A 114,901-nucleotide genomic window follows, 5' to 3' on the forward strand; every position below is an offset into this window, starting at 1 on the left:
CTTCTGCCCCGGTGCCGGATTCAAGCGTCCCATCGCCACATTTCGCTGAGATGAATGATCTCACTCAGTGACTTCTCTGCGGCGCGGGCCACAGTCCTCGCGTCGGGGCGCCCCCGCCAGGGCCAGTCGGCGCGCTGTCCCGGGGCCTCGATGGAAAGAGAGGTGGGGCCGCCCCCGCGAGGAGGCGGCCCCACCACCGCGGCCCCCGGACCCGCCCGGGATCATGCGCCGGTCGGCTCAGGCCTTGGCTGCGTGGACGACGACCACCGACCAGGGCGCGACGACGACCTCGCCGTCGAGCACCTGCCCGGTCCCCTCGGGCCAGTAGTTGCACTCGGGCTCGGCCCAGGCGGCGGTGTCGGCGATCCGCCGCCACTGGGCGCCTCCCTCGTCGCCGGGCACCTCGAAGACAACGGCGTCGCCGGCCATGTTGATCATGGCGCAGAAGGCCTCGTCGGGGGCGTCGATGACGACTCGCAGGGCGCGGTCGCCCTCCTGCGGGGAGCCGGCTCCGGCCGGGGCGCGGAAGAGGTAGGAGACGTCGTCGCCGCCGACCTGGTCATCGCCCCAGGAGGCCTGGCGCAGGGCGGGGTGGTCATGGCGCAGGCCCATGAGGAAGCACGCGAAGCGGAAGAGCGGATTGACATTCTCGCTGGGCGCGTCGAAGGTGCCGAGGTTGTCGTGGTACGAAGCCTCGACGTCGGCCTCGACGGGGACGCCCTGGGGGGCGCTCGTGGGCACCATCGCGTAGTTGGTGCGCATGGCGACGGTGTCGATGGCCCACGGGTTGTTGTTGCCGTTCTGGGTGTGGCCCATCTCGTCGCCGGCCACGACCATGGGCACGCCGCGCGAGAGCATGAGGATCGCCCAGAAGTTGCGCAGGCGCTGGCGGCGCAGGACATGGTCGCCGCCGGAGTCCCAGGACATGTTGTCGTCGTTGCCGCCGTCGGAGGGGCCGAAGGGGGCGGGCAGGGCGTTGTTCTTGGCGGGGTAGCTCACGAGGTCGGCGAGGTTGAAGCCGTCGTGGGCCACGACGAAGTTGACGGACTTCCGGAGACCGCCATTGTCGTCGAAGTGGTGGTAGTCGCCATTGACGACATCGATGAAGGCCCCGGTATTGCCGTCCCCCTTGGCGAAGCGGCGCACGGCGTCGCGGTAGCGGCCGTTCCATTCGCCCCAGCCGCGCGGGAAGTTGCCGACCTCGTAGCCCCACAGGTCCCAGGCCTCGGCGATGACCTCGATGTCCTGCTCGGAGGCGAGGTCGGCGATGCCGGTGAGCAGCGGGTGCTCGTTGAAGAAGCGCTTGAGACTGCCCCAGTCGTCGGCGGCGGCCTCAGCGGGCATGCGGCCCAGCACGGTGGCCAGGTCGAAGCGGAAGCCGTCCACTCCCATCGTCGTGCACCAGTAGCGCAGCGAGTCCAGCACGAGTTGGCGGGCCACCGGGGAGGAGTAGTTGATCTGGTTGGAGGTGCCGGTGGCGCCGTCGACGAGGATCTTGTCGGTCGTCATCTGGTAGTACTCGGCGGTCGCGAAGCCGCCCAGGCTGGTGAAGCCGACGGTGTTCACGTCGCCGCCCCAGTTGCCGCCCTCGGCGGTATGGTTGTAGACGACGTCGAGGTAGACCTCGATGCCGGCGGCGTGGAAGGCGTCGACCATCTCGGTGAACTCACGGGTGGGGCCGCCCCAGCCCTTGTCCGCGGAGTACTGGCGGTTGGGGGCGAAGAAGGACAGGGTCATGTAGCCCCAGGCGTTGGTCTTGCCCTCGCGCCCGGACTCCGAGGCGTTGGTCTCGTGGACGGGAAGGAGCTCGACGGCGGTGAAGCCGGCGGCCTTGAGGTAGGGGGCGAGCATGCCGGCCCCCTTATAGGTGCCCTGGTACTCGGCGGGGATATCCGCGACGTCCTCGAAGCCGGACTCGCCGGCGAGTAGGTCGCGCAGGCGCGCGGCGGAGGGATGCCCGGTCAGGTGCTTGACGCTGGCCTCGTAGACGATGGCCTGCTCGGCGGGCAGGTGGGGTTTGGGGGCGGTGGCGGCATGGGCGGCGTCCTCGGGCAGGACGACACCCTTGGGGGCGTAGGGGGCGGTGTCGATCTGGCGACGCGGGACGGTGGCGCCGGCAATCTCGATCTCGTCGCCGCCGGTGCCGAAGAAGCCGTCGTTGACGCCGTAATCGTCCAGGCGATCGGTGTAGACGGTATGGGTGATCTCATGGGAGTAGGGGTCGAAGAGGACCTTGTTGGGGTTGAAGCGGTTGCCCTGCTCATCGAGGTCGGCGAGGAAGCCAATGGCGGAGCCGGGCGTCCAGGCGGGGTCGTAGGGCCAGTTGGGCCCCCAGGCGCGCCAGCCGAGGAGGGCACCGGCCTCGAGGCCGGCGATCTGGGCGCGCCAGACACCGTCCTCGCCGCGCGCGGGCAGGAAGGTGCTCGACGCCGTCGCCCCGAGGGCCTCGGGGTAGACCTCGAGTTGGAGCCGGGTGGCGGCGGGGCGTGGACGGCCACCGTGACCCCATCGGGGCCGAGGTGGGTTCCGAGCGGCCAGGTTGCGCTCGCCCAGGCGGGTTCATTGACGGCAATGGGTTGAGACATGAGGTCGAGTCCGCCATCACCGCCTGGGAGCCCGCTGTGGGGGGCGGCGCCGGTCCAGCCCGAACCGGGCAGGCCCAGACCGCACCTGCACCCAGAAGAGCCTGAAGACCACCTACACCGTCATGAATATGATGGCGGAAACGATGATGGCGACCGCAAAGGTCGCGGCATAAACGAACAATCGCCGGGACCTCTTCCACCGCCCCCTGCCAGCACCGCCCACCATCATCCTTGAGAATAACTCGGAAAAGGCCAGTATCACCAGAAAGGAGAGAATCCACGCCCACCACGGAATGCCGCGATTGAAGAGCATCACAACCGCAGTGATGGACGCAGCCAGCAGTGCGTTATACCCATGGTTCACACGAGGTTGGGACATAATTTGGACCCTTAACAAGAAATTGCGGTCACAAGAGCTCCCCCTGCGGCCTCACAGGCGGAAGCCGTAGCAATGCCCGCATCGGGGTGGCGAGTCCACTAGAAGAGCGCGGGGAGGGTAGCCTCCACACCGTCACGCAGCTCGGCGAGATCGAGCATGAGCGGGCGACCGGCACCGCCGTCGGTCAGCAGGTCCGTGCCGGTGACGACGAGCATGTCCCCGCCGGTGGTGCCGATGCGCGCCCACGGCACGCCCTCGGCGCCCGCGGCGGCCTCCACCACCGGCACGGCGGCCTCGTGGACGGCCACGAGCGCGCGCGCCCCGGACTCGGAGAACAGGGCGGTGACGTCGTCGACGCCGTCGCGACTCGCGATGGGGGCCAGATCCACGCTGGCCCCCACGCCGAATCGCAGCGCCGAGTCGACCAGGGTCTGGATGAGACCACCCGTCGAGCAGTCGTGGGCGGCGCGCACCAGCCGAGAGCCGTCGGGCAGGTCCGCCTCGCTCAGCGCGAGGAGCACCCGCCCCAGGGCCATCTCCGCCTCGAGGTCCACCTTCGGGGGCAGCCCGCCGAGGTGGTCGTGGACGACGCGCGTCCAGGCCGAGCCGTCGAGCTCATCGGCGGTGGCGCCCAGGGCGATGATCGCCAGGCCCTCCTCGTGCCAGCCCGAGGGGTTGGCACGGCGCACGTCGTCCATGACGCCCAGGACGCCGACGACGGGCGTGGGGTTGATGGAGGAGTCGATGAGCCCCTTGACCTTGCCGTGAGAGTTGTACAGCGAGACGTTGCCGCCGGTGACGGGCACGCCCATCTGCCGGCAGGCGTCGGCCAGGCCGGTAATGGCCTCGACGAGCTGCCACATGGCGTCGGGGTCCTCCGGGGAGCCGAAGTTGAGGCAGTCGGTGACGGCCCGCGGGGTGGCGCCCACCGTGCACACGTTGCGGTAGGACTCGGCCAGCGCCTGGGCCGCGCCGGTGGCCGGGTCGAGCTTGGTGAAGCGCCCGTTGGCGTCGGTGGCGATGGCCACGCCCCGGCCAGTGGCCTCGTCGACGCGGACGACGCCGGCGTCGTCGGGCTGGGCCAGGGCGGTGTTGCCCCGCACGAAGCGGTCGTACTGGTCGGTGACCCAGGCGGTGGAGGCCTGGTTGACATCGGTGACGACGGCGAGCACCTGCTCGGTGAGCTCGGCCGCCGTGGCCGGGCGCGCCAGGCGGTCGGAGGAGTCCGCGTTGAGGCCATCCTGCCAGGCAGGGCGGGAGTAGGGGCGGTCGTAGGTGGGGCCCTCGTGGGCGACGGTGCGCGGGTCGACGTCGACGATGCGCTCACCGAAGTGGTCGATGGTCAGGCGGCCGGAGCCATTGACCTCGCCGATGACGGCGGCCTCGACGTCCCACTTGTCGATGACGGCCATGAAGTCGTCGAGCCGCTCGGGGGCGACGACGGCCATCATGCGCTCCTGGGACTCGCTCATGAGGATCTCGCCGGCGGTGAGCGACGGGTCGCGCAGGAGGACCTTCTCGAGGTCGACGTGCATGCCGCCGTCGCCGTTGGAGGCCAGCTCGCTCGTGGCGCAGGAGATGCCGGCGGCGCCCAGGTCCTGAATGCCGAGGACGAGGTCGGCGTCGAACAGGTCGAGGCAGCACTCGATGAGGACCTTCTCCATGAAGGGGTCGCCCACCTGGACGCTGGGGCGCTTGGCCGGCATGCCGTCCTCGAAGGACTCGCTGGCCAGGATGGAGGCGCCGCCGATGCCGTCGCCGCCGGTGCGCGCGCCGAAGAGGATGACCTTGTTGCCCGCGCCGGAGGCGTTGGCCAGGTGGATGTCCTCGTGGCGCAGGACCCCCACGCACAGGGCGTTGACGAGGGGGTTCTCCTGGTAGGAGGGGTCGAACTCGGTCTCGCCGCCGATGTTGGGCAGGCCCAGGCAGTTGCCGTACCCGCCCACACCTGCCACGACGCCGTGCACGACGCGGGCGGTGTCGGGGTGGTCCGCGGCACCGAAGCGCAGCTGGTCCATGACGGCCACGGGCCGCGCGCCCATGGAGATGATGTCGCGGACGATCCCGCCCACGCCGGTCGCGGCGCCCTGGTAGGGCTCGACGAAGCTCGGGTGGTTGTGGGACTCGACCTTGTAGGTCACGGCCCAGCCGTCGCCGATGTCGACGACGCCGGCGTTCTCCCCCATGCCGACCAGCAGGTGCTCGCGCATCTCGGGGGTGACCTTGGCGCCGAACTGCTTGAGGTGGATCTTGGAGGACTTGTAGGAGCAGTGCTCGGACCACATGACGGAGTACATGGCGAGCTCGGCGGCCGTGGGGCGGCGACCGAGGAGGCGCTTGATGCCCTCGTACTCGTCGGCCTTGAGGCCGAGCTCGGCCCAGGGCATCGCCTGATCGGGCGTTGCCGCGGCGTCGGCGACGGTGTCGGGGTGCTCGACGGGACGGGGGGCGGTCTCGGCGGTGCGGGCTGTGTGAGCCATGCGACTGCTCCTGGGGGTGGGCGGGAGGGTGCCGCGCCTGAGGATACTCGGCGGGTGGGGGCGAGCGGCCATGAGTCCCCCAGGTGAGCCGGCCGGCGAGCACGATCCGCGATTCGAGACGAAGACGCGCCCCAAAGGTGCGGCCTCTCACACGCGGAGAGGGCAAGATCGTGCCATGAGAACCATCGACGTCGCACCGCTGCCCCTGTCAGAGCTCGAGCCCCATCTCGATGAGATCGCCGCGCACCGGCTCCGCGACGGCGTGGCAGCCGCGCAGGCGCTCCTGGAGGGACGCGTCCTATGGACCGTGACTCCCACGGACCAGGCGGGCGCCGGCCCCGTGGAGACCGTGGCCCCCCTGGTGGGCTACGCCCGCGGCCTGGGCGTCGACGCCCGGTGGCTGTGCCTGGACGCTCCGGCGGAGTTCATCGCCCTCAGCGGGCGCCTGCACTCGTGGATCCATGGGGACATCGGGGACCGAGGCCGCCTGGGGGACAAGGAGCGCGACCTCTACGAGCACACGCTGGCGTCCAACGCGGAGAACGTCGCCGGGGACATCTGCGAGGGTGACATCGTCATCCTCCATGATCCGGCGACCGCCGGCCTGGCGCGCCCCCTCAAGGCGGCGGGCGCCGTCGTCGTGTGGCGCTGCCACGCGGGCGCGGATCTGGCCACCGCCGACCCCGAGGGCGTGGAGGACGCCCAGCGCGCCTGGGCCTTCCTGGACCGCTATCTGGAGGACGCCGACTACGTGATCGTCTCCTGCGAGGAGTACCGGCCCCCCTTCACCGAGCCCGAGGCCTGCGCAGTCATCCCGCCCTCCATCAACCCCGACAGCCCCAAGAACCGGGTTCTCGACATGGATGAGGCCTGGTCGATCGCGCGCCTGGCGGGGATCTTCGACGGCGAGCCCCCCTTCGACGCCTTCCCCTTCATCCGCGGCGACGGACGGACGGACGCGCTGCGCTCCGCGGCGGCCGAGAACGGCGAGAGCGGCGTCATGCGCGCCGGGGGCCCGGTACCGCTGGGGGCGCGGACGATCACGCAGGTCTCGCGCTGGGACCGGCTCAAGGGCATGAGGGAGTTGGCGATCGCCTTCGCGGAGAACCTCGGGGCCCTCCCCGACGACGCGCACCTGCTGCTGGTGGGGCCTCGCCCCGGGAGCGGCACCGCTGCGGCGCGGGTGCTGGACGAGGTCGTCGAGGCCGTTGAGCTCCTCCCCGCGGCGGCCCGCTCGCGCATCCACATCGCGGCGGTGCCCGCCCAGGACCGGGAGATCAACGCCCTCGTGGTCAACGCCGCGCAGCGGGTGAGCTCGGTGGTCACCCAGCGCTCGATCGTCGAGGCCTTCGGGCTGACGGTGGCCGAGGCGATGTGGAAGAAGACCCCCGTGGTGGCCTCCGGCGTCGGGGGGATCCGCACGCAGGTGACCGACGGCGTCGACGGCGCCCTCGTGGACCCGCATGACGGTGCCGCCTGGGCTCAGGCCGTGGCGGACCTGCTGCTCTTCCCCGAGCGGGCGGCGGAGATGGGGGCGACGGCGCACGAGTCGGTGCGCCGATCCTTCCTGCCGGACCGGCATCTCCTACAGGTCCTCGACGCCCTCGCGGCGGCCCTTGAGAGGTCCTGAGGTCCGGCCCCGGCGGTCGGGCGCGCGCCTCCCCCCAGAGTTTTCCACAGGCTTCCTCCACAGGCATGTGAGCAGCGGAGGACGAGCCGCGAGATAGCGGGCCTCCGCCTGTGAACGCGCCCTCACATCCACGATTGTGCCCCCGTATGTACCACACACGGGGGCACAAGTCTCTTTTCAGGGTGCGTACAGGGTCTTGCCAGGATTGGTCAAATCCCCGAGATTATGCGGTTTTCCTCACGTTTTGAGCTCCTGGAGCCCCGTTTCCCGCAGCAGGCCGCCATTCCGGGAGGAGGCCCGGGAAGCCGGCCCGGCATGGGGGCGCCCCTGCCCGATCACGATGCCGACACGATTCCGGCGCTTCGGTCTCAGAGCGATCAACACAGGCTTGTCCACAGCCCGCCGGGCGGCCTTGTGGATAACTCCCAGGCTTCTCGCAGGTTCCCGATCGTGCCCCACGCACGCAGCCGGGCGCCCGCTGCCCGGCCCCCGTCATGCCGGGCACGCGATCCGCCCCGGTGGGCGCGCGGCGCGCCCACCGGGGCGGATCGATGAGAAGCGGCTCAGGCGGCCACGAGGGAGCTGATGACCGACTGGAAGATGCGCAGGCCGTCAATGCCGGTCCGGGGGCCGGCGGGCGAGTCGGGACCGAAACCCGGCTCCACCGCGTGCTCGGGGTGGGGCATGAGGCCGACGACATTCCCGCGCTCGTTCCTCACCCCGGCGATGTCCCTCGCCGAGCCGTTGGGGTTGTCGATGTAGCGGAAGACGACGAGGCCCTCGCCCTCGAGGCGGTCGAGCTCCTCGGGGGAGGCGATGAAGTTTCCCTCGCCGTTCTTGAGCGGGACGACGATCTCCTCGCCGTCGTCCATGGACGCCGTCCAGGCGGTCGTCGTCGACTCCACGCGCAGGCGCTGCTCGCGGCAGTAGAACTTCTGGTGGTCATTGCGAATGAGGGCGCCGGGCAGCAGATGGGCCTCGGCGAGGATCTGGAAGCCGTTGCAGATGCCCAAGACCGGCATCCCGGCGCCGGCCGCGTTGATGACCTCGCCCATGACGGGCGCGAAGCGGGCGATGGCGCCGCAGCGCAGGTAATCGCCGTAGGAGAAGCCGCCGGGGACGACAACAGCGTCCACGCCCCTCAGATCGGCGTCCTTGTGCCACAGGCTCACGGCCTCGCCGCCGGCCAGGCGGATGGCTCGGGCGGCATCGACGTCGTCGAGAGTGCCGGGGAAGGTGATGACTCCGATGCGGGCGCCGACGGGGCTGTCACTCACGGCTCAATCCTCCTCGAGCGGGCAGATGGAGACGACGTCCTCGATGATGGGGTTGGACAGCAGAGTGCTGGCGGCCTGCGCGGCGGCGTCGAGGTGCTCCTGAGTGACGGGCCCCTCGACGGCGAGCTCGAAGCGGCGGCCCTGCCGCACTGCGGTGAATCCGGTCAGGCCGATCCTGGGCAGGCTCCCCATGACGGCCTTGCCCTGCGGGTCGAGGATCTCCGGCTTGGGCATGACTTCAACGACGATGCGTCCCAATGTGCTCTCCTGGGAGTTGGGGGAAGTGCGGCGCGACCAGTGTAACCAGTGCGCGCCCGCGCCTCCGAGGCCGTCCACCGCCACCGACGCGCCCTCCGAGCCTGGGACAGCCCGCGCGAGGCGCCGCAGGGCCTAGATGCGGCCGAGCCAGTCCCCGGCGAGCCTGAGGGCGAGGATGCCACCGATGGCCAGAGCGCAGGTGCCGATGAGCCAGGCGGGCCCCAATATGAGGGCGATGACGGCGCAGACCACGGCGGCGGCGAGCATGAAGCCTCCGACGGCGCCCGCCACACCCGCGGGGGCCTGGCTCGACTGATCCACCGTGGAGGTCCCCATGAGGGGCCTCGGACCCGAGCCGACGGCGACACGCGGCCCTGCCCCGGTGGGGGCGAGCCCGGCGGGATCGTTCTCGGCGCCTGAGGTGAGCAGGTGCTGGGGGTCGGCGACATCGACATCGCCATTGGTCAGCCCGGCGGCCACATCCACCAGGCTGGGCTCCCAGCGCTCGGCCTCGCCGCGCACCGGCGTGCCGCCGGCCCAGGCGAGGTACCCGGCGGCGGATACGAGTCCCGCGCCTCCCAGGACGACGACGAGCCAGGGCGGCACCCAGGGATGCCCGGCATTGGCGGCGGTGGCCAGGCGCATCGCCGAGGTGGTGGCCAGGACGAGGCCGACGAGGGCGCATGCGATACCCGCCAGGCGCTGGCGCACGAGCGAGGCCGGCCAGGGGGTACGGGCCCTTTGCAGCGGCGTCGGCTCCGTGGAGCGGCCGCGCCCAACGCCCCAGTCGGTGCCCCGGGGATTGCGGGGTCCCCCGGATGGGGCAGGGCCATCCGGGCCGGGGGCACCGGGCCCATTGGACTCCGAGGGGCCGTCGTCCGAGGCGGGGTAGGAGGGGCGTCCGAGGACATCGGGGCCCAGGTCCACGTCGGCGTCGATGATCTCGGCCTCGGACCAGGTGGTGCGCTGCCTCCTGCCGGATCCTCTCGAGGGGCCCGATTGGCCCCAGTTGACGGGCCCCCGATCGGACGCGGGCCGGCGATCCCGGCCGATCGGCGGGGTCACTCAGATCACCTGCCCGAGGATGGAGGCCAGCCCGAGGGAGATGAGGAGGAAGCCGAAGGCTGCCACGAGGATCTGGCCGAGGCGCAGCAGGGACTCGCCCATCGTGGTACCGGAGAGGCGCTCATCGACGGCGCGGCCCAGCGAAGTCGAGACCAGGGCGGTGGACACGGGGCCGGAGACGACGTCGAGGGCGGTGAGCTCGCGACGGCCACTGGGCTCGGGCAGCGCGATGGCGGTCGAGCCGCCCGAGGCAATGACGGTCAGCTCGGCGCCGGGGGCGGCGGGCCGCCCGAGACGCCCATGAGAGCTCGCCCCACCGGTGCGGGCCGATTCGGCCGTGGCGCGCTTGCGGGCGGCTGCGGCGCGGTTGCGATCCAGCCGCAGGCGCGGGGCGTTGACGACGAGCGAGCGCGCGGGGACCCGCAGGGCGGCGATGAGCCCGAGGCCGACGACGAGCAGGGCGATCCCGCCGAGGATCGCGGAGGTCCCCCGGGCTCCCAGGGCGCTGGCGAGCGCGGCGGCCAGGGCGAGGATGACGACGAGCATCGCCGCGACGACGAGCACGGCGAAGCCCCGCCCGGGACTGAAACTGCGGGCCACGCGGGGCGCAGGGCCCCCGGGCGCGCCTGAGGCGGGACCGCCGGGCACGGCGCCCGGACCGGCCGTCGTCACTGGGCCTCCCCGAGGTCGAGGGGCGCCCCGGTGAGGCGCTCGTAGGCCTCGAGATAGCGCGCGCGGGTGCGCTCGACGACGTCGTCGGGCAGAGCGGGGGGCCTCTCGCCGGAGGCGCGGTCCCAGCCGGAGGCCGGGGAGACGAGCCAGTCGCGCACATACTGCTTGTCGAAAGAGGGGGTGGGCCTTCCCTCCTGCCACTCCTCGGCGGGCCAGAACCGGGAGGAGTCGGGGGTGAGGACCTCGTCGCCCAGGACGAGGGAGCCGTCGGGGCCGGCGCCGAGCTCGAACTTGGTGTCGGCGATGACGATGCCGCGCCGGGCGGCGATGTCGACGGCGCGCGTGTAGAGGGCGAGGGTGACGTAGCGGAGCTTGGCGGCGGTGGCCTCCCCCACCATCTCGACGACGCGCTCGTAGGAGATGTTCTCGTCGTGCTCACCGACCTCGGCCTTGGCGGCGGGAGTGAAGATCGGCTGGGGCAGGAGGGAGGCCTCGGTCAGGCCGTAGGGCAGTGGCAGGCCGCAGACGGTCTTGTTGAGGCGGTACTCGATGAGGCCGGAGCCGGTGAGGTAGCCGCGGGCGACGCACTCGACGGGGTACATGTCGAGGCGGCGGCAGATCATGGCGCGCCCGATGACCTCCTCGGGCACGTCAAGGGTGACGAGGTGGTTGGGGACCACGTCGGCGAGCTGCTCGAACCACCAGGCGGACATGGCGGTGAGGATGCGGCCCTTGTCCGGGATGGTGGTGTCCAGGACGTGGTCGTAGGCGCTGATGCGGTCCGAGGCGACGATGAGGAGGACGTCCTGGCCCGCCCAGGGGCTGGTGGCATCGGGGGTGTAGACATCGCGGACCTTGCCGCTGGAGCGGTGGGCCCAACCCGGGACTGTCAGGGGGGCGGGGCCTGGTGTGGTGCTCATGCGCCCATCCTGCCACCCTGACCTGCCCGCGCGCAGCGAAGATCTGCCCAAAGGCCCCATAGCGCGCGGTAGCGCGGGGCGAACGAACGGGGCTCAGCGCCCGGCGGCTATGTCAGTGCGGTACTGGGCGCCGTCGAGATGGATGCGGCTGATCGCCTGGTAAGCACGTTCCCTCGCGTCGGAGACCGACTCGCCGAGGGCCACGATGGACAGGACCCGCCCGCCGGTGGCGATGAGGGCGCCGTCGTCATCCCGCCCGGTACCGGCGTGAAGGACATGGACGCCGTCGATGCTCTCGGCCTCCTCTATACCGGTGATGGCCCCGCCGGTGGTGATGGTGCCGGGGTAGCCGGGGGCGGCGAGGACGACGTCCACGGCGGCCCGGGCACTCCAGGTGGGCTCGGGGGCCTCGGCGAGGCGGCCGGTGGCGGCTGCCAGGAGGAGCTCGGGAAGGGAGGAGGTCAGGCGCGCGAGGACGGCCTGGGTCTCGGGGTCGCCGAATCGCGCGTTGAACTCGACGACGCGCAGGCCCCTGGAGGTCAGGGCGAGGCCGCAGTAGAGGAGCCCGATGAAGGCGGTGCCGCGACGGGCGAGCTCATCGATGACGGGCTGGGCGACGGTGTCGACGACTTGCTCGGCGAGGTCGGCGGGCGCCCAGGTCAGCGGCGTGTAGGAGCCCATGCCGCCGGTGTTGGGGCCGGTGTCCCCGTCCCCGAGGCGCTTGAAATCCTGGGCGGGGGCGAGGGCGCGGACGGTGGCGCCGTCGCAGACGCAGAAGACGGAGGCCTCAGGACCATCGAGGTAATCCTCGACAACGACGCGCCCACCCTGCTTGGCCAGGCAGGCGAGACCGTGGTCGAGGGCCGTGGCGCGATCGGGGGTGACGACGACGCCCTTGCCGGCGGCCAGGCCATCGTCCTTGACGACGTGCGGAGCGCCGAAGCGGTCGAGGGCTGCCTCGAGCTCAGCGGGGGTGTCGCAGACGGCGGCCTTGGCGGTGGGGACCCCGGCGGAGGCCATGACCTCCTTGGCGAAGGCCTTGGAGCCCTCCAGGCGGGCGGCCCCGGCTCCGGGGCCGAAGCAGGCGATGCCCGCGGCGCGGACAGCGTCGGCGACTCCGGCGACGAGAGGCGCCTCGGGGCCGATGACAACGAGGTCGGCACCCATCTGCCGGGCGAGCGCGACGACGGCCTCGGGGTCGTTGGCATCGGCGCTGATGTTGGTGGCGATGGCAGCCGTGCCCGGGTTCCCGGGGGCGACGACGAGCTCTGTGGTGGCGGGGTCGGATGCGAGGGCGCGGGCCAGGGCGTGCTCGCGCGCGCCGGAGCCCAGGAGCAGGATCTTCACGTGGCCAGCGTAGCCGGGTGACCGGCACCGTGGCACCCGGCCGGGCAGGAGGCACGAGCACCGTCCCGGCGCCCGTAGAGCGCGGGCGGCAGCGAACGGGGGCCCGGACCGTCGGCACGGTCCGAGCCCCCGTCGGAGCCCGCCTCACTCAGGACGGCGAGGCGATGTCAACACTCAGGCCTTGGCGGCGGCGATGCGCTCGCGGAACTTCGCCAGCTCCTCGCGGATGGCCGCGGGGACCCTGTCGCCGAACTGGGAGAAGTACTGCTCGGTGTCATCCATCTCGGCGGCCCAGGCGTCGGGGTCGATGTCGTACATCTTGTCCCAGTCGGCCTCGCTCACGCCGGCGCCCTCGAGGTTGAAGTCCTCGCGCTTGGGGTAGATGCCCGTGACACCTTCGATGCCCTCGACCTCGCCGGAGGCGCGGCGCACGATCCAGTCCAGGACGCGGCTGTTGTCGCCGTAGCCCGGCCAGAGGAACTTGCCGTCCTCGTCCTTGCGGAACCAGTTGACCTGGTAGACCTTCGGGAAGCTCTCGCCCAGCTGCTCCTGGAGCTCGAGCCAGTGGCCCCAGTAGTCGGCCATGTTGTAGCCGCAGAAGGGCAGCATGGCGAAGGGGTCGTGGCGCAGGGAGCCGGCCTTGACGTCCGTGGCGGCAGCGGTGACCTCGGAGGCCACCGAGGCGCCGATGAACACGCCGTGGGCGGGCGAGTACTGCTCGGCGACGAGCGGCACGTTGGAGGCGCGGCGGCCACCGAAGAGGATCGCGTCGATGGCGACGCCCTCAGGAGCCTCCCAGTCCGGGCAGATGATCGGGCACTGCGAGGCCGGGGTGGTGAAGCGCGAGTTCGGGTGCGCGGCCTTCTTACCCTCGGCGGCGTCGGCCGGGGTGAAGTCGTTGCCGAGCCAGTCGATGAGGTGCTCGGGCATCTCGGCGTCGATGCCCTCCCACCACACGTCGCCGTCGTCCGTGAGGGCGACGTTCGTGAAGATGGTGTTGGCCTTCATGGTCTCCATGGCCATCGGGTTCGTCTTGTAGGACGTGCCCGGGGCGACGCCGAAGAAGCCGGCCTCCGGGTTGATGGCGCGCAGGCGGCCGTCCTCACCCTGACGCATCCAGGCGATGTCGTCACCGACGGTCTCGACCTTGTAGCCCTCGATGGTGGGCTGGAGCATGGCGAGGTTCGTCTTGCCGCAGGCCGAGGGGAAGGCGGCGGTGACGTGGTACTGCTTGCCGGACTTCTCGTCGGTCAGGCGCAGGATGAGCATGTGCTCGGCCATCCAGCTGTCGCGGCGGGCCATCGTCGAGGCGATGCGCAGCGCGTAGCACTTCTTGCCCAGCAGGGCGTTGCCGCCGTAGCCGGAGCCGTAGGACCAGATCTCGTTGGTCTCGGGGAAGTGGGTGATGTACTTCTCCTCGTTGCACGGCCAGGTGGTGTCCTCCTGACCGGGGGCGAGGGGGGCGCCGACGGAGTGGACGGCGGGAACCCACGTGCGGCCCTCGTTGATGAGGTCCATCGCCTTGGTGCCGATGCGCGCCATGATGCGCATGTTGACGACGACGTAGGGGGAGTCGGTGATCTCGATGCCCAGCTGGGAGATCGGGCCGCCCAGGGGGCCCATGGAGAAGGGGATGACGTACATCGTACGGCCGGCGTAGGTGCCGTCGAACTTCTCGTTGAGGATGGCCTTCATCTCGGCCGGGTCGTACCAGTTGTTCGTGGGACCCGCGTCCTCCTCCTTCTCGGAGCAGATGTAGGTGCGGGACTCCACGCGGGCGACGTCGCTCGGCAGGGAGCGGGCCAGGAAGGAGTTCGGACGCTTCTCGGGGTTGAGGCGGGTGAACATGCCCGACTCCACCATCTCGGTGGTGAGGCGGTCCCACTCCTCGTCGGAGCCGTCGGCGAAGTAGACCTTCTCCGGCTTGCCGAGCTCGGCGATGCGGATCGCGAACTCGACGACGTCCTCGGGAGCGTTGGCGGGCGCCGCAGCGCGAACGTCCTGGGCGGTCACAGTCATGTGTGAGTCCCTTCCTTGGGTTGGTTGACTCTCAATACGGTCGAGGCCAATCCTCTCCCACAACGCCCTGGGAGTCACGCGCACCTTGGTCCTATCGGAGCTCTTTCACCAGAAGCGCAGAGGTGACAGAGGTGACATGGACCCATGGCCTGCGCCACATCCAGGTCATCCTCATCGCGCCCACCACCAGCCCCGACATCCTTGCCAGCCGGGGTACAGTCGCGCTGTGACGACCACCGGCCCCGACCGAATCGCCAGCATCGCGCGAGCCCTGCGCCGACGGGGCCGCTCGGCCGTGCTCGCCGCGCCCCTGGCCGTGGCGCTGAGCGCCTGCACGGCCAACCTCGAGATGGAGATCGGCGATGACGGCCGCTACAGCGCCGCCATCGAGATGCGGGACTCCACGGGCAGAGTGCTCAAGTCCAAGGAGGACTGCCAGAGCCTGGCGGATAAGGCCGTCGCGGGCACCTCCGCGAGTTCACAGGCCGAGGTCCTCGAAGCCGACGGCACTGAGGTCGCCTGCAAGATCACCGTGAGCGGCGTGGAGATCCCCGCGTCCGACCAGGGCGCCCCGAATGCGCTCGTCGTGCGCAAGGACGATCTGTACGTGGTCGATCTGACGGCGCTCACCGATGGCCTCACGGCCCCGGCGGGCGCCGCGGTCCCCTCGGGGGGCGACGGCTCGCAGGGACTCCGGGGCTCCGCGTCCACCGGCGCCGCGGTCGGGCCGACCGCGGCGCCGCTCAACTCGAGGATTTCGGTGACCTTCCCGGGCGCAGTCGTCGACGGCGGCGGCGGCAGTATCGACGGCAGGACCGTCACCTGGAGGAGCACGGACACGATCCTCGCGGGGATCCATGCCACCGGGTACACGAGGGCGAACGCCGGCCTGGGCTTCTGGGACCGCTACTCCTGGTGGGTTATCGGCGGAACTGCCGCACTGGCTGCGGCCGTGGCGGCGGCGGCCCTCAAGCGCCGCCGAGCGCGGACTTGACGGCCCCGCAGCGCTGTCCATGCCACGGCGCCATGAGACGTGCTCCCCGCAGCGCGCCGGGGCTCTCTCATCCGTATGCTAGGCCCATGGCTACCTCCCCGCAGCGCCGCAAGCTCACAGCGGCCCTCCTCCTACCTACCGCCGCTCTCGCCCTCGCCGCCTGCGGCGGAGACGTCGACTTCGTCATCCACGACAACGACACCTTCGACCTGACGATGGTCGCATGGGACAGCACGAACTCCGGTCTCCTGACAAAGCAAACCTGCACGGAGGAGACAATGGCCGGCCAGGGATTCAGCAGCTCGAATCTCCCGGATGGGGCTCAACCGACCTACACCTTCGGGGACAAGGACGGCAGTCCTTCGTGCACCCTGGAGATGAAGGGGATCAAGCTGAGCGACACGAACTCAAGTGGCAGCAACGGCATCAAGCACGAAGGCGACACTTACGTCTTCAACTGGGACGCATCCGACATGCAGGACAGCTCGCAGGGCGCGCTTCCCGGGGTCGCCGTCTCACTCAATGTCACCTTCCCCGGCGAGGTGATCGAGCACAATGGCAGTTCCACGGTTGATGGCACGAAAGTGACCTGGAAGAACATCATCACCGAGTCCGAGTCCACTCTGCACGCCGTTGGCAAGGACAAGGGCTCCGATTCGTCCCCAGGCTCCTCCGACTCGAAGCTCCCCCTCATCCTGGGCATCGGCGCAGTCGTGGCCCTGCTCGTCATCGGGGGCATCGTGGCGGCGGTCATCACCTCCAAGAAGAAGGCCGCCGCCTCCGCGCTGCCCTACGGCGCGCCCGCGGCTCCCGGCCAGCCGATGCAGCCCGGTTACGCCCCCACCGTCGATTACGGCGCAGCACTGCCCGGGCAGCAGCAGTACGGCCAGGTCGGCTACCCGCAGCAGAACAGCCAGGTCGGACAGCAGGACGGCCAGCAACCGCCCCAGCAGCCCTACGGCGGTCAGCACTGAGACCAGTTGAACGCGGCTCCGGCCCTTGGGGCCGGTCACGCGATAGGAGTCCCCGGCATCGACGGATGCCGGGGACTCCTGCCGTCTCGATTGCCGTCTCGATCGGCCTCGCCCCGCGCAGCCGACGCCGCGCGAGCGGGCGGGCGCCGTCAGCCGAGGAGCCGGTGGCGCACGATCGTCGCCTCGCGCCCGGCGCCCACACCGATGGCCGAGACGCGGCAGCGCGACAGCTCCTCGATCCGCTCCACATAATCCCGCGCAGCCCGGGGCAGATCGGAGAAGTCCCGGGCGCCCGTGATGTCCTCGCTCCAGCCGGGCATGATCTCGTAGATGGGCGTGGCGTGGTGGAAGCCGGTCTGGGTCAACGGCATCTCATCGGTCCGCTCACCATCGACGTCGTAGGCCACGCAGATGGGGATCTCCTCGTGCCCGGTGAGGACGTCGAGTTTGGTGAGGACGAGATCAGTCAGTCCGTTGACGCGCGCGGCATACCGGGTGACGACGGCGTCGTGCCATCCGCAGCGGCGCGGGCGGCCCGTGGTCACGCCGAACTCCCCCCCCTCGGCGCGAAGGCGCTCGCCCATGGCATCGGTGAGCTCGGTCGGGAAGGGGCCCTCCCCCACGCGCGTGGTGTAGGCCTTGGCCACGCCGATGACGGAGTCGATGCGCGTGGGGCCGACCCCTGTGCCGGTGCAGGCGCCGCCGGCGGTGGGGTTGGAGGAGGTGACGAAGGGGTAGGTGCCATGGTCGATGTCGAGCATGGTGGCCTGGCCCGCCTCGAAGAGGACGGTCTTGCCCGCATCGAGGGCGTTGTTGAGCTCCAGGCCGCAGTCGATCACCATGGGCCGCACGCGGTCGGCGTAGGACAGCAGCTCGTCGGCGACGGCGTCAGGGTCGATCGCGGGCCGGTTGAAGAGCTTGGTGAGCAATCCGTTCTTCTGCTCCAGGGCGGAGGAGACCTTCTGACGCAGGATCGAGGGATCGAAGAGGTCCTGGATGCGGATGCCGATGCGGTTCATCTTGTCCGCGTAAGTGGGGCCGATCCCCCGCCCGGTAGTACCCAACTGGCGGGCGCCGAGAAAGCGCTCGGTGGTGCGGTCCATGATCCGGTTGTAGGAGGGGATGATGTGGGCGTCTGAGGAGATGCGCAGGCAGGAGGCGTCTTTTCCACGCGCCTCGATCTCCGCGATCTCCGCGAAGAGGACCTCGAGGTCCACGACGACGCCGTTGCCGATGATCGGGATGACCCCCGGGGTGAGAACGCCGGCCGGCAGGAGGTGGAAGGCGAACTTCTCGCCATCGATCACGACGGTGTGGCCGGCATTGTTGCCGCCATTGAACTTGACGACGTAGTCGACGTCCTGGCCGAACTGGTCGGTCGCCTTGCCCTTCCCCTCGTCTCCCCACTGGGCTCCGACGACGACAATGCCTGGCATGTCTCTCTCCTGGTGCTCTTGGGGCCCGCCGATGCGCGCGCCTTCCTCCAGGCTACCCGAGGGCCGGGGCGCCACGGCCCCGGTCTGCGCTCAGACGGCGTCGGGCGCGCTGGCGGCCCGGCGGAGGCGGTCGATGATGCCGCGCTGCACGACGGCGATGAGGTAGGCCTGGAAGCCGACGCCGATGATGACCATGAACCAGGCGACCGGGCCCACCGCGCCCGGCAGGACGAGGACGAGCGCGGCCGGGGCCGCCACGATGGCCAGGCAGAGGGCGGTTCGGCCGAGCGCCCCGACGGCCAGTCGCATCGCATTGCCCATGTGCCTCACCGCGGAGTTGTCGAAGAAGGCCACCAGGGGCAGGAGCCAGCAGCCCACGCCTGTCAGGATCAGGGAGCAGGCCAGCACCAGGCCCGACGCTCCGGAGCTCAGGCGGGCGCCGGCCGCGCCGTCGGCATGTGAGAACAGGAGGAGCTCAGCGCCCATGAGGGCGTTGAGCGCGAGCGCGGGCAGCCACCACACCAGCGAGCCGCGCAGATTGGATCTGAAGGAGCGCCACCAGGAGCGCACCGTGTAGACGTCCTCGTCGCGCGCCATCTCCATGGCGACGCGGTGGCAGGCGACGAGGGCGGACCCCGCCGTCAGCACGGGCAGGCACCCCAGGAGGGTGAGCCCGTTGATGACGACGAGATCCGCCGCTGCCGACCACGCCCTGTGGAAGGGCGAGTCGATCCGGAGGAGTCCGGCCATGTCAGCCCTTGACGGCGCCTGCGGCGACGCCCTCGATGATGTGCTTCTGGCTCACGAGGTAGAAGGCGACGATCGGGATGATCGCCAGGACCAGCATGGCCATCTGCGCGCCCAGGTCCTTATTGCCGTTGGATCCGGTGAGCGCCTGGATGACGATGGGGATGGTCTTGTAGTTCTCATCGTGACCGATGACCAGGTAGGGCAGGAGGTAGTCGTTCCACACCCACATGGTGTTGAGGATGGCGACCGTGACCGCCGTCGGCTTGAGCAGGGGCATGACCACCCGGAAGTAGGTCTGCAGCGGCGAGCAGCCATCCATGTATGCCGCCTCCTCGATCTCCATGGGGATCGACTTGATGAAGCCGGCGAAGAGGAACACCGACAGCGCCCCGCCGAAGCCGAGGTAGAGCACGATCATGCCCCACGGGGAGGCCAGTCCGAGCATGTCGGCCACCTTGGAGGTGGGGAACATGACGAGCTGGAACGGGGCGATCATCGAGAAGGCGAAGACGTAGTAGATGACGGATGTCCACCAGGTCTTCACACGGGTGATGTAGTAGGCGGTCATAGCCGTCAGCAGGAGGATCACCGCCACGGAGCCCACCGTGATGAACAGCGACCAGCCGATGGCTTGCGCGAAGCCGTTGAGCTTGAGGCCGGAGGCGTAGTTGGTGAATCCGGAGAAGCGCTCCCCCACGGGCAGGGAGAAGGGGCTGTCAGAGATGTAGAAGCGGCCCTTGAAGGAGTTGATCAGAATGAACACCAGCGGAACCAGCCACACGAGCGACAGGATCGCGAGGATCCCCGAGGTGATCATCCTCCCGGGGCGCCTCTCGCGGAGAGGAGCGGCGGCGGCCGTGCTGGCGGCGCTGGCCGTGCTAGCGGTGCTGGTCATACTGGCGGCGCTCATGCGTCGACCTCCTTGGCACGGGTGGCGCGCAGCTGGATGAGCGCGATCGCGGCCACGATGAGGAAGAAGATCACCGCGGCGGCCTGCGCCTGGCCCATCTGGTTGCGGGCGTGGTACATGGTGTTGTAGATGTTCAGGGCCGCCATCTCGGTCTGCTTGAGCGGGGCGCCGTTGGTCAGCGCCAGGTTCTGGTCGAACATCTTGAAGGTGTTCGCCAGGGTGAGGAACAGGCAGATGGTGATCGAGGGCATGACCATCGGGATGGTGACATTGCGCAACGTCATCCAGCCATTCGCGCCGTCGATCTGGGCGGCCTCGATGAGCTCGGGCGGGACGTTCTGCAGGCCCGCGATGTAGATGATCATCATGTAGCCCATGAGCTGCCAGTTCACCAGCAGAATGAGGCCGAGGAGGCCGAGGTGCCAGTCATTGACGATGGTCTGGCCCCAGTGCTTGAGGATCGCGTTGAGCATGACCTGCCAAGTGAAGCCCAGGACGATGCCGCCGATGAGGTTGGGCATGAAGAACACCGAGCGGAAGAAGTTGGTGCCCTTGAGCTTGCGGGTGAGCAGGTAGGCCAGGGTGAAGGCCCCGAGGTTGACGGTGATGATGGAGATCACCGAGACGATGACGGTGAACCACAGCGCTGAGCCGAAGTCCGACTCCAGGACCTTGGAGTAGTTCTCCAGGCCCACCCAAGTGGCGTTCGTCAGGGTCTTGAACTTGGTGAACGACAGGTAGAGCCCCATGAAGAACGGGACGAGGAAGGCGATGAGGAAGGCCAGGAGCGTGGGCCCGGCGAATATCGGGAAGTACTTCTTGAGTGCGCTGTTCATGATTCCTCTTGCGGCGCCCGGCGTCTCTGCCGGGCCGATTGGAGGCGGGAGGCGGATGGCTCGGCCGACGGCGTCCAGTCGGGTGACCGGGCGCCGTCGGCGGAGCCTTGTCGCGAGAGCGGAGGATCAGGCCTTGCCCTTGCCCTCGGCCCAGCCCTTGACGAAGTAGTCCTTGACCGCAGTCCAGTCCTCCTTGCCGGAGGCGTACTGGGACAGGTGCTGGCCGAGCTGATCCTTGAACTCCTGGCTCGGGAAGGTCTGGAACACCCAGTTGACGGGGGAGAGCGCCTCGTTGTTGAGGTAGGAGACGATCTCCTTGCCCAGCGGGTCGGCCGGGGTGAGGCTGGAGAACGCCGAGTAGGGGGACACGGAGACGACGGACTTTTCGACGAGCATCTTGGCGGCCTCGGCGTCGGTGAGGAGCCAGTTGAGGAAGGCCTGCGTGGCCTCCTTGGCGGCGTCGGAGGCCTCGGCGTTGATCGTCAGGTAGTTCTCGGTGCCCAGGGCGATGCCGCACTTCTCCTCGCCCTCGACGCCCACGTAGATGGGCAGGAAGTGGATGTCCTCCTCCTTGACGGTGTTGCCCCCGACCTCGGAGATCTGAGACCAGGCCCAGTTGCCGTTCTGCACGAAGGCGCACTGGCCGAGCGCGAACTCGGCCATGGAGTCGGTGACGGCCTTGGCGGAGGCCTCCGTGGGGGCGATAGTGGAGTTGTTGAGGTAGAGGTCGAAGATCTGCTTGTAGTTCTCCGAGTAGGTGAGCTTGAGGTCGTTGGAGTCGGTGACACCCAGATCGCGCAGCTCGTAGAAGACGGGGTAGTTCGCCAGATGGGTCTGGAAGCGCCAGTCCTCGCCCGGGGAGAGCGAGGTGGCGGCGAAGGCGCCGCTGATGCCGAGATCGTCCTTCTTGGCCTGGATGTCCTCGACCACCTCCTTGAGCTTGGCGAAGCCCTTGATCTCGTCCACACTCGCGGCCTTAGCGCCGTCCATGGCGAAGTACTTATCGAGGATGGCCTTGTTGTAGATGATGCCGTAGCCCTCGGTGGCCAGCGGAACGCCATAGATCTTGCCGTCGTCGCCCTTGAGGGCGAGCGAGCTGTCCGTGAGGGCCTTGGCGGCGGCGGTGTCGCTCAGGTCGGTCGCGTAGTCCTTCCAGTTGGCCAGGCCGACGGGGCCGTTGATGTTGAACAGGGTGGGCGGGGCGGACTTGGCGACCTCGGAGGTCAGGGTCTCCTCATACTTGCCGGCGGCGGCGGTGACGACCTTGACCTCGACGCCGGTCTTGGTCTTGTAGGCCTCGGCGATGGCCTTGAAGGCCTCCTCGGCCTCGGGCTTGAAATTGAGGAAGTAGACACCACCCTCACCAGAGGATGCGGACTCACCGCAGGCTGCCAGGGTTGCAGCAACAGCGAGTGCGGCGGAGCCGCCGAGCACAGAGCGGCGGGAAACGAGTCGCATGAGGTCCTCCTTTGGACAAGACAACCGCGAAGGCGAGGAAAGCCCCGCGTGAGCGACTGCCCGCTCGACGAGCCAGGGGTAGGTCCGATGTCGCGGGCGACGCCCCATCATTGCACAACCCGCCCCCCTTGCTGCAAATCTTGCAGGCCACGCGCCGCCTCGCTGCGGCGAAGCATGGCGCCTGGGCCCCTGGCCTGCGGCGGGGCAGCGCGACCCCATCCCGATGGCGTTCCGGAGTCCCGGACACGCCGGTGGCCCCGATGCCGCATGGGCATCGGGGCCACCTGTCATCCGGATGGCGGACGGGAGCGTCAGGCGGGTAACGGACTCACATCCGACGCTCCGCGCGACTGGTCAGCGCTTGGCGGAGCCGACGGAGCCGAGGCGCTCGCAGGCCTCGACGACGCGGGCGGCCATGCCGTTCTCAGCGGCCTTGCCCCAGGCGCGCGGGTCGTAGGTCTTCTTGTTGCCGACCTCGCCGTCAATCTTGAGGACGCCGTCGTAGTTCTTGAGCATCCAGTCGGCCACGGGACGGGTGTAGGCGTACTGGGTGTCGGTGTCGACGTTCATCTTGATGACGCCGTTGCGCACCGCGGTGGCGATCTCCTCGTCGGTGGAGCCGGAGCCGCCGTGCATGACAAGGTCGAAGGGGGAGTCCTGGGTGCCGACCTTGGTGGACAGGCGGTCGCCGAGGCGCGCCGCGACGTCGTCCTGGATCTCGCCGAGGATCTCCGGGCGGAGCTTGACGTGACCGGGCTTGTAGGCGCCGTGGACGTTGCCGAAGGTGAGAGCGGTGATGTAGCGGCCGTTCTCACCCAGGCCCAGGGCCTCGACGGCGCGCCAGGCGTCGTCGGCCGTGGTGTAGAGGTTGGCGTTCTCCTCGCCCTTGATGCCGTCCTCCTCGCCGCCGACAGCGCCGATCTCGATCTCGAGGACGACGTTGGCCGCCTTGGCGCGGGCGAGCATGTCGACGGCGATGTCGATGTTGTCGTCGAGGGACTCGGCGGATCCGTCCCACATGTGGGAGTTGAACATCGGGAGCTCACCGCGCTTGACCTGCTCGGCCTCGATCTCGAGGAGCGGGAGGACCCAGGGCTCGAGCATCGACTTGGGGCAGTGGTCGGTGTGCAGGCCGATCTGGACCGGGTAGAGGTCGCCGACGGCGCGGGCGTAAGCGGCGAAGGCGATGGAGCCCTTCACCTTGTCAGCGCGGGAGGAGCCGGACCAGTAGGCGGCGCCGCCGTTGGAGATCTGAACGATGCCGTCCGACTCAGCGTCGGCAAAACCCTTGAGGGCGGCGGAGAGAGTCTGGGAGGAGGTGACGTTGATGGCGGGGATGGCGTACTTGCCAGCCTTCGCGCGATCGAGCATGTCCGCGTACGACTCCGGGGTTGCGATGGCCACTGGGTGCCTCCTGGGTGAGATGTGGCAATGGTGCGTCACCGATTCTTCCACGGATCGAGTCGATCGGGTACCGGGCGATGGTCCCGGGACTCCGGCTCACTCCGACTCCGACGCGGCAGGGCGGTGCGGCGGCGCAGCAGGATGACCCGGCAGCGCTGGCAGCTGTGCGGTCAGTCGGGCGCGGGGCCGCCGTGCTGGCGGATCCAGGCGTGCATGGCCACGGCGGCGGCCGCGGCCACGTTGATGGATCGGGTGGAGCCGTACTGGCCGATCCGGTGGAGGCGGGAGCAGCCTGCGAGGAGCTCCTCGCTGATGCCCTGGCCTTCGGAGCCGAAGATCATGAGGCAGCGCTCGGGGAGGCCCGCCTGTTCCAGCGGCGTCGAGCCGGGACCGTTGTCGATGGCGATCGGCTCATAGCCCTCGGCGATCGCCCAGGCGAGGAGGCCTTCCGGGCCGGGATGGTGGCGCACGTCGAGGTAGCGGTCGGTCACCATGGCGCCGCGACGGTTCCAGCGGCGCCGCCCCACGATATGGATGCCGGAGACGTTGAAGGCGTTGGCGCTGCGCACGATGGACCCGATATTGAGGTCCTGGCTGACGTTCTCGATGGCCACCTGGAGCGGGTGGGCGCGAGAGGCGAGGTCGGCGCGGATGGCTTCCACGCTCCAGTACCGGTAGCGGTCGACGACGTTGCGCCGGTCCCCGCCGGAGAGCAGCTCGGGATCGTAGCGGGGATCATCCGGCCAGGCCTCGGGTCCGCCCGGCCACGGCCCCACCCCGACCTCGCGGACGTCAGTGGGACGGTCCTCCTCCGCAGGCAGGCCGGCCCAGTAGTCGCACTCGCCGGGACCGTATGACTCGTGAGCAGCGTCAGCCACGGCGTCGCGTCCCTCGTTGTTGGCGCTTCTTCCGCAGCCCATCGACGATCTGGTCGTAACCCGTCGGGTCGGAAGGACGGACATGACGGTCGCGCTCCTTGTTGCCAGGAAAGAAGAAGGGGCGAGGAGACACAGATCAGACCAGCCCGTCCAACAGCTCGATGTCGAGCTCGTGAGGGTCGACCACCTCATCGTCATCGTCGCGCTCGCCCTGCGCAGGCAGGCCGAGCACCCAGGAGAGCGATGCCTGAGGAGCCTTTCCGTCCGCAATTGCACGACGCAGCCCTGTGACGACCCGTTCAGGGAACCGACGGCGAGCGGAGTACTGCACACGCGCCGACACATCGGCGGGCGTCGCCACCGATGATGGGAGCGAGGTTCCCAGCAGCGCCTCCGTCGAGCGGGCCAACGCCGAGCGCGCTTCGTCGCCGGGCCTCGCGCGCAGGTACCTCAGCCTGACCTCCAGGGCTTGGGTGGACACGCCGAGCTCCCAGGACACCTGGGCGACGGTCGCGGCCGTCGCCCGCTCCCAGTCAACGGAGCGGACGCGCTCCACGGGCATGAGCAGGTCGGCGGCGAAGGCATTCGCCATGTTCTCGGCCGCCTGATCGTCGTGTGAGGACTCGCCCCCGACGAGGAAGTGCCCGAGCTCATGGGCGAGGGTGAAGTTGCTTCGGTACCAGCGCCTCGTCGCTCCCACAACGACGACCTTGTGCCCCCCGAGAGTCAGTGAGTAGCCGTCCCCGGACAGCGGGACGACGATCACCTCGACTCCGAGGGCGTCCTCGACCCTGTCGTAGAAGCAGGAGACGAAGTCCTCCCCCAGGGCGGAGCGAGCATCTGCCGCGACCTGCTGGACCCTCAGGTTCCTCACGTCAGCTGCACCTGCCGGTAGACCAGGGCGATGTCCTCGAGCACCTGCAGGTCGGCGGAGGAATCGCACGAATAGGTTCCCGTGGGTCGGTCATAGCTGTGCCGCGCAGCCACGCGGACCTCGAAAGGATCTGCCTCACCGGTGACGAGCCAGTGCATCGTGACACCAAGATGCTCGGCGATGAGTGCGGCCTCGATGGACGACAAGGAGCGGGTCCCGGCGAGAGCCTTGGACATCGCCGACTCGCTCAGGCCGACGGCGGCAGCCAGAGCCGCCTGAGTCTGATCGCGCTCGACCAACGCCTCTTTGATGCGCGTACCGATGGAGCACATGGCCTCAAGCGTACAGGCCAGTTTCGATTATCGAAAGATGGGCGACCGCAGAGTACGCCACACCGCCCTGGCGGACCCGGCCGTCTATTCCACGAGCAGAGCACAGGATGACGAGCCCTCACGGACTGGACCGCGGGCTCAGTCCAGCCCGAGGTCGGTCAGGCCCAGAGCGGCGCAGTACGGCACGCCGGCAGCCTCGATGCGCTCGCGGGCACCGGTGGCTCGGTCGACGACGACGGCCACGGCCAGGACCGTCGCACCGGCCTCGCGCAGGGCCTCGACAGCCTCGAGCGGGGAGCCGCCGGTCGTCGAGGTGTCCTCGAGGACGACGACACGGCGCCCCTCGACGGACGGGCCCTCGATACGGCGCTTCATGCCGTGGTCCTTGGCCGCCTTGCGCACGACGAAGGCGTCCAGATCGAGCCCCCGGGCGGCCGCCGCGTGCAGCATGGCGGTGGCCACCGGGTCCGCGCCCATCGTGAGCCCGCCGACAGCGTCGTAGTCCTCGGTGCTCAGGCCCGCCTCCTCGAGCATGTCGAGCATGACGTGGCCGATGAGGGGCGCGGCCTCGTGGTGGAGAGTGGCGCGACGCATATCCACGTAGAAGTCGGAGGTCAGGCCGGAGGCCAGGGTGACGGTGCCGCGCACGACGGCGAGCTCGCCGACGAGCGCGGCCAGCCGTGCGCGCTGGGGATCATTGGTGCTCACGGGCTCAAGGCTAGACGATCCGGGCCCTGGGCTCCCGCTTGGGGAGTCCAGGGCCCGGCTGGGAGCGGGCGACTCAGGAGAGCGCGGCGATGGCGGCCTCGTAGTCGGGCTCCTGCGAGATGTCGGGGACCTGCTCGGTGTAGAGCACTGTGCCCTGCGCGTCGAGGACGACAACGGCGCGCGAGAGCAGCCCCGCCATCGGAGTATCGGTAATGGTCACGCCGTAGTCCGTCCCGAAAGTGGAGCGGAAGCTCGAGGCGGTCAGGACGCCGTCGATGCCCTCGGCGCCGCAGAAGCGGGCGTGCGCGAAGGGGAGATCCGCCGAGACGCACAGGACGGTGGTGTTCTCCAAGGAGGCGGCGCGCTTGTTGAACTCGCGCACGCTGGTGGCGCACACACCCGTGTCGATGGACGGGAAGATGTTGAGCACGAGGCGCTCGCCGCGCAGCGACTCGCTCGTCACCGGCGCAAGGTCGGCTCCGGCGAGCTCGAAGGCGGGCGCCTCGACTCCGACGGCGGGCAGGGTTCCGATAGTCGTGATGGGGTCTCCATGACGGGTGATCTCAGCCATGACGCCATCATGGCAGGACTATCGTCCTCCATCGAGTGCAGTCCGCCTGCCGCGAACCGGAGCGCTTCGGCCCCCGTCGGTGCCCAGCCGCCCACCGGGGCGCGGGCCGTGAGCGTCAGTACTGCGTGCTGGCCGAGGCGTGCCCGGCGACACGGCGCACGAACCATCTCGGCGCCAGCCTCAGCGCCGCATTGCCCACCTGGTAGCGGGCCGACGGCGTGCAGATGACCTGGCCCCGGCGCACCGCCGCGAGCGCGGCGCGGGCGACATCGGCGGCATCGAGCCACATGACCTCGGGCCACTGGGAGCCATCCATGCCGGCTCGGTCGTGGAACTCGGTACGGGTCAGACCGGGATTGACGACGGTGGCGGTCACCCCGGTGCCCGCCAGCTCGGAGGCGATCCCCTCGGTGAAGGTCCGCACCCAGGCCTTGTGAGCGGCGTAGGTGCCCATGGCGGTCAGCGCGGTCATGCTGGCGATGTTGAGGATGGCGCCGTGCCCACGACTCACCATGCCGGGAAGGGCCCGGTGGGTGAGGGTCATGACGGCGCCGACCATGACGTCGAGGGCGCGCCTCTCCTGGCCCAGGTCGCCGCCGATGAAGGCCTGACCAACGGCGAACCCGGCGTTGTTGACGAGCAGGTCGATGGGGCGGGCCGCCACCTGCTCGGCGCTGTGCACGCCCTGCGCCCCGGCGACGGCGCCGGTCACGCCGCCCCGCAGGCGGGAGGCCACGCGCTCGAGGTCGTCGGGGACGGAGAGGTCGGCGTCGATCACCTGAACACCGACGCCCGCTGTCTGGTGGATCTCCTCGGCGACGGCGGCGAGCCGTGCCGCGTCCCTGGCCACGAGCACGAGGTCGTGGTGGGTCTCGGCGAGCTGCCAGGCGAGTTCCAGGCCGATGCCCGATGTGCCTCCGGTGATGAGCGCTGTTCCCATGCCCTCAGGCTAGCGCCAGGGCCCATCGCCCCCCGGGAAGGGGGCGCCGCGCGCTCCTCCCGGGGGGCGGGGTCGCGCTCCGGCCGGTAGCCTCCTGCCATGCGCATCGCCACATGGAACGTCAACTCGATCCGCACCCGAGTCGATCGGGTCGTGGACGTCCTGGAGCGCCACGGCGTCGACGCCCTCGCCATGCAGGAGATCAAGTGCCGCCCGGACCAGTTCCCGCGCGAGCCCTTCGAGGCGGCGGGCTACGAGCTCGCCATTCACGGCCTGGACCAGTGGAACGGGGTGGCGATCGCCTCGCGCGTGGGCCTGACCGACGTCGCCACATCCTTCGCCGGGCAACCCGCCTGGGCGGCCAAGGAGGGCACTGCGGCGGTCGTGGAGGCGCGCGCCGTCGGGGCAACCGTCGGCGGGGCGCTGGAGGGTGAGGCGCCGGTGCGCCTATGGAGCCTGTACGTGCCCAACGGGCGCGAGCTGGACCACCCGCACTACGCCTACAAACTCGCCTGGTTGTCAGCGCTGAAGGACGACGCCGCCTCCTGGCTCTGCGTCGATGCCTCCCTCCCACTGGCACTCGTGGGCGATTGGAATGTGGCGCCCCGCGACGAGGACGTGTGGGATATGGCCGCCTTCGAGGGCGCCACGCATGTCTCGACCCCCGAGCGGGAGGCCTTCCGCGCCTTCGAGGCGCTCGGGATGGTGGAGGCCACGCGCGGGCGCGTCACGAACTACACCTACTGGGACTACCAGAAGTTGCGATTCCCCAGGAACGAGGGGATGCGCATCGATTTCGTCTACGGCTCGCCGGCCTTCGAGGCGCGGGTGTCGGGCGCGCTCATCGACCGCGATGAGCGCAAGGGCAAGGGCGCCTCCGACCACGTGCCGGTCATCGTGGACCTGGATTGACCGGGGAGGCCGGGCGCCCTGGCATGCCGGCCCAGGCATCGCGGCCCACGAGCGCCGCCCTATCGGATTAGGCTCGTGACATGAGCCCCGCGATGCCCCTTCCAGCCGAGTCATCAGTCCCCTCCGCTGCGCCCTCGGCATCCACCGCGCCGCGGGCGCTGCGCGAGCCGATGACGGCGCCGGTACGCAGCGCGACCATCGACGCGCTCCTGGCGCACCGCACGATCCGCGCCTTCACGGACGAACCGGTGGGCGAGGAGGTCATGCGGACCCTGCTGACCGTCGCTCGGGCCTCGGCCACGTCCTCCTACTTCCAGCAGGCGACGATCATCCGCGTGCGCGACGCCGCCGTGCGCGAGGCCGTCCACGCCGCCTCCGGGCAGCCCTACGTGGGTGGGGATCGCGGTGAGTTGCTGATCCTCGTCGTCGACCTGCACCGCAACGCCGTCATCCGCGAGCGCGCGGGGGCCCCGCTCGAGCCCCTGGAGCGCACCTACGCCTTCCTCCAGGGATGCCAGGACGCGCTCATCGCCGGGCAATCCATGGTGGCCGCCGCGGAGTCGCTGGGCCTGGGCACGTGCTACCTCGGCTCGATCCTCGGCGATCCCGCCGGTCTCATCACTGCCCTGGGGCTGCCCGAGCGGACCTTCCCCCTCCTCGGGCTCCTCGTGGGCCACCCGGCGCAGGAGCCGCAGTACAAGCCGCGCCTGCCGGAGCAGATCACCGTCGGCATCGACTCCTATCCCCCACTGGAGGAGCACGACGCCGAGCTGGCCGCCTACGACGAGCGCGTCACCGAGTACTACGACCTGCGGGACGCCTCGCGCCGCGTGGACAGCTTCACCGAGCAGATCGCGCGGATGGTCGGGCAGGGACGGGCCGCACAGGCACCCGTCCTCGACGTCCTGCACCGCCAGCGGCTCTGCCTCCGCTGATGCCGGCGAGGAGGCGCAGATGACCAGCGACGCGCTCCCGGCACTGGGACTGTTCGACTTCCCGACGGCGCTCGTCGTCACCGAGGGCGGCCGGATCATCGCCGAGGCGGGCGGGGTCGACACTGTCTTCCCCTTCGCCTCCGTGACCAAGCCGATCGTCGCCTGGGCGGCGCTCATCGCCGTCGAGCGCGGCATGCTCGGCCTCGACGACCCCGCCGGCGAGGGGCTGGACGGCGCGACGATCCGCCACCTGCTCGCCCACGCCAGCGGTATCGCCCCCGACTCCGGCGAGCCGCTCACCGAGCCGGGCACGCGGCGCATCTACTCCAACCGCGGCATCGAGATCCTGGGACGGCGTCTCACCGAGGCCACAGCCACGAATCTGGAGGCCTGGGTGGAGACCACCGTCCTGGAGCCCTTGGGCATGGCCAGCGTGCTCATCCCCGGCTCGCCGGCGCACTCGGGGCAGGGCAGCGCCCGCGACCTGTCGATCTTCGCCCGCGAGCTCGCCGCTCCCCGCCTGCTCGGGGCCGGGCTCGCCGAGCGGGCATGTGCCCCCGTCTATCCCGGCCTGGCCGGCGTCCTCCCCGGCTACGGGAAGCAGAACCCCAATCTCTTCGGCCTGGGGGTGGAGATCCGGGGCAACAAGCAGCCGCACTGGACCGGCACCGGCAACTCGCCCGCGACCTTCGGGCACTTCGGCCAGTCCGGCTGCTTCCTCTGGGTGGACCCGGTGGCCGGGCGCCAGGCGGTCTTCCTCGGCGAGCGCCCTTTCGGTCAGACGCACCGGCGCGCCTGGGCCGCGCTGAACGACCAGATCCTCGCCCTCCCATAGATGCCGAGACCGGTCGAAAATAGGAGCGAGACCGGTCCGGGGACCGGTCTCGCTCCTATTTTCGACCGGTCTCGATGAAGGAAGATGAAGGAAGCGGGGAGGGGGCGGATACGATGCGGGGGATGCCCAGTTCCGCCTCCGCCCGACCGCTGGCGCCGGGCTATGCCGTCGTGGACCTGGAGACCACGGGGCTGTCCCCCGGCGCTGACGCGATCCTCGAGATCGGCCTCGTTCACCTCGACGCGCGCGGCGAGATCGAGGGCAGTTGGACCTCCCTGGTGGACCCCGGCCCGGGCCCCGACGGGGCCCGCGAGGTCGGCCCCACATTCATCCACGGACTGACTCCCGCCGACGTCACCGGAGCGCCCCGGATCGCCGATCTGGCCGACCTCCTCGCCCGGGACCTGGCCGGGAGGGTCGTCGTGGCGCACAACGCCCGCTTCGACCTCGGTTTCCTCGGTCATGCGCTGAGCGGCCTCGGCATCCTCGACGCCGACGTCCCGATCCCCCAGGTCTGCACCATGCGCCGGGCCCGGGACTACCTCACGACGCCGTCGCGCCGCCTCACCGCCTGCTGCGAAGCGGCCGGCATCCCCCTCGCGGCGCACCACACGGCGCTCGACGACGCCATGGCCTGCGCCGGCCTGCTGCGCCACTACCTGGCCACAGGCCGCGAGCGCGGACAGGATCGACCGGCCTGGGGCGATGCCCTGGACGCGGCCGCGGTCTTCGCCGGCCTGCGCTGGGATGACCAGCGAGCCGACGCCGCCCGCTCGCACCTGATGATGCGACGCTGGTCGGGGGCGGCCCCGCCTCGTTCCACTGGCGCCGGTCGCACCCACTAGCGCGGGCAGGACGCACCAGTGGGTGCGACCGGCGCCACTCGGCGTCACGCATCGGGGCCCGCGCGGAAACTGGGAGTCCCCAGCCCCGCGCGGGCCCCGACCAGACACCGCCGGAGACGCTCAGCCGCGCCAGCCCCCCGTGACGGGATCCATGTAATAGCGGCTCGGGCCGACCGCGACCCAACCAGTGGCCATGGCGCCATTGTCCCGCAGGTAGTACCAGGAGCCGCCCTCCTGAAGCCAGCCGGTGGTCATCGCCCCACTGGCCCCCAGGTGGTACCAGGTGCCGGCCAGGCGGATCCAGCCGGTGGTCATCGCCCCACTGGCAGCGAAGTGGTACCACTTCCCGCCGTCCTTGGCCCAGCCGGTGGCCATGGCGCCGTTGTCCTGGAGGAGGTACCAGGCGTCGCCATCCTTGACCCACCCCGTGGCCATCGTCCCGTCGGCTCGCAGGTAGTACCAGGCGTCTCCATCCTTGAGCCACCCGGTGGCGAGACCGCCGTCAGCATTGCGGTAGCGCCAAGCGTCACCATCCTTCTCCCAACCAGCCTTCGGGGCGGGGGCAGGAGGCTCCTCGGGCTTGGGCTCAGGGCTCGGGTCGTCCTTGAGGGCGGGGCACTCACTGCCCAGCCAGGCCAGGGAGAAGTTGCGGTAGACGATCTGCCGATCGTTCCCGTCCTCGCTGAGCAGGCCCAGCGAGCCATCGGACTGAACGGCCAGCGTCGTGTAGCCGACACGCTCAGCGCGGAAGACCTTGCCCGTCCAGGTGGCGCCGTCGTCACAGGACAGCGAGATCGTGCCGCGGTCACGCGACCATGCCTTGGGGTTCGGCGAGTGGCTCAGCAGGAGGACCTTGGCGCGGTCCGTGCCCGGAGCGGCGTTGGGGAAGGCCCGGATGATCTGGGCGTTGTTCACTGAATCGGGCAGGTTCTTGTCCGAGATCGGCTTTGACCAGGTCTGGCCGCCGTCGGTAGAGGTCGCGATCTTCCGGTAGCGGGAGCCGTCGGAGACGCGCGAGTTCATCATGAGGCGACCGTCGGAGAGCTCCACGACCTTGTTCTCATCCATGCCGGTACCGGCCGGAGTCCCAGCCTTCCAGGTAGCGCCGTGGTCATCGGAGTAGACGGACACGGCCTGAAAGGCCCCGCTGGCGAGCTTGATGGTGAACTGCTGGACGAGGCGTCCCTTGTACTGGCCGTGCTGGATCTGAATTCCCTGGCCGGAGGCGGCGAAGCGGGAGATCCATGAGGGATCATTCGTGATGTCCGGGGTGATGACGCGGTGAGTCCAGGTGTGGCCGTTATCCGTGGAGGTGGAGACCTCGGCATGGATGACATTGCGGGCCTGCGCGTCCTTACCGGGCTGAGACGCCGCAAAACCGACGTCATAGGACTTCACGTGGAAGTTGAAGATCGTGCCCGTGGCGGAGTCGACGACGTAGGAGGGGTCGGAGTAGCCCTCCTTGGTCCCGGTCTCGACGCCCTTGTGGATGTAGGTGGGCGCGCCCCAGGTCTTCCCGCCGTCGGTGGAGCGGCGCTGGACGATGTGGTTCGGGTTGGGCGAGTCGCCTCCCTTATTACCGTTGTCCGTGGGCCGCACGTCATACGCCACGAGAAGGTCGCCATTGGGCGCGGTGGTGATGGCAGGAATGCGGACATTGTCCGTGGCGGTGCCGGTGGCCACCGCGGTGCCGTCACTCATCGAGGCCGGCAACGACACCGAGGCGTCCGGCAGGGGCGCGGGCTCGGCCTTGGGGAAGTCGCCCTTCTCCTCCTCGGGCTCCTGCGGGTCCTTGGGCGCGTCCTGTCCAGGAGGGGCGGCCTTGATCGGCACAGCCTCGCCGCGGACCGTCTCAGGAGTGTTGAGGGCATCGCCTTTGTACTCGGGGGCGCGGACAGTGTAAGAGATCTCCGGGGTGAAGGAGCCCGCATCGAGGTCAGCCTGGGTGATGGTGTGAGTGGCGTAACCCGTGCAGTCGGTCTTAGTGGCCTTGGCGGCGATGTTACGCCACTTGCAAGCGGTGACTCGGCCTCCGAGATTGGTCTGAGCGACCTCGAAGGAGCGCGCCTCTGCGTCCAGGTTGGTGACGTTGATGTTGAAGGCCAGTGTGTCCCCAACGGCGTAGACGCCGTCATTGGCATCAGCGACCTTGGTGATGCCGATGTCCATGCGGCCATCGGTGGTCTTGGCCGCCTGCGCCGTCGGGGCGATGGTGAGCCCGGTGAGCGCGATGGCACCGGCTCCCAGGATCGCTGGGATACGGGGGTGGTGAGTTCTCATAAGAGGATCCGTTCAGTGCTCGGCAACGTTGCCTGGGGTCTTAGCGGACGGGAAGCGTCAGATGTCTGACGATTAAAACGATAATGCCCGCATGCGGATCGGTGTCAAATCAGCATCACCTATGGCAACAGTACAGGTCAACCTGTATCAGGAATAACCGTCTCGTGTGGACGATCGGGCACGGCGTCGGCTCCCTCAGAGAATATTGAGGCCGACGAGGAAACCGTCCTCGTCGACGATGACGCCTCCCGACTCGCGGGCGATCGTGGCGGCCACGTGCTCGATGAGCTCCCGTGCTGCGGCGCGCTCGCGGCGGCGCGTGCGGCTGGGGGCGAGGGCGTGGGCGTGGGCGATATCGACCGGCCGCCAGACCACCGAGGTGACGACGACGCCGTCGGCGGCCCAGGGCTCTCCGCGCACGGCGATCGGCAGCTCGTTCGTCCCCTCGACGCGGACCTCGATGCCGCCCCAACCGGGGGTCTCCGCGTCGATCGGGGCGACGACGGCGTAGCCCTCGCGGTATTCGACGAGCTCCTCGCCGGCGGCCAGGGCCTCGGCCTCCTCGCGCTCGGCCTGGGCCCGCTCGCGCTCCGTGCGCCGCCAGACCGCATCGAGGACGTCGGCGCCGATGGTCTCGGTGAGGCGCTCCAGGTCGTCGTGGGAGAGGGCGTCGAAGCCGACCGCGCCGCGCGGGGCGGAGGTCTCCAGAGCGGGCACAGCGCCCGGGGCGATGGGGGCGAGGAGAGCGGCCAGCGCGTCGGGGGCGATCCACACCGGCGCGTAGATGGCGAGCATGACCGAGGACTCCGGGTCCGGAACCACCAGGGTGATGCGAGCCTCACCGTCGTCGGGAGAGGTGTCGACCAGGCGGATGGCGCCGGCGAGGCGGCGGGCGATGGCGCGCAGGTGGATGAGGGCGACGAGCTCGGCGCCGGTGGGCATGGCCGTGGGAAAGGCGTCGGCCATCGGGTCCACGCCGGCCAGCTCGGGAGGCAGCGCGCCGGCGCGCTGGGGGACGCACTCCAGGAGCATGACCTGGGCGACCCAGTCGGGCAGGCCCAGCATCCGGCGCATGTCATCGTCGAGGGCCCACGGGCCGTGGAGCTCGGCGCCCGGGAAGAGCTGGAGGCGGGAGGCCCCCACCCAGCCGGCGCGCTCGTCCAGGGACAGGGCGAGGGCCTCGATCTCCTCCACGGCGACGTCGTCGGCCAGGACGAGCAGGTGACGGGAGTCCACGAGGCCGACCGGCAGCATGGAGGTGGCCGTGAAGGTAGTGGTATCGACGGGCAGGGAGACCGCCAGGTCCCCGGAGGAGGCGCTCATTCGGACTCCTCGACGGGAAGGCCGGCATCCTCGATGCGCAGGCGGTCGAAGCTCAGATGCGAGCGGGAGGCCGTGGGGCCGCGCTGGCCCTGGTAGCGCGAACCGCGCGCGCCCGAGCCATAGGGGGCCTCGGCGGGACTGGAGAGTCGGAAGAAGCAGAGCTGGCCGATTTTCATCCCGGGCCAGAGCTTGATCGGCATGGTGGCCGTGTTACTGAGCTCCAATGTGACGTGACCGGTGAAGCCGGGGTCGATGAAGCCGGCGGTGGAGTGCGTGAGCAGCCCGAGGCGCCCGAGGCTGGACTTGCCCTCCAGGCGGGCGGCGACGTCGTCGGGCAGGGTGACGCGCTCGTAGGTGGCGCCCAGGACGAACTCGCCGGGATGCAGGACGAAGGGCTCGTCGGGACCGACGTCGATGAGGTGGGTGAGCCCATCCTGCTCGATAGCAGGGTCGATGACCGGGTAGCGGTGGTTGTCGAAAAGCCGGAAGGAGCGATCCAGCCGGACGTCGATGGACGCGGGCTGGATCAGCTCCGGGTCGCAGGGGTCGAGGACCACGCGACCGGCGTCGAGCTGGGCACGGATGTCACGGTCGGAGAGGAGCACGGGACGATTGTGCCAGGCGCGGCGACCGCCAGGGGCCTGCCGGACGCCAGGCGCAGCCGCCGGGCCCGGCGATTCCACATGCGCGCCGCGGTGGGGTATGCTGTTCGCGCGCACCTCGTGGTGAGCATCTGCGGATGTAGTTCAATGGTAGAACCTCAGCTTCCCAAGCTGATAGCGCGGGTTCGATTCCCGTCATCCGCTCCACATGAGGGAACTCACGGTGCCGTGAGTTTTTCCTGCTTCCGCCCGACCGCCTCCTCCGGTGAAACGTGCACACAGATGCGCAGCACCTTCCACCCCTCGGCCTGCGCCATGGCGTTCGTCTCGCGGTCCCGCTCGATGTTCCCGGCGAGTTTCGGCCGCCAGTAGTCGGTGTTCGTCGCCGGCATGGTCGCGCGCTCGGGGCAGCCGTGCCAGAAGCAGCCATCGATGAAGACGGCGAGGCGCTGCCGCGTGAACACGATGTCCGCGCGCCGTCATCAGTCACGAAGGCCTCCGTGGACCGCATGTGAGCCCGACGACCCACGTACTGCCCAGGAGCCTTCACCTGACCAACCCGTTCACAACCTCCGGGGGAAGGACACCTAGGCCGGTGCGGCGGAGGCCCGCCAGCGCCACGCGCCTACTACGACGCCTCCGGGCGTGCCCCGGGGTTGCCGACGCGCTCCCGGGACGCGCCCACAACCCCGGGGCACGTTCACAACCCCCACGCACGGCGTCAACCAGTCGACGGCAGATCCGGCCAGACACCCACGACCAACAGAAACACTCCCCAACGAGCCCGGGCCGCAGGCATTCGCGGGGACAGGCCACCGTCCACGCGACGATGGCGAGCGCGAGGCCCGCAGGGGCGCAGGGGTTCGCCGAAACGCGCCCTGGACGCCTCCAGGCCGTTGACAACACCCTGATACGTCGTGCTTTCAACGGTCTGGCGGCCCTCACGACGGCTCACAGGTGCTTTCGTCAGCGCGGAACACGGAGCGAGGCGATCCTCGCGGGCAGAGGGCCTCATCACCGGCGCCCCGAGGAAGGCCGCCCCGTGCGGCCTCGTCATCGGGCGACACGCGCCTTCTCATCCGCTCCAACCGGGCGGCGACCAACCAGGCGCGACGCCCGCGTTCTCCTAGCACCATGGGCGCATGAGTGATGACACCAGCCCCGCCCTTGGCACCGCCCCCCCCGGCGACCCCGCCCGCCGCGCCCAATACCTGTCCAACCGCTACGGCGCCCAGCCCCGAGGACCTGGAGTGGACCCCTGCCGTCGAGACGGTGCTGACGCACCGCTCCGTGCGGGCCTTCACCCCGGAGCCCTTCACCGAGCGCCAGCTGGCGCCACGATCATCGCCGCCGCGCAGTCCGCGCCCACCTCCTCCAACCTGCACCTGTGGAGCGTCATCGTCGTCAATGACGCCGTGCTGCGCGACCGGATTGGGCCTGGCCGACTCCTCAACCAGTCGGAGAACTTCGTGTTCATCCAGCAGGCCCCCACCATCCTGCTGTTGGTGCCCGCCGCCTCCCGCAATGAGGACATCATGACGGCCGCCGGAGCCAGCACCGGCAGCCTGGACTACCTCGACTCCTGACCTCACCGTCTCCATCGATGCCGCCATGGCGGCGCAGAACGCAGTGGTCGCGGCGGAATCCATGGGCTTGGCGCCTGTTACCCGGGATCGATGCGCAATCTGGAGACCGCGCTCTGCGAGCTGCTCGCCCTCCCCCGCCGCTCCTACGAGGTGGTCGGCATGGCCAGTGGCCCGACCGAGAGTGCCGATCAGCGCCGACGGCGGGCGCCCCGCAGCGCCAGGAGCGCCAGCCCGGCGACGAGCGCGCCGTTGGTGAGCGCCCCCTGGAGCTTCTGGGAGCGTTTGAAGCCCTCCTCCTTCCAGAAGGCCTGGCCCTGAATGGTGGTGGGGATGAGGGACAGGATGAGGCCGCCCGCGGCGCAGCGCGTCCCCACGCCCGCCACCAGCGCGGCACCGCCCACCATCATCGCCCCGCCGTTGAGCAGGACGAGGTCCTTCCCCGTGACCTCGCGGCCCAGGAGGGCCTGAGCTGTCGGCCCGGCGGAGGTGTTGAGGGCCTCGGCAATCGGCTCGGCCTGGCGGGCCAGGGCGTCCGCGCCGCCGACCTGGGTCCAGCCCCCGTGGATGAAGGGCCCGGCGAGGAGGGCGCGGATGGCGAGCGGTGCGCGGGACATGGTCGGGACTCCTTTCAACGGGCCGATCAGGGAAAATAGATCAGCAGGGTCAAGTGTGCCACCACCCGGCGGCCCGTGCGGCTCCGCCGAGTCGCTGCGGCCCGCACCCCGGGGACCGCTCTTCGGCGCCCGCGCTCCGGGGACCAAGCCGGCGGGCCGGGGCGAGCGGGACGCTTATGCCCATCCGGCGCTGCGCGCCAGGCTCCAGGCGGACCACGCCGTGGCGCCGGCGATCACCAGCCACCAGGTGCCCAGCCAGAACCAGCCCGGCAGGCGGGTGAGCCCGGCCAGCGAGCCGTGGTCCTGGTTCGGGTCGTGGCTGGCGGCGACGTCGCGCAGCGCGTCCCAGGCGCCCAGGAGGAGTACCAGACCGGCCCCTGCTGTCAGGGCCTCGCGGGGCGCGAGGGTCAGCGGACCCGCCCGCACGACGCTGGAGCCCGCCCACCACAGGGCGGTGGTGGCGGCGATCACGAGGAGGACGAGGCAGAGAGTGCGCGCCGAGCGGGACTTGATGAACAGCACGAGCTCGGCGATGAGGGCGAGGGTGAGGATCGGGCCGGCCCAGCCGCCCAGTGCCGCCTGCACGAGGAGGCAGCCGATGAGCGCGGGCATGGGGTAGCCCGCCCACACGGTGGCGATCCTGCCCGGCCCCCGGCTGCGCCCGCTGGTGATCGCCCGGCCCCCGAGCCCGGCGTCCACGGTGAAGCCCTCGAAGCGACGGCCGACGAGGAGTCCGACGCCGGCGTGCCCGGCCTCGTGGATGACGGTCACCGCCGCGCGCCCCCAGCGCCGCGCCGTCGGCATGGCCAGGACGAGGACAAGCAGGAGGATCCCCGGTCGCGCCGCTGCCGGGTCCGGCGCGGTGGACGGGAGGATGCGGTCGACGGCCTCCAGGAGGAACCCACTGAGAGTCACGGTGGGATTGTGCCCCATGGGCCTATGCGCGCCCCGTGCACTCCGGGAAGTGCGCGGCCAGGGCTCTACAGTCAGCGCATGAGCGCTCCGGTCCGCCCCGTTCCGCCCTCCTCCGGCCGCCTCGTCGTCGCCGCCGCAATCCTGGATTCCCTGGCCCGCCCGACGGCGATGCTCTGCGCCGCCCGCTCCTACCCTCCCCAGCACGCGGGCCAGTACGAACTGCCGGGCGGCAAGGTCGAGAACGGGGAGGAACCGGTGACCGCGCTGGCGCGCGAGCTCGCCGAGGAGATCGGGGCGTCGGTGCGACTGGGCGCCGAGGTGGTGCCGCCTGCCGCCCTGGCGGTTCCTCCTCCCCCGACGCGGCGCGAGCAGCCGGGCGACGACGCCCCGGCCTGGGCGGCGATGAACGAGCACCGGATGAGGGTCTGGCTCGCCGAGCCCGACGGCGATCGCCCGCCCCGATGCGGGAAGGCGCATCAGTCGCTGGACTGGGTGCGGCTGGGGGAGCTCGACGCCCTTCCCTGGCTGGAGGCGGACGCGCCCATCCTTCGCGCGATCCGGTCGACCCTCGCGCAGGGAGCGCACTCCTGATAGCGAGGATCAACATCCTCAGCGTGATTTCTCGCACAACCGCGGCTTCCGCCCAGGCCGCGACCCGCAACGATATCCGTACTTGCTGACACCGAGAACTACAACGTCACGTCGTGAGTTAGGCTAGCCTCATGCCGAAGATCATGGGTAGCTCCCTCGCCGAGCACCGCGAGCGCACGCGCAACGCGCTGTTCGAGTCCTTGTCCCTTCTCATGAGCCAGCGCTCCTTCGACAAGATCACGCTCTCCGACGTCGCCGCGCGCGCCGGCGTGGGCCGAACCGCCGTCTACAACCATTTCGCCGATAAGGAGGACCTGCTCCTGGCCTTCATGGAGCACGAGGTCGTCCGCTACTCCGAGGAACTGTCCATCGCGCTGGCAGGTATCGAGGACCCCATCGACCGCCTGCGCGTGTACATGCGCCAGCAGGCCCTCCTCAAGCGCCACTTCCACTTCCCGACCACCGGGCCGCTGGCCAGCTCGGTCTCGCGCAGCACGGCGGGACGGCTGCGCGCCCACGGCGGGCTCATCAGCCAGATGCTCGCCTCGATCCTCACCGACGCCATGGATGAGGGCCTCATCCCCCGGCAGGACCCGGCGATGCTCATCCCCCTGCTCAACGCCTGCGTCATGGGCGGGCGGCCCACCCCTCAGGACCCCGCAGCGCGGGCCGCCTACCTCGACGCCCTGGACACCTTCGTGCTGCGAGCCGTCGGCGCGCGACTCCCGGACCACGCGGTGCCCGCGATCCGCCGCACCCACGCCGCGGAAGACGTGTCGCCCCAGAGGACCCAGGAGGCGCCGCACGAGCGGGCCGCCGTCGGCTGAGCCGACGGCGGCCCGAGGTCACCCGGACCCGGCCCGAGGCGACCCGCCTCGCGGCCTCGTTCCGGCGCCGCGCCGCTGGGCACCGCCCGTTCACCAGCGGCGCTTGGCGCCGTCGTTCGGCCCCGCCGTGCGCCCCTCGCGCCCCTGGTTGCGGCGCTGGAGCCTCTTCTCCTTCTCCTGGCCCTCCGTGGGCGTCGGGCCGGCCGAGCCGCTCTTGCCCGGAGTGGGCGCGCTCGGCCCGGAGGAGGTCGGCTCCGCGGTCGGCAAGGAGGATCCCGAGGCGCTCGGATTCGTTGACGGATCACTGCTGGGACTCTGGGACGCATCCGGGGAGAGGGACCCGGAGGCGCTCGGGGTCTGGGTGGGCGGGGCGGTCGGCGTCGGGGTCTGGGTGGGAGGCGTCGTCGGCTGGGACTGCGGGGACTGCACGGGAGGCACCTCGCAGTCGCCCGCGGCCTCCTTCGCGGCGTCGACCTGGGCCTGCGCCGCCGTCATGTCCCCCGACTCCTGGGCCTGCCCCGCCAGGGCCATATGCGCCACGAAGAGGTTGATGCGGGTCATGCACACGCCGGTGCGCTGCCGGATGACATTGCCCTCGGTGTCGTAGGCGATGTCGATGACCTCCTGGGGGGCGTCGGGCAGGGAGGACTCCAGGTCGGCGATCGAGCGGTCGTAGTCCCCCGCCAGGACCTCGGCGGTGCCCAGGTTGTAGCGCACCCGCCACTTGTGCAGCCATGGGTTGATCGTGCGCACCATGCGGTAGCGGTCCACCGCGGCGGAGTAGTCGCCCACGTACAGGGAGCGGTTCGCCAGAGTGGTGCCCGTGGACACCGCCGCGAACCACAGGCCCACGACGAGCAGCATCGAGGTCAGGCCGAGCCCGATCAGCAGGCGGCGGCGCCTCGGCATCGGCTTGCGCGCTCCCATCACCGACCCCCTGCCCGCACCAGGCGGCGCACCTCGATATCGGAGCGCACGAGCGCCGCCGCCTCCCAGGTCATGAGCGCGAAGGCCAGGAGCGCCAGGGGCCACGTGAGATAGCGGCTGGAGCGCTTGCCGTGATGCCCGTCGGACAGGATCTGCTCGACGTCGACGCTCGTGAAGGCGCTTGTCGGGTCATCGCCCTCGCCGTCGCGCTGGTAGTAGGGCAGGCCGAGGTCGGTCGCCACCGTCTGCAGCTCCTGGGCATCCGGAATGGAGACGGCGTCGGCGGTCTGCCCCTCCTCCTTGATGTAGGGCATCTGGTCGGCGGGGGTGGTGCCGCCGTCGTACTCGCGCATCCTCCCTCCCTGGGCGGTGCCGTAGCCCAGCACCGCGCCGCCGTCGACGAGGGGGGCGAGGTCCTTCCAGGCCACGCCCTGAGAGGCGGCGTCCTTGGCCCCGGCGCCGTCGTCGGTGGTCTCGCCGTCGGAGAGGATGTAGACGAGGCGGGCGTCCTGGGGGGCCACCTGCTCGGCCTCGGTGAGGGTGGCGTTCAGAAGCGGGAGCATGCGCGCGAGCGAGGAGCCCGTGGATCGGCTCGTCACCTCCTGCCGGAGTGTCTTGATCCACGAGTCGACGGCGTTGATGTCGGTGCTCAGCGGCATCTCCCTGGCCGCCGTGGAGTCCAGGGCGAGGATGGAGAAGCGGGCTTCGGGCAGGGCCTTGCGGATTGCCTCCAGGTCCGCGCGGACGCCGTCGAGCCGGGTCCCGGCGCCGCCGGCCCAGTCCTCAGCGGCCATGGAGCCCGTGCGATCGACGACGAGGTAGACCTCCACGGTGGAGGTGACCCGCTGATCGTACTGGTAGGTGCTGGGGCCGGCGAGCATGAGCACGAGTGTGACCACCAGCGCGGTCCGACGGGCGACGACGAGGCGCGCCGAGCGCGACAGCGGGCGGCGGGCGGGCAGCGGGCGATCAGCCTCTCCTCCCGGCGGGGTCGGACCCGCGTCCCGTCGGCCGTGGGGGACGGGGGCCGCCCGGGGGCGCGGCCGCACCGGACGCAGGCGCCACCAGTTCAGGACGACGGCGCCGATGCCGATGAGGGCGACGAGGATGGCGAGGGGCCATCCGAGCAGCGGATGGAATGTCATGCGCGCCTCCAGGCGGCGATGAGCAACAGGGAGCCTGCGGCCAGCACCAGCCAGATGGCGCCCGCCCTGGGGGTGTCCGTCAGCCGCACCTCATTGTCGGCGCTGTACTCCTGGACCTGGGTCTTCTCCAACTCCTCGACGATGCGCCCAGCCGTGCCGCTGTCCCCCACCTCGTAGAACTTGCCGCCGTTGTCCTGGGTGGCCGTCTCCAGCTCCTGACGGGCCGACTCGACCTGGGCGGCGAGATCGCCGTAGTCGAGCTCGTCGTCGAAGCCGTAGATGGAGAACAGGCGGATCTTCTTGCTCGTGGCGAGCTCGGCGGCCTCGGGCAGGGAGTAGAGCTGGACGTGCGAGTCGTCGAAGACGAGGTTGTCGGTGGCCAGGATGATGGAGCGGGGGCGCTCGTCGGCGCTGGCGGCGCCGGAGTTGTCGAAGGCCTGCGTGCAGGAGGCCAGGCCATCGCCGGCCAGCGAGGAGGCGTCGAGTTCCTCCGCCATCGTGCCGGAGAACATCCGCAAATAGCGGCTGCGCGCCAAGGACGGGCTGGTGAACACGGAGCCCAGGAGATCGGTGATCTTGCCCATCTCGGTCTTGAGGGTCTCGTAGTCGTCGGTGAGGGGCACCATCGTCTGCGCCGTCGTGTTCCAGGCGATCAGCGCCACCCGCTCCCCGTTGAAGGAGTCGATGAGCTCGGTGTAGGTCTCCAGCACCTGGGAGTCCAGGCCGAGCATGGAGCCGGAGACGTCCAAGCACAGCACGATGTCGCGGCTGGCCAGGGCATCGTTGCGCACGTCCTTGCTCACGGGGCGGCCGGCGAGCAGCGCCGAGGAGACCATGGCCGCGATGATGAGCGCGCCCAGGAGCGCGTGGAGTGCGCGGCGGCGGCGCAGGCGGCGCAGGACGGCGGGCGAGCGCAGGAGGGGCATCGCGTTGGCGACGCGGCGCGTCGGGACGAACGGGGCCCGCTCGCCCCTGCGGGCGGCGCGCAGCGCGGCGATGCCGATGATCAGCGCGGCGGCGGCGATGAGGAACCAGGGGAGCCAGGGCATCACCATCTCGAGACCACCTCCCTGGCGTGCTCGATGGCCTGGGCGGCGGCGGCGTCGGAGTCGCGGTCGAAGGAAGGCTGCTCCCAGATCGCCAGGAGCTCCCCAACGTGCCCCAGGGGGTCGGTGTCCAGGGGCTGCGAGGCGGTCCTGGCGCGCTTGAGGCGGGTCTCGATGTCCTCGGACTCGGTGGACGCGGACATATCCATGATCTCCGTGACGGTCGCGGTCGTCAGGTCCTCACCGCTGCGCTCGGATCCGAAGCCCCGCAGAGCGGAGGCCAGCTCGAGGTGCAGGACGCGCAGGTCGATCTGCCCGGCGTCGTACTCCTTCGCGGCGCGCTCGACGAGCCTCATCCAGCGGCGGCGCTCCCCGGGGGCCATGGGAATATCGCTGATGAAGCCGTCCCGGACCCGGTGGCTCAGGAACGACCAGAGCAGTCCGGCGACGGCGAGCAGGAGGATGACGACAGCGGTGACCGCCATCCAGGTGGGCATGAGCTGCGGGGGGCTGAGCTCCACGGTCATCGCCTCCTTCGGGCGGTGGCGAGGCGCTGGCGACCGAGCACCTCGGCGATGGAGTCCACGAGTCCCTCGTCGGAGGCGACGACGGCATGCTCAATGCGCCGCGAGTCCAGCAGCGCGGTGACGCTGGCCCGCCGGGCGGCGTCGATCCGGGCGAGCTGGGCGCCCAGGGCCGTGTCGTAGCGCAGGAACACCGGCAGGTCCTCCGCCATCTCCACATCGCGGACCGCGCCGGGATCACCGGTGATGGGGGCGTCGTCGGCGATCTGGATGACGACGAGCTCGTGCTGCGCCGACAGCCTGCGGAGCTGATCGTGGGCGGCGGCGTCCGGATGGGAGGTGTCGGTCAGGAGCACCACGAGGCTGCGACGGCTGTGAAGGCTGATGACCTTGCCGAGCAGGCCGGGAAGATCGGAGGCGGGCGCACCGGGGACCAGCTCGCCGATGGCGGCGCCGCTGTCCCGCCGGGACGAGACCTGCCCGACCCGCACTTGAGCGCTCGCCGGGGCGCCCCGCGGGGACTCTGTGAGGGCGGAGTACTGCCGGGCGATGAGCCACAGGATCATCTCGGCGTGCTCGGCGCCCGACCGGGGCGGACGGGAGAGCATCCGGGAGGCGTCCCCGGCCACGAGTGCCACGGAGTCGCCGCGCAGGCGGGCCAGGTAGGCCATGACCTCGGCGGCGGCGAGGGCGAGCTCGCGCTTGTCCTCACCGCTGGGGGCCTGGGCGGCCATGGTCCGGCCGGTGTCGATGGCCAGGACGAGGGGCAGGTTGGACTCGCGCTGGTAGCGCTTGATGACGGGCTGGCCGAGGCGCGCGGAGGCCTTCCAGTCGATATCGCCCACGTCGTCGCCGGGGCGGTAGACGGACAGATCGTCGAAATCCTGCCCGTGTCCCAGGAGCACCGACCTGTGCCGCCCGTCGAGCAGCCCGGTGGCGCGGCGCAGGGCGGGCAGGGCCAGGCGCCCCCGCACGCGGGCCAGGCGCGACCCGCGCTGCGTTGGCTCGGCCGGCAGCTCGATGGCGCCCGCCGTGGAATGACGGCTCACGGTGTGGGGACCGCCGCGAAGACCGCGTCGATGATGGCCTCGGGGGCGATGCCGTCGGCGAGGGCGTCGTAGGTCAGCACCAGGCGGTGGCGCATGACGGCGTGGCGCAGCAGGCCGACGTCGTCGGGGGTGACGTAGGTGCGACCGACCTGCAGCGCGAGGGCCTGGGAGACTCGCATGAGGGCGATCGAGCCTCGCGGCGAGCCGCCGACGCGCACATGGCGCTCCAGGCCGGGCACGGGGCGCGGGCCGCCGCCGCGGGAGGTGTTGATGATGGCGACGATGTACTGCTTGATGACCGGGTCCACGTAGACGCGCTCGACGGCGCCCTGGAGCCATTCGACGTCATCGGTGCTGATGGGCTGGACGCGCAGGGGCTCCTCGAAGGCGCCCGAGGAGATTTTGTCCAGGACGTCGACCTCCTCCATGGGCTTGGGGTAGCTCAGCACCTCCTTCATGAGGAAGCGGTCCATCTGCGCCTCGGGCAGGACGTAGGTGCCCTCCTCCTCAATGGGGTTCTGGGTGGCGAGCACCATGAAGGGGCGCGGCAACGGGTAGACGACGCCGCCGATGGAGGTCTGGCGCTCCTGCATGGCCTCGAGCATGGCGGACTGAGTCTTGGCACTGGAGCGGTTGATCTCGTCGAGCAGGACGATATTGGCATGCACCGGGCCGAGCTGAGTGGTCATCTCCCCGGTGGCGTAGTGGAGGACCTGGGTACCGACGATGTCATTGGGCATGAGGTCCGGGGTGCACTGGATGCGGGTGAAGGAGCCGGAGACGGCTGAGGCGAGTGTCTGGGCGGCAGTTGTCTTGGCCAGGCCCGGGACCGATTCCAAGAGGATGTGGCCACCGGCGATGAGCGTGGTTATGAGCGCCAGGCGCAGCTGCTCCTGGCCCACCAGGCGCTGCTCGAAGACCTGGTGGATGCGTTTGATGAGGGCGTCGGCGCGCTCCACGTCCTCCTCGGGTTGGCGGGAGCGGGAGGAACGGGCGGCCTCGGCGCGCAGGGCCTCGCGCGTGGGCAGGAGGCCGGTCGGCGCGGGGTAGGCGTGCTCGCGGGGGACAGTGAGGACGGTTCCCGACTGCGGGGCCTCTCCCGGGGCGGGGCTGGCAGCGCGCCGCGCGCCGGGGGCGATCGACGGCGGGACGGCGGGCACCGCGCCCCTGAGGGGCCCAGCCGCGGTCGGTTCGGCGGGCTGCCGGTGCGGCGCGGGGTCGGTGCTCATACGTCTCCTCATGAGGTGCGGTCGGCGCTCTGCCGCACGCAGGCTATAACGGAGCCCTGCTGAAGCGATACCTCCGGCGATGGGTATCCTCACCCACATTCCCGCTCCGTCCGGGCGATTCTCCGCCCTGCTCGCGAGACCGGTCGAAATCATGATCGAGACCGGTTCGAGAACCGGTCTCGATCATGATTTCGACCGGTCTCGCAGATAAAGAGGGATTATGAGGCTGTGGGGCCGGCAGATCGGCGTCCGAGGCCTCGACCCCCGCCAGCGCCGTCCTGCCGGCAATCGGCCATGCTCCGAGCCGCGGAGACGCGCCCCACCCACGAAGCGCTTCACGGTCGGGCTCACGCCGCGCCTCACTCGCTCAAGGTCACGTCGCTGCCGGCGAGGCATATCGCCAGGCCGTTGTCGGTGACCCTGACCTGGCTGATCCGCAAGCCCCGGGGAAGCTGATCGGGCGTGATCTCCACACCGCCGATCGGGATGCCCAGCAGCGCGAGAATCCTGCCGCCCTCGGAATCGGGGCCGTCAATGGGCACCTCGACCCCGTCGGCCTTCGCCGAGCTGACGGTGATGCTCAGGCCGCCGTCGTCCGTGACCCGCGGCTCGAACACGAACTCGACGGCGGAACCGTAGCCGACGCCGGAGGCGCGGGCACTGCCGGGATCCGTGTCCGTGCCCGGACGCACCACGTCCACCGTCACGTAGTTGGGATTGATATCAGCGGTGGTCACCAGGTCGCTGGCCCCCCGCCAGTCGATGAGCCCCGTGGCGCGCGCGCTGCTCGCGCGATGCGGCCCGGAGGTACTCACACCGGTCAGCTCCACGTGGACGTCACCGATACTCAGGGTGCTGGCCGTGTCCGCCCTCACGGGCAGGTCGAGTCGGGAGGCGTCGATGCCGATCGAGTCGACGCGGCCGTGGAGGAGTTGGAGGATGAGGTCGTCACTCGTAGTGATGGAGGCGTTCTCGTCGAGGCCGGGGAGCGCCTGGCGGATGGCGGAGGCCACGCGCCCGGAGAGATAGGAGTCCAGGGCCGGGCGCACCACGAAATTGCCCACGACGAGCAGAGCAACGGCGCAGACGGCGGTGATGACCAGAGCCCGCCGACGGCGCGGGGCGGGGCTGGGAGCGGACGGGGCGGAGGAGGGAGTCAGGGAGGACGCGAGCGAGGAGGTCTCAGACACGGTCGGCTCCCGCCCCCTTCGCGGCGGCGCCCACCTTGGTCGGGGCGGTGATCACGGGCGCGGCGGCCGCCCGGTTGGCGGCCAGCTCGTCATCGAGCATGGGCAGATCCTCGGCGGTGACCATGAGCGTGAAAACGGCGTGCTCGACGAGCGCCGTGCGGCGGTTGGAGGCGGCGCCCTCGGCGCGGCCCCTGCACAGCCCCCGCACGCCGACGCGGTCGAGCTTGCCGCAGACGTCGTCGAGCTTGCGGTTGAACTTGGTGATCGGCCAGCCCAGGCGCGCGGCGGCGGCCTGCGAGGAGGGGATCTCCGCGGCGCCGGTGCCAGCGCGGCGCAGCACCGGCTCGGACAGGGCGAGGATGAGCAGGAGCTGGGACCGGGTCATCGGGGTGACGCCGATCGTCGTCCGACCGGTGGACTGCCTGACGCCGTCGATCCCGGCGAAGTGATCCTCTCCAGCGCCTATGAGGTCGATCTCATAGGCGGTGGAACCGGCTGAGAAAGTGAGGATGACCCGCGGAAAGACCAGGGGCATGCGCGCGCCCGGGGCGAGGCGGGACTGGACGAGCCCATCGCCGTCGGTGAGAGTGGCCGACAGGCGCGAGCCCTCGTTGGCGATCCACCACAGGCCGTTCTCACGGGCGAGCACGATGAAGTGACGGTGCAGGTAGGGGTTGTCGTCGATGTCGAGATCCCCGCCGCGGCCGATGACGAAGGTCTCGTTCGGGGCGATCCTGTGCACCTCGCCGGAGAAGTCGAGCACGAGCTCCTCGGGGCGGTCAGGATCGACGGAGGGCGGCGATTCCGTCCACGTTGCGTCGCTGGTCATGAGGAGAATCCTTTGTTTACGGCTGGTAGTGCTGGGATGGGCGGATCGAGGGCGGCGAAGGCTGCGACGGGACCCATGGGTCGGGGTTGACGAGGATACAAGGCGGCGTGGCCCGCGCCCGGCCCTCGGGGGCGCGACCCTCATCATCCGGGGCCATCCAACGCACCTCCCCCTGACCGCTCGGGAGCCGTGACGACGCCGACCATCGACGGGCGCTCCACGAGATCGACGACCATCGCCGTGGCGTTGTCATGCCCGCCGTTCTCCAACGCGGCGGCGACGAGGGCCTCGGCGGTGCGCTGCGGGGTGAGGCCGGCGCCCAGGATGAGGGCGAGCTCGTCGTCGTCGAGCTCATCGCTCAAACCATCGGAGCACACGAGGAAGCGCTCGCCCCCCGTGGCGGGCAAGAGGCGCGCGCTCGGGGTGAAGGGGCCCGCCAGTCCCCCGCCCAGGGCGCGGGTGACAATGTTCTTGCGGAAGTCGTCGCGGGCCTCGGCCCGACTGAGCTCACCGGACTCGATGAGCTCCTGGACCTTGGAGTGATCGGTGGTGACCTGGTGGAGCTCGCCATCGCGCAGGAGGTAGACGCGCGCGTCACCCAGGTTGAAGACCAGCCAGGCGGGGATGCCGTCGAGGTGGAGCAGGGCGATGCCGGCGATAGTCGCGCCGGGCCGGTGCGAACCGGAGGAGGGCAGCGCGTCGACCTCCTCCCCGGCCTCCTCGATCGCCTCGATGACCTGGGCGGCGTCGCTGATGACGCTCCCGGCCAGGGCGGAGATCCTCTCCAGGGCGGTGCGGGCGGCCAGGCGCCCGGAGGAGTGCCCTCCCATGCCGTCGACGACGACGTACACGGGCTCCAGGGCCAGGTAGCCATCCTCATTGGCGGTGCGCATGCGACCGACATCGGTGGCGGCACCGACGATGGGGGCCTGGGACGCGGACGCGTCGGCGACCGGCTCAGTGGTCTCGCTCATCGGTTGGTCCCGCCCTCCTTGTTGCCGCATTGGGGGTGACCATACCGTTCCTTCCGCCTCCCTATGGTCATCAGGGCTCCCTCAGGTAGGCTCGCAGCCGCTAGTGCCCCCCCCGGCACTCCGGGACCCTCGCCTCCTCCCCCCGGCGCATCCCGGCCCCCGATCGCCGCTGAAGGACCGTCATGTCTCAAGCTCAGGACGAGCTCATCGCACGCGCTCAGGACCCCACGACCCCCTGGGCGGAGCTGCACGAGCTCGCTCAGAACTACCCGGGACTGCGCCCGTACGTCGCGCGCAATCCGAATACCTACCCGGACCTGCTGAGCTGGTTGGGGTCCCTGGGGGACGCCGCCGTCGACGCCGCGCTGGCGTCCCGCCCCGATGCGATCAGTCCCATCAGCCCGATCGATCCCGCCGCCATGAGCGGCCCCAGCACGAGAACCATGCCCGGCGCGATCTCGGTCCCGCCCGCGACCCAGGGCGCGTCGGTGCAGCCGATGGACCCCGCATGGGCCGCGCAGCAGGCCGGTCCCCAGGCGTTCCAGCCCGCCTACCAGCCGGGCGCCTACGCGGCGGGCCAGCAGCCCTACGCGCAGGGCTACGACCAGCAGCCGCTCCTTCCCGGAGTCGGCGAGCCCGTGCCTCCGAAGAAGGAGAGCCATCAGCGCTCCAACCTGTTCCTGTGGTTCCTGGCCCTGGTGGTCCTGTCCCTCGTCGGGGGGATCGTCTTCTGGGTCCTCGCCGAGGACGACGACGCCACCAAGGCCAGCCGGGCGAGCACGGACCAGACGAGCCAGGCCTCCTCCCCCGCCCAGGGCGGCGAGGCGCCGGCCCCCTCGGCCAGCGCCTCGCCCAGCGCCTCGGCGAGCCCGACGGGCAAGAAGGCCTTCCCGGCGCCGTCGGACGCCGCCGAGCTCGGGGCCTTCACAGCGCCGTCGGGCAATATCTCCTGCACGCTGACCGACTCGGGCGCAACCTGCATCATCAAGGAGCACTCCTTCTCCCGGGACGGTTGCACATCCTCTCCCTACGAGGCCACCGTCGGCGACGGCGAGGCCACCGGCAAGTGCGCGACCTCCTTCTCCAGCGGGGGCGTCACGCTCAACTACGGCGCCTCGGCGAAGCACGGCGACTACGCCTGCACCTCCTCGCAGTCCGGGATCTCCTGCTGGAGCCAGGTGACCGGCAAGGGCTTCACGCTCTCGCGCGAGAGTGTCCAGAGCACCTCGAAGAACTGAGCCCGCGCGGCGCCGCCGGGGCTCGCGAGGCGCGCCCGCGTCTACCATCCACGCATGCCGTCCTACCGTCGAATCCTGCGCGAGCCCGGCGCCCTGCGCTTCTCCAGCGCCGCGCTCATCGCCCGGTTCCCCATGTCGATGCTGGGGGTCTCCCTCATCCTCACCGTCCAGGCGGTTTACGGCTCCTACTCGGCGGCCGGCGCGGTCAGCGCGGCCTTCGTCGTCGCCTCGGCGATCGGCTCGCCGGTCCTGGCACGCCAGGTCGACGCCCGGGGCCAGGGCGCCGTCATGCGCCCGGCGCTGGCGGTCTCCGCGAGCGCGCTGGCGGCGCTCATCGCCTGCCTGTCGATGCGCGCCCCACTGCCCGTGGTCCTCGCCCTGGCGGCGGTGGCGGGCGCCTTCACCGGGTCGATGGGCTCACTGGCCCGCTCGAGGTGGACTGTCGTGCTGTCAACCCCGCAGGACCTCCACGCGGCCTTCTCCCTCGAGGCGGCACTCGATGAGGTCGCCTTCGTCATCGGCCCGCCGCTGGCCACTGCCCTGAGCACCGCACCGGCACTGCCCACCGCCTCGGGCGTCATCGTCTGCACCCTGCTGCAGACCGGTGGTGGGGCCTGGTTGCTGTCCCAGAGGGCCACGGAGCCCCCGGCGCATCCCCGCCCCCGGCGCGGGCCGGGCAAGGACCGCGAGAGCGGCGCAGCCCCATCGAGCGCGGGCGCCTCCCGGGCCCCGGTGCTGCGGCACGGGGCGGTCCTCGCGGTGATCGCCGTGTTCATGCTCACAGGCGGGCTGTTCGGGGCGAATGACGTCGCCGCCGTCGCCGTCGCCGAGGAACTCGGGCACCCCTCCGCGGCGGGCCTCGTGCTCGCCGCCTGGTCGGTGGGCTCTCTCAGCGCGGCGCTCGTCTTCGGGGCGCGCACCTGGGGGTGGCCGCTGTGGAAGCAGCTCCTGGCCGGCGTCACCGGGCTGGCCGTCGGATGCTCGGCCCTGCCGATGATGCCGGGCCTGGTGTCGATCGCCGTCGTCATGGCGCTCACCGGAATGGCGATCGCCCCCACGGTGACGATCGGCAACAACATCGTTCAGGTGACGGTGGCCCCCTCGCGACTCACCGAGGGCCTGGCCTGGATCGGCACCGCGCTCAACATGGGGGTCTCCCTGGGCTCGCTCGTGGCGGGCTACGCGATCGACCGCACCGGCTCCCATGGCGGGTATCTCCTCGTGGCGGGCTTCGCCTGGATGGGAGTCCTCGCTACCATCGTCGCCCTGCCGACGCTGCGATCAGCCAAGGTGAGAACCGATTTGGAGAAGCCCGCATGACATCAGCCCCTGACAGCGCCCCGACACGGCGAACCGCGCACGAGCGCGCGCTGGAGACCGCCCTCGGCTCACCCGCCCTCCTCATCCTGGGCTGCGCGGGCCTACTGCTCACCCCCGTCCACCAGCTGTGGGACAACCTGGTGCCCTCCTTCAAGCTCGACGCGTGGATCTACTACCACGCCGTGGCGCAGTGGCATGCCGGAGGCTCCCTCTACGACTGGTACGCGAACCCCGGGCAGAGGACATGGCCCTTCACCTACCCGCCCTTCGCGGCCTGGGTCTTCACGCCCCTGCTGCTCATCACTGATCGCGCCGCGCAGATCCTGCTCACAGCGCTCACGCCCTGGGCGGCGGCTGTCACCGGCTGGGCGAGCCTGCGCTGCCTGGGAGCGCGCGGGAGGGCGGCCCTCACCGGCGGGGTGTGGCTCGCGCTGGCAGGCTGCCTGGTGGCCGAACCACTGGACAAAACCATGGAGTACGGGCAGATCAACGCGATCCTCATGATGCTCGTCGCGCTCGATCTGCTCGTGATGCCCGCCGGCTCGCGCTGGCGAGGGGTGGGCAGCGCCGTGGCCGCGGCCATCAAGCTCACCCCCGCGATCGCAATCCTCGTCTTCCTCGTGCGCCGCGAGTGGCGGGCGGCGACGACGATGGTCGCCACTGCCGCCGGGCTGACTGCGGCGGCGTGGGTGGCCTCGCCCCGGGAGTCGGCGCGCTTCTTCGGCCAGGCGATGCTCGACCCCTCGCGAGCGGGGCTCCCCGACTACTCGGGCAATCAGAGCCTGCGCGGGCTCGTGGCCCGGACCCTGCCGGAGGGGATGTGGGGCCCGGCGTGGGCGGGGCTCGCGCTCCTGGTGGTGATCGGCGCCGTGCTCCTGACCAGGATCCTGGGACGGGGCGCCTCCGCCTCGGACGGCCTGATCCTGCTGCTCCAGGCCGACGTGGCGATGACCTGCGGGCTGCTCATCTCCCCCATCAGCTGGTCGCACCACTGGGTGTGGTGCCTGCCGCTGCTCATGGGACTCGGCGTCGCCTCCTGGCGCTGGTGCTCGCCCGCCCTCATGACGGTGGCGGCGTCCGGCGGGCTCGTCTTCGCCCTGGCCATGCAGTGGTGGTTCCCCGAGCAGAACCATGCGGAGCAGGACTGGCCGTGGTGGGCGGGACCGCTGGGGTCCTCCTACACGCTGTGGGCGCTCGCCGCTGGGGCTGCGCTGTGGGTCTGCGCCCCGACCGGCGCCGGGACCGACCGGCATCGCCTATACGCGGCCTGACGACGTCGCCGTCGTCCCGCTCGCGACTCTCGGTGCGTGAGCGCGCGCCGGGGTGGCGGCACCCGTAAAATCAGCGGGTGCCGCTCTTCGATATCGCCCGTGCCGTGGAGGACCAGTTCCACCACGACGTCATCCCCGTGCTCAAGCGCCGCGGCTGGCGCCCACGCGTGGTCGCCTACGACGGTTACGGGACCAGCGCCGGCGAACCCGACGGCGCCGATATGGCGCGCGTGCTGGCTCGGATGGTGCTGCGGCCCGTGGACGCCCCGACCGAGGGGCCGTTGTTCCGCTCCCTGCCGGAGCGGCGCCCGGTCTCGGCGGCGGAGGTGATCGACAACGCCCGCATCTCTCTGGCGGACGCGCAGCGGGGCTGGCGCCTGTTCATCGACGCGCCGGTGCCCTTCCTCCCGGTGACGATCACGGTGGGCCGCACCCGGATCCGCACACGGGCGGATCGTGAGGGGTACATCGACGTCGTCGTGCGCGGGCACGGGCTGAGCCCGGGATGGCATGACGCGGTGATCGACGCCGCCGGCGCGGGACGATCCAGCGCGCGCGTGCTCGTGGTGGGCCCGGAGCCGACCCTGGGGATCATCTCCGACATCGATGACACGGCGATGATCTCCCACGTGCCGCGCGTCCTCGTGGCGGCGTGGAACCAGTTGGTCAAGTACTCCTCGGCGCGCGAGCCGGTGCCCGGGATGGCTCGGCTGTACCGGCGCGTTCAACGGGCCCATGAGGGGGCGCCGGTATTCTACGTGTCCACGGGCGCGTGGAATGTCATGCCGACGCTGCGCGCCTTCTTCGCCCGCCACGGCTTCCCCGAGGGGCCCGCGCTCATGACCGACTGGGGACCGACGAACACCGGATGGTTCCGCAGTGGCATCGAGCACAAGCGCACCGAGCTGCGCCGACTCATGATCGATCTTCCCCAGGTGCGCTGGCTGCTCGTGGGCGACGACGGCCAGCACGACCCCCTCATCTACGGCGAGGTGGCCCGTGAGCACGCGGATCGCGTGGCCGCGGTGGCGATTCGCCGACTGAGCACCACCGAGCAGGTGCTCGCCGGGGGCATCGCCGCTCGTCCCATGGGCATCGGGTCGGCGGCCCGCATGCTCGCGGAGGCGGATGTCCCGGTGGTCACGGGAACCAATGGCTTTGAACTGGCCTCCCGACTGCCCACTGCGATCGGTGGCGAAGGACGCTGAAGAGCGAGGACGACCGGCCTGGTGCACCCAAAGTGATGACCAACGTCACGCTGGGACCGAGGATTGAGGTCCCAGCGCCGGGCCTGCGATCCGCCCCCGAGAGGAAGCTCGGCCGCGCCTCGCCCAGGAGTCGTCGGACGGCTAGGCTGGGCATCGCGGTCCCGGCACGACGGGCCCGCCGCACGCATCTAGGAGGCACGCATGAGCAAGCTCCCCTTCGTCCTCGGCCTCGGCGCCGGGTACGTCCTGGGCACACGGGCGGGCCGCGCCCAGTACGAGCGCATCAAGGCGACCGCCCGGGGCGTCGCCGAGCAGCCCTTCGTCCGCACGAGGGTCGACGCCGCCCAGACGCGGGTCGCCCAGGCCGTGCGCCAGCAGGGCGAGGCCGTCACCGACAAGGTCGCTGACGCCGTCAAGGAGCGCCTCTTCGGCGCCCCCGCCTCCCCGGCCCCGGCGAGGGGCTCGGAGCCGGCCGCGGTTGCCGTCGAGGACGCCACGATCCGCCCCATCGAGTAGCGCCGCGCGTCACCCCCTTCTCGGCCCGGCTCCGGTGAGAGCCCCGGCCCTTAGAGGTCCTCGGGGGCGAGGGGCTTGCGGCCGCGCCGTCCTCGGGAGGACCCGCCGTCGCCCGCGCTCGCCCGCCGGGCGCCATCGCCCCTGACGCGCAGGCCCATGAGCCCGCGGCGCCATCCGATCGCGGAGCCGCTCGGGAGCGTCCACTTCGGAGGCCTCTCCCCCCGGGCGCGCCGCCGCATCTCGCGGTCCCCCACCACGGGCAACTGCCAGGAGCGCCAGTAGGCGAGCAGGCACATGCCCGCCCCCACGAGCGTGGCCGCGAGAATGCCCCAGCTCTCGTGGAAGCCGACGCGCACCATCACCACATCGGTCAGCGCCGCCAGGAGCGCCGGGATCGCGTAGAGCTTGTTGCCGCCGAAGACCGCCGGCGTCTCCCCCACCGACACGTCGCGGATCATGGAGCCGCCCACCGCCGTCAGGCAGCCCAGGAGCAGCGCCGGCATGACGCCCAGTCCGTTCGCCAGGGCCTTGGTAGCGCCCGTGGCCGCCCACACCCCCAGGACGACGGCGTCGGCCACCACGAGGAAGCGGCGGGCCGGGCGGGAGGTGAAGGGGACAAGCCAGGCGATCATCGCACCGGCGCAGGCGGCGTAGAGGTAGTAGGGGTCCGTCAGGGCGAAGGGCGGGCCGTTCTGGATCATGACGTCGCGCAGGATGCCGCCGGCGGTCGCCGTGAGGATCGCCAGGACCACGAAGCCCACGAGGTCGAAGTTCTTGCGGCGGGCAATGAGCGCCCCCAGGATCCCATTGAGCAGCACGCCGGACAGGTCGATGGCGCGGAAGGTGACGGGCAGGGCGCCGAGGGCCGTGATCTGCGCGGGATGAAGCGCGATGGGGAGGCAGACCGCTGACAGCACGGCCACACGATAGAGGATGCGCGGCGGCGCAGGCCCGCACGCGGCGAGGACTCACCGGGCAGGCGGCGAGGTCGAGCCGCGCCCGCCCGCGCCGCCCCGCGTCCAGCAGTGCCGCCCACCGCCTCAGGCTCACCGAAATCACCACTGGCGGGCGCAACCGGCCCGGGGGAAGATCGGGCACGTGCCATCACACCCCTCCCCGCCCTCCCGGTCCTCGCCGTCGGCGCCGCGGCGCTCGGCCGCGGGCTCGCGCTACGCCCCGCCCCAAGACCTGTCCAAGTACGCGTGGCTGTCCATCGGGGCGGCCCTGGCCACTATCGCCCTGAAATCGTGGGCGGCATGGGTGACCGGCTCGGCCGGGCTCCTCTCGGACGCGGCGGAGTCTCTCATCAACCTGGTGGCGGCGGTGATGGCCTTGTGGGTCCTCAAGGTCTCGATCCGCCCAGCGGACGAGGACCACCAGTTCGGCCATTCCAAGGCGGAGTACTTCTCCGCGGTGGTCGAGGGCGTCATGATCTTCGTCGCGGCGGCCCTCATCATCGTCACGGCGACCGAGCGGATCATCCACCCGGTCATGCCCGAGAAGCTGGGACTGGGCCTGGCGGTCTCCGTGATCGCCTCGCTCATCAACGGCGGGGTCGCCTGGATCATGTACCGGACGGGGCGCGCCAAACACTCGGCCACGCTCATCGCCGACGCCAAGCACCTGTCCACCGATGTCATCACCTCCGCGGCCGTGCTCATCGGCGTGGGGGTCGTGGCGCTCACCGGCTTGCCAGTGCTCGACGCCCTCGTGGCCCTGGGGGCGGGCCTCAGCATCATGTGGACGGGCTTCACGCTCATCAACGAGTCGGTGGGCGGGCTCATGGACGCCGCCCCTGCCGCCGAGGCGATCGCCCGGGTGGAGGAGGTGCTGGGCGCCCGCCGTGAGCCCGACCGCATCGACTTCCACGCCATGCGCATCCGCGAGGCGGGCAACCGCCGCTTCATGGATCTCCACGTGCTCGTGCCCGACACCTGGACGGTCAAACAGGGGCACGACTACACCGAGGACCTCATCGACGACCTCGTCCGCTCCGATCCGGGCCTGCGGGTCTCCGCCCACCTCGAGCCGATCGGCGATCCGAAGAGCTACGAGGACCTCGACGATATCTGACCTCCCCGGACGCGCGGCCCCGAGGGCCCGGCAGGGGCGCCGATGCGGGCGGGATGGGGTGCGACCGGCCGGGCCCGGCCCTGCCCCGCCGTCGAGCCCCGTTACAGGACACCGCCCTGCGTGACAGACTCATCCCCATGAGCCCAGCAGTTCTGTCCGCGACCGCTCCGTCCCTGCGCCATCACACCGCGCCGCACCCCGCCCCCTGGCGCGACCTCGACCATATCGGGGTCGAGATCTGCCTGGAGAACGTGGCCAGCGTGCGGCTCGCGGTCCGCGCGGGAGCGGACCGCGCCGAACTGTGCGACAACCTCACCGTCGGCGGCACCACACCCTCGATCGGCGCCGTCGAGGCCGCCATCCTGGCCGCCTCCGAGGAGGTCGAGGCCAAGCGCCAGCGCATCGGCGCGCACTGGGCCTCCTCCAAGGACGGCGCCCCCTTCGGCCTGCGCATCATGATCCGCCCCCGCGGCGGCGGCTTCGTCTACGACGGCGACGGCAGGCGCGCGATGATCGCGGACGTCCGCAGGATCGCCGCTCTGTCGCGCGAAATGAGCGAGTACACCCGACCGGTGCCCACATCCAACCCGGCCCGGCCGCTGCCCCCGGCCGTGGACCTGGGGATCGTCGTCGGCGGCCTGACGGACGACGGCGCCGTCGACCGCGGTCTCATCCGCCTCCTCAAGGACCTCGCCGACGGCGCCCCCCTGACCTACCACAGGGCCATCGATGCCAGCCGAGATCCCCTGGAGGCCTACCGCGACCTGCGCCGGCTCGGCGTCGACTACGTGCTCACCAGCGGGGCGGCGGACACCGCCCTCGACGGGGCGCGGACGATCGCCGCGATGGTGGCCGAGGAGGGACCGAGGGTCATCGCCACCGGCACGGTGCGCGGCCACAACGCCGCCGAGGTCATCGAGGCCACGGGCGCCGGGGAGATCCACCTGCGCTGCTCCTTCCCGGACCTGCCCCCGCACCTGCCCCAGAACACCGATGAAGAGCAGGTGCGCGAGATCGTCGAGGCGGCGCGCGCCCTGCCGGTCCCGGGCCGGCCGGGCCGCTCAGAGGGCTGAGGGACCCGGGCCGGCGCAGACCGTTCCAGCGCTCAGTCCTCCAAGCCGTCCCGCACGCGCGCCGCAGCGGCCACGAGGTTCCCCAACGAACTCGTGGTCTCCGCATAACCGCGGGTCTTGAGCCCGCAGTCGGGGTTGACCCAGACGCTTCCGGCGCCCAGGGCGTCGACGGCGCGACCGATGAGCTCGGCGCACTCCTCGGTACTGGGCACGCGCGGGGAGTGGATGTCCCACACGCCCGGGCCGAGCTGACGGGTGAAGCCGCGCGCGGCGACGGCCGGAAGGATGTCCATCCTGGAGCGGGAGGCCTCGATCGAGGTGACATCGGCATCCAAGTGATCGACGGCGTCGATGACCACGTCGAACTCCGAGTAGCACAGGTGCGTGTGGATCTGGGTGGCGCTCACCGCCCCGCCGGTGGCGAGGCGGAAGGACCCGACGGACCACTCCAGGTAGGCGGGCTGATCGGCGCGGCGCAACGGCAGGGTCTCGCGGATGGCCGGCTCATCGACCTGGATGACGCCGATGCCAGCGGCCTCCAGGTCGGCCACCTCGGCGCGCAGGGCCAGCCCCAGCTGGTCGGCCACCTCGGCGCGCGGCAGGTCGTCGCGGACGAAGGACCAGGCCATGATCGTCACGGGGCCGGTGAGCATGCCCTTGAGGGGCTTGTCGGTGAGCGACTGGGCGTAGGAGGACCAGGCGACCGTCATCGGGGCGGACCGGGCGACGTCGCCCCACAGGATCGAGGGGCGGGTGCAGCGCGAGCCGTAGGACTGGACCCAGCCGTGCTCGGTGGTGGCGAAGCCATCGAGCAGCTCGGCGAAGTACTGGACCATGTCATTGCGCTCGGCCTCGCCGTGGACGAGCACATCCAGACCGATCTCCTCCTGGAGGCGCACCACGCGCTCGATCTCGGCCCTCATCTGGGCCTCGTAGCCGGCTGCGTCGAGCTCGCCCCTGCGGTGGGCGGCGCGGGCGTCGCGGATCTGCGGGGTCTGGGGGAAGGAGCCGATGGTCGTGGTGGGCAGGAGCGGCAGACCCAGGCGAGCGTCCTGGAGCGGCTTGCGCTCGGCGTAGGGCGGGCGCTGCCGGTCGGCAGGGGTGATGGCGCCGACGGCGTCGCGCACCTCGGCGCGCCGCACCCCGGGGTGGGTGGCCCGCTGGGCGCGCAGGCTCGCGTCACGGGCGAGCTCATCGGCGATGGCGTCCCTGCTCCCGGCCAGTCCGCGCGCGAGGGTGAGGACCTCCCCCACCTTCTGGTCGGCGAAAGCCAGCCAGGAGCGGATGACAGGGTCGAGGGAGGCCTCGCGCTCGACATCGTGCGGGACGTGCTGCAGGGATGTGGAGGTGCCCACGGTCAGGGGCGTTCCCGCGGGCAGGGCGTTCCGCAGGCACTCGAGGGCGGCCAGAGCCGCCTCGAGGTCCGTGCGCCAGATGTTGCGGCCGGAGACCACCCCGGCGACGACGCTCTTGCCGCCCAGAGCCGCCAGTTCCTCGGCCCGCGGCAGCGCCCCGGCCACGAGGTCCAGGCCCACGGCCTCGATCCCGGTCGCCCCCAGCACGGGCAGGGCGTCGCCGAGCGAGCCGTAGGCGCCGGTGACGAGGACCTGCGGACGCTCGACGATGGCGGCGATCCAGGTGCAGGCCCGGTGGACGGCGGCCAGGATCTCCTCGCGGGGCACAGCCCAGGTGTCGGCGACGAGGGCGGGCTCGTCGATCTGGACCCACTGCGCCCCGGCGGCCCACAGGTCGGCCAGGAGGTGACCATAGGCACCCAGGAGGTCGTCGAGGCGATCGATCGGCCGGAATCCGGGGGCCGCGCCGTCGGCGGGCTTGGAGGCGAGCAGGTAGGTGACCGGGCCGACGATGACCGGCCGGGGATCCGGCTCACCCGCGGCGAGGGCCTCCAGGACCTGGGCGGCGGGCCCGTCCGTGGGGTCGATGGCGCCGAATCCGGGGACGTAGTCGAGGGGGGTGGACTCATCGATCTCGGGGACGAGGTAGTGGTAGTTCGAGTCCATCCACTTCGTCATCTCCTGCGCCGCGAGGTCCCCCTGGCCGCGCGCCACGGTGAAATGACCCTCGAGACCCAGGCCGGGGTGCCCATGCCCGGCCCCGCCGCGCAGGTGGGCGAAGCGGGGCGGCACGGCGCCCAGGGCGCTCGTGACTTGGAGGACCTGGTCGTAGTAGGCGAAGTCGGCGGGAACGGCGGCCGGCCCCGCCAGTCCCAGGCCGCGCAGGCGCTCACGGGTGGCGCGGCGCAGCCCGGCGGCGGCGGCGCGCAGCTCATCGGCGCTGGTGGCTCCCTTCCAGTAGGACTCGACGGCGCGCTTGAGCTCGCGATCGGGCCCGATGCGCGGATAGCCGAGGATGGTGGCGGCGGGCAGAGGCGTGGAGGGGGCGGGCGTGGTCGGCGTGGTCATGGTCGTCGCTTTCGTCGTCGAGGTTCAGGGGCGCGCGGGACCGGCGTGAGCCGGCTCGGGCATTCGACGATCACCACCGGGCGTGGCGTTGAGGTAGGCGCGACGCACGTCGCGCTGCATGGATGTCGAGACGCGCTCGCCGCCGAGGATGCCGCCCAGACGCAGCTGGCTGACGACGTCGAGGGCGGGGCGGGTGCGGTTGAAGGTGTAGAGGTGGATGCCGGGGGCACCGCCGTCGAGGACCTCGGTGGCCAGCCTGAGGGTGGCGTCGATGCCTCGCGTGACGGTCTGAGCTCCCCGGGCGGGCCCGAGGCTGGCGGCGAGCCCCTCGGGGATGGGCACGCCGGTGAGGTCGGCCAGGCGGGAGAGCCGGGCGAGGTCGGTCATCGGCAGGATGCCCGGCAGCAGGGGCATGGAGACACCGCAGTAGGTGGCGGCGCGGGCCAGCGAGAGGTAGTCCTCGGGATCGTAGAAGACCTGGGTGATGGCCAGGTCCGCGCCGGCAGCCTGCTTGGCGGCGAGGATCTCAACACCGCGCCCATGGTCGAGCACCGCCGGATAGGCGGCGACGGCGATCGTGAGGTGGCGCTCGCCGTCGTCGAAGTACTCGGCCTCGACCTCCCGGATGACGCGCACGAGGTCCTCGGCGTGGGCGAGCTCGCCGGGCAACTCGTCGGCGTCGTGCCCGCGGGGAGGGTCGCCGCGCAGGGCCAGGAAGCGGCGCACGCCCAGGGCCAGGAAGAGGCGGACGATCTCCACGACGTCGCGCTTGCGGTAGCCGATGCAGGTCAGGTGCGCCATGAGCGGGGTGCAGGAGCGCGCCAGCACGTGGGTGACGACGTCCTCGGCGGGGTTGTGCTCGCGGATGACCCGCACGGCGGGCTCGGCGGGGCGAGTTCCCAGGACGAAGGTCGGCCGGTAGGTGACGGAGACGAAGTCCGGGGCGGTGGCCAGCAGTCGGTCCAGGGCACTCCAGGTCTGTGAGGCTGCGGCGCCGGCGCGGGGCGGGAAGAGCTCGAGGGAGAGCGTGGGCGGCCCGTGCGGGGCGGGCGCCGAATCGTCTGGGGTGCTCGACATGTCTTCTCCATCGGTCCTGGCGGAAGCACCCTCAGGGGTTGCTGCGACGTCGTTGAGCCAGGTCTCTCGATCGCTCTGGATGGGTGCCCATATCCTGCCAGGGCCGCGCGCGGGCCGACCCTCCGGGTCCGTTCTCTGAGACGCGGTGTCACGCCGTGGGAGTCCGCGCGCGCCGCGCTGCGGCGGCAGTCACGCTTCGAGCGCAATCGGCTGATCTCCCCCTGTGGGGGGATGGTCGGGGCGACGGCGCTGCCCTACCTTGTGCTCATGGCTCATCAGCGCATCGAGGCGCGTATCGACACCGCCCGGGGCATCGGCCTCGCGGTAGAACTCGTACTACCCGCCGGCGTCCCTGACCTCGACCCTGACGATGGACGACAGGTGGCGGACACCGGCGGCGCGATGCCCGAGCGCCCCGAGGCCATCGTCATCCTCGCCCATGACTTCCTCGCCGACCGCCACGGGCCCGGCCACAGCCTCGACCGGCTCGCCGCCACTTACAGGGAGGCGGGTCTGGCGACCCTCCAGTTCGACTTCTCGGGCCTGGGCGCCTCCGACGACGACATCATCACCCTTGCTGGCGAGGTCGCCGATCTCCAAGCGGTGTGCGGATGGCTCACCCACCTGGGCTACGCGCGCCAGGGGATCCATGGGCACGGCCTGGGGGCCACGGCGGCGCTCATCGCCAGGCCGGAGCAGGTGCGCACGGTGGTGGCCGTCGGCGCGATCGTCGGGCCGCAGTCGATCCTGTGGGAGGAGGTCTTCTCCTCCATCCAGCTCGACGAGCTCGCCAAGCACGGCATGACCCGCCTGCCGGATGACAACCCCAATGACCGCGCCTGGGATGTCCTGACCAAGGAGACCCTGGCGGACGTGTCGATGCAGCGCTCCGACGGCGTCATGGAGGGCCTGCCCTGGCCGATCCTCATGGTGCACGGCGCGCAGGTCGAGGAGTCCTCCGACGCCGCCGACGAGGCCGCCAAGGGATTCCCCCTCCTGCCCGACGGCTCGCGCATGCTTCAGATCCACTCCTCGGGCGAGGAGGCCGATGCCGAGCTCGCTCGCGCCGCGGTGGACTGGATGGCCCTGCGCCTGCGCTAGTGCCCGCGACGCCCGCGCTAGCCCTCTCACGAGTTCGTGACTTTCGGCGACGAGCCCGCCCCCTGGACCACCTGCGCTCTCCCGACACGTCTGGGACGGTTGGGCGCCGTGGCCTCTGGCTCGGGACGCCGAAAGCACCGTCCGGCGCTCTGAGGCATCGGTGAGCCCCGAGGGCATCGCGGGGAGCGCTGCCCACCGGCGGCCCAGTGCCGCCTCCTTGACGTCTTCCTCCCCGATGCGCCCCCTCCGGCGACTCGGGCTGGAAAGTGCTGCGCCCGCCCTGCTCGGCCCGCGCGCCCCGCCGCATGGGGGACAATAAGCGGCCTATGGATAACACCAGTGCTGCCGGCGACGCCGGTGAGGGCCACGGACACCAGCAGGGGCGCCGCGATCGCCGCGACTCGGGCGGGCACCGGGAGGACGGGGCCCGTCGGGGGCGCCGCCCCGCCCAGCAGCAGGACGGGCATGGCCGTCCGCCCCACGGGAATCGCCAGGGCAGGCGCCCCAGGCGCCCCTGGGCGGGTTTCACCGCGGATCAGCTCTCCGAGCGCACGGCTTCCGTCCCGGAGATCGTCTACCCCGATGAGCTGCCCGTCACCGCCCGCCGCGCTGAGATCGCCGAGGCCATCCAGCACAACCAGGTGGTCATCGTGGCCGGGGAGACCGGGAGCGGCAAGACCACGCAGATCCCCAAGATCTGCCTGGAGCTCGGCCGCGGCATCACCGGGATGATCGGCCATACCCAGCCCCGCCGCATCGCCGCCCGCTCCGTGGCCGAGCGCATCGCCGACGAACTGGGCACCCGCATCTCCTCCGAGGGGATCGTCGGCTACCAGGTGCGCTTCACCGAGGAGGTCGGGGCGCGCACCCTCATCAAGCTCATGACCGACGGCATCCTCCTGGCGGAGATCCAGTCCGATCCCACGCTCGCCCGCTACGACACGATCATCGTGGACGAGGCCCACGAGCGCAGCCTCAATATCGACTTCATCCTGGGTTACCTCGCCCGGCTCCTCCCGAGCCGCCCCGATCTCAAGGTCATCATCACCTCGGCCACCATCGACTCCGAGCGCTTCGCCGAGCACTTCGGCGCCGAGCCCCCGCGCCCCGACGGCCTCGCCGTGCCGGATGACGGCGCCCGATCCGACGGCACCGCTCCCACCGCCGCGCGCGTGCCCGCCCCGATCATCGAGGTCACGGGCCGCACCTACCCCGTCGAGATCCGGTACCGGCCCCTGAGCGCGGACGAGCCCGACAGCGGCGCGGATGCAGCCGATGACACCGACCGCGCCCCCCGGGCCGGGCGCGCCAAGCGGCCGGAGCCCGCTCCCCGGGAGGACCGCGACCAAGTCACGGGCATCCTCGACGCCGTCGACGAGCTCCTGGCCACCGGCCCCGGCGACATCCTCGTCTTCCTCGCGGGCGAGCGGGACATCCGTGACACCGAATCGGTCCTGGCCGATCACCTCGGGCCGCGCCTCGCCGTCGACGGGCGCTCACGGCTGCCCGGAGGGGTCGAGGTGGTGCCCCTGTACTCTCGTCTGAGCGCCGCCGAGCAGCACCGCGTCTTCGAGCCGCACTCGACGCGCCGGATCGTCCTGGCCACGAACGTCGCCGAGACCTCGCTGACGGTGCCCGGCATCCGCTACGTCATCGACCCGGGCCTGGCCCGCATCTCGCGCTACTCCAACCGCACGAAGGTCCAGCGCCTGCCCATCGAGCCGATCAGCCAGGCCAGCGCCAACCAGCGCTCGGGGCGCTGCGGGCGCCTGGCCGACGGCGTCGCCATCCGCCTCTACTCCGAGGCCGATTTCGACTCCCGCCCCCAGTACACCGAGCCGGAGATCCTGCGCACCTCGTTGGCCAGCGTCATCCTTCAAATGGCGGCCCTGGGGCTGGGCGCGGTGGAGGACTTCCCCTTCATCGACGCCCCGGACCGACGGGCCGTGCGCGACGGCATCGCCCTGCTCGCAGAGATCGGCGCGATCGACCCCGACGGCGCCGCGCGCGCCCAGGGGCCGCGCCTCACCACCGTCGGGCGCCGCCTGGCGCGCCTGCCGATCGACCCGCGCCTGGGGCGGATGCTCCTGGAGGCCGGCGAGCTCGGCTGCGCCGGGGAGGTGCTCGTCATCGTCGCCGCCCTGTCCATCCAGGATGTCCGCGAGCGCCCGGTGGACAAGCAGGAGGCTTCTGACGCCCTGCACCGCCGCTTCGCCGACCCCACGAGCGATTTCCTGACCTACCTCAACCTGTGGCGCTACCTGCGCACGCAGTCCCGCGAGCTGTCCGGCTCGGCGTTCCGCCGCATGTGCCGCGCCGAGTTCCTGCACTACCTGCGGATCCGCGAGTGGCAGGACGTCCACGCCCAACTGCGGCAGATGTCGCGGCAGCTGGGGCTCAACGCCTCCCCCGTCGAACTGCCGACGGCGCGCGCCATCCGGGCCGCCGGGGAGGCCCTGGAGCCCGGCTCGCACGCCGCCCAGATCGCCCACGGGGATGTGGCGGCCGCCGTCATGGCGCTCGGGCGCAGCGCCGACACCCCCGACGCCGACGCCATCCACCGCTCCCTGCTGGTGGGGCTGCTGTCCAATGTGGGCAACTGGGATGAGCGGCGCCGCGAGTACGCCGGGGCGAGGGGCACGCGCTTCACGATCTGGCCCGGCTCGGGGCTGCGCCGCAAGACCTACGACTGGGTGATGACGGCGGAGCTGGTGGAGACGTCCCGGCTCTTCGCGCGCACCGTAGCGAAGGTCGACGAGCGGTGGATCGAGGAGGCGGCCGGGAGGGCGGGCCTGCTGCGCCGCGTCCACGGCGAGCCCTACTGGTCCACGCGACGCGGGGCCGCGATGGTCCACGAGAAGGTCATGCTCTACGGGATGACGCTCGTAGCGGACCGCCCCTCCACGCTGGCATCGGTGGGCACGGAGTCGGCGCGGCAGGTGGCCCGGGAGATGTTCATCCGCTCCGGGCTCGTCGAGGGCGGCTGGCACGCCCGGCACGGCTTCGTGGAGCGCAACCGGGAACTGCGCGAGGAGCTGGAGGATGTGGAGCGGCGGCGCCGCGAGCACGGCCTGCTGGCCAGTGACGAGGCGCTGTTCGACTTCTACGACGACCGCCTGCCCGAGAACATCCACGGTGCCGCCGACTTCGACGCCTGGTGGAGGCGGGAGCGGAGCCGCCGCCCGGACCTGCTGGACTTCACGCGAGAGCTGCTGCTGCCCGGCGATGACGACGCCACGGGCTACCCGGACACCTGGACGCAGGGGGACCTGACCCTGGGCCTGGAGTACGTCTTCGAGCCGGGGCGCCATGACGACGGCGTCACCGTGCGGGTGCCGATTGAGGTGCTGGGGCGCCTGGAGCCGACCGGCTTCGACTGGCTCGTGCCGGGGATGCGCCCCGAGCTCGTGGTGGCCACGATCCGAGCACTCCCCAAGCGAGTACGCCGCCAGCTCGTCCCCGCCCCGGATGTGGGCGCGCAGGCGTGGGCGGTCCTGCAGGAGGAGTACCCGACGCCGCCCGGGGCCTCCTGCCCGGATACGCCCTTCGAGGAGGCCTTCGCCGCGGTGATGGGGCGCCTGCGCGGCGTGGAGATCAGCGACGACGACTGGGCAGAGGCCGCCGAGCGCCTGCCCGATCACCTGTCGATCGCCTTCGCGGCGCTTGACGCGCGAGGGAGGGCCCTGGGGCGCGGCAAGGATCTCGTGGCGCTGCAGAGGCGCCTGTCGGGGCGCACCGAGGAGGCTGTGCGCTCGGCGGTGCGCGGGGCGCTCGCCCAGGCGATGGAGGAGGCGCAGGCCCGCTCCGGCGGGCGCGGCGGTACGCGGGGCCCCGGGACCGGGAAGGAGGGGCAGGGTCGGCAGGGCCCCGGGCGGCGCGGCCGACGCGGGCGCAGGGCCGACGACGGCGCCGATCCCGCGGAGGCGGCGGGCCCGGTCGGCCCGGTGGCGGGCGGCGCCGGGCCGACCGGCATGAGCGCGGGGCTGGCCGAGCGGGCGGGCCTGGAGGAGTGGCCGAGCGGCCTGGCCGGACTCATCGGCCCGGATTCCTCCACGATCCCCGCCACGGTGGAGTCCACCGGCACGGCCGGGCTCGTCGTGCGAGGTTACCCGGCCCTGGTGGCCAGTGGCGGCGCGGCCCGGCTGCGCCCCGGCGGGGCCAGCGGGAGCGGGACTGCCGGCAAGCCCACGGCCCCCACCGCGGATCTGACGATCCTGTCCGACGCCGTCGCCCAGGGCCGGGAGCACCCCGCCGGCGTGATCGCGCTGGCACTGGCGCACGCGGCACTGCCGACGGGCCGGATCACGAGCCGCTGGAGCGGCAGGGAGTCGCTGACGCTCGCGGCGAGCCCTTACCGGTCCACCGAGGCGCTGGTGACCGACCTCCAGCTGGCGGCGGCGCGCGCCGTCGCCGAGCAGTGGGCGTCCGGCACCGGTCGGAGACTCGCCGAGGTGCGCGAGAAGGCCGTTTTCGATGAGCTCGCGGGGGCGATGCGCGAGGGGTTGGAGGACGGGGTCCACCGGATCGCCCTCATCGTGGTGCGCGTACTGGAGGCCCAGCGGGAGGTTCAGGACGCGGTGGACGCGCATACCTCGCTCGCGCTGCTGACCACGCTGCAGGAGGTGCGCGAGCAGGCCGCCGCGCTCATCGCCGATGGGTTCATCACCGCCACGCCCGCCAGCCGGCTGCAGCACCTGCCCAGGTACCTGAAGGCGCTGGCGATGAGAGTGGAGCGGGCGGCCTCCTCGCCGTCGGCGGCATCGCAGGACGCGGCCCTGGCCCACCAGGCGCGCGAGGCCCTGGCAGGGATCGAGCGGGCGCGTGAGCGGACTGCGGCGCTCCCGCCGGATGCGGCGCGCGAGGCTGCGCTGGCCGAGGCGCGGTGGATGGTGGAGGAGCTGCGGGTGAGTCTGTTCGCCCAGACGCTGGGAACCTCCCAGAAAGTCAGCCCCCAACGCATCTCCAAACTCCTCGCCACCATCTAGCCCCACCGCCCATCGCCCCTCCCTATCAGCGAGACCGGTCCGCGGACCGGTCTCGCTCCTATTTTCGACCGGTCTCGCTGGAGGGGGGGCGGGTGCCTCGGCATCAGGCCGGCCGCAGGCCCTCGGCAGCCAGCGCCGCCCGAGCCCTGCCCCAGCGGCGGTCGTCGCGGAAGGCGAGCCAGAGGGAATCGAGCCCCCGATCGGCGACGGCGGCGTAGAAGGCCTCCGGCCCGCGCTCAGCGCCGCGCCCCAGGGCCCGGGCGCTGACGATCTCCTCCTCGGTCCGACCGCCACCCACATGCGCGATGAAAGCGCGCCGATCGGACCACGCGGCGCCAGGATCGCTCTCGTCGAGGTGGAGCCAGTGGTGCCCGGGCGCGATCCCGAGCGCGTCGTCACCCTCGACGGGCGGGGCGATTGGCCCCGTCCAGTCCCGGCCGGCCCGGGTGGCGAGGATCGAGGCGGGCCAGACGACGCCGGTGTCCACGTCCAGCCAGACGCCGTCGCGCTGCCCGCCGGCGGCGATGGAGGTCACCAGTGCTCCCAGGCGCAGCGGTAGGGGCGAGCCGGCGGGGCGCTCCCCGCGCAGCCGGGCCATGATCAGCTCGGCGAGAACGTCGTCGCCGGGCCAACCGCGCAGCTCGAGCTGGGTGATGGTGGAGAGCATCGCGGCGGTCATCGGCTCGCACAGCGCGTGGCCGGGCCCGTTGCTGGCGCGCCAGGTGCCCGCCAGGCAGGCGCCGACCTGCTGGAGGACGTGGCGGCAGTCGGCGCCGGTGAGGGCGGACACGAGCGAGGGGATATCGCGCCTGGCCCAGGCCCTGCGCACCGCGCCGACGTCGACGGGCTCGGCCACGGACGCACCGAACTCCTCCAAGAACTCCAGGTGCCGGGGACGGCCCCGCTCGCCGCGCGGGCCCCGCGGGGCCCGAGGCTCCTCACGATCCGGCTGGTCCCGGCGATCCCTGGCCTCGGCGCGCTCGGCGGCCCTGCGAGCACGGCGGCTCGACCCCGGCTCGAAGGCCTCGGGCGCGGGCCGCGCCCCGCCGGCCCCATTCCCCTCATCATCGACGCGGCGGCCCCCTGCGCCCCGGTGGCGCTCGGCGTCGGGCCGAATCCGGCCGTACTGATCCGGCAGGTCGCCCCAGCCGCGGATCGGCTGCGGACCGGTGATCCGCGGGCCGATGAGCTGATCGACACCGATCTTGTCGGTGACGGTGCAGCGGTAGACCCACCGATCGGACAGGTCGAAGACGTAGCGCATCGTGTCCCCGCGCCCCAGGAGCGGCTTGACCGCGGTGGTGCCGGGCAGGACGCGGTCGAGGATGGGACCGCCGGTGGCGGCCCGGGTCGCGAGGTCGCGCTGGGGGGCGTCGTCGATGATGCGGGTGCCATCCGCGAGGGCGAACTCGTGGTGGTGGGCCCGGTCCCAGCGGGCGAAGGCGAGATCGATGGCGCGGGCGAGCTCGGCAAAGGTGGTCGACGGCGGAGCGATGAGGTCACGCCCAGGGGGCGGGTCGAGGTCAATGCCGCGACCGCCCAGGAGCTCCACGGTGATGACCTGCCAGCGTCTCGCCATGGTCCCGATGCTGCCATAGCCTCGCGGGGCGCGCATGGGCCCCAACCTGGGAAAATCCTGGGGCTGCGCCGTACGGCCCGCTCATGCCCCACCCACCTGCGGCAAGATGCGGACAACCGGCGGACGTGGCACTGAGCACGATCCCGCGGGGCACGATGCGCGGTCGGGGAGCGCACGGCTCCACCACTTAGCGGCTCACAGCACCGAGGACATGAGTCGGCAGACATTGTCGATGTAGCGCAGGTAGCGGGGCTCGGCGGCCCACTGCTCAGCGGTCAGCTCCTCGGAGACGGCCCGGTAGGCATCATCGTTGGCGCGCAGGAGATCGTCGAGGTCCCCGCCGAAGGCCAGCAGCATGACCTCGTAGTTGAGGGTGAAGCTGCGGAAGTCCATGTTGGACGAGCCGATGACCGCCACCTCGCCGTCCACCGTCATGTACTTGGAGTGCAGGACGGTGGGCGGGGGGTAGCGGAAGATCCGCACCCCGGCGGCCAGCAGCGCCGGGTAGTAGGAGCGCTGGGCGTGGTTGACGATGAACTGGTCGGACTCCTTGCCGACGAACAGCTCCACCCGCACGCCCCGGTAGGCGGCCGAGGTGATCGCGGCCAACAGCGCCTCGTCGGGGATGAAGTAGGGGCTGGTGATGGACACCCGCCGGGTCGCCCCCTGGATGAGGGACAGGAACATCCTCAGGTTCGGCTCCAGGGGGTAGCCGGGCCCGGACGGCACGAGCTGCATGGCGTTGACGACGGCGTCGGGCCGCCCGGGACGGGGCGCGGCGGAGCCCACGGTGGGCGCGGGCTCCTGGCCCACCTCGGGAATGGCCTCGGGCAGGGCCTCGGCGATGGTGGAGGTGGAGCGCTTGTGAACGGGCCGGGAGACGCCAGGCTTGCGCTTGCGAGCGGGACTCAGGGCGAAGACGTCGAGGAGCTCGTCGGCCTCGAAGAGCCAGTCCATGGCGAAGACGGCCTGCGCCTCGGCGACGATCGCTCCTGTGACCTCCACGGTGAGGTCCTTCCAGACGCGCCCCGCCCGGCGGTTGCGGCGCAGCAGATAGGTGGGGTCGATGATGTTGTGGGAGCCGATGAAGGCTCGCTCATTGTCGATGATGAGGAGCTTGCGGTGATTGCGCAGGTCGGGGCGGCGCCAGCGCAGCCGGAAGGGCAGGAGGGGCATCATGAGCCACCACTCGATGCCCGCCGCGCTCAGGCGCTTGCCCAGGGTCTTCCAGCCGGGGTACTTGCGGCTACCCAGGTGGTCGAGCAGGAGGCGCACCTTGACGCCCCGGGCGGCGGCGCGCTCCAGCGCGCTGTAGAAGACGTCGGTGACGTCATCCCAGGACTGGATGTAGCACTCGACGCTCACCGAGGTGGTGGCCCCGTCGATGGCGCGGGCCATGGCGGCGTAGGTGGCCGCGGAGTCATCGTGCAGGGCGATGACCTCCCCGGTGAGGCAGGGCAGCCCGGTCAGGCGCCGGTTCATGCGCAAGATCGACTCGAGGTGCCTGGACTCGCTGGCCCCGGGCGGGGCGTCGGGCAGGTGCGCGGTGTAGCGCAGCGCCATCTCGTTGACCTCGACCTGCTGGCGGTAGCGCTTGCCGGTCACGCGCGGGCTGCCCAGGAGCAGGTAGAGGGGGAGCCCGACGACGGGCAGGAGGAAGATGAGGATGAGCCAGGCCGTCGACGACGACGGACGGCGGTTCTCGGGGATGGTCCCCAGGGCGATGATCTTGATGACATACTCGATGACGACCCACGCGGTGGCGAGGGAGGAGGGGAGCGTCATCAGCCTCATGGGCGCATGATGCCACGTGGCGGGCATTGTCAGGGGCAGGCCAGCGCCCCCGCCGGCCCGGACCGATCAGCCAGTGACGAGCGGGGAGCCGAAGAAGGCGCGGTAGTAGCCGTAGAAGTTCCAGTTCCCCCAGGTCGTGCAGTCATCCCCGCCGGAGGCAGCGGCGTCGTTGGTCAGATAGGGGGTGTAGTTGTAGAGCCCAGCGGTGGCCTGGTTGGCGGCCATCACCTCCCCGGACCCGCAGGAGCCGTCCGGGGAGTATGCGATCGTCGTCGGCGTCCCGGCGACGAAGGCGTAGCCGCCGGGATCGAGGCGGTAGCGCTGGAACTGCCCGGCGGCGCCGTAGAGCTGGGCGAAGAACCCGGCGAAAGCCGGGTCGCACTGGCCACCGTCGGGGCAGGCGTAGCCGGTGGCGGCCTCGTAGTCGTGGGCCGTGAGACGGCTGCCGGAGGCGGTGAGGAGACCCTGCTCCTTCTGGATGAGCACGAGGAGGACCCGGGGGTTGATGCCGCAGGCCGAGGCGACGCGGGAGATGATGCGGGCGGCGCTCTGCCCGCCGGCGGCGATGTAGCCGCCGGGGCAGGTATCACTGACCTCGCGGGTCTGGGTCTCGAAGACGGCGTCGGCGAGGCAGGGCGTGCCGTCGCGCCCCGGGACGCAGCCCTCGTTGACCTCGGCGATGAAGGCGGCGATCTCCTCCTCGCTCATGGCCTCGGACTCGTAGAAGACCTCGTCGTCGATGATGCGGGAGGCGGTGTAGCCGGTCATGTCCGGGAAGACGGGCGCTGGCCCCGCGGCCTCGGGCGTGGCGGTCGCCCCGTCGCCGAGCGCTATGATCCGGCCCCGGAGGGACAGGGCCAGGACGGCGACGAGCACCGTGATGAGGAACGACAGGATGAGGACGGTGAGCGGGCCGAACCGGCGACGGCGCCGCGCGGGGGCACGCGAATGGGCACGGGCCGAGGCGCTCGGGCGCTGGCCCGCGCCGCTGGGTTGGTCACGGCGGGAACCGGAGGGTGGAGGGGGCACTGGTGCCATGCTGCCATACTCGGGGCGGGGCCTCATGTCCACGGGGCGTCAGGCCTGCGCCCTGGGGACCGTGGGGGCCGGCCGTACCCTTGATCCGTGGATCCTCACGACGCCTCGGCCCTCGCCCGCGACCTCATGGACGCGCACGGCCTGCACGATTGGGAGCTGGCTCTGGACCGCGCCCGGCGCCGCGCGGGCCAGACCGATCACGCCCGGCGCCGCGCGGGCCAGACCGATCACGCCCGGCGCCGCATCAGCCTGTCGCGCGCGCTGATGACCCTCTACTCGCCCTCCGAGGCGCGCGAGACGATCCTGCACGAGATCGCCCACGCACGGGTGGGGCCGGGCCATGGTCACGACGCCGTGTGGGTGGCGGAGGCCCGGCGCCTGGGCGCGAGCGGCAAGCGGCTGGTCGCCTCGGACGCGCCGAGCCTGCCCGGCCGGTGGGTGGGCATCTGCCCGGTGGGCCACGCGGTCGACCGGATGCGCCGCCCTCGTCGGCCGATGTCCTGCGCGCGCTGCAGCGGGCGCTTCGATCCCGCGCACCTGCTGCGCTGGGAGTTCGACGGCGCCCCCGTGGCGCCCGAGCGGATCAGCGCCGAGTACGAGCGGGCGCTGCGGTGCCGGCATACGTCGTTGTAAAGCGAGTGAATCCGTGCGATAGAGGCATGAGCAAAGAACCGACCATTGAAGAATGCGATCGAGCTCGCCAAGCGCGCACGAGAGGAGCGGATCAACGCGATCCGCAGTGTCGGTGAAGCGCGCCAGAACCTCGCGGATGTCCGCGAGGTCACCGAGCGCGAGCTGGCCGAGCTACAGGCGAAGATCACCGAGCGCGTTCGTGAGGCTGAGCAAGCTGATGTGAAGGCGTACCAACGCGGCGCTGAGCGCCGGTTGGTCTGTCGACGAACTGCGCAAGATCGGGTGCTCGGAGCCCGACAAGAAGAAGCGCATGCGCCGCCGCTCCTCGGGGCGGACGGCGTCTTCCCCCTCCGAGAGCGCTCCAAGTGATGCCACCGTGAACGATGGGGAGGGTCCGTCTTTAGGTGCGTAGCGTCACCCTCTGTCCACACGCAGCTGAGCGAACACCGCCACGATACCGAACAGGGCACGCCCCATCGGCGTTGTGGTGTCGATGTCCGGCTCACTCAGACTGCGGATGTTCACGCCGCGCTCGGCCAGGTCGTTGATCGTCTCAATGGCCATCTTCTCGCTGCCCGCGATGCGATCTAGCCGGCGCACGACGAGCGTGTCGCCCTCACGCAGGTAGTCCAGGCACGCGATCCACTGCGGACGGTCCCTGACCCTGCTCGACTCGCCACGATCAACGAACACCCGCATCGCTCCCGCAGCGCGCAGCTCAGCCTCCTGAGCAGCTGGATTCTGCTCGCGAGTCGACACTCGCGCATAACCCACGATGCTCGTCACCGTTCTACTCCCCCGGGCCCCGCCCCATAGCCGGTGCGGTAGGCACCACGCGGCTGGTTCGTGCCGGCGGCAAGCCGCCCGATCGCCTTCGAGGGCGACTGCGGATAACTCGCACTCAGCGACGACCGCGTGCGGCTGACACCGCGAGTACTCTCCCGCCGGTCTAGGCCACGAATACTTGCCGCCCACACCTTGGTACGTGCCTTAACGGCGTCGAGCTGGCTGGCTGTCAGACCGTAGACCTGCACCTCCTCGGGCTGGATGCGTTCCACGTTGTCGAGGTTCTGGGTGAACCGTCCCAAGTCGAAGCCGGCATCCTCGCCGGCGGCCTCCAACGCCAGGCGCGTGATGTGCCGCTGCTCCTCCTGGTCACCGCTCATACGACCACTCGAAGCTGGGGGAACCGTCCCTCCCACAGGCTGCGCACGCGTGGATCCATGTTCAGGATCGGCCACGCCTCAATGAGCCGATCCCGGTTCATCAAGCGGCACTGCTGGTCGGCAGTCCCCTCGGCGAGCAGCGCCTGATAAGCCATACGACGCCAGCCCGGGTTCGACACGTCCACACCGAGCCGATCAGCCTGCCAGCGCACCCAGTGAGGCAGGTCGATAAGCCCGTCGTAGGGCCCGCGCAGTCCGTCGAGCGACGTGGGTGCGTCATAGGGCTTGACGTCGCGGAACCGTACGCGAGTCGCTGTTACCTCAGCCATGAGGCACCCCCTCTCAATGCTCGAGCCTCCATTCCCGTCGTGCTCAAAAACGGTCTAGCAACAGTTTTGGGCAGCATTGGTTTCGGCCCTGAGTTTCGGACCGGCGTGCCGACCTTCATCAGCTCCCGGCCGGTGTCGGCTCAGAAACGATCGTTATCGGGCCAGGGGCACAGCACGGGCACTCGCGAGAAGCCTCGCGGGTGCCGTCCTCGCTGAACTGAATCTCTGAGTGCTCATACGAGCCGTTGGCGTGAGTGATCGCGGCAAGTACCAGGGCAGTCATCTGACGCTCGAGGCCGGGCACGTCCTCGGACAGGTCGACGACGGGGCCGCTCAGCAGCGACGCGGCGATGCGCGCCAGGCGTTGTTCTCCTCCCAACCAGGCTCCGGTCTCGCGCAGCAGTTCGTCAACGTCGATCCATGCAATGTCGCCGTCTCGGGTGATCCAGGGCGCGCCGTCGTAGACGGCTCGGCCGGATCGGATCAGCGCCGAGTACGAGCGGGCGCTGCGGATGCTGCCCGGGACGCTCTCCCCCGAGAGCGCTATCGCACTGACCCGCTGGGCAGTGACTCGGGCGGCCCCGGTCAGGAGAGATGCTGGAGATGGCCGTCAGGACCCTTGACCCCGGCCATGAGGACGAGCCCGGCGATGAGCACCGTCATGATGCCGAGGATCCCCCAGTGGCCGGCGCCCTGCCCCACGAAGCACGCCCCCACCCAGATCGCCGCCCCGTACAGGGCGGGGGCGAGGAAGGAAGCGGCGCGCCCCGTCGTCGCGTACAGCCCGAAGATCTCGCCCTCGCGTCCGTCCGGGATGAGACGGGCGAGGAAGGTGCGCGAGGCCGACTGGGCGGGTCCGACGCAAGCGGACAGTGCCAGGCCGAGCGCCCAGAACACGGCCTTCCCGCCGTCATGGAGGAGGAAGAGGGCGTTGCCGGCCACGACGAGGATGACCAGTGAGCCCATGATGACCCGCCGCGGCCCGATGAGGTCGTCGAGGCGACCGCAGGCGATCGTGGCGATGCCGGCCACCACGTTGGCGGCGACGGCGAACTGGATGACCTGGGCGTCGGAGAAGTCGAAGATGGTGCGGGCGATGATGCCGCCGTAGGCGAAGACCCCGGCGAGCCCGTCCCGGAAGATCGCCGAGGCCAGGAGGAACCGCAGGACGTTCGGGTGGGAGCGGTACAGCGAGCGCAGGGTGCGCCACAGGTGCCGGTAGGACGCGAGGATCGACTCGTGGCGCCCGGCACCGATCACGCCCCCGGTGCTGGGGATATCCCCGGGCTCCGCCGGCTCCGTCCCCATCTCGGGGATCCGCCTGGCGCTATCCGCCCCGGGATCGCCCGCCGCGGGCTCTTCGAGCCGACGGCGCCGCTTGGCGGCGCTGGACTGGGTGAGCAGGACCGGGATCGCCGAGATCCCGAACCAGGCGGCGGCCATGAGCATGGCCACGCGGACGTTGAGGCCGTTGGCGCTGGTCACGCCAAACCAGCCGACCTCGGGGCTGATCAAGCCCGCGTAGACCACGAGCAGCAGGACGATCCCGCCCAGGTATCCCATGCCCCAGCCGATCCCGGAGACCGCGCCGATCCGCTCCTTGGCGGTCACTTGGGACAGGAGCCCGTTGTAGTTGACGGAGGCGAGCTCGAAGAAGAGATTGCCCACGCCCATGAGCACAATCCCCAGCCACAGGTAACCGGGAGCGGGCTTGACGAGGAACAGCGCGGCGGAGACGGCCACGACCAGCGCGGTGTAGATCCCCAGGGAGGCGACGGCCCGCCCGTCGCGATCGGCCCTCTGCCCCGTGATGGGGGCGAATAGGGCGATGAGCAGGCCGGCGACCGCCATGCCGGCGGACAGCTGCGACTGGTTGGAGGTGGGATCGCCGAAGGACGAGGAGACCAGGTAGGTCGCGAAGACGAAGGTCGTGATAACGGCGTTGAAGGCGGCCGAACCCCAGTCCCACAGCCCCCAGGCGAGAACGGGCCAGGTCAGGAGGCGGGGCTTGGTCTGCCCCCCAGAGGCGATGGTCGCCCCCAGGGATGGATCAGGGGAGGGCATGCCCCGAGCCTACGGTGTGAGCCCTCCGCTCTGCTCGCCCCTGGAGCACAGATGAGACACGGTCCTGTTGGTCATTCCCGCACCTGCCCGTGCCCTCCCGCGCTGGGCGGACGCGCTCTCCTCGGCGGCGAGCAGGGCCTCGACGAGGAGCAGGTCGAACCTTGTGGTCACCTTGAGGGCGCGCGCGTCCCCGGCGACGGCGACGACGTCCACGCCCATCGCCTCGACCAGTCCGGCGTCGTCGGAGGCGGCGAGGCCCTCGCCGACGGCGCGCTGAGCGCCGGCGCGGTGGGCGGCCAGCAGGGTCTCACGCGTGAAGCCCTGGGGCGTCTGGACGGCGCGCAGCCGGGCGCGGTCCGCAGTGGCGACGATCGGCTCGATCGCCTCACCGGGCCGGACCTCCTTGATGGTGTCGGTCACCGGCATAACGGGGATGACGGCCTTGTGCCCCTCGCGCAGGGCGGCGACGACGCGTCGGATGACATCGGGGGGCGTGAGCGCGCGGGCAGCGTCGTGGACGAGTATGAGGGCGGCGTCGGGCTGGGCGCGCAGGGCCGCCTCAAGACCGAGGGCGACACTCGCCTGCCGGGAGGCGGCCGATCCCGCAACCACCTCGACGGCACCGAGATCGGCCACCTCGCGGCGGAATTCCTCGATCCGGCCCTCCGGCGCCGTGACGACGACGCGCTCGAGGGCGCCGGAGGCCAGCAGGCCGTGCACCGCGCGCCGCACGAGCGACTGCCCGGCAAGAGGAACGAGGGCCTTGGGGAGCTCGGCGCCGAGGCGACTGCCCGATCCAGCGGCGGTGACCACGGCGATCACCGGGCAGAGGGCCTCAGGGGCTGCGGCGGTCATGGCGGGGCTCGCTCGGACGGAGCGTGGCAGCCCGGGCGCCGTCAGGCGGCGGCGCCCGAGGCGAGGACCTCGTCGAGGCGGCTCTCGGCCTCGTCCTCGGGGGTCTTCTGCGCCAGGGCGAGCTCGGAGACGAGGATCTGGCGGGCCTTGGAGAGCATGCGCTTCTCACCGGCCGACAGGCCGCGATCGGTGTCCCGGCGGGATAGGTCCCGCACGACCTCGGCGACCTTGATGACGTCGCCCGAGGCGATCTTCTCCTGGTTGGCCTTGAAGCGGCGCGACCAGTTGGAGGGCTCCTCGGTGAACGGGGCGCGCAGGACCTCGAAGACCTTCTCCAGGCCCTTCTCGTCGACGACGTCGCGGACCCCGATGAGCTCGACGGACTCGGCGGGGACGAGGATGGTCAGGTCGCCCTGGGCGACCTCGAGCTGGAGGTAGGTCTTCTCCTCCCCCTTCACCTTGCGCTGGCGAATATCGATGATCCGGGCCGCGCCGTGGTGGGGGTAGACGACGGTCTCTCCGACTTCAAGGGTCATGGGTGAGGTCTCCTCAAGCAAACAGGAGCCTCAGTTTACCAGTGCGATGCGGCGCGATACCGGGGGAGGTTGCTCACAGCGCGCGATGGCGCCGTGCCCACGGGGCCCGGCGCCATCATCGACGAGCGCGCCCGAGTACGGGCGCGGGACTCACTTGCCCTGGTTGGCCACGGCCGCGATCTTCGCCTCGGCCTCCGGGTCGAGGTAACGGCCGCCCTTCTTGAGCGGCTGGAGGGTCTCCTCGTCGAGCTCGTAGACCAGCGGGATGCCCGTGGGGATGTTGACGGCGGCGATGTCGTCATCGGAGATGCCATCGAGGTGCTTGACGATCGCGCGCAGGGAGTTTCCGTGAGCGGCGATCATGACGGTCCTGCCGGTCTTGATCTCGGGGACGATCGTGGACTCCCAGTAGGGCAGGAGGCGGGCGAGAACGTCCTTGAGGCACTCGGTGGCGGGAATCGGCTCACCGGCGTAGCGCGGGTCGGCGTCCTGGGAGAACTCACTGCCGAGCTCGATGGCCGGCGGCGGGACGTCGTAGGAGCGGCGCCAGAGCATGAACTGCTCCTCGCCGTACTCGTCGCGGATCTCCTTCTTGTTCTTGCCCTGGAGGGCGCCGTAGTGGCGCTCGTTGAGGCGCCAGTCGCGCTCGACGGGGATCCAGTGACGGTCGGCCGCGTCCAGGGCGAGGTTCGCCGTCATGATCGCGCGGCGCAGCATCGAGGTGAACAGCTTCTCGGGGAGGACGCCAGCCTCCTTGAGGAGCTCGCCGCCGTGGACCGCCTCGGCGCGGCCCTTCTCGGACAGGGGGACGTCGACCCAACCGGTGAACAGGTTCTTCGCATTCCATTCGCTCTCGCCGTGGCGGAGCAGCACAAGGGTGTAAGCCATGGGCTTATCCTGCCAGGCGCGCACGCCGCGCGCGAGGCCCCAGGTCCCATCCGGGATCATCCGGAACGGGGACCAGGGGCCTGCGGTCAGCGGCGCCCGGGAGCGAGGGCCCTCCCGGGCGGCGCGGCACGGGGCCTCGCGCCTTCGACGAGGCGCGAGGGGCCTCAGTGGGCCTGGTTGTAGGCCTCGCGGATCGGGGCGGGAATGCGCCCGCGGTCCGAGACCTCCATGCCCTGGCTGCGGGCCCACTCACGGATCTTCTGGGTCTCAGCCGAGGAGCTGGAGCCCCGACGGCGGACATTGCGGCGACCGGAGACGCGACGGGCCTTGGAGGACCACTCCTCAATGGACTCGCGCAGCGCGGCGGCGTGCTCGTCATTGAGGTCGATCTCATAGGTCACCCCATCCAGGCCGAAGGTGACTGTCTGCGACGCGGCGGACTGGTCGATATCGTCGACGAGGATGATCTGGGTCTTCTGGGCCATGGTTCACTCTTCTCTTCGTGACGTCGGAGGATTGCCGAGATGAATCCTCTTGCGAGTACCCTGAAGGATAATGGAGGAATACGGGTCGCGCAATATCGCTCCATGATTCGCCGCTTCGGACTCTATACATTTCCTCTGCAAGAACCCTGAGAGCAGCGCTCTTCTGATCGCGGAGGAGGGCCGCGCAGCACGGGATTCGATGAGCGGGCGGCCGATGAGCGCGTCCCCCCTATGCGCCGCAGTCCGCCGAGGAGACCGCGGAGCGGCGCGAGTTCCGGGCGGGCCGATAGGGCGCGCAAGGCGCGGTCGGAGGGAATGGAGAAAGGCCCGCAAGAGGTGCGGACGGGTCGAATTCGCGCACCTCGAGCCCCTGATCGCGGGCCCGCCAAGGAGAGAGGACCCGGGACGGCTGATCCCAGGGCCCTGGTCGAGCCACCTGTGGGAATCGAACCCACGACCTATTCATTACGAGTGAATCGCTCTGCCGACTGAGCTAAGGTGGCGCGCCGCTAACGACGGCGTGAGGACTCTACAGTGCGCAGCGCGCCGGGCGCAACGCGGGAGCCACCGCCGCCCCGTGGCGCTGAGCACAGCCTCGGACCACCTCGGACCATCTCGGGCTGCCTTAGACTGCCTCGCACGTGAATCGGCGCGCGATGGCCCGGACGACGGCGAGATACCGGGCATGACGCGCATCGGCGCACGCCATGGCACCTGTCGGCGCACGCTGGCGCACGCCGGCACAGCCACGCACACCGCACCCGATCGGGCTCCGCCGCATTCGCGGCGCCCCCCCCAGGCCACGTCCTCCCCTGGAAAGGACCAGCAGCATGTCACAGCAGACAGATCCCCTCGCCAGCACGGCGTTCCCCGTGGCGCATGACAAGGGGGACGCCGGTTACAGCAAGGAGTTGAAGAACCGCCACCTTCAGATGATCGCCATTGGCGGCTCGATCGGCACCGGCCTGTTCCTGGGGGCCGGCGGGCGCCTGGCCCAGGGCGGAGCGATCCTCATCGTCGCCTACGCGATCTGCGGCGCCTTCGCCTTCCTCATGGTGCGCGCCCTGGGCGAACTCGCGATCCGCCGTCCCTCCTCGGGCGCCTTCGTGTCCTACGCGCGCGAGTTCCTCGGGGAGAAGGGCGCCTACATCACCGGCTGGTTCTTCTTCCTCGACTGGGCGGTGACGGTCATGGCGGACATCACCGCCGTCGCCCTATACCTGCACTACTGGGGCGCTTTCAGGAGCGTTCCCCAGTGGGTTCTCGCGCTCATCGCGCTCGCCCTGGTCTTCGTGCTCAACATGCTCAATGTCAAGATGTTCGGCGAGGCCGAGTTCTGGTTCGCCCTCATCAAGGTGGCGGCGATCATCTCCTTCATGCTCGTGGCCATCTGGGCGATCATCAGCGGCGCGGAGGTGGGCGGCCACACGGCGGGCCTGGACAACATCACGCAGCACGGTGGTTTCGCCCCCGCGGGAATCGGGGTCGTCCTCACCCTCACCCTCGGCGTCGTCTTCGCATTCGGGGGCACGGAGATGGTGGGCGTGGCCGCCGGCGAGGCCGAGGACGCGATCGCCGTGCTGCCCAAAGCGATCAACTCGATGATCCTGAGGATCTTCGTCTTCTATGTCGGTTCCGTGCTCCTCATGGCCTTCGTCCTGCCCTACACCTCCTACTCCAAGAATGAGTCGCCCTTCGTCACCTTCTTCTCCGGGATCGGCGTCCCCCATGCCGGGGACATCATCCAGGTGGTCGTCCTGACCGCGGCGCTGTCCAGCCTCAACGCAGGGCTTTACGCCACCGGCCGCACGCTGCGCTCCATGGCCGTGGCGGGCGAGGCGCCCGGCCTCGCGGCCGGCCTCAACAAGCACCAGGTGCCCGCGGGCGCCATCGCCATCACCTCCGCGCTGGGCCTCGTGGGCGTCGCCCTCAACGCCTTCCTCGCGGAGGACGCCTTCAACATCGTCATGAACCTGGCGGGCATCGGCATCGCCGGCACCTGGGTGGCGATCCTCGTGACGCACCTGGCCTTCCTCAAGCGGGTCGATCAGGGGCTGGAGGAGCGCCCGGCCTACCGGATGCCCGGCGCCCCCTACTCCAACTACGTCGCGATCGCCTTCTTCGCCCTCATCGTCATCGCCAATGTCCAGCAGCCCGAGGGCCGGTGGACCCTCGCCCTGTTCGGCCTCGTCATCGTCATGATGGTGGCAGGCTGGTACCGGGTGCGGGGCCGGATCCGCAGCGATCTCCTCGACCACGTCCTCGACGAGGCGACCACCGGCCCCGACGACGAGCAGAAGCCGCAGTAGCCGCCCGCGGCGGAGCGGGCGGGAAGGAGCAGGAGGGCCCCATGGGGAGCGTCCACATCATCTACACCGGCGGAACCATCGGCATGGTGGACTCGCCCCAGGGCCTCGTCCCGGGGGCCGATCTCGCCGGTTGGCTCGCCGGTCTCCTCCCCCCGAGCCGCCCGCCGGCCCCCGGCCTCGAGGCACTGGAGTCGACGTCGCTGGCGGCCCTGGAGCCGCTCATCGACTCCTCGAACGCCACGCCGGAGTCCTGGCAGTCGATCGTCGAGGCGGTCCGCGCGCACGCGGCCGACCATCCCGGAGAGCCGATCGTCATCCTCCACGGCACGGACACCATGGCCTACACCTCGGCCGCCCTGTCCTACGCCCTGGCGGGCATGGAGGCGCCCGTCGTCATCACCGGCTCCCAACTGCCGCTCGGGGCCGAGGGCAGCGACGCCGAGGCGAACGTCCTGGGGGCGGTGCGGGCGGCCGTCAGCGGGCGGGTGATCGGCGTCGCCCTGTTCTTCGGCGGCCTGCTGCTGGCAGGCGGCCGCGCCACGAAGTCCTCCTCCTGGGACTTCGCGGGCTTCGCCTCGCCCATGGCCCCGCCGCTGGCCCGCACGGGCTCCGACGGCGCCCCCTGGGAGTGGTCCGAGAACCACGGGGCCTCCGGGGCCTCCACCTCCCCCACCGCCTGGACGGAGCCCAGGCCCTACGCCCGGCACGACGTCGTCGTCCTCGATATGGCACCCGGCATCACCGGGGCGCGCCTGTCGGCGCTGCTCGACCCCCTGCCCGAGGCGGTCATCCTGCGGGCCTTCGGAGTGGGCAACGTGCCCAGCGACGAGCCCGGGCTGACCGAGGCGATCGCGCGGGCGATCCGGGCTGGGACCGCGGTCTTCGTCGCCTCCCAGTGCCACCAGGCCGAGGTGCTCCTTGGGCACTACGCCACCGGGGACGCCATCGCGCGGGCGGGCGCCGTCGGCACCGCCGACATGACCCTGGAGGCGGCCTACGCCAAGGCGCAATTCCTCCTGGCCCAGGGCCTGGCCGGCACGGCCCTCGCCGAGGCGATGGGGCGCCCGATCGCGGGCGAGCTCAGCCCTCGCAGGTAAGGCCCTCGGCGGGCATCGTGCCCTTGAGCAGGTAGTCATCCACGGCTGTGGTCACGCACGTGCCCGCGCGGCCGTAGGCCGTGTGCCCATTGCCCTTCCAGGTCAGCAACTGGCCCGAGTCGAGCTGATCAGCCAGCGACTGGGACCACTCGTACGGCGTGGCCGGGTCCCCCGTCGTCCCGATCACCAGGATGGGGTTGGCCCCCGAGGCGTGAATCGCCTTGCGCTCATTGCCCGACGAGTGCCCCCAGGCCCGACAGGAGACATCGGTGTACTGCAGGCTGTCGCCGAAGGTCGGGGAGGCCTCCTTGATCTCCGCCGCCTCCTCATCCCAGGAGGCGGCGTCCCCCGAAACAGGGAAGTCCGCGCAGTTGATGGCGCTGATGGCCTCATCGCCGTTGCCGGAGTATGTGCCATCGTTGCCGCGCTGCGCAGCGGCATCGGCGAAGTACAGGAGCATGGCGCCGTCGGGCTGCCCGTCATCCGTCGTCTTGCCCATCGCCCGGGACAGGGCGATGCTCAGCTGGGGCCAGACCTCCGACTGGTAGAGGGGAACCATGATCCCGGAGATGGCCAGGGAGCGGGTCAGGGGGCGCTTCTCATCCGAGGTCCCGATCGGGGCGGCCTTCAGGGAGGCCAGGAAGTCCTGGATCTGCTTGATCCCGTCATCCACCGAGCCCGTCAACGGGCAGTCCGACCCCGACTGGCAGCTCTCCACATAGGCCCGCAGCGCGCTCTCGAAGCCCTTCGCCTGGCCCAGCGCCATCCGGCCGCCGCCGATCGCGGGGTCGACGGCGCCGTCGAGGACGAAGCGGCCCACGTTGCCCGGGAAGAGGTCGGCGTAGGTCGCCCCCAGGAAGGTCCCATAGGAGTAGCCGAAATAGGTGAGGGCGGAGTTGCCCGTGACGGCGCGCAGGATATCGAGGTCTTTGGCGGCCGAGACCGTGTCCACGTGGTCGAGCAGGGCAACGGGCCGGGTCCTGGCCCGGCACTTGGCCTCGCGCTCGGCGGTCTCCTCGGCCACAGCAGCGCGCTTCTGCTCCCCCGTGGCGTCATCGGGAAGGCTGGAGGACTCCGTCCCGGAGCGCTCGGCATCCAGCTCGGCATCGGTCAGGCAGTCGATCGCCGTGGACGCGCCCACCCCGCGAGGGTCGAAACCGATCACGTCGTAAGCGGTGACGACATCTTTGGAGAATTGGATCGATGTGACCTGGGGGAGGATGTCGACGCCGGAGCCGCCGGGGCCGCCGGGGTTGATGAACAGCGTGCCCGTGGCCGCATCGGCCGAGGCCGAGCGCTTCTTCATCGCGATCTGGATCGTCTCGCCGCCAGGGTTGTTGTAATCCAGAGGCACCGTCACGCGCGCGCAACTCATCGTCCCAGGCCCCATATCGCCACTGCGCTCAGTCATACCGGCATCCTTCTTGCACGGGTACCACTCCACGCTCTGGTTGTAGAACGACTCCAGACCAGCAGGGACGGAGGCGGCGGCAGCGCCGGTGGCCCGAGTGGCGCCGGGGACTGACGGGTTGCCGCAGGCCGACAGCGCCGCTGCGGCGGTGAGAGCGGACAGGGCGGCCAGGATCTTGATCCGGCGGGGACGGGAAGAGGCGTCGAGAGTGCTCACGCCGTCAGCTTAAACGCCCCACTCCGGGAACCCCTCCTCCCCGAGGGGGGAGAACGCCCCGGGGATGTCCTTGCCGAGGAGGACGAGGGCCGCACCGCGCGATCGCTGGGGTCGTCGCGGACGCCCGTGTGGTGTGGACGCGCTTCGGGGTTGCGGACGCGTCCCCGGAGCGCGTCGGCAACCCCAGCGCACGTCCACGACCCCGCCGTGGGCGGCACCCGGCACTGGCGCGCCCCGCCCACGCGTAGCCTGTCCGCATGAGCCGATCCGACGACGTCGCGCCGCCCACCGCTGATCCGCGCGCGCAGATCAAGGAGTTCCTCACCTCCCGCCGCGCACGGGTGACCCCGGACAAGGTGGGGCTGCCCGTCGTCGGGGCGGGCAGGCGCGTGCCCGGCCTGCGGCGCGAGGAGGTCGCCATGCTCGCCGGCGTGAGCGTCGACTACTACACGCGCCTGGAGCGCGGATCGCTGGCGGGCGCCTCCGCCGAGGTCCTGGAGTCCCTGGCCTCCGCCCTCCTGCTCGACGACGCCGAGCGCGAGCACCTCCTCGACCTCGCCCGCGCGGTCTCCCCCGCCGGCAGGCAGCGCCGCCGAGCACGCCCCGGGCGGCGGTCCGCGCTCCGCCCGGGAACCCGCTGGATCCTCGACGCCATGCATGTCCCCGCGATCGTCCGCGACGGCCTGGGCCGCTGCCTGGCCGCCAACACATTGGCCCGGGCCCTCTACGCCCCGCTCTTCATCGACCCGATCCCCGAGATCGCCGACGACACCCCCTCCCTCACGCGCTTCATGTTCCTCGATCCGCGCGCCCACGACTTCTTCCCCCACTGGGACATCGGCGCGGAGGACAGCGTGGCGATGCTGCGCCTGACCAGCGGGGCCGATCCCACGGAGCCGGATCTGACGGCGCTGGTCGGCGAGCTGTCCACCCGCAGCCGTGATTTCGCCGGGCTGTGGGCGCGCCACGATGTGCGCTACATCTGCCGGGATTCCAAGGTCATCCACCATCCGCTGGTCGGGGAGATCACTCTCGCCTGCGAGCCCGCGGCGATGGCCTCGAGCCCGGGGCTCACCCTCGTGTCCTACGCGGCCGAGCCGGGCAGCCCGAGCGAGGAGGCGCTGCGCCTGCTCAGCTCCTGGGCAGCCACCGAGTCGGCCGCGCCGGTCGGGCAGCGCGACGCTCTCAGCGCGCCTGGGGGCGCAACTGGATCATGAGGGCCTCGACGGCAAGCAGCGGCGCGGCGTTGGAGCGCAGCCTCCCGCGGCACTCCTCGATGGCGGCGATGCGCGCCAGTGACTGCTCAGGCCCGGTGGAGGCGGCCGCCCGATCGATCTGCTCGGCCAGGTCGATGTTGACGCGTTCGACATCACTGCCCATCTGCGCGGCCAGGACGTCGCGGTAGAAGGAGAGCAGGTCGATCATGGCCCGGTCGAGCACATCGGTTCGGGCCCGCTTGGCCCGGCGCTTCTGGTCCTCCTCCAGGGCGCGGATCTGGGCGCGCAGGGCGGGTGGGACGCGCCCCTCCCCCTCCAGGCCGAGGGCGCGCATGAGATCGGCGCGCTCGGCGGCGTCACGCTCAGCGGTGCGGGTCTGGGCCTCGGACTCGGCGCTCTCGACGAGGTCGGCGGCGGCGAGCACGGCGTCGCCCACGCTTCGCAGGGACACCGGGGCGTGCAGGAGGCGGCGACGGCGCTCCCAGGCGTCGGGGTCGGTGGCCAGGTGGCGGGCGAGGCCGATATGCGACTGGCTGGCGCGGGCAGCACGGGCGGCGAGAGCGGGGTCGGCGCCGTCACGGCGCACGAGGAGGTCGGCGACGGCGCCCGCGGGTGGGATGCGCAGCGTGATGAGTCGGCAGCGCGAGCGGATGGTGGGCAGGACGTCGTCGGCGCTGGGGGTGCACAGGAGCCACACGGTCTGGGGCGGCGGCTCCTCGATGGACTTGAGCAGGACGTTCGTGGTGCGCTCGGCCATGCGATCGGCGTCCTCGACGAGGATGACGCGCCACCTGCCCGTCCAGGGGCGGCGCTGCGCCTCACCGATGAGCTCCTTGACCTCGTCGAGGGTGATGATGAGCTTCTCGGTGGCCAGGCGGACGACGTCGGGGTGGGCACCGCTCATGACGTCTCGGCAGGGCTTGCACTGGCCGCACCCGGGGACGGGCCCGGTGCACTGCAGGGCGGCGGCGAAGGCGAGCGCGGCGTTGGAGCGGCCCGATCCCGGCGGGCCGGTGATGAGCCAGGCGTGGGTCATGGCGGACCCGGAACCGGTGGCGCTCGGGGGAGCCTCAACCCCGCTGCCGGCCCGGGCCTCCCGCTGCTCGGCGAGACCCCTCGCGGCCGCGGCCGCCCCGCACAGGACGGAGATGACCGCCTCCTGCCCGACGACGTCGTCCCAGACGCTCATGCCCTCTCCCCCCCGGGGCCGCTCAGGCGCGCCGCGGCCCGGAGGAAGGCGGCATGGGCGTCCGGAACCGCTCCCCGCGATGGCGCTCCCACGCTCACCGCGCCGGGGCGGGCCATCAGGAGCGCAGCAATGCGCCGGTTGACATCCTCGGCGACCTCCTCGATGGTCCGCCGGGCGTCGAGGACGGCGAAGCGCTCGGGCTCGGCGTCGGCCAGGGCGAGGAACTGCTCGCGCAGGGCGGCGCGGAAGGCTGCGCCCTCGCTCTCCATGCGGTCCTTGGCGCCCCTGGCCCCGGTGCGGCGGTCGGCCACGGACGGGTCGGCGTCGAGGAGGATCGTCAAGTCCGGGAGCAGGGAGCCGGTGGCCCATTCGGACAGGGACCGGACCTCGGCGGCCCCCAGGGAGCGGGCGGCGCCCTGGTAGGCGATGGAGGAGTCGAGGTAGCGGTCGGTGAGGACCACCTCGGAGCGCCCCAGGGCGGGGCGGATGAGCTCGGCGACGTGCTGGGCGCGGTCGGCGGCGTAGAGCAGGGCCTCGGCGCGCGGGTCCACCGCTCCCCCGTGCAGCAGGAGGCGGCGGATCCGGGCCCCCAGCTCGGTGCCGCCGGGCTCGCGGGTGAGGCGGTAGTCGATCCTGGCGGCTGCGAACACGGTGGCCAGGCGCTTGATCTGCGTGGTCTTGCCGACGCCGTCGCCCCCCTCGAAGGAGATGAGCAGGCCGGGGAGGGGCGGGGCCGCGGGCGAGGGGGCGTCGGTCACGGATCCAGGGTAGCGGCGCGCGGTCGGGGCCGCGCGCCGCCTCCGCCCCCTCCTCAACCCTCTACAGCGCCGCGCGACTCCGGAGCGGCGCTGTCCTGCGCCGTCGGAGCGACGCTCGCCGCGAGCACCCCCGTCCGGGCGGGAGGGGGCGGGGCGCTCAGCGGGCGCCGACGATCGAGTGACTTCCCTCACTCCAGTTGTAGACGCGCATCACGATTGGTACGATTGTACCAATGGTACGCACGTACCAAACAGGAGGGCGATGCCGCCCTCCGGAAGCACTCGGGGCCCCGAGCCCCGCACCATTGACACCCCTGAGACCACACCCTGAATCCATCACCGCATCAGCCCAGGGCGACGCCGCCCCGGGCCACCCCGCGCGCGCCCTCGCCGGGCGCCGCGCCAGATTCCAGAGGAATAGGACGCGATGCTCACGCCATCCATCGACTCAGAGATCGGTCGCCTCCAGACCGTCATCATCCACCGGCCCGGCAAGGAGATGCTGAGGCTGACCCCTGAGAACAAGGACGAGCTCCTCTTCGACGACGTCCTATGGCTCGAGAGGGCCCAGCAGGAGCATGACGAGTTCGCGCGAGTGCTGCGCAGCCGCGGCGCCCAGGTGCTCTACCTGCAGGACCTGCTCGCCGAGACCCTGGAGATCCCCGAGGCGCGCGCCTTCCTGCTGGGCGCCGTCCTGTCCGAGGACTCCACGGGGCTGGCGGCCTCCCCCGCCATCCGCCAATGGGCCGAGAGCGTGGAGGCGCCCGCACTCGCCGAGACCCTCATCGCGGGGATCACCAAGGAGGAGCTCCTCGAGCGCATCCCGGGTGTCTCCTCGATGGTCCTGGCCTCGATGGACCCCGAGGACCTTCTCATCGGCCCCCTGCCCAACCACCTGTTCACCCGGGACACCTCCTCCTGGATCTACAACGGCGTGTCGATCAACTCCATGTCGCGCCAGGCCCGGCGCCGCGAGTCGCTCAACTACCGGGCCATCTATACCTGGCACCCGCTCTTCGCCGCCGGGGGCTTCCCCATCTGGTCCGATGGCACGGTCAGCCCCGCGCTGTCCACCGAGGGCGGGGACATCCAGATCATCGGCAACGGCGCCGTGCTCATCGGCGTCTCCGAGCGCACCTGCCCCCAGGGCGTGGAGCGCTTGGCCACCCAGCTCTTCGCCGGGGGCGTGCGCGAGATCGTCGCCGTCAAGATGAGGAAGACGCGCGCCCAGATGCACCTGGACACCATCATGACGATGGTCGATCACGGCACCTTCACCAAGTACGCCGGCGCGGGGATGCTCCCCACTTTCACCCTGCGCCCCGGTGAGCGCGAGGGCGCGGTGGACGTCATCGAGAATCCCGCCGAGGCCATGCACGACGCCATCGCCGCCGCCCTGGGCATCGATGAGCTCATCGTGCTCACGACTCCCCAGGACAGCCGCGCGGCCGCCCGTGAGCAGTGGGACGACGGCGCCAACTCACTGGCCGTCGCGCCCGGTGTGATCATCACCTACGAGCGCAACGTCAACACCAACGAATACCTCACCTCCATGGGCATGGAGGTGCTGACCATCCCCGGTAGCGAGCTCGGCCGGGGCCGCGGCGGCCCGCACTGCATGAGCTGCCCCGTGATCCGCGAGCCCCTCGACTCGTGACTACTCTTCCTCCCATCGCCCACATTCACCTCAATTCCGATGAAGGACGGATCGACATGACCCACCCTCTGCACAACCGCCACTTCCTCAAGGAGACGGACTTCACCACCGCCGAGTGGATGAGCCTGCTGGACCTCGCCGCCCAACTCAAGGCGGACAAGAAGGCCGGCAAGGAGGTCCAGCGCCTCAAGGGCAAGAACATCGCCCTCATCTTCGAGAAGACCTCCACGCGCACCCGCTGCTCCTTCGAGGTCGGCGCCGCCGATCAGGGCGCCCACACCACCTACCTCGACCCCTCCGGCTCGCAGCTGGGCCACAAGGAGTCCGTGGCGGACACCGCCCGCGTGCTCGGGCGCATGTACGACGGCATCGAGTACCGCGGTGACGATCAGGCGAAGGTCGAGACCCTGGCCGAGCTGTCCGGCGTGCCCGTGTGGAACGGCTTGACCGACGCCTGGCATCCCACCCAGATGCTCGCCGACCAGCTGACCATGATCGAGCTGGTGGACAAGCCGATCACCGAGATCTCCCTGGCCTACCTGGGCGACGCCCGCAACAACGTCGCCAATTCCCTGCTGGTCTCCGGCGCGCTGGTCGGCATGGACATCCGCCTGGTGGCGCCCGAGGAGCTCCAGCCCGAGGCCGAGGTCGTGGCCATCGCCGAGGAGCTCGCCGCCACCTCCGGGGCCCGCATCACGATCACCGACGACGTCGACGAGGGCGTCAAGGGCGTCGACTACCTCTACACCGACGTGTGGGTCTCCATGGGCGAGCCCAAGGAGGTCTGGAACGAGCGCATCGCCCTGCTCAAGGACTACCAGGTCAACGGCGAGCTCGTGAAGCGCACCGGCAATGACGACGTCAAGTTCCTCCACTGCCTGCCGGCCTTCCACGACCGCAACACGAAGGTCGGCCAGCAGCTCTTCGAGGCCACCGGAATGGACGGCCTGGAGGTCACCGACGACGTCTTCGAGACCGAGCGCAACGTCTCCTTCCAGCAGGCCGAGAACCGCATGCACACCATCAAGGCCGTCATGGTCGCCACCCTGGGCGACTGGGAGGACTGACCCATGCGCATTGTCGCTGCCCTGGGCGGCAACGCCCTCATGCGCCGGGGGGACAAGCCCGACGCCCGCACCCAGATCGCCAACGTGCGGTCAGCAGCCAAGCAGCTGGCCCTGCTGGCCGAGAAGCACGAGCTCATCATCACCCACGGCAACGGCCCGCAGGTCGGCGTGCTCGCCCTGGAGTCCGCCAATGATGACCGCCTGAGCGAGTGCTACCCCTTCGACACCCTGGGCGCGGAGACCCAGGGGATGATCGGCTACTGGCTCCTCCAGGCCATGCAGAACGCCCTGCCGGGCAGGCAGGTCGCCTCCCTGGTGAGCCAGACCCTCGTCCTGGCGGGCGACCCGGCCTTCGCCAACCCGACGAAGTTCGTCGGCGAGGTCTACGACGAGGCCACCGCCAACCGACTGGCCTCCGAGAAGGGCTGGACGGTCAAGAAGGACGGCGAGCACTACCGCCGCGTCGTCGGCTCGCCCAGGCCCCAGCGCGTCATCGAGACCCGGATGGCCCGGGCCCTCCTCCACGCGGGCGCCGTCGTCATCTGCGCCGGGGGCGGGGGCGTGCCGGTCATCCGCAATGAGCACGGCAAGCTCCAGGGCGTCGAGGCGGTCATCGACAAGGATCTGACCGCCGCGGTCCTCGCCGAGCACCTCGACGCCGACGCCCTGCTCATTCTCACCGACGTCGACGGCGTCCAGGAGGGATTCGGGACGCCCGAGGCCAAGCGCGTCGACCGCGCGACCCCGGCCTCGCTGCGCGCCATGGACCTGCCCGCGGGCTCCATGGGCCCCAAGGTGGAGGCCGTGTGCCGCTTCGTGGAGCTCACGGGCGACATGGCCGCCATCGGCCGCCTCGAGGACGCCATCGGGATCATCGAGGGCACCTCCGGGACGATCGTGACCCCGGGCGGGAACTACGGCGGGCCGGACGACATCCGGCCGCCGGTCCCCGACCGCACGACCAACTGACCGGGCGCCGATCGGCCGTCAGCGCCCGGCACGCCCACGAGCCCCAGGAAGGAGGTCTCCCTTCCGCTAAGCGGATACGTCAACCATCCATTCGATGCATCGATACCCGCGGCGAACCGCCGCACTCACAAAGGAGTGATTCTTCCATGACGAAGATCGTGAACTCGTGGAACGACTTCGACCCCCTCAAGCACGTCATCGTCGGACGCGCCGACTTCTCCGTCATCCCGCCCGAGGAGCCCGCCACCAGCGAGAAGGTGCCGATCGACTCCGAGATGCGCGGCATGTGGGGCCCCCGCCCCACGGAGACCGTCGAGAAGGCCAACGCCCAGCTCGACTACCTCGCCAAGGTCTGCGAGGACCACGGCGTCATCGTCGACCGCCCGACCCCGCTGCAGTGGAACCAGCCCGTCATCACCCCGGACTTCCGCACCGACTCGATGATGACCTGCATGCCGCCCCGCGACATCCTGCTGACCATCGGCAACGAGATCATGGCCTCGGCCAACTCCTTCCGCTGCCGCTACTTCGAGTACCTGGCCTACTGGCCCCTCATGAAGAAGTACTTCGACGAGGACCCGGAGTTCAAGTGGACGCAGGCCCCCCGCCCGCGCCTGACCGACGCCTCCTACAAGCACAACTACTACGACGAGAAGATCTCTCTGGAGGAGCGCCTCGAGCGCACCGCCGCGAAGGACTTCGTCACCACCGAGGCCGAGCCCATGTGGGACGCGGCCGACGTCCTGCGGCTGGGCAAGGACCTGTTCATCCAGCACGGCCTGACCACCAACCGCACCGCGATGGAGTGGTTCAAGCGGTACTACCCGGACCTGCGCATCCACGCCGTCAACTTCCCGGGTGACCCCTACCCGATCCACATCGACGCCACCTTCGTGCCGCTGCGGCCGGGGCTCATCATCAACAACCCCCACCGTCGCCTGCCCGAGGAGCAGAGGAAGATCTTCGAGGCCAACGACTGGCAGATCGTCGACGCCGCCATGCCGGCGCACGAGACCCCGCCGCCGCTGTGCTACTCCTCGGTGTGGCTGTCCATGAACTGCCTGGTCCTGGACCACAAGACCGTCATCTGCGAGGCCAGCGAGGTCCACCAGATGGAGCAGATGGACAAGCTCGGCATGAACGTCATCCCCGTCCCGTTCCGCGACGCCTACCCGTTCGGCGGTGCCCTGCACTGCGCGACGGCGGACGTCTACCGCGAGGGCGGCTGCGAGGACTACTTCCCGAACCAGGTCGAGGACCCCACCCTCGTCTGACGCACCGAGTCCCCGGGGGCCGGTCCTCCCACCGGCCCCCGGGGGCCATCCACCTGACCAGGCGATCGCGCCCGGTCCCTGTGCCCGCCGGGGCCTTCCAGGCAAAGACGCCTGAACCGGATCCACCACGTGCAAGGACGCATAGGACGCACCCCCATGAACGACACCTCGACCACCCCTGACCTCAAGGCCGCCGATTCCACCTACGTCATGGACAAGAGGCTCGGCGCCATCGCCATGATCATCTCCGCCACAGGCATGGGCCTGGTGGGAACGTTCAGCCGGGGCGCCACCGATGGCCTCATCCCTGACGACAAGGCCGTCATCGGCTCCTTCCTCGCCTCGGGCCGTATGCTCACGGGACTGGTGGGCTTCACCGTCCTGCTCCTCGTGACCCGCAAGACCGCACTGTTCCGCGCCACGCGCCTCAGTCCCGCCATCGTCATGGGAGGGATCTCCATCGGCCTGTCCCTGGGCTGCTACATCTCCTCCACGCTGCTGACCACGATCGCCAACGCCGTCTTCCTCATCTACACCGGACCGCTGTTCTGCACGATCCTGGCGAGGATCTTCCGCAAGGAGAGGATCAGCCCGCTCAGCGGCCTCTTCCTGCTCATCGTGTTCATCGGCATGCTGATGACGATCGGGATCATCGACTACACGGACGGGTCGTTCTCTTTCGGGCTGGACCTGTCAGTGAGCTCCTCCGACTACCCGAAGAAGACCCTGGGGGACCTCCTGGGCCTGCTCTCCGGCGTCTTCTACGGCATGGCCCTGTTCTTCAACGGGTACCGCAAGGACGTGGACTCCATCGTCCGCGGCGCATGGAACTTCGTGTGGGCCTCCGTCGCGGCGCTGGGCATGGCGCTCATCCTGCGCCCCTGGCACGGGGTGAGCGCATTCACCGGCTCCAACTGGGGCTCGGCCGCACTGCTGTTCATCTTCAGCGGACTGGTCGCACTCGGGTTCCTCGTGGTCGCCGGGAGGAACCTGCCCGCCGTGGAGATGTCCACGATCTCCTACTGGGAGTGCCCGGTAGCGGTCATCTGCGGCATGCTGATCTTCCACGAGCAGCTGACCCCTATCGGTATGATCGGTGGAGCCCTGATCGTGGGCGGAGGCTTCGCCCCGATCATCGTCGATGCCCTCGCTCGCGCCGGTAAACGCTCTGTCGCTACCGCCTGAACTCATCGACGGCCGCTCCCGCCCTCCCATGGCACGAGGAGCGGCCGTCGCCACTGAACAAGCCTGACAGTCCACGAACCCGGAAGAGGCACCCCATGACCACCGACGGCAGTACCGCTCCTCCCCCCTCGACAGCGATCAGCAGCAGCACCCGGGGGGCGACGGTGCGCCGAGCGGCGGCGGCGTCCTTCATCGGCAATTTCATCGAGTGGTTCGACTACGCCTCGTACGGGTACCTCGCCGTCGTCATCGGCAAGGTCTTCTTCCCCGAGAGCGACTCCTCCGTCCAGCTCATGTCTACCTTCGCCGTCTTCGCGATGTCCTTCCTCCTGCGGCCCGTCGGCGCCGTCGTCTGGGGGGCCTGGGGGGACAGGTTCGGACGGCGCTGGGCGCTGTCGTGGTCGATCCTCATCATGTCTGGCTCCACCTTCCTCATCGCCTTCCTGCCCGGGTACTCGATGATCGGCCTGGGCGCCGCCGTCCTCCTGCTGCTCCTGCGCCTCGTCCAGGGATTCTCCGCCTCGGGCGAGTACGCGGGCGCGGGCACCTTCCTGGCCGAGTACGCCCCCGCGGGCAGGCGCGGCCTGTACACCTGCCTCGTGCCCGCCTCCACGGCGACCGGGCTGCTCGCGGGCTCGACCCTGGTGGCTCTGCTCCACTGGCTCCTCGACGATGCCTCCATGGAGTCCTGGGGCTGGCGCATCCCGTTCCTGCTTGCCGGCCCCCTGGGCATCATCGGGCGCTACATCCGGGTGCACTTGGAGGACTCCCCCGCCTTCCAGGAGATGAACGCGCAGCTCGAGGCCGCTTCCGGACCGTCGCGGCGCACGCCCGTGCTCGATGTGCTGAGCAGGCACGGCCGGACGGTAGCCATCGCCTTCGGAGTCTCCTGCCTCAACGCCGTCGGCTTCTACCTGCTGCTGAGCTACATGCCCACCTACCTGCAGGAGGAGATCGGCATCGGGGAGGGCATCTCCAACCTGCTGACCTCGACCATGCTCTGCGGCTATATCTCCTCGGTCTTCCTCATGGGGCACTTCTCGGACACCGTGGGGCGACGCACGATGCTCATCGGCGCCTGCGTGGCCTTCATCGCCCTGTCGGTGCCGCTGTTCTGGATCATGGAGGGCGGGAACATCTGGGTCATCCTCGCCTGCGAGCTGCTCTTCGCGGTCATCCTGACCGCCAACGACGGAACCCTGGCCACCTTCCTCGCCGAGTCCTTCCCCACCGAGGTGCGCTACTCCGGCTTCGCCCTGTCCTTCAACACGGCGAACGCCCTCCTCGGCGGCACGGCACCCTTCCTCGCCACCTGGCTCATATCCGTCACCGGCTCCCCCCTGGCACCCGCGGTCTACCTCAGCGTCGTCGCGCTGGCCGCGCTGGGCGCGATGATCGTTGCACCGGAGCGCTCCGACGCCGACCTCACCGCCTTCATCCAGGAGGGCCCGAAGTCCCCGGCCTGCACGTCATCCCACTGAGCGGCCTCGCCCCGTGCCGACGGCGGGCGGCCGACGGGCACGAGATCTCGCAGGTCCCGGGGGTCTCCTCACACGCCGTCATCTCGATTCACATCCCAACGGCGCCGTTTTGGCCTTATCGTGTCAGCATGTGCAGCGCCGTGGACGTGACCAGTGACCGGCGGGAGAAGGCGTCGACCGCCAAGGGGGAGGCCCGCAAGCAGGCGATCATCGACGCCGCGGCCGCCATCATCCGCGAATCCGGCCCGAAGGAGGTCACTCATCGAGCCGTGGCCCAGCGCGCCGGGTGCTCGTTGTCGGCCACCACGTACTACTTCGACGGCCTCGATGACCTCCTCCACCAGGCCGGCACGCTCAACATCAGCCTGTGGGCCGCGCGCGCGGAGCGGGTGGCCGACGCCGTCGAGGCCCTGGAGCACCGGCCCGACCCCGATGAGCGGATCGAGTACCTGCTGCGCGCCACTCTGCCGAAGAGCGGCCCGTACCTCGGCCACTACCTCCAGCTGATCTCCGCCGGCGCCTCGGCGCCTGTCGGATCGGCCTACCGCGAGGGGCGCCAGCGGCTCAACGCCGCCATCAGCCGCATTGCGGAAAGCTTCTCGCTGCGCTACTCGGCCGAGATCATCATCGCGGTCGTCGACGGCGCCGCCGTCACCGCGCTGTCCGAGTGCCGCGACGTGCGCGAGACCGCGGCCGCCCTCGTTCGCGCCCTCGCCGAGACCGGTCGAAAATAGGAGCGAGACCGGTCCGCGGACCGGTCTCGCTCCTATTTTCGACCGGTCTCGGCGGAGGTGGACTTCTTCTTCGCCGTCGTCTTCTTCGTGGCGGTCTTGCGGGTGGTGCGCTTCTTGGCCGGGCCCTTGGCGCGCTTCTCGGCGAGGAGCTCGTAGGCGCGCTCCGGGGTCACGGTGGCCGGGTCGTCGCCACGGCGCAGCGTCACGTTCGTCTCGCCGTCCGTGAAATAGGGGCCGAAGCGGCCGTCCTTGATGACCACGGGCTTGCCGGTGGCCGGGTCCGTGCCCAGCTCGCGCAGGGGCCCGCGCGCGGCGGCCTGACCACGGCGGGTCTTGGGCTGGGCGAAGAGCGCGAGCGCCTCCTCCAGGGTCACCGTGAAGATCTGCTCCTCACTGGCCAGGGAGCGCGAGTCCGTCCCCCTCTTCAGGTAGGGCCCGAAGCGCCCGTTCTGCGCGGTGATGTCCACGCCCTCAGCGTCCTGGCCCACCACGCGCGGCAGGCTCAGCAGGTCGAGCGCCTGCTCCAGGGTGACGGTGGACAGGTCCATGGACTTCAGCAGGCTCGCCGTGCGCGGCTTGGGCCCGGCGGCCTTCTTCGCGCCCCGCTTCCTCTTCGCCCCCGACGCCGTCGCCTCCTGCGCGTCGGCCCCGCCCTCCGGGGCGGGCAGCACCTCCGTGACATAGGGCCCGTAACGACCATCCTTAGCGATAATCGTGTGCCCTGTAGAGGGGTCCGTGCCCAGCTCACGGCCATCATCGGCAGCCCGCTCGAACAGCTCACGCGCCTTGACGACCGTCAGCTCATCCGGGGCAAGGTCGGCGGGCACGTTAGCGCGCTTGCCCTCCTCATCCTCCAGGTAGGGGCCGTAGCGCCCCACCCGCAGGGTCATGCCCTCACCAATCGGCACGGAATTAACAGCCCGAGCATCGATCTCCCCAAGGCTGTCAAGCATGGCGCGCAAGCTGCGCTCGCCATCCTGGCCCCCTCCCCCAACACTCCCAGCATCCTCCACGGACCCCACAGCATCCGACAAACCCGCCCCATCAGCCCCGAAATAGAAACGGGCCAACCAAGCACCCCGATCCGCCTCCCCAGCAGCAATACGGTCGAGGTCGGCCTCCATGGAGGCGGTGAAGTCGTAGTCCACCAGCTCGGCGAAGTTCTCCTCCAGCAGGCGGGTGACGGCGAAGGCCAGCCAGGTGGGCACGAGGGCTTGGCCGCGGTGATCCACGTAGCCGCGGTCAGAGATGGTGGACATGGTGGCTGCGTAGGTGGAGGGGCGACCGATCTCGCGCTCCTCCAGGGCCTTGACCAAGGAGGCCTCGGTGTAGCGCGGCGGCGGCGTGGTCTCATGCCCGGCGGCCTCGGCGCCGAGGGCGGCGAGCGCCTGCCCGGCGATCATGGCGGGCAAGCGCGTCTCACGCGACTTCGCGCCCCCACCTCCGGCGCCACTGCCCGTGGTGCCCGCCCCAGCAGCGCCGCCGGCCTCACCGCTGCCGCCGGCCTCACCGGCACTGCCCGCCACGGCCTCGGAATAGCGCTCGGCATCGCGCCCCTCCTCGTAGGCGGCCAGGAATCCGCGGAAGGTGATGACGGTGCCCGAGGCGGTGAAGGAGGCTGTGGAGAAGGTCTGCCCGGAGTCTCGCGAGCCGCCATCGGCGGGCGCCAGGGGCACCTCCACGCGGACGGTCGCGGTGGAGCCGACGGCGTCGGCCATCTGGGAGGCGACGGTCCGCTTCCAGATGAGCTCGTAGAGGCGGAACTGCGCGCCACTGAGTTCTCCACTGACCTGCGCAGGGGTGCGGAAGTGGTCGCCGGCGGGCCGGATGGCCTCGTGGGCCTCCTGGGCGCCCTTGGTCTTCGTGGCGTAGACGCGCGGCTTGGCGGGCACGTACTCGGGCCCGTAGAGCTCGGCGACCTGCGCGCGGGCGGCGGCCACGGCCTGGCCGGAGAGCACCGTGGAGTCGGTGCGCATGTAGGTGATGAAGCCGTTCTCGTACAGGCCCTGCGCCACGCGCATGGTCTCACGCGGGTTCATGCGGAGCTTGCGGGAGGCCTCCTGCTGGAGGGTGGAGGTGGTGAAGGGAGCAGCAGGACGCCGCTTGTAGGGCTTCTCCTCAACCTCGGCCACGCGCGGGACGGCGCGCATAACGGCCTCGGCGATGGCCTTGGCCGCGCCCTCGTGGAGGTGGACGGTGCTCGCCTTGCGGGCCGACGCCGTCAACTCGCCGCTGTCGGTGAAGTCGCGCCCGGTCGCCACGCGGCGCCCGTCGAGAGCGGCCAGACGGGCAGTGAAGGAGCCCTCAGCGCGGGCGGCCGCATCGAGCCCGCTCAGGCCCGTGCTCAGGCGGGCCTCAACGCCCCAGTAGCCGGCGGGCACGAAGGCCATGCGCTCGCGCTCGCGCTCCACCACGAGGCGGGTGGCCACGGACTGCACGCGCCCGGCGGACAGGCCCGCGCGGACCTTGCGCCACAGAACGGGGCTGACCTCGTAGCCGACGAGCCGGTCGAGGATGCGGCGGGTCTCCTGGGCGTCCACGCGGTGGGAGTCGATGTCCCGCGTGGAGTCCAGGGCGCGGGTGACCGCCTCCCTGGTGATCTCGGTGAAGGTCATGCGCTTGACCGGCACCTTGGGCTTGAGGACCTCCAGGAGGTGCCAGGCGATGGCCTCGCCCTCACGGTCGTCGTCGGTGGCCAGATAGAGCTCGTCGGCCTCCTTGAGGGCCTTCTTGAGCTGGGTGACGGTCTTCTTCTTGTCGGGGTTGACGACGTAATACGGCTTGAACCCGTCCTCGACGTCGACGGCGAAGCGCCCGTAGGGGCCCTTCTTCTCCTCGGCGGGCAGCTCTGAGGGTTGGGCGAGGTCGCGGATATGGCCCACGGAGGCCTCGACATCGTAATCGGGGCCCAGGTATCCGGCGATCGAGCGGACCTTGTTGGGGGACTCGACGATGACGAGCTTGCGGGGCACGGGGAACCTTCCTGCGACGTTGGAAAACCGCCGTGCGCGCATCAGCGGACGGCACAACCTCGACGCCCCTTGCGGGCGCCCGAACCGACTCTAACCCATCGGCGCCCGACGATCCCCGCCCTGCCGGGGGGATCTTCCGGAGTCAGGACAGTTGGCCGAGCGCGGTGACGATGGAACCGATGAGCCGGTGAGCGGCGGCGGAGTCGAAGGGCAGGTCGATCGTGCGGCACTCGGCGGCCAGCGCCGCCATCGGCCGCACCTCGGGCGCACCCTGCTGGGCGAAGGAGCGGACCTCCCGCATATCCCGGTCGATGGTGCCGGCCGGGTCGACGGCGCGCGTCGCGGCTCTGTCATCCACCCACTGACGGGTGCGCCGGGTGATCCGGTCGATCTGCGGGGTGACGGCGCGCAGATCGGCGTCGAGGGCCTCCGCGGCCTGGCGGGCGCGGGCGCAGACGGCGTCCATAGCGCCGACGACAGAGTCCAGGGACTCGCACAGGTCGGAGATGGAACCGACCGGGTCCTCCTCACTGCCGTCGAGGATCGAGCGGGAGAAGCGCCCGACCATGAGGGTCATGAGCCGCATGAGGGCCACTGAGAAGCGCAGGTCGAGGACGCCGTCACGCGCCGCGCTCATCCGTTGCGGCAGCGCCCGCAGGGCGGGGGCGGCCCGGCCGGACAACTCGACGACGCGCTCGGCGATCTCGTCACTGCGCATGCGCTGCCAGGAGGTGCGGTCCTGGGCGCCCAGGACCCGACCGGTGAGCTCGACGCGCTCGGCGACCTGGAGCATCGATTCCCTCGTTGCCTCCAGGGAGCCCAGGAGCCTGAAGTACTCCTCGAGCTGGAAGACGAGGCGGTTGGTGGAGCGCTCGAGGTCCGCAGCGGCGCGCAGGATGTCCGCGACGGGCCCGCTCACGCCGGCGGCGTCCGGCACGCGCACACCCGCGGAGACCAGGGCGCTGACCTCCGCGGGCAGGAGAGCGCGGGTGGCGTCGATGAGCGCGGGATAGCCCAGGCCGGCCAGCTCGATGGCGAGCTCGACGGCACCCATCTCACCGATCTGGGAACGGGAGGCCCCCCGGCCGGCGAACTCGCGCTCACGGGCCCGCACGCGGCGGTAGGCCTCCTCGATGGCGCGCCGGGCGTCCTCGCGCAGAGGCTTGGTGCGCACGGAGAGGAAGCCGCCGCGGATCGGGACGACGGTTGCGAAGACGCGGTAGTCGACGCCGTCGGCGGCGCGGTTGAGGACGTAGGCGCTCACGGGCCGCCCGGCGCCCAGATCGTCCCACATGAGCTTGAACAGGCCGGCGGGCATATCCAGGTGGCGGACGATGCTGTGCGGCGCGCGCTGGAGGCGCTCCCGCGAATAGCGCGACAGGGAGTCGAAGGTCCGATTCGTACGACGGATGACGCCCTTGGGGCCGGTGGTCGAGAAGAAGATGTCCTCAGGGTCGAAAAATCTCTCGTAGCCGATCTGCGATTCCATCGTAGATGTCCTTTTCTGCTGCACCAGGGAAGAAGCCGACGAGCGCGGGGAGACGTCGGCATGACAGGAACCTACCAACGAAGGTCGCTTTTCGGACACGACTTCCTGCAAAACCCCTCAATACTGCTACCGAATCGTTATCCAGACGGTGCGGGAGCTGTCGTGAAGAGCAGCGCGGCGACGGCGCAGCGCTTAGCCGAGTGCCGCGAGAGCGGCCCGGATCCGCTCGACGGCGCCGCCCAGGGCCTCGTCGTCGATGCTCAGGTCGAGGCCCCGGTAGCGCCCGGCGAGGTTCGCCAGGTCGGTCATCTCCGGGTAGCCCTGCTCGGAGAGGGACCCGGCCTCCTCCATGAGAGCGGCCACGTCCCCCTCGGCGCCCTCACTGAGGACGGCGCCCTCGTCAGTGAGCGCGCGCAGCCAGCGGTCGTAGGGGCGGCGCGTCCGATCGAGGTCGGACACGACGGAGGCCATGGCCGATTCGAGCTCGCCGACCCGGGTCTCGACGACGTCCCGCACCGGGCCCAGAGAGCCCAGGTCCGCCTCGAGGCCCTGCACGAGCTCGCGCATGGCGCAGGGGGCGTCGGCCTCGGCCCCGTCGACGACGGAGGCGGCGTAGGCGCCCAGCACGAGGGTGTGCAGGCGGATGAGCGCCATACTGAAGGCCATCGACGCCATGGCGTCGGCGAAGGAGGCCACGGAGTCCTTCAGCCCGGTCACGGCGGTGGCGGCCCGCTCGGAGCGCTCGATGATCCGCTCGGCCAGCCCAGGCGCGGAGGACTCCGGATCCTTGCTGGTCAGGGTCCGCATGAGCACGGCGATGCGCTGGGCGCGGTCTCGGATGGACCCTGCGCCGTCGAGCCAGGAGCCCAGCGCGGAGACGACCTCGCGGAAGTCCCCGATGCGGTCCACGAGGCTGTCGCTGGAGACTTCGACGCGGCGGGCCGCACCCAGGATCTCGACCGCGGGGCCCTCGGCCCCCTCGCGCGCGGGAACCCTCACGCCCTCGGCCAGCAGGCGCTGGGCCTCCGAGGCGAGGGCGGCCCGTCCGAAGGCGGCGAGGGAGTCGTAGCCGAGGGAGGCCAGCTCCTCCGCCAGCAGCTCGGCGCCGCGCTCAGCGGCCTCGCGGCGGTTGGCGCCCGAGTCCATGCACTCGCGCTCAGCAGCGCGCACCCGGCCGTATGCCTCGCCGATCGTGGCGAAGACGGCATCGTCCAGGGGCTTGGTACGCACGGAGACGTAGCCGCCGGAGGTCGGGGTCACGGTGGCGAACACCCAGTAGTCGAGCCCGTCCTTGGCGCGGTTGAGCACATAGGCGCCCACGGGGCGGCCCGCGGTGAGATCGTCCCACATGAGCTTGAACAGGCCGCCCGGCATGTCGTCGTGGCGGATGATGCTGTGCGGGGCGCCGATCATCTCCTCGCGCGGGTAGCGCGCCAGTTGTAAGAATGTCTCGTTCGCGCTGCGAACGACGCCTTTGTCGTCCGTCGAGGAGAAGAACACGTCCTCGGCGTCGAAATGGCGGCGGTTCCCGATGATCGTTTCCACTGCAGTTGCTTCCTTCAGGGCATATGAGGGATCGGCCCCATCTTGCCCCATCCCCTCCGAGTGAGGACAGCCTGAGCCCTCCCGGAAATGGTCACAGTTTCACAGCGCCGACACAGGCTCGGAGTGTTGGATAGGGGCATGAGTACTCCCGCCGATCCCTTGATCCGAGCCGACGGCTCCCCGGTGCGCGTCCTCGTCGTCGACGATGAGCGAATGCTCGCCGATCTCCTGGCGTCCGCCCTCCGCTACGAGGGCTGGGAGGTGACGACCGCCTCCACGGGCGTATCCGCGGTGCGCACCGCCAAGGAGATCCAGCCGGACGTCGTGGTCCTGGACATCATGCTGCCCGACTTCGACGGGCTGGAGGTCATGCGCCGCATCCACGACCACACCCCGGGTGTCCCCGTGCTGTTCCTGACCGCTAAGGACGCGGTCGAGGACCGCGTGGCAGGCCTGACCGCCGGGGGTGACGACTACGTCACCAAACCCTTCTCCCTGGAGGAGGTGGTGGCCCGGCTGCGCGCCCTGCTGCGCCGCTCCGGGGCCTCGGCCGCCGAGCCGGCCAACGTCCTGACGGTCGGCGACCTGCGCATGGACGAGGACTCCCACGAGGTCTGGCGCGGCAGCACCGAGATCCGCCTGACCGCCACCGAGTTCGAGCTGCTGCGCTTCCTCATGCGCAATCCCCGCCGCGTGCTGTCCAAGTCCCAGATCCTGGACCGGGTGTGGAACTACGACTTCGGGGGCCAGGCGAATATCGTTGAGCTCTACATCTCCTACCTGCGCCGCAAGATCGACAAGGGTCGCGAGCCGATGATCCACACGATGCGCGGCGTGGGCTACGTCCTCAAGCCCGCCGAGGCCCAGGAGCACTCCGACGGCGCGGTGAGCTCAGCGGCCCCGGGCGGCGCGAGCGCCGGGGCCCGGGGGTGAGCGGGCCCCGCAGCCTGCGCGCGCGCCTGGTCGCGGGCGTCCTGGGCATCGTCCTCGTCATGGCCGCCGTCATCGGCACCATCTCCACGCTTTCCCTGCGCAACGGCCTGATCGAGCGCCTCGACAGCCAGGTGCGGGCGGCCGCGAGCCGCGTCGAGTTCCGGCGCCACGGGGACGTCCCCAAGCAGGCCTTGGAGGAGCGGTCCGATGAGGACGAGGCGGATAACGGGATGCGCCCCGCGCCCCCCGATGATGACGACGACCCCCCGGTGCCCAAGGGCCTGGACGCGGCGGGGCAGCGGGTGGGAACGCTGACCGTCGTCGTCGCCGGCGAGAAGGCGGATGGCAGCGCCCCGGCCGCGTCCCGTGCGATCACAGCCGGCTATATCCGCGAGGACGGGAGCTATCGCGCGCTGAGCGCCGCGGAGGTCTCCTCCCTGCTGGACCTGGAGGAGACCGGCGAGCCGGTGAGTGCGCGCATCGACTCGCTCGGCGACTACAGGGTGCTCGTGGGCCACGACAGCCGCACCGGGGACAAGGTGATCACGGGCCTGTCCATGGAGGAGGACAACGACCTGGTGCGCGACCAGATCCTCTTCCTCGGGCTCATCGCCCTGGCGGGTGCGGCGATCGCGGCGTTCAGCGGCCGCGCCCTCGTGCGCTCCTCGCTGGCGCCCCTGGAGCGGGTGGCGTCCACGGCCCAGCGCGTCGCCTCCTTGCCCCTGGCCCACGGCGAGGTGAGCATCAACGAGCGGGTCGACGACGCCGACCTGGCGACTTCGCAGGAGGTCAGCCAGGTCGGCGGGGCCCTCAACACGCTCCTGGGGCATGTCGAGGCCGCCCTGGCGGCCCGCCAGCGCTCGGAGACGCAGGTGCGCCAGTTCGTCGCCGACGCCTCCCACGAGCTGCGCACCCCCCTGGCCTCGATTCGCGGCTACACCGAGCTCATCCGACGCGGGAGCGGGGAGCGGCAGGACCCTGGCGGAACCGGCGCGCCTGAAGCCGCGGGCCGGACGGCGGGCCCGCTCGGGCTCTCGGAGGAGGCCTCCTACGCGCTGGACCGGGTCCACTCGGAGTCCCTGCGGATGACAGCACTCGTCGAGGACCTCCTCCTGCTGGCCAGGCTCGACTCCGGACGCCCCGTGGCCCGCGAGGAGGTGGATCTGGTGGGGATCCTCGTCGACGCCGTCGCCGACGCCCGGGCGGCCGGCCCTGATCACGAGTGGTCCCTCGACCTGGCGATCCTGACCCCCCCGGAGGGCATGAGCGAGGAGGAGGCCGAGGACTTCGAACCCGCTCCCGCGATCGTGGGGGGCGAGGAGGCGCGCCTGCGCCAGGTGATCGTCAACCTGCTGGCCAATGCCCGGGTGCACACGCCCGCGGGGACGCGCGTGACCACCACTCTGAAGCGGGAGGGCAAGCGCCTGGTGATCCGGGTGGCGGATAACGGCCCGGGGATCGAGGAGTCCGTGCGGGATCGCATCTTCGTTCGATTCGCCCGCGGGGACGCCTCCAGGGAGCGCTCGACGGGCTCAACGGGCCTGGGCATGTCGATCGCACTGGCGATCGTCGTCTCGCACGGAGGCGCCCTCACGGTGGAGTCGAGCACGGATGAGGCCGACCACGGGACGGTGTTCACCGTGGAGCTGCCGGCCGCCGACGTCGAGTAGGCCCGAACCAGGCGAGCGATCGCGTCAACCATGTCCGCTCACCCGCCGAGCCGTTTTCTCCGCCCTCATTCCTTGCACCTCCGACAACGTGCTCGGGGGTTGTGGACGCGCGGTGGGGCTGCCGACGCGCCTCCCGGGCACGTCGGCAACCCCTGCGCACGTCGGCGACCAGGCGGCGGCGTACCCGGCCAGACACCCCGACCAACAGACAACACCCGACGAGCCGGCGGGTGCGGCCTGGGCGCCCACGGAGGCGCCAGCGGCGCATCCCGCACTGAACGGCACGGTGCTATTCGCACCCATTGGTGCGTCCTGCCCGCACCAGTGGACGCGAAGGACACCCGTGGGTGTAGATGGCGCCGAAAGGTCAGGCGCTGTTGTCGGTGGGGCGCGTGTCGTCGGTTGGAGCGTCCGCTGAGGCCTCTGAGACATCGGCTGCGCTCTCGTCATCGGCCGATGCCTCTTCCTCGGGGCCGCCCTTCGCGGGCACGTCTGCGGCCTTCTCAGCGGCGCGGCGACGACGGCGCCACAGAGCGGTGGCGATGGACAGGACGAGGATCGTCAGGATGATGGCGACCGCCCAGATGATGATGACCTGCCAGGTCTGCATGGGGGCCGGTGTAGCGGCGGCGATCTCGGAGTCGGCGGTGGCGGGGTCCATGGGGACGCGCTCGCCGGTGACGAGGAGGCGGTGGGTGTTGACACCGTAGGGGGTGCAGGTGATGAGGGTGACGAGGTCGCGGCCCGGCACCTGGTTGAGCGACTCGGTCTCGCTGGGGAGGACGACTTGGATGTCGGTGACCTCGTACTTGAGGGTCTTTCCGAGCACGGAGATGTAGAAGGAGTCGCCCTTCTTGAGGTCTGTGAGGCGGTCGAAGAGGGTGGCGGTGCCCAGGCCGGTGTGGCCGGTGAGCACGGAGTGGGTGGAGGTGCCGCCGATGGGCAGGGAGGTCCCGAAGAGGTGCCCGATGCCCTTGGCGAGGGTGTCGGTCTGCGTACCGTGGTAGATCGGCAGGTCGGAGTGGATGGAGGGGATGACGATGCGGCCCATGACCTCATCGATGTTGAGCTGGTTGAGGTACTCCTGGTACTGGGGGGTGTCCGGGCGCTGGGACTCGAGCCAGGGGTCGAGGATCGGGGAGGACTCGAGATGGGCGTTGTACTCCTCGGCCGCGGCCTGCTGCTGGGCGACGACGTTCTCGCCGGCCTCCTCGACATGCGAGGTGTACATGTCCGCGAGGCGCTGCTGATCGGCGTTGTTGTGCTGGGTCGCGACGACGGGGTAGATGAGCACGCCGACGCCGATGAGGACGAGGACGACGGGCAGGATCGTCATGAGGCGCCGGCGGGAGCCCCAGCGCTTGCCGTGGCGGCGACGGGAGTGGGAGGCGACCTCGGCGGCGTTGGCGGTATCAGAGGTCCCAGCGGCGCCAGCAATCTCGGTGGCCTCGAGGCTCTTGGCGGGGCCGTTGTCCGGGGCACCGCCGGTCATCTGCTCTTTGAGGGGCAGTCCGGGCCAGCGCGACGGCCGCGATGCCTCGGAGTCGGCTGACCGCAGCGCGGTGGGGGCGTCGAGGCCGGTGCTCATCTGCTGCTCCTGGACGGGTGGGGGCGGGTCGAAAGCGCCCCGGTGCCGGGGAGGCGATCCCTCGCCTCCCCGGCACCGGGTCGCTCAGGCGGTGTCAGTGCCTGTTGTCAGTGGTGATCAGTGGTTCTGACGGCGCTTGTTCACGTAGGCGATGCCGGCGCCGGCCAGGACGAGGAGCCCGCCGACGACCGTGAGGAAGACGACGCCGGAGGCACCGGTGAGCGGAAGGTGGAAGCCCGCGTTCTTCGGGACATCGGTGATCTCCACTGCCATCATCTCATCCTTGTTATCCGCGGAGGCGGCGAGGATCCGGAAGGGAACCGGCTCGGCCTGGAGGGTGTAGCCCTCGGGGGCCTTGGTCTCGACGAAGCAGTAGTAGTCGTCGTTGGTCAGCTGCTTAGTGGCGCCGTTCTCCCAGTCGTTGGCGCGGAGAGCGTCGACGACGACCTTACCGTTGTCCTGGGTGATGAAGGTGCTGGCGTTCTTGACCGTGAGCGGCGTGAGGGCGGTCGCGTCAGTGGCGTCGGAGTCCCTCAGCTGTGGAGTGGTGTCTTTGTTGCCGTCCCACGTGCACTGGTAGATCTGGAACTCGGCGCCCGGGAGCAGGTTGTCGGTGTCCGAGCCCTTCTTGCTCAGCTCGACCTTGCCGTACTTGCTCACGACGGGGTCGGTGCCCGGAATGTTCGTTCCAGGAGTGGTCGGGCGGTCCTTGTCCCAGTTGAACTCAGGGGAGTCCGAGGGGATGAGGAACGCTGTGTTGGAGATACCGCCGTCGAGGCTCGTGTCCGCGGCGAAGGTGGCGGTGAGAATCACCTGGACCTTCGTGGTGTTGTCTCCGTTAGCGCGGGCTGTCGCGATCTTCTTCAGACCCTCAGCGGTGAAATCGACCGTGAGGTAGTTCTTGTCGTCGTTGCCCGCAGCGACGGTGACGGTGTAGTCCGTGTCGGCAGTGAGCGCCTGCGCGTTCGTCCCGACAATCGCGACGCGCGGGTTGAGCTGATCAACTCCCGTCCCCTTCTGAACGCGGGGGTCGAGTTGATCGATGACATTGAACCGCTTGATCGTCTCACCGCCGGCGACATTCACCTTCGGGATAGCGGCATCAATGGTGTACTCGAGGCTGTTCCCGGAACCAGAGGCCTTTCCGGTGTCCACAACCTTCTTCTCGATTCCGGAGAGGGTGTTCTTCGGGTAGACGTGGACGTCGTAGTTCCAAGCATTGGTGTTGCCCGGGCTCGTCATCGGCAGGGTGACGATGAAGTCGGCGCCGGGAATAGCGCCTTTGGCATCGTCGGTCGCACCACCGCGGTGGACCTTGGCGCCAGCGGTGCTGATCTCCTGGACGAGATAGGCTCCGACATCGGTCTTATTGGCGTCGAAGGTGAGGGTGCCATCCGCAGCGGTCTTGCCCTCAAAGGTGGTACTGGTCTTGTGAGCAGCGCTCGCCGTGTTGACATCGCCTTTCGCGGCCGCGAGCTGGGTCCAGCCCTCCTGAGTACTCAAGTTGTAGTCGAGTTTGGTGATCTTGTATGTCACGCCCTCCATCGCGTTGCAGTCGGCCGGAGCCTGCTGCAAGCCTGTGCCAGCAGCAGTGCCGTTGGTATCCGTCTGCTCGCACTTGTGAATGGTGAGAGTCGTGTCAGCATCCTTCTGAACAGTCGCTGCGGCGGGTTGATTCGGGTCGGCAGGGGCCGCCAGCGCACTTGGAATGACAAGCGCACTCGCCGCGCAGGCGGCGGCGAAGAATCCCGCGCCTCGGCGCGTCCTCTGGGAACTCATGGTATCTCCAATATCTCGTGGATGAAGGGATGGATGGGGAACTCAGACCCAGGAAGGCCGAGCCATTGCCCTCACCGAGACGCGTTCCGACGCCTGATGAAGGAGAACAGGGCGAGTGTACAAGCAGCACCAATAGCGAGGACGACCACAAGCACATTCGGAATGATCCCGTGACTACCAGACAGGGGCAGCGCGGCCGCCTCGATATCCTTGATCGCCAGGGTATTAGTGATCCCGGAGGCGGCATCCGAGACGGATGCCACAGCGGTGGGCGCACCGAGCTCATTTCCGTTGAGCACGGTGACATCCGTGTCAGTCACGCGAATGCGCACGGGCCTGGCCAGGAATTGGTGCCCGGGTGGGGCCCTCGTCTCCACGAGCCGGTACTCGCGGTTGATCGTCAGAGCCGCCGTGGTGAAGATTCCGTCCTTGGAGCAGACCATGGCGCCCATATTCACCACGGAGATCCGGTAGGACACGCTGAGCGCGCTCCCCTGGCCGCTCGCCTCGCTCGCGGAGAAGGCGCGCTGCTCCTTGGCGGTGACGCAGCCGGTGTTGCTGTTCCCGCCGTCGGTGTCGCCCGTCATGGACACGACGTTGACTGGGCCGAAGGGCTTGCCATCGGCGCGCGCGGCGCCACAGATGTAATCAGTGGCGGTATCACCCTGAGCATTGGGATCCACCTTGAAGGCGACCTGAGCGGTGAGGACGCGGCTGCCGCCCTTGCCACCAGGCGCCGGGGCCGCAGCGAGCTCGGTCTCATCGAGCCGGAGCGTGCGGTCGACCAGGCCCACCGAGTCGGACTGATCGAGGCGCTTGCCGTCCCTGCGCATGAGCGGCTTCTTGTCGGAGCCGTATGTGCAGCTCACCACCGTTAGCTTCCAGCCGGATGCCGTAGGGGTGTAGGCGGGGGACACCGCGTTCTCCTGGATCTTCGCGGCGCCGTTGGGGGCGAGCAGCTCATAAGTCCTGGGATCAGTGGCGGCGCTCGCCTCGGCGGTGAAGCGGTCCTCCAGCGCGGCTGTGGCCCCGTCCGGGGTCGCCTTGCAGGTGGCATTGGCGGCGTTAGCGGCAAAGCCCCGCAAGCGCAGCTTGTACCTGATCCCGGTACTCGGGTCCGTCCAGGACGTCGTCGAGCGGTCGGAGGCGATCACCAGCTGATCGACAGAGCAGTCTCGGCCCTTCTTGTCGTGGACGTCCTTGCCTCTGACGAACGCCGGGCCGCCGAGGATGATCTCCCCCTCCTCATCAAACTGCATACAGCACCGGGAGTTCGAGGTGTCGATCTCCTTCCAGGGGAAGCTCACGCGAATCTGCCCCTGCGCCATGGAGACGGACAGGTCGCCGCAGTAGGTGATCCCAGGACAATCCGACCCCATGCCGCCGGGGCAGGGGGACGAGAAGAACAGCTGAGCGCCTCCGGGCATGGCGCGCCGCGTGGACGGATCTGGTGAGCATGAAGAACCGTTCTGCTGGAGGACCGGGCGCCGCCGGGGATACGGCACCGCGATGACGTGCTCGAATGAGCCTAGGCAGCCCTACTCGCCCCCAGCATCAGAGTTTGCTGTATCGATACATCACAATGTCATCTCTTCATAGTCTCAAAACTCGCCGATCAATGCGATTTACCGGCCTTTTTCCAACGATCCGTCCGATCATATTGTGCCATTCGTTGCAGCAACGGACCCCTCGTCGAGGTCTCCCCCGCCGACGCCGGACGCCGACGAGCCCGGGAGCGTCACCGTCCTCTCCCCGCCGGCACGCGGTCCGGATCACCGCCGTCGCCGCCCAACGTCGCCCAGGGCGCCCCGACGACGATCGACCGGCCGCGAGCCGAGACCTAAGGGGTCTCCGGGGGCAGCGAAGCCCGGGCGTCGTCGTCGGGCACGAGCGCCACGAGCCCCGCCATGGACAGGCAGCTCGCCGCCACGAGGGCGACCGATCCGGTGGCGTAGGAGGCGAAGTACTCCCCTCGCCCCAGGGGCGAGCCCATGCGGGTCAGCACCCACAGGCCCAGGGCGAGGGAGATACCGGCGCAGAGCGCGCCGACGATCCACAGCGCCGTCAGTCTGGGCGCGGAACCGCTCCCACGGCCGTAGGGGCCCCTGCGCGTCTGCCGCCTCGACTCTCCGTCGTCCCGCTCCTCATGCGCGAGGCTGGGGACGAAGCCGGGTCTGGCGGGATCGGCGATGTCGTCGGGGGACGCATGGGAGGGGGACTCCCCGTCACTCCACGCGCCACCGGCGACCGCGAGGGCGCCCCAGCCCACCGCCAGCAGCACGGCGGCCACGACATCTGCCGGTCGGTGCCACTGGCGCACCAGCGTCGAATAGCCCATGGCCACCGTCATCGCCGCGCCGAGCCAGGCGGCGGGAACCCGCCAGCGGGCATCCACGAGGAGGATGAGCGCCACCGCGGCCGACGCCGCCATCGTGGTGTGCCCCGAGGGGAGCGTGTTGGCGTTGTCCCAGCGCGCGGTGATGCCGTGGTCAGGGCGGAAGAGGATCCAGTGCTTGAGGATCTGCGCGCTGGCGCTCGCCCCGATGACGGCGATAATGGCCCAGCTGGCGCGCCGGTGACTGCGTCGCAGGAGGCCGACCAGCAGGATGACAACGACGAGGAGCACCGCCGCCGGCATTGAGATGGCCGAGAGGACCACGCGCGCGTGCCCGTCCACCCGGTGCGAGCCGATCTCCGAGCCCGCCAGAGCGGCGGCCTCGAGGAACTGGCCCGGCAAGGTGTCCACGAAGGCCCACCACAGCACGACAAGACCGGTGAAGCACGCGACCGCCAGGGCGAGACCCTTGGCGCGCGGGTGCGCCGGGGCGCTCTGGGCCGGTCGGGGGGATCGCATCCAACGATGCTAAATCCCGGCCGCACCGCGGTGGCGCTCGGGTATCGCGATTCGCCGTGGCGCACACCACCCCGCACCCCATCCCCCCTCGCCGAGACCGGTCGATATCAGGAGCGAGACCGGTCCGCGGACCGGTCTCGCTCCTGATATCGACCGGTCTCGGGTATAGGGGCGACCGACTAATGATCCGACATATAGGAGTTGCACTTATCGATTTGGGACTCTACCCTAGTTCTCGACAGAGGGCGTCTCCTCTGGTCGAGCAGCGTTTCACCACCACTCAGGAGGTTCTCCCATGGCCGTTCTCACCATCGGCGACCAGTTCCCCGCCTACGAGCTCACCGCCGTCATCCCCGGCAACCTCAAGGACGTCGAAGCCAGCAAGCCCGAGGACTACTTCACCACCGTCTCCTCCGCCGTCCCCGCCGGCACCTGGCGCATCGTCTTCTTCTGGCCCAAGGACTTCACCTTCGTGTGCCCCACCGAGATCTCCGCCTTCGGCGACCTCTACCAGGACTTCGAGGACCGCGACTGCCAGATCGTGGGCGTCTCGGTCGACAACGAGTACACCCACTACGCCTGGCGCCGCAGCCACGAGAAGCTCCAGAACCTGCCCTTCCCCATGGCCTCCGACCTGAAGCGCGAGCTGGCCGCCGCCACGGGTGTCCTCAACGCCGACGGCGTCGCCGACCGCGCCACCTTCATCATCGACCCCAACAACGTCATCCAGTCGGTGTCCATCACCTCCGAGTCCGTGGGCCGCAACACCGATGAGACCCTCCGCCAGCTCGACGCCCTGCAGTCCGACGAGCTGTGCGCCTGCAACTGGCAGGCCGGCGCCGCCACCATCGACGCCCTGGGCGAGATGACCCACTGAGACCGCATCGCATCACCGCGCAGACGAGCAGCGAACCACCGACGAGAAGAGAAAGCAGATATGAGCATCGACAACCTCCGCTCCGCCCTGCCCGCGTGGGCCAAGGACCTCTCCCTCAACCTGTCCACCCTGTCCCGCTCCTCCACGCTCACCGAGCAGCAGCAGTGGGGCACCTTCGTGGCCGCCGCCGCGGCGACCCGCAACGAGTCCGTCCTCGTGCAGGTCCTCGAGGACGCCCGCGCCCACCTGAGCGAGGAGGCCATCAGCGCCGCCCTGGGCGCGGCCTCCATCATGGCGATGAACAACATCGCCTATCGCACCCGCCACTTCCTGGGCGACGCCTATGAGAACGAGCGCATGGGCCTGCGCATGAACATCATCGGCTCCTCCGGCGGCGTCGAGAAGGTCGACTTCGAGCTGTGGAGCCTCGTCGTGTCCACGATCAACGGCTGCGAGCGCTGCATCACCTCGCACGAGGCCACCGTCCGCGGCGAGGGTCTGAGCACCGAACAGGTCTGGGAGGCCGTGCGCATCGCCTCCACCCTGACCGGCGTGGCCCAGGCCGTCGCCGTCGTCGAGACCATCGGCTGAAGGCCTCCCGCTGCGCACCGGCCAGCGCGCGACGGGGCCCCTCGCACCAACTGCGGTACGAGGGGCCCCGTCGCACTCGACGCCTCGAGAGCCGCGGCGCGGACCGCTCAACGGCCCCGGTGGCTCAGTGCTCAGGATCGACGTCGATCGCTCCCTGGACGTCGTTGAACAGCAGGTTGGAGAGCTCGACCTGCACGGCGGCCACCGACGGCACGTCCTCCAGGATGAGGGGATCACCCGCGCTCGTCTCCAGGCGCAGGGTGCCGGCGCCGAAGATCCGGTCGGTCAGAGCCCGGTCCTGCTGGACATCGCTGATGCGCGACAGCGGCAGGTCATGACCGCGCTTGTTGAGAATGCCCGAGCGCGTGATGACGCGCTTGGAGGTGATTGTGTAGGTCGTCGTCGCCCAGGCCAGCCAGGGCAGGAGGAACACGGGCACCGAGACCGCCAGGACGATGATCCAGACGGCGAGGTGGCTCCACGGGGACCAGTCGCCGGGCAGGAGGACCGACGCCGCGATACCGACGGCGATGAGAACGACCTGCGCCATGATCCGCCACAGGAGGACCTTGGGGTGGGTATGCATGTGCCGGACGATGACCTCGTCCTGGCTCAACTGCTTCTTCGACAATGCCATGGCCCCATCGTGCCAGCAATCACGTCCAGGGGCGAGACGGCCGCGAGTGGCGCCGGGACGGCGGCGGGCGCTGAGCGGCGAGGAGCCGTGGCCGGGCCCGGTAGGCGGCGAGCCAAGACCTCAGAACTCGATCTCATCGAGGCTCGCGACGGTGGGCACCGCGCGCGACGGCCCCTGATCACTCCGCCGCAGGTGGACCACCGGCATCCCCACGGCCAAAGCGCCGTCGACGTCGGAGCCGACGTCGTCGCCGATCATGAGAGCCTCGGCCGGTGCCACTCCGAAGCGCGCGCATGCGGCGGAGAAGATCGCGGGATCGGGCTTCGTGGCGCCCATCTGGGCCGAGGCCAGCATCTCCCAGCCGGCCACGCGGGCGCCGGCGGCGGCGAGCTTCTCCTCCTGGCTGGGGGCGTCACCATTGGTGAGGTAGGCGACCACCAGCGGCGCGGCGGGCCCACCGGCGGCCGCCGCCCGCCCGCGGGCGGCGCGCAGGGCCTCCAGTCGGGCCAGAAAGGAGGGGACGTCGTCGTAGGCGCGCCACAGACGGCGGTAGATGGCGCGGTAGGCGGCCATATGGGCATCGGCCTCGGCGTCACTGAGAGCGCTCCCGCCGGGCACGAATTCGCGCACCCGCTCGCGCAGCTGGCCGCGGAAGTCGAGCTCGCCGGCCTGGTAGCGGGCGAAGTGGCGCCGGTCGATGGCCTCCCACAGCTCGGCGGTCTCCTGCGGGCCGAGCTCCCAGCCCTCCAGGCCACAGGCCCACAGGTAGGAGGCGCGGTCGGAGGCGTAGCGGTGGTCGACGAGGACGCCATCGATATCAACGAGCACGGCGCGAGTGGGCGCCGGCAGGCGGAAGGGACTCATGCGCCCAGTCTGCCCTGCTCATCCGGCCAGGATGTCCAATCCGGCACCCGCGACCACGGGGACGATGCCCAGCAGCACGAAGGCGGGCAGATGGCACAGCCCCAGGGGGATGACGAGGCGGACGGCGAGGCGCTCAGCGGCCTCCTCATCGGCGGCGCGCCGCCCCGCCCGGATCGATGCGGCCGTGCAGCTCAGCAGCGACGATGGCGATGCTCCGTCCTCCCAGCCGGGCCGCAGGCAGCGCTCGAGGCGATCGCGCGAGGCCCGCCAAACGGCGTCCTCGGGCGCGTCCCAAGCCTCCTGCCAACTCGCGCCGATGAGGAGGGCGCGGGAGACAACGCCGAGCTGATCCTCGCCAAGCGCCCGGCCGAGGGCGCCCAGGACCCCGGGCAGGGAAGCGCCCGCCCCGAGGGCGGCCGTGGCGAGGTCGAGAACGAGAGCCTCGTCGACCGGCTCACACAGCGCCGGATCCCGCCGGCCGCCTCGCCCCCATCGGCCCGACGCCGCAGGGCCGTGGATCGCTGCGCGCACGAGTCGGCGGGTGAGGAGATGCCCGACGGCCATGAGGCCGATCCCGGCCGAACCGAGGGCGCTCCCCCAGGACCCTCCCAGGAGAAGGTCCTCGGGATGAGCCCCGACGAGCGCCCCCAGGGCGAGCGCCACCAGCGGCAGGGCGGCCAGGAGGCGCGCGGTGGTGCGGGGCCCGGAGAGGGCGGACTGCCGCGAGGCCCGGGCCCGGCCCGCCTCGGAGACGCCTTCGGCGACGGACTCCAGCACTCCGGCCAATGGCGAGCCCAGGGCGCGGGTGAGGCGGCAGGCGGCGACAGCTCCGGGCACGGCGGCGCGCATGGCCTGATCCGCCGCGACAGCTCCTCCGAAAGGCGGCCGCCACGCCCAGCGCCCCGCGTCGCGCCGCGGCAGCCAGGAGGGCGCCGGGCCACCTGCCAGGGCGGTCAGAGCGGGTGGAACGCCGTCATCGGCAGGGGTCAGGCCCGCGTCCTGCGGGACTCCCGACCGGCCCAGGGCCCGGGACCAGGCCCGATCAGGGGTGGCCCCGGCCCGCAGCAGGGCCGCCACCTCGGTGAGGGTGAGCCCGATATCCGCTCCCCCAGCGCGGCCCCGGCGCTCTCGCGCACTGGCCCGGCCTCCTGCGGCGCCGCACGTGCCTACCTCGCCGCCTGCGTCCCCCTCGCGCGAGCCCCCTGGCGGCGGGCGCATCCCGCGTCGGGCGGGCAGGAGCAGAACGGCCACCGACGTGGCGGCGAGGAGGGCCGTGAGGAGGGGTATCGAGCCGCCGACCGCGCCGCTCATGACTGCGCCCCCGCTCCACGCGCGCCACCCGCCAGGGCGGCCGCTCCCCCGGTGAGCGCGACTAGCCCCTCGTGGGCCGCTCCCGCCTCCATGGCGCCATCGGGTCGGACGCGCAGGCCCTCGCGGCAGACCAGCCGGCCATCCCGTTCACGGCAGAGCAGACCCAGGGAGGAGATGCGACGACGCACCCCGGATGAGCGGGCCTCGCGCCGCAGGTGGATGACGGCGTCGAGGGCGCTGCCGGCCTGCGCGGCCACCGCGATCTCATCGAGGCCCGCGAGCGCTCCCAGCGCGGTGAGGCGGGCGGGGACATCGGCCGGGGAGTTGGCGTGGAGGGTGGCCCACCCGCCCTCGTGGCCGGTGTTGAGAGCGGTGAGGACATCACGGACCTCGGAGCCGCGGCACTCCCCCAGGACGATGCGGTCGGGCCTCATGCGCAGGGCGGTGCGCACAAGGGCGGTCATGGGGACGGAGCCGACGCCCTGGACGTTGTCCCCGCGCTCCTGGAGATGGATGACATGGGGGTGGTCCGGGGCGAGCTCGCTGGCCTCCTCGATGCACACGATCCTCTCATCGGCGGGCACGAGCCCGAGGAGCGCGGCGAGGAGAGTGGTCTTGCCGGTCCCGGTGGCGCCGGTGATGAGGCAGGAGGCGCGCCGCTCCACGAGGGCGGCGAGGATCCGATCGAGACCGGGGGCGA

General features: G+C 70.6%; 98 protein-coding genes, 2 tRNA genes and 1 pseudogene (1 of these 101 cut by a window edge). 36 read left to right on the top strand and 65 right to left on the bottom strand.

Annotated features, from left to right (window positions below; translation table 11 throughout):
• Window positions 1-237: 237 nt before the first annotated feature.
• Both B1H50_RS01995 and purL read right to left on the bottom strand, forming a co-directional pair.
• A complete protein-coding gene (locus B1H50_RS01995; protein ID WP_229657841.1) occupies window positions 238-1,851 on the bottom strand; it encodes an alpha-amylase family glycosyl hydrolase in 1,614 nt (537 codons plus the stop codon).
• Window positions 1,852-3,062: 1,211 nt separating this feature from the next.
• Entirely contained in the window at window positions 3,063-5,444 is a 2,382-nt protein-coding gene (gene purL, locus B1H50_RS02005) for a phosphoribosylformylglycinamidine synthase subunit PurL (RefSeq protein ID WP_080462129.1), read from the bottom strand.
• A 175-nt stretch (window positions 5,445-5,619) separates the two neighbouring features.
• Here purL and B1H50_RS02010 point away from each other — a divergent pair, with 175 nt between their 5' ends.
• Window positions 5,620-7,074 (top strand): glycosyltransferase, encoded by a 1,455-nt coding sequence (locus tag B1H50_RS02010; protein WP_080462130.1) that lies wholly within the window; start codon window positions 5,620-5,622, stop codon window positions 7,072-7,074.
• A gap of 563 nt (window positions 7,075-7,637) precedes the next feature.
• Here B1H50_RS02010 and purQ read toward each other — a convergent pair.
• The 7 genes from purQ to B1H50_RS02045 form a co-directional block, all read right to left on the bottom strand.
• Window positions 7,638-8,351, bottom strand: coding sequence for a phosphoribosylformylglycinamidine synthase subunit PurQ (purQ, locus tag B1H50_RS02015; protein ID WP_080462131.1), 714 nt, complete (start codon window positions 8,349-8,351; stop codon window positions 7,638-7,640).
• A 3-nt stretch (window positions 8,352-8,354) separates the two neighbouring features.
• A complete protein-coding gene (locus B1H50_RS02020) occupies window positions 8,355-8,609 on the bottom strand; it encodes a phosphoribosylformylglycinamidine synthase subunit PurS (protein ID WP_080462132.1) in 255 nt (84 codons plus the stop codon).
• A gap of 132 nt (window positions 8,610-8,741) precedes the next feature.
• Window positions 8,742-9,674, bottom strand: coding sequence for a PsbA protein (locus B1H50_RS09865; protein ID WP_229657840.1), 933 nt, complete (start codon window positions 9,672-9,674; stop codon window positions 8,742-8,744).
• On the bottom strand, window positions 9,675-10,346 hold the full coding sequence (locus B1H50_RS02030) for a hypothetical protein (RefSeq protein WP_373284805.1): 672 nt from the start codon (window positions 10,344-10,346) through the stop codon (window positions 9,675-9,677).
• Window positions 10,343-11,266 carry a phosphoribosylaminoimidazolesuccinocarboxamide synthase gene (locus B1H50_RS02035; protein WP_080462133.1) on the bottom strand — a complete coding sequence of 308 codons (924 nt, stop codon included), beginning with the start codon at window positions 11,264-11,266 and terminating at the stop codon, window positions 10,343-10,345. The genes B1H50_RS02030 and B1H50_RS02035 overlap by 4 nt, the downstream gene beginning before the upstream one ends.
• A 93-nt stretch (window positions 11,267-11,359) precedes the next feature.
• The gene (purD, locus tag B1H50_RS02040) at window positions 11,360-12,613 is read right to left on the bottom strand and encodes a phosphoribosylamine--glycine ligase (protein WP_080462134.1); all 1,254 of its coding nucleotides are present in this window, start codon (window positions 12,611-12,613) and stop codon (window positions 11,360-11,362) included.
• A gap of 174 nt (window positions 12,614-12,787) precedes the next feature.
• Window positions 12,788-14,632: a phosphoenolpyruvate carboxykinase (GTP) gene (locus tag B1H50_RS02045; protein ID WP_080462135.1), complete on the bottom strand. Its 1,845-nt coding sequence runs from the start codon at window positions 14,630-14,632 to the stop codon at window positions 12,788-12,790.
• Window positions 14,633-14,858: 226 nt separating this feature from the next.
• Between B1H50_RS02045 and B1H50_RS02050 the strand changes: the two genes are divergently transcribed.
• Together B1H50_RS02050 and B1H50_RS02055 are read left to right on the top strand one after the other, a co-directional pair.
• Entirely contained in the window at window positions 14,859-15,626 is a 768-nt protein-coding gene (locus tag B1H50_RS02050) for an LppM family (lipo)protein (RefSeq protein ID WP_080462136.1), read from the top strand.
• 86 nt (window positions 15,627-15,712) lie between these two features.
• On the top strand, window positions 15,713-16,600 hold the full coding sequence (locus B1H50_RS02055) for an LppM family (lipo)protein (protein WP_080462137.1): 888 nt from the start codon (window positions 15,713-15,715) through the stop codon (window positions 16,598-16,600).
• Between the two features lie 149 nt (window positions 16,601-16,749).
• Here the strand turns inward: B1H50_RS02055 and B1H50_RS02060 are convergent, their stop codons facing one another.
• From B1H50_RS02060 to B1H50_RS02115, 12 genes are all read right to left on the bottom strand, one after another.
• Window positions 16,750-18,036: an adenylosuccinate synthase gene (locus B1H50_RS02060; RefSeq protein ID WP_080462138.1), complete on the bottom strand. Its 1,287-nt coding sequence runs from the start codon at window positions 18,034-18,036 to the stop codon at window positions 16,750-16,752.
• Between the two features lie 90 nt (window positions 18,037-18,126).
• The gene (locus B1H50_RS02065) at window positions 18,127-18,786 is read right to left on the bottom strand and encodes a MusI family membrane protein (protein WP_080462139.1); all 660 of its coding nucleotides are present in this window, start codon (window positions 18,784-18,786) and stop codon (window positions 18,127-18,129) included.
• 1 nt (window position 18,787) lies between these two features.
• On the bottom strand, window positions 18,788-19,696 hold the full coding sequence (locus B1H50_RS02070; RefSeq protein ID WP_080462140.1) for a carbohydrate ABC transporter permease: 909 nt from the start codon (window positions 19,694-19,696) through the stop codon (window positions 18,788-18,790).
• Entirely contained in the window at window positions 19,693-20,532 is an 840-nt protein-coding gene (locus B1H50_RS02075; RefSeq protein ID WP_080462141.1) for a carbohydrate ABC transporter permease, read from the bottom strand. The genes B1H50_RS02070 and B1H50_RS02075 overlap by 4 nt, the downstream gene beginning before the upstream one ends.
• 126 nt (window positions 20,533-20,658) lie before the next feature.
• Window positions 20,659-21,990 (bottom strand): ABC transporter substrate-binding protein, encoded by a 1,332-nt coding sequence (locus B1H50_RS02080; RefSeq protein WP_080462142.1) that lies wholly within the window; start codon window positions 21,988-21,990, stop codon window positions 20,659-20,661.
• A 354-nt stretch (window positions 21,991-22,344) separates the two neighbouring features.
• The gene (gene fbaA / locus B1H50_RS02085; protein ID WP_080462143.1) at window positions 22,345-23,394 is read right to left on the bottom strand and encodes a class II fructose-bisphosphate aldolase; all 1,050 of its coding nucleotides are present in this window, start codon (window positions 23,392-23,394) and stop codon (window positions 22,345-22,347) included.
• A 170-nt stretch (window positions 23,395-23,564) separates the two neighbouring features.
• Window positions 23,565-24,272 carry a TrmH family RNA methyltransferase gene (locus tag B1H50_RS02090; RefSeq protein ID WP_373284804.1) on the bottom strand — a complete coding sequence of 236 codons (708 nt, stop codon included), beginning with the start codon at window positions 24,270-24,272 and terminating at the stop codon, window positions 23,565-23,567.
• 136 nt (window positions 24,273-24,408) lie between these two features.
• Window positions 24,409-25,146 carry an ImmA/IrrE family metallo-endopeptidase gene (locus B1H50_RS02095; RefSeq protein ID WP_158082813.1) on the bottom strand — a complete coding sequence of 246 codons (738 nt, stop codon included), beginning with the start codon at window positions 25,144-25,146 and terminating at the stop codon, window positions 24,409-24,411.
• A complete protein-coding gene (locus tag B1H50_RS02100) occupies window positions 25,143-25,478 on the bottom strand; it encodes a helix-turn-helix transcriptional regulator (RefSeq protein WP_080462146.1) in 336 nt (111 codons plus the stop codon). Before B1H50_RS02100 ends, B1H50_RS02095 begins: the two co-directional genes overlap by 4 nt.
• A gap of 138 nt (window positions 25,479-25,616) precedes the next feature.
• Entirely contained in the window at window positions 25,617-26,186 is a 570-nt protein-coding gene (gene pyrE / locus B1H50_RS02105; RefSeq protein WP_080462147.1) for an orotate phosphoribosyltransferase, read from the bottom strand.
• 73 nt (window positions 26,187-26,259) lie between these two features.
• Window positions 26,260-26,757, bottom strand: coding sequence for a thiol peroxidase (tpx, locus tag B1H50_RS02110; protein WP_080462148.1), 498 nt, complete (start codon window positions 26,755-26,757; stop codon window positions 26,260-26,262).
• A 115-nt stretch (window positions 26,758-26,872) separates the two neighbouring features.
• Complete coding sequence (locus B1H50_RS02115) at window positions 26,873-27,697, bottom strand: SDR family NAD(P)-dependent oxidoreductase (RefSeq protein WP_080462149.1); 825 nt, start codon at window positions 27,695-27,697, stop codon at window positions 26,873-26,875.
• A gap of 99 nt (window positions 27,698-27,796) precedes the next feature.
• Here B1H50_RS02115 and B1H50_RS02120 point away from each other — a divergent pair, with 99 nt between their 5' ends.
• The 4 genes from B1H50_RS02120 to B1H50_RS02135 all read left to right on the top strand — a co-directional run bounded on the left by B1H50_RS02120 (window position 27,797) and on the right by B1H50_RS02135 (window position 31,224).
• A complete protein-coding gene (locus tag B1H50_RS02120; RefSeq protein ID WP_080462150.1) occupies window positions 27,797-28,609 on the top strand; it encodes an exodeoxyribonuclease III in 813 nt (270 codons plus the stop codon).
• Between the two features lie 170 nt (window positions 28,610-28,779).
• Window positions 28,780-29,544, top strand: a complete 765-nt coding sequence (locus tag B1H50_RS02125; RefSeq protein WP_080462151.1) for a nitroreductase family protein — start codon at window positions 28,780-28,782, stop codon at window positions 29,542-29,544.
• Between the two features lie 19 nt (window positions 29,545-29,563).
• A complete protein-coding gene (locus tag B1H50_RS02130) occupies window positions 29,564-30,379 on the top strand; it encodes a serine hydrolase domain-containing protein (protein ID WP_080462152.1) in 816 nt (271 codons plus the stop codon).
• A gap of 122 nt (window positions 30,380-30,501) precedes the next feature.
• The gene (locus tag B1H50_RS02135) at window positions 30,502-31,224 is read left to right on the top strand and encodes a 3'-5' exonuclease (protein ID WP_229657839.1); all 723 of its coding nucleotides are present in this window, start codon (window positions 30,502-30,504) and stop codon (window positions 31,222-31,224) included.
• Between the two features lie 120 nt (window positions 31,225-31,344).
• Here B1H50_RS02135 and B1H50_RS02140 read toward each other — a convergent pair whose 3' ends face one another.
• The 3 genes from B1H50_RS02140 to dcd form a co-directional block, all read right to left on the bottom strand.
• Entirely contained in the window at window positions 31,345-33,504 is a 2,160-nt protein-coding gene (locus tag B1H50_RS02140; RefSeq protein WP_080462154.1) for a sialidase family protein, read from the bottom strand.
• Window positions 33,505-33,699: 195 nt separating this feature from the next.
• Window positions 33,700-34,827 carry a hypothetical protein gene (locus B1H50_RS02145; protein WP_080462155.1) on the bottom strand — a complete coding sequence of 376 codons (1,128 nt, stop codon included), beginning with the start codon at window positions 34,825-34,827 and terminating at the stop codon, window positions 33,700-33,702.
• Window positions 34,824-35,432, bottom strand: a complete 609-nt coding sequence (gene dcd / locus B1H50_RS02150; protein WP_080462156.1) for a dCTP deaminase — start codon at window positions 35,430-35,432, stop codon at window positions 34,824-34,826. Before dcd ends, B1H50_RS02145 begins: the two co-directional genes overlap by 4 nt.
• Window positions 35,433-35,562: 130 nt before the next feature.
• On the opposite strand from dcd, the gene B1H50_RS02155 reads away from it, so the two are divergent.
• Window positions 35,563-35,636: transfer RNA gene (locus B1H50_RS02155), tRNA-Gly, on the top strand.
• A gap of 11 nt (window positions 35,637-35,647) precedes the next feature.
• Here B1H50_RS02155 and B1H50_RS02160 read toward each other — a convergent pair.
• Window positions 35,648-35,899: pseudogene (locus B1H50_RS02160) on the bottom strand (very short patch repair endonuclease); the annotation flags it as partial.
• Window positions 35,900-36,571: 672 nt separating this feature from the next.
• Here B1H50_RS02160 and B1H50_RS02165 point away from each other — a divergent pair.
• The gene (locus tag B1H50_RS02165; protein WP_080462158.1) at window positions 36,572-37,015 is read left to right on the top strand and encodes a nitroreductase family protein; all 444 of its coding nucleotides are present in this window, start codon (window positions 36,572-36,574) and stop codon (window positions 37,013-37,015) included.
• A 188-nt stretch (window positions 37,016-37,203) separates the two neighbouring features.
• Here B1H50_RS02165 and B1H50_RS02170 read toward each other — a convergent pair whose 3' ends face one another.
• The gene (locus B1H50_RS02170; RefSeq protein ID WP_080462159.1) at window positions 37,204-37,629 is read right to left on the bottom strand and encodes a DoxX family membrane protein; all 426 of its coding nucleotides are present in this window, start codon (window positions 37,627-37,629) and stop codon (window positions 37,204-37,206) included.
• Between the two features lie 174 nt (window positions 37,630-37,803).
• Complete coding sequence (locus B1H50_RS02175) at window positions 37,804-38,544, bottom strand: M50 family metallopeptidase (RefSeq protein ID WP_229657838.1); 741 nt, start codon at window positions 38,542-38,544, stop codon at window positions 37,804-37,806.
• A 78-nt stretch (window positions 38,545-38,622) separates the two neighbouring features.
• Between B1H50_RS02175 and B1H50_RS02180 the strand changes: the two genes are divergently transcribed.
• Together B1H50_RS02180 and B1H50_RS02185 are read left to right on the top strand one after the other, a co-directional pair.
• Window positions 38,623-39,135 (top strand): NUDIX domain-containing protein, encoded by a 513-nt coding sequence (locus tag B1H50_RS02180; protein ID WP_080462160.1) that lies wholly within the window; start codon window positions 38,623-38,625, stop codon window positions 39,133-39,135.
• Window positions 39,136-39,266: 131 nt separating this feature from the next.
• Entirely contained in the window at window positions 39,267-39,962 is a 696-nt protein-coding gene (locus B1H50_RS02185; RefSeq protein ID WP_080462161.1) for a TetR/AcrR family transcriptional regulator, read from the top strand.
• A 90-nt stretch (window positions 39,963-40,052) separates the two neighbouring features.
• Here the strand turns inward: B1H50_RS02185 and B1H50_RS02190 are convergent, their stop codons facing one another.
• The 9 genes from B1H50_RS02190 to B1H50_RS02230 all read right to left on the bottom strand — a co-directional run bounded on the left by B1H50_RS02190 (window position 40,053) and on the right by B1H50_RS02230 (window position 48,875).
• A complete protein-coding gene (locus B1H50_RS02190; RefSeq protein ID WP_143231747.1) occupies window positions 40,053-40,871 on the bottom strand; it encodes a tetratricopeptide repeat protein in 819 nt (272 codons plus the stop codon).
• Window positions 40,872-40,888: 17 nt separating this feature from the next.
• Window positions 40,889-42,034, bottom strand: coding sequence for a VWA domain-containing protein (locus tag B1H50_RS02195; RefSeq protein WP_080462163.1), 1,146 nt, complete (start codon window positions 42,032-42,034; stop codon window positions 40,889-40,891).
• On the bottom strand, window positions 42,031-43,089 hold the full coding sequence (locus tag B1H50_RS02200; RefSeq protein WP_080462164.1) for a vWA domain-containing protein: 1,059 nt from the start codon (window positions 43,087-43,089) through the stop codon (window positions 42,031-42,033). Before B1H50_RS02200 ends, B1H50_RS02195 begins: the two co-directional genes overlap by 4 nt.
• Window positions 43,083-43,607 (bottom strand): alpha-amylase, encoded by a 525-nt coding sequence (locus tag B1H50_RS02205; protein WP_188640668.1) that lies wholly within the window; start codon window positions 43,605-43,607, stop codon window positions 43,083-43,085. Before B1H50_RS02205 ends, B1H50_RS02200 begins: the two co-directional genes overlap by 7 nt.
• On the bottom strand, window positions 43,604-44,653 hold the full coding sequence (locus tag B1H50_RS02210) for a DUF58 domain-containing protein (protein WP_080462165.1): 1,050 nt from the start codon (window positions 44,651-44,653) through the stop codon (window positions 43,604-43,606). The genes B1H50_RS02205 and B1H50_RS02210 overlap by 4 nt, the downstream gene beginning before the upstream one ends.
• Window positions 44,650-45,882: an AAA family ATPase gene (locus B1H50_RS02215; RefSeq protein ID WP_080462166.1), complete on the bottom strand. Its 1,233-nt coding sequence runs from the start codon at window positions 45,880-45,882 to the stop codon at window positions 44,650-44,652. Before B1H50_RS02215 ends, B1H50_RS02210 begins: the two co-directional genes overlap by 4 nt.
• A gap of 359 nt (window positions 45,883-46,241) precedes the next feature.
• Complete coding sequence (locus B1H50_RS02220; RefSeq protein WP_080462167.1) at window positions 46,242-47,072, bottom strand: LmeA family phospholipid-binding protein; 831 nt, start codon at window positions 47,070-47,072, stop codon at window positions 46,242-46,244.
• Window positions 47,065-47,901 (bottom strand): FHA domain-containing protein, encoded by an 837-nt coding sequence (locus tag B1H50_RS02225; protein WP_080462168.1) that lies wholly within the window; start codon window positions 47,899-47,901, stop codon window positions 47,065-47,067. The genes B1H50_RS02220 and B1H50_RS02225 overlap by 8 nt, the downstream gene beginning before the upstream one ends.
• A 143-nt stretch (window positions 47,902-48,044) precedes the next feature.
• Entirely contained in the window at window positions 48,045-48,875 is an 831-nt protein-coding gene (locus B1H50_RS02230) for a PP2C family protein-serine/threonine phosphatase (protein WP_080462169.1), read from the bottom strand.
• Window positions 48,876-49,057: 182 nt separating this feature from the next.
• Here B1H50_RS02230 and B1H50_RS02235 point away from each other — a divergent pair, with 182 nt between their 5' ends.
• From B1H50_RS02235 to B1H50_RS02255, 5 genes are all read left to right on the top strand, one after another.
• Entirely contained in the window at window positions 49,058-50,113 is a 1,056-nt protein-coding gene (locus B1H50_RS02235; protein WP_080462170.1) for a variant leucine-rich repeat-containing protein, read from the top strand.
• 54 nt (window positions 50,114-50,167) lie between these two features.
• Entirely contained in the window at window positions 50,168-51,433 is a 1,266-nt protein-coding gene (locus tag B1H50_RS02240) for an MFS transporter (protein WP_080462171.1), read from the top strand.
• Entirely contained in the window at window positions 51,430-52,704 is a 1,275-nt protein-coding gene (locus B1H50_RS02245; RefSeq protein WP_080462172.1) for a glycosyltransferase 87 family protein, read from the top strand. Before B1H50_RS02240 ends, B1H50_RS02245 begins: the two co-directional genes overlap by 4 nt.
• 77 nt (window positions 52,705-52,781) lie before the next feature.
• Window positions 52,782-53,912, top strand: coding sequence for an App1 family protein (locus tag B1H50_RS02250; RefSeq protein ID WP_080462173.1), 1,131 nt, complete (start codon window positions 52,782-52,784; stop codon window positions 53,910-53,912).
• A gap of 201 nt (window positions 53,913-54,113) precedes the next feature.
• Entirely contained in the window at window positions 54,114-54,428 is a 315-nt protein-coding gene (locus tag B1H50_RS02255; RefSeq protein ID WP_080462174.1) for a protoporphyrinogen oxidase, read from the top strand.
• A gap of 50 nt (window positions 54,429-54,478) precedes the next feature.
• Here B1H50_RS02255 and B1H50_RS02260 read toward each other — a convergent pair whose 3' ends face one another.
• Window positions 54,479-55,345, bottom strand: coding sequence for a trimeric intracellular cation channel family protein (locus B1H50_RS02260; protein ID WP_373284809.1), 867 nt, complete (start codon window positions 55,343-55,345; stop codon window positions 54,479-54,481).
• Window positions 55,346-55,616: 271 nt separating this feature from the next.
• Between B1H50_RS02260 and B1H50_RS02265 the strand changes: the two genes are divergently transcribed.
• The gene (locus tag B1H50_RS02265) at window positions 55,617-56,501 is read left to right on the top strand and encodes a cation diffusion facilitator family transporter (RefSeq protein WP_229657856.1); all 885 of its coding nucleotides are present in this window, start codon (window positions 55,617-55,619) and stop codon (window positions 56,499-56,501) included.
• A gap of 137 nt (window positions 56,502-56,638) precedes the next feature.
• On the top strand, window positions 56,639-57,574 hold the full coding sequence (locus B1H50_RS02270; protein ID WP_188640666.1) for a copper homeostasis protein CutC: 936 nt from the start codon (window positions 56,639-56,641) through the stop codon (window positions 57,572-57,574).
• Window positions 57,575-57,606: 32 nt separating this feature from the next.
• Here B1H50_RS02270 and metE read toward each other — a convergent pair whose 3' ends face one another.
• Window positions 57,607-59,997, bottom strand: coding sequence for a 5-methyltetrahydropteroyltriglutamate--homocysteine S-methyltransferase (gene metE, locus B1H50_RS02275; protein WP_080462176.1), 2,391 nt, complete (start codon window positions 59,995-59,997; stop codon window positions 57,607-57,609).
• Window positions 59,998-60,021: 24 nt separating this feature from the next.
• On the bottom strand, window positions 60,022-61,074 hold the full coding sequence (locus tag B1H50_RS02280) for a methylenetetrahydrofolate reductase (RefSeq protein WP_080462177.1): 1,053 nt from the start codon (window positions 61,072-61,074) through the stop codon (window positions 60,022-60,024).
• A gap of 267 nt (window positions 61,075-61,341) precedes the next feature.
• Between B1H50_RS02280 and B1H50_RS02285 the strand changes: the two genes are divergently transcribed.
• Both B1H50_RS02285 and hrpA read left to right on the top strand, forming a co-directional pair.
• Complete coding sequence (locus tag B1H50_RS02285) at window positions 61,342-62,175, top strand: alpha/beta hydrolase family protein (protein ID WP_080462371.1); 834 nt, start codon at window positions 61,342-61,344, stop codon at window positions 62,173-62,175.
• A gap of 326 nt (window positions 62,176-62,501) precedes the next feature.
• Window positions 62,502-67,160 (top strand): ATP-dependent RNA helicase HrpA, encoded by a 4,659-nt coding sequence (gene hrpA, locus B1H50_RS02290; RefSeq protein WP_080462178.1) that lies wholly within the window; start codon window positions 62,502-62,504, stop codon window positions 67,158-67,160.
• A gap of 103 nt (window positions 67,161-67,263) precedes the next feature.
• Here the strand turns inward: hrpA and B1H50_RS02295 are convergent, their stop codons facing one another.
• The 3 genes from B1H50_RS02295 to B1H50_RS02305 form a co-directional block, all read right to left on the bottom strand.
• Window positions 67,264-68,739, bottom strand: a complete 1,476-nt coding sequence (locus B1H50_RS02295) for an IS1096 element passenger TnpR family protein (protein ID WP_158082814.1) — start codon at window positions 68,737-68,739, stop codon at window positions 67,264-67,266.
• 195 nt (window positions 68,740-68,934) lie between these two features.
• Window positions 68,935-70,524: a phospholipase D-like domain-containing protein gene (locus tag B1H50_RS02300; protein ID WP_080462180.1), complete on the bottom strand. Its 1,590-nt coding sequence runs from the start codon at window positions 70,522-70,524 to the stop codon at window positions 68,935-68,937.
• 75 nt (window positions 70,525-70,599) lie between these two features.
• Window positions 70,600-71,562 carry a hypothetical protein gene (locus B1H50_RS02305; RefSeq protein WP_080462181.1) on the bottom strand — a complete coding sequence of 321 codons (963 nt, stop codon included), beginning with the start codon at window positions 71,560-71,562 and terminating at the stop codon, window positions 70,600-70,602.
• A 96-nt stretch (window positions 71,563-71,658) separates the two neighbouring features.
• Between B1H50_RS02305 and B1H50_RS02310 the strand changes: the two genes are divergently transcribed.
• Both B1H50_RS02310 and B1H50_RS02315 read left to right on the top strand, forming a co-directional pair.
• On the top strand, window positions 71,659-72,204 hold the full coding sequence (locus B1H50_RS02310; RefSeq protein WP_080462182.1) for a SprT-like domain-containing protein: 546 nt from the start codon (window positions 71,659-71,661) through the stop codon (window positions 72,202-72,204).
• Between the two features lie 45 nt (window positions 72,205-72,249).
• Complete coding sequence (locus B1H50_RS02315) at window positions 72,250-72,573, top strand: hypothetical protein (RefSeq protein ID WP_198939965.1); 324 nt, start codon at window positions 72,250-72,252, stop codon at window positions 72,571-72,573.
• Between the two features lie 45 nt (window positions 72,574-72,618).
• Here B1H50_RS02315 and B1H50_RS02320 read toward each other — a convergent pair whose 3' ends face one another.
• From B1H50_RS02320 to B1H50_RS02365, 9 genes are all read right to left on the bottom strand, one after another.
• A complete protein-coding gene (locus B1H50_RS02320; protein ID WP_198939966.1) occupies window positions 72,619-72,990 on the bottom strand; it encodes a recombinase family protein in 372 nt (123 codons plus the stop codon).
• On the bottom strand, window positions 72,987-73,370 hold the full coding sequence (locus B1H50_RS09775) for a hypothetical protein (protein WP_188640665.1): 384 nt from the start codon (window positions 73,368-73,370) through the stop codon (window positions 72,987-72,989). The genes B1H50_RS02320 and B1H50_RS09775 overlap by 4 nt, the downstream gene beginning before the upstream one ends.
• Window positions 73,367-73,699, bottom strand: coding sequence for a transcriptional regulator (locus B1H50_RS02330; RefSeq protein WP_080462183.1), 333 nt, complete (start codon window positions 73,697-73,699; stop codon window positions 73,367-73,369). Before B1H50_RS02330 ends, B1H50_RS09775 begins: the two co-directional genes overlap by 4 nt.
• Window positions 73,700-74,284: 585 nt before the next feature.
• A complete protein-coding gene (locus B1H50_RS02340; RefSeq protein ID WP_080462184.1) occupies window positions 74,285-75,763 on the bottom strand; it encodes an MFS transporter in 1,479 nt (492 codons plus the stop codon).
• 9 nt (window positions 75,764-75,772) lie between these two features.
• Window positions 75,773-76,618 carry a 2-C-methyl-D-erythritol 4-phosphate cytidylyltransferase gene (gene ispD, locus B1H50_RS02345; protein WP_095532454.1) on the bottom strand — a complete coding sequence of 282 codons (846 nt, stop codon included), beginning with the start codon at window positions 76,616-76,618 and terminating at the stop codon, window positions 75,773-75,775.
• A gap of 41 nt (window positions 76,619-76,659) precedes the next feature.
• On the bottom strand, window positions 76,660-77,154 hold the full coding sequence (locus B1H50_RS02350; RefSeq protein ID WP_080462185.1) for a CarD family transcriptional regulator: 495 nt from the start codon (window positions 77,152-77,154) through the stop codon (window positions 76,660-76,662).
• A 150-nt stretch (window positions 77,155-77,304) separates the two neighbouring features.
• Window positions 77,305-78,042 carry a phosphoglyceromutase gene (locus tag B1H50_RS02355; RefSeq protein ID WP_077240613.1) on the bottom strand — a complete coding sequence of 246 codons (738 nt, stop codon included), beginning with the start codon at window positions 78,040-78,042 and terminating at the stop codon, window positions 77,305-77,307.
• Between the two features lie 164 nt (window positions 78,043-78,206).
• Window positions 78,207-78,527 (bottom strand): histone-like nucleoid-structuring protein Lsr2, encoded by a 321-nt coding sequence (locus B1H50_RS02360; protein ID WP_080462186.1) that lies wholly within the window; start codon window positions 78,525-78,527, stop codon window positions 78,207-78,209.
• A gap of 430 nt (window positions 78,528-78,957) precedes the next feature.
• Window positions 78,958-79,030 (bottom strand) — tRNA-Thr (locus B1H50_RS02365).
• Between the two features lie 327 nt (window positions 79,031-79,357).
• Here B1H50_RS02365 and B1H50_RS02370 point away from each other — a divergent pair.
• On the top strand, window positions 79,358-80,836 hold the full coding sequence (locus tag B1H50_RS02370) for an amino acid permease (RefSeq protein ID WP_080462187.1): 1,479 nt from the start codon (window positions 79,358-79,360) through the stop codon (window positions 80,834-80,836).
• A gap of 41 nt (window positions 80,837-80,877) precedes the next feature.
• Window positions 80,878-81,933 (top strand): asparaginase, encoded by a 1,056-nt coding sequence (locus B1H50_RS02375; RefSeq protein ID WP_080462188.1) that lies wholly within the window; start codon window positions 80,878-80,880, stop codon window positions 81,931-81,933.
• Here B1H50_RS02375 and B1H50_RS02380 read toward each other — a convergent pair.
• Window positions 81,917-83,560: an alpha/beta hydrolase gene (locus B1H50_RS02380; RefSeq protein ID WP_080462189.1), complete on the bottom strand. Its 1,644-nt coding sequence runs from the start codon at window positions 83,558-83,560 to the stop codon at window positions 81,917-81,919. The genes B1H50_RS02375 and B1H50_RS02380 overlap by 17 nt on opposite strands.
• A gap of 257 nt (window positions 83,561-83,817) precedes the next feature.
• On the opposite strand from B1H50_RS02380, the gene B1H50_RS02385 reads away from it, so the two are divergent.
• Window positions 83,818-84,777 (top strand): helix-turn-helix domain-containing protein, encoded by a 960-nt coding sequence (locus B1H50_RS02385; protein WP_080462190.1) that lies wholly within the window; start codon window positions 83,818-83,820, stop codon window positions 84,775-84,777.
• Here the strand turns inward: B1H50_RS02385 and B1H50_RS02390 are convergent.
• Entirely contained in the window at window positions 84,746-85,966 is a 1,221-nt protein-coding gene (locus B1H50_RS02390) for a DNA polymerase III subunit delta' (protein ID WP_080462191.1), read from the bottom strand. The genes B1H50_RS02385 and B1H50_RS02390 overlap by 32 nt on opposite strands.
• Window positions 85,963-86,724, bottom strand: a complete 762-nt coding sequence (gene tmk, locus B1H50_RS02395; protein ID WP_080462192.1) for a dTMP kinase — start codon at window positions 86,722-86,724, stop codon at window positions 85,963-85,965. The genes B1H50_RS02390 and tmk overlap by 4 nt, the downstream gene beginning before the upstream one ends.
• Before the next feature lie 427 nt (window positions 86,725-87,151).
• On the opposite strand from tmk, the gene B1H50_RS02400 reads away from it, so the two are divergent.
• The 7 genes from B1H50_RS02400 to B1H50_RS02430 all read left to right on the top strand — a co-directional run bounded on the left by B1H50_RS02400 (window position 87,152) and on the right by B1H50_RS02430 (window position 95,091).
• A complete protein-coding gene (locus tag B1H50_RS02400) occupies window positions 87,152-88,381 on the top strand; it encodes an arginine deiminase (RefSeq protein WP_080462193.1) in 1,230 nt (409 codons plus the stop codon).
• Between the two features lie 56 nt (window positions 88,382-88,437).
• Window positions 88,438-89,448 carry an ornithine carbamoyltransferase gene (gene argF, locus B1H50_RS02405; RefSeq protein WP_080462194.1) on the top strand — a complete coding sequence of 337 codons (1,011 nt, stop codon included), beginning with the start codon at window positions 88,438-88,440 and terminating at the stop codon, window positions 89,446-89,448.
• Between the two features lie 3 nt (window positions 89,449-89,451).
• Complete coding sequence (locus B1H50_RS02410) at window positions 89,452-90,417, top strand: carbamate kinase (protein ID WP_080462195.1); 966 nt, start codon at window positions 89,452-89,454, stop codon at window positions 90,415-90,417.
• Between the two features lie 146 nt (window positions 90,418-90,563).
• Entirely contained in the window at window positions 90,564-91,691 is a 1,128-nt protein-coding gene (locus tag B1H50_RS02415) for a serine/threonine protein kinase (protein WP_080462196.1), read from the top strand.
• A gap of 156 nt (window positions 91,692-91,847) precedes the next feature.
• Complete coding sequence (locus B1H50_RS02420; protein ID WP_229657837.1) at window positions 91,848-92,876, top strand: DMT family transporter; 1,029 nt, start codon at window positions 91,848-91,850, stop codon at window positions 92,874-92,876.
• A 95-nt stretch (window positions 92,877-92,971) separates the two neighbouring features.
• Complete coding sequence (locus B1H50_RS02425; protein ID WP_080462197.1) at window positions 92,972-94,357, top strand: MFS transporter; 1,386 nt, start codon at window positions 92,972-92,974, stop codon at window positions 94,355-94,357.
• A gap of 128 nt (window positions 94,358-94,485) precedes the next feature.
• Window positions 94,486-95,091, top strand: a complete 606-nt coding sequence (locus tag B1H50_RS02430; protein ID WP_080462198.1) for a TetR/AcrR family transcriptional regulator — start codon at window positions 94,486-94,488, stop codon at window positions 95,089-95,091.
• A gap of 32 nt (window positions 95,092-95,123) precedes the next feature.
• Here the strand turns inward: B1H50_RS02430 and topA are convergent, their stop codons facing one another.
• From topA to B1H50_RS02445, 3 genes are all read right to left on the bottom strand, one after another.
• Entirely contained in the window at window positions 95,124-98,063 is a 2,940-nt protein-coding gene (topA, locus tag B1H50_RS02435) for a type I DNA topoisomerase (protein ID WP_095532455.1), read from the bottom strand.
• A 142-nt stretch (window positions 98,064-98,205) separates the two neighbouring features.
• Entirely contained in the window at window positions 98,206-99,552 is a 1,347-nt protein-coding gene (locus B1H50_RS02440) for a diguanylate cyclase (RefSeq protein WP_080462200.1), read from the bottom strand.
• A 192-nt stretch (window positions 99,553-99,744) separates the two neighbouring features.
• Window positions 99,745-101,097, bottom strand: coding sequence for a PAS domain-containing protein (locus B1H50_RS02445; protein ID WP_080462201.1), 1,353 nt, complete (start codon window positions 101,095-101,097; stop codon window positions 99,745-99,747).
• 138 nt (window positions 101,098-101,235) lie between these two features.
• Between B1H50_RS02445 and B1H50_RS02450 the strand changes: the two genes are divergently transcribed.
• Entirely contained in the window at window positions 101,236-102,030 is a 795-nt protein-coding gene (locus B1H50_RS02450) for a response regulator transcription factor (RefSeq protein WP_080462202.1), read from the top strand.
• Window positions 102,027-103,700 carry a sensor histidine kinase gene (locus B1H50_RS02455; RefSeq protein ID WP_373284803.1) on the top strand — a complete coding sequence of 558 codons (1,674 nt, stop codon included), beginning with the start codon at window positions 102,027-102,029 and terminating at the stop codon, window positions 103,698-103,700. The genes B1H50_RS02450 and B1H50_RS02455 overlap by 4 nt, the downstream gene beginning before the upstream one ends.
• 367 nt (window positions 103,701-104,067) lie before the next feature.
• Here the strand turns inward: B1H50_RS02455 and B1H50_RS02460 are convergent, their stop codons facing one another.
• From B1H50_RS02460 to B1H50_RS02475, 4 genes are all read right to left on the bottom strand, one after another.
• Window positions 104,068-105,288 (bottom strand): class C sortase, encoded by a 1,221-nt coding sequence (locus tag B1H50_RS02460; protein ID WP_229657836.1) that lies wholly within the window; start codon window positions 105,286-105,288, stop codon window positions 104,068-104,070.
• Window positions 105,289-105,405: 117 nt separating this feature from the next.
• Complete coding sequence (locus tag B1H50_RS02465) at window positions 105,406-107,067, bottom strand: SpaH/EbpB family LPXTG-anchored major pilin (protein WP_080462203.1); 1,662 nt, start codon at window positions 107,065-107,067, stop codon at window positions 105,406-105,408.
• Window positions 107,068-107,138: 71 nt separating this feature from the next.
• The gene (locus tag B1H50_RS02470) at window positions 107,139-108,494 is read right to left on the bottom strand and encodes a hypothetical protein (protein ID WP_143231748.1); all 1,356 of its coding nucleotides are present in this window, start codon (window positions 108,492-108,494) and stop codon (window positions 107,139-107,141) included.
• A gap of 413 nt (window positions 108,495-108,907) precedes the next feature.
• Window positions 108,908-109,921, bottom strand: a complete 1,014-nt coding sequence (locus tag B1H50_RS02475) for a phosphatase PAP2 family protein (protein ID WP_080462205.1) — start codon at window positions 109,919-109,921, stop codon at window positions 108,908-108,910.
• 295 nt (window positions 109,922-110,216) lie between these two features.
• Here B1H50_RS02475 and B1H50_RS02480 point away from each other — a divergent pair, with 295 nt between their 5' ends.
• Both B1H50_RS02480 and B1H50_RS02485 read left to right on the top strand, forming a co-directional pair.
• Window positions 110,217-110,798, top strand: a complete 582-nt coding sequence (locus B1H50_RS02480; RefSeq protein WP_080462206.1) for a peroxiredoxin — start codon at window positions 110,217-110,219, stop codon at window positions 110,796-110,798.
• Window positions 110,799-110,858: 60 nt separating this feature from the next.
• Entirely contained in the window at window positions 110,859-111,389 is a 531-nt protein-coding gene (locus B1H50_RS02485) for a carboxymuconolactone decarboxylase family protein (RefSeq protein ID WP_080462207.1), read from the top strand.
• A gap of 124 nt (window positions 111,390-111,513) precedes the next feature.
• On the opposite strand, the gene B1H50_RS02490 is transcribed toward B1H50_RS02485, so the two are convergent.
• The 4 genes from B1H50_RS02490 to B1H50_RS02505 all read right to left on the bottom strand — a co-directional run.
• Complete coding sequence (locus B1H50_RS02490) at window positions 111,514-112,026, bottom strand: PH domain-containing protein (RefSeq protein WP_080462208.1); 513 nt, start codon at window positions 112,024-112,026, stop codon at window positions 111,514-111,516.
• A gap of 120 nt (window positions 112,027-112,146) precedes the next feature.
• A complete protein-coding gene (locus B1H50_RS02495) occupies window positions 112,147-112,890 on the bottom strand; it encodes an HAD family hydrolase (protein WP_080462209.1) in 744 nt (247 codons plus the stop codon).
• Between the two features lie 18 nt (window positions 112,891-112,908).
• Entirely contained in the window at window positions 112,909-114,201 is a 1,293-nt protein-coding gene (locus B1H50_RS09495) for a hypothetical protein (protein WP_095532456.1), read from the bottom strand.
• Window positions 114,198-114,901: the 3' portion of a TadA family conjugal transfer-associated ATPase gene (locus tag B1H50_RS02505; protein WP_080462210.1), read on the bottom strand. Its footprint extends 526 nt past the window's final position; 704 of the gene's 1,230 nt are visible here — the last part of the coding sequence; its start codon lies off the right edge, out of view; its stop codon occupies window positions 114,198-114,200. Before B1H50_RS02505 ends, B1H50_RS09495 begins: the two co-directional genes overlap by 4 nt.

The sequence above is a fragment of the Actinomyces gaoshouyii genome (genome assembly GCF_002072175.1).
Lineage (GTDB): Bacteria > Actinomycetota > Actinomycetes > Actinomycetales > Actinomycetaceae > Actinomyces > Actinomyces gaoshouyii.

What these genes read in the sequence shown, in the direction of transcription:
- B1H50_RS01995 (WP_229657841.1), bottom strand. Translation starts at nt 1,851, where the DNA reads ATGCTCGCCCCCTACCTCAAGGCCGCCGGCTTCACCGCCGTCGAGCTC.
- purL (WP_080462129.1), bottom strand. Translation starts at nt 5,444, where the DNA reads ATGGCTCACACAGCCCGCACCGCCGAGACCGCCCCCCGTCCCGTCGAG.
- B1H50_RS02010 (WP_080462130.1), top strand. Translation starts at nt 5,620, where the DNA reads ATGAGAACCATCGACGTCGCACCGCTGCCCCTGTCAGAGCTCGAGCCC.
- B1H50_RS02035 (WP_080462133.1), bottom strand. Translation starts at nt 11,266, where the DNA reads ATGAGCACCACACCAGGCCCCGCCCCCCTGACAGTCCCGGGTTGGGCC.
- B1H50_RS02045 (WP_080462135.1), bottom strand. Translation starts at nt 14,632, where the DNA reads ATGACTGTGACCGCCCAGGACGTTCGCGCTGCGGCGCCCGCCAACGCT.
- B1H50_RS02055 (WP_080462137.1), top strand. Translation starts at nt 15,713, where the DNA reads ATGGCTACCTCCCCGCAGCGCCGCAAGCTCACAGCGGCCCTCCTCCTA.
- B1H50_RS02060 (WP_080462138.1), bottom strand. Translation starts at nt 18,036, where the DNA reads ATGCCAGGCATTGTCGTCGTCGGAGCCCAGTGGGGAGACGAGGGGAAG.
- B1H50_RS02065 (WP_080462139.1), bottom strand. Translation starts at nt 18,786, where the DNA reads ATGGCCGGACTCCTCCGGATCGACTCGCCCTTCCACAGGGCGTGGTCG.
- B1H50_RS02070 (WP_080462140.1), bottom strand. Translation starts at nt 19,696, where the DNA reads ATGAGCGCCGCCAGTATGACCAGCACCGCTAGCACGGCCAGCGCCGCC.
- B1H50_RS02075 (WP_080462141.1), bottom strand. Translation starts at nt 20,532, where the DNA reads ATGAACAGCGCACTCAAGAAGTACTTCCCGATATTCGCCGGGCCCACG.
- B1H50_RS02080 (WP_080462142.1), bottom strand. Translation starts at nt 21,990, where the DNA reads ATGCGACTCGTTTCCCGCCGCTCTGTGCTCGGCGGCTCCGCCGCACTC.
- B1H50_RS02100 (WP_080462146.1), bottom strand. Translation starts at nt 25,478, where the DNA reads ATGTGCTCCATCGGTACGCGCATCAAAGAGGCGTTGGTCGAGCGCGAT.
- tpx (WP_080462148.1), bottom strand. Translation starts at nt 26,757, where the DNA reads ATGGCTGAGATCACCCGTCATGGAGACCCCATCACGACTATCGGAACC.
- B1H50_RS02115 (WP_080462149.1), bottom strand. Translation starts at nt 27,697, where the DNA reads ATGGGAACAGCGCTCATCACCGGAGGCACATCGGGCATCGGCCTGGAA.
- B1H50_RS02120 (WP_080462150.1), top strand. Translation starts at nt 27,797, where the DNA reads ATGCGCATCGCCACATGGAACGTCAACTCGATCCGCACCCGAGTCGAT.
- B1H50_RS02125 (WP_080462151.1), top strand. Translation starts at nt 28,780, where the DNA reads ATGACGGCGCCGGTACGCAGCGCGACCATCGACGCGCTCCTGGCGCAC.
- B1H50_RS02130 (WP_080462152.1), top strand. Translation starts at nt 29,564, where the DNA reads ATGACCAGCGACGCGCTCCCGGCACTGGGACTGTTCGACTTCCCGACG.
- B1H50_RS02135 (WP_229657839.1), top strand. Translation starts at nt 30,502, where the DNA reads ATGCCCAGTTCCGCCTCCGCCCGACCGCTGGCGCCGGGCTATGCCGTC.
- B1H50_RS02140 (WP_080462154.1), bottom strand. Translation starts at nt 33,504, where the DNA reads ATGAGAACTCACCACCCCCGTATCCCAGCGATCCTGGGAGCCGGTGCC.
- B1H50_RS02145 (WP_080462155.1), bottom strand. Translation starts at nt 34,827, where the DNA reads ATGAGCGCCTCCTCCGGGGACCTGGCGGTCTCCCTGCCCGTCGATACC.
- B1H50_RS02165 (WP_080462158.1), top strand. Translation starts at nt 36,572, where the DNA reads ATGAGTGATGACACCAGCCCCGCCCTTGGCACCGCCCCCCCCGGCGAC.
- B1H50_RS02170 (WP_080462159.1), bottom strand. Translation starts at nt 37,629, where the DNA reads ATGTCCCGCGCACCGCTCGCCATCCGCGCCCTCCTCGCCGGGCCCTTC.
- B1H50_RS02180 (WP_080462160.1), top strand. Translation starts at nt 38,623, where the DNA reads ATGAGCGCTCCGGTCCGCCCCGTTCCGCCCTCCTCCGGCCGCCTCGTC.
- B1H50_RS02185 (WP_080462161.1), top strand. Translation starts at nt 39,267, where the DNA reads ATGCCGAAGATCATGGGTAGCTCCCTCGCCGAGCACCGCGAGCGCACG.
- B1H50_RS02190 (WP_143231747.1), bottom strand. Translation starts at nt 40,871, where the DNA reads ATGCCGAGGCGCCGCCGCCTGCTGATCGGGCTCGGCCTGACCTCGATG.
- B1H50_RS02195 (WP_080462163.1), bottom strand. Translation starts at nt 42,034, where the DNA reads ATGACATTCCATCCGCTGCTCGGATGGCCCCTCGCCATCCTCGTCGCC.
- B1H50_RS02200 (WP_080462164.1), bottom strand. Translation starts at nt 43,089, where the DNA reads ATGGTGATGCCCTGGCTCCCCTGGTTCCTCATCGCCGCCGCCGCGCTG.
- B1H50_RS02205 (WP_188640668.1), bottom strand. Translation starts at nt 43,607, where the DNA reads ATGACCGTGGAGCTCAGCCCCCCGCAGCTCATGCCCACCTGGATGGCG.
- B1H50_RS02215 (WP_080462166.1), bottom strand. Translation starts at nt 45,882, where the DNA reads ATGAGCACCGACCCCGCGCCGCACCGGCAGCCCGCCGAACCGACCGCG.
- B1H50_RS02225 (WP_080462168.1), bottom strand. Translation starts at nt 47,901, where the DNA reads ATGACCAGCGACGCAACGTGGACGGAATCGCCGCCCTCCGTCGATCCT.
- B1H50_RS02230 (WP_080462169.1), bottom strand. Translation starts at nt 48,875, where the DNA reads ATGAGCGAGACCACTGAGCCGGTCGCCGACGCGTCCGCGTCCCAGGCC.
- B1H50_RS02235 (WP_080462170.1), top strand. Translation starts at nt 49,058, where the DNA reads ATGTCTCAAGCTCAGGACGAGCTCATCGCACGCGCTCAGGACCCCACG.
- B1H50_RS02240 (WP_080462171.1), top strand. Translation starts at nt 50,168, where the DNA reads ATGCCGTCCTACCGTCGAATCCTGCGCGAGCCCGGCGCCCTGCGCTTC.
- B1H50_RS02245 (WP_080462172.1), top strand. Translation starts at nt 51,430, where the DNA reads ATGACATCAGCCCCTGACAGCGCCCCGACACGGCGAACCGCGCACGAG.
- B1H50_RS02255 (WP_080462174.1), top strand. Translation starts at nt 54,114, where the DNA reads ATGAGCAAGCTCCCCTTCGTCCTCGGCCTCGGCGCCGGGTACGTCCTG.
- B1H50_RS02270 (WP_188640666.1), top strand. Translation starts at nt 56,639, where the DNA reads ATGAGCCCAGCAGTTCTGTCCGCGACCGCTCCGTCCCTGCGCCATCAC.
- metE (WP_080462176.1), bottom strand. Translation starts at nt 59,997, where the DNA reads ATGACCACGCCGACCACGCCCGCCCCCTCCACGCCTCTGCCCGCCGCC.
- B1H50_RS02280 (WP_080462177.1), bottom strand. Translation starts at nt 61,074, where the DNA reads ATGTCGAGCACCCCAGACGATTCGGCGCCCGCCCCGCACGGGCCGCCC.
- B1H50_RS02285 (WP_080462371.1), top strand. Translation starts at nt 61,342, where the DNA reads ATGGCTCATCAGCGCATCGAGGCGCGTATCGACACCGCCCGGGGCATC.
- hrpA (WP_080462178.1), top strand. Translation starts at nt 62,502, where the DNA reads ATGGATAACACCAGTGCTGCCGGCGACGCCGGTGAGGGCCACGGACAC.
- B1H50_RS02295 (WP_158082814.1), bottom strand. Translation starts at nt 68,739, where the DNA reads ATGGCGAGACGCTGGCAGGTCATCACCGTGGAGCTCCTGGGCGGTCGC.
- B1H50_RS02300 (WP_080462180.1), bottom strand. Translation starts at nt 70,524, where the DNA reads ATGACGCTCCCCTCCTCCCTCGCCACCGCGTGGGTCGTCATCGAGTAT.
- B1H50_RS09775 (WP_188640665.1), bottom strand. Translation starts at nt 73,370, where the DNA reads ATGAGCGGTGACCAGGAGGAGCAGCGGCACATCACGCGCCTGGCGTTG.
- B1H50_RS02330 (WP_080462183.1), bottom strand. Translation starts at nt 73,699, where the DNA reads ATGGCTGAGGTAACAGCGACTCGCGTACGGTTCCGCGACGTCAAGCCC.
- B1H50_RS02340 (WP_080462184.1), bottom strand. Translation starts at nt 75,763, where the DNA reads ATGCCCTCCCCTGATCCATCCCTGGGGGCGACCATCGCCTCTGGGGGG.
- ispD (WP_095532454.1), bottom strand. Translation starts at nt 76,618, where the DNA reads ATGACCGCCGCAGCCCCTGAGGCCCTCTGCCCGGTGATCGCCGTGGTC.
- B1H50_RS02350 (WP_080462185.1), bottom strand. Translation starts at nt 77,154, where the DNA reads ATGACCCTTGAAGTCGGAGAGACCGTCGTCTACCCCCACCACGGCGCG.
- B1H50_RS02355 (WP_077240613.1), bottom strand. Translation starts at nt 78,042, where the DNA reads ATGGCTTACACCCTTGTGCTGCTCCGCCACGGCGAGAGCGAATGGAAT.
- B1H50_RS02360 (WP_080462186.1), bottom strand. Translation starts at nt 78,527, where the DNA reads ATGGCCCAGAAGACCCAGATCATCCTCGTCGACGATATCGACCAGTCC.
- B1H50_RS02370 (WP_080462187.1), top strand. Translation starts at nt 79,358, where the DNA reads ATGTCACAGCAGACAGATCCCCTCGCCAGCACGGCGTTCCCCGTGGCG.
- B1H50_RS02375 (WP_080462188.1), top strand. Translation starts at nt 80,878, where the DNA reads ATGGGGAGCGTCCACATCATCTACACCGGCGGAACCATCGGCATGGTG.
- B1H50_RS02385 (WP_080462190.1), top strand. Translation starts at nt 83,818, where the DNA reads ATGAGCCGATCCGACGACGTCGCGCCGCCCACCGCTGATCCGCGCGCG.
- B1H50_RS02390 (WP_080462191.1), bottom strand. Translation starts at nt 85,966, where the DNA reads ATGAGCGTCTGGGACGACGTCGTCGGGCAGGAGGCGGTCATCTCCGTC.
- B1H50_RS02400 (WP_080462193.1), top strand. Translation starts at nt 87,152, where the DNA reads ATGCTCACGCCATCCATCGACTCAGAGATCGGTCGCCTCCAGACCGTC.
- argF (WP_080462194.1), top strand. Translation starts at nt 88,438, where the DNA reads ATGACCCACCCTCTGCACAACCGCCACTTCCTCAAGGAGACGGACTTC.
- B1H50_RS02410 (WP_080462195.1), top strand. Translation starts at nt 89,452, where the DNA reads ATGCGCATTGTCGCTGCCCTGGGCGGCAACGCCCTCATGCGCCGGGGG.
- B1H50_RS02415 (WP_080462196.1), top strand. Translation starts at nt 90,564, where the DNA reads ATGACGAAGATCGTGAACTCGTGGAACGACTTCGACCCCCTCAAGCAC.
- B1H50_RS02420 (WP_229657837.1), top strand. Translation starts at nt 91,848, where the DNA reads ATGAACGACACCTCGACCACCCCTGACCTCAAGGCCGCCGATTCCACC.
- B1H50_RS02425 (WP_080462197.1), top strand. Translation starts at nt 92,972, where the DNA reads ATGACCACCGACGGCAGTACCGCTCCTCCCCCCTCGACAGCGATCAGC.
- B1H50_RS02430 (WP_080462198.1), top strand. Translation starts at nt 94,486, where the DNA reads ATGTGCAGCGCCGTGGACGTGACCAGTGACCGGCGGGAGAAGGCGTCG.
- B1H50_RS02440 (WP_080462200.1), bottom strand. Translation starts at nt 99,552, where the DNA reads ATGGAATCGCAGATCGGCTACGAGAGATTTTTCGACCCTGAGGACATC.
- B1H50_RS02450 (WP_080462202.1), top strand. Translation starts at nt 101,236, where the DNA reads ATGAGTACTCCCGCCGATCCCTTGATCCGAGCCGACGGCTCCCCGGTG.
- B1H50_RS02460 (WP_229657836.1), bottom strand. Translation starts at nt 105,288, where the DNA reads ATGAGCACCGGCCTCGACGCCCCCACCGCGCTGCGGTCAGCCGACTCC.
- B1H50_RS02465 (WP_080462203.1), bottom strand. Translation starts at nt 107,067, where the DNA reads ATGAGTTCCCAGAGGACGCGCCGAGGCGCGGGATTCTTCGCCGCCGCC.
- B1H50_RS02470 (WP_143231748.1), bottom strand. Translation starts at nt 108,494, where the DNA reads ATGCCCGGAGGCGCTCAGCTGTTCTTCTCGTCCCCCTGCCCCGGCGGC.
- B1H50_RS02475 (WP_080462205.1), bottom strand. Translation starts at nt 109,921, where the DNA reads ATGCGATCCCCCCGACCGGCCCAGAGCGCCCCGGCGCACCCGCGCGCC.
- B1H50_RS02480 (WP_080462206.1), top strand. Translation starts at nt 110,217, where the DNA reads ATGGCCGTTCTCACCATCGGCGACCAGTTCCCCGCCTACGAGCTCACC.
- B1H50_RS02485 (WP_080462207.1), top strand. Translation starts at nt 110,859, where the DNA reads ATGAGCATCGACAACCTCCGCTCCGCCCTGCCCGCGTGGGCCAAGGAC.
- B1H50_RS02490 (WP_080462208.1), bottom strand. Translation starts at nt 112,026, where the DNA reads ATGGCATTGTCGAAGAAGCAGTTGAGCCAGGACGAGGTCATCGTCCGG.
- B1H50_RS02495 (WP_080462209.1), bottom strand. Translation starts at nt 112,890, where the DNA reads ATGAGTCCCTTCCGCCTGCCGGCGCCCACTCGCGCCGTGCTCGTTGAT.
- B1H50_RS09495 (WP_095532456.1), bottom strand. Translation starts at nt 114,201, where the DNA reads ATGAGCGGCGCGGTCGGCGGCTCGATACCCCTCCTCACGGCCCTCCTC.